Source organism: Haemophilus aegyptius, from assembly GCF_900475885.1.
In the GTDB taxonomy this organism is placed as follows: domain Bacteria; phylum Pseudomonadota; class Gammaproteobacteria; order Enterobacterales; family Pasteurellaceae; genus Haemophilus; species Haemophilus influenzae.
This window is the reverse complement of record NZ_LS483429.1, coordinates 115343-230685: the sequence shown is the minus strand read 5'-3', so window position 1 is coordinate 230685 and position 115343 is coordinate 115343. Positions and strand designations below refer to the sequence as shown.

Below are 115343 nucleotides of genomic sequence, written 5' to 3'. Positions count from 1 at the left end.
TTTTTTCTTGCTTGCAACATGGTTATCTCCTTAACTAATTAACATTTTGCTGTATTGTTCAATCATCTCTGCGCTAATTTCGGTTTCGTTAATCTCTGCCGAACGCACAACACCTCGCATTAACTTACTTAATCGGCGTGCGTTGCCTTTACAGGCCTTCAATAAAGGAGCATTAAATTCACTCGTATTAAGCGCACTTTCCGCTAACATGGCTAAATCGTCATCAGGTAGGGCATTACCAAGGTCACAAGCAAATCCCACTCGACTATAAAGCTGTGCCAGTTCGTTATTTTTCCCTTTTAAATTCACCAACAAGCGAGGCATACCCGCTAAAATCACGCCACAATTCGTTAAATCGTGAATGCGTCGGATAAATTCCAAAGAGCGGGTAGAAAGTAACTCGGCTTCATCAATCATTAACAAACGTTCCGCACCATTTACTTTTTCCACAATTCCTGAAAGTACATCGTTGTTTACCCCTCGGCTGGTTGAACCAACATTTTCTGCAATCTTGCGTAGTAACACTTTCGGTGTGCAACTTGGATCAACCTCAATCAAAATGGCTGAACTATGTTCTTTCGCATATTGTTTAAGCATTTGTGTTTTGCCTAATCCTGCTGCGCCATAAATCACATTAATTTCGCCCTCAGCGTGGGCAAAGTGCATAATTTCCATACCGCGCTTTGCTGTTTGAGTGGGGACAAATGCATTGTTGTATTTCGCTTCAACCACTTTCGCCTTATGGCGTGCTAACAACTCATTCACTTTTTCATCGAGCCACTTGGTATCGGTCGGGTATTTACCGTTTAAATATTGGCTCACTGTTGTAATAGATACATCAAACAAGGTTGCCACTTGTTTTTGGCTCATCTTGTGCGCATCCATAAATGCTTTTAATTCTTGTGCTTTCATTTTTTGCTCCGTTATAATTCTGTTTTAAACCTACCTAAACCAAGGAGAGCCTTATGTCGCAAACTCAACTCGAAGACTTACAGCAACAACTTTCTGCCCTAAACGGTCGGCTTGCTGTACAACAGATTTTAATTCGCTCGCTAATTGTTCAACTTGCCGAGCAGGATCAACTTGCGCTGCTTCAATTTCAGGGCGATTCGCACGATCAGCTTCGTCTTTTGTTACAAAGCACTGATGTGCCTGATTTTGTTGCGACGGATATGAAGGCGTACCTTGATTCATATCTAGAGCCGTTGATTGCGATGCTAAATTTGGGGCAACGCCACTAGGGGTCAAAATCCAACCTGGGAAATCGTTTATTTTCGACCAATCTCTTTTAATCAACGTTTTAGCGCGTTTAAATCGTCTTTTGGCGCGCGCTTTACGTTCTTTTTCAATAAAATTCTTCATCTTGTTCTCCTTATTCATTCACTAACTTTTTTCTTTGTTCCCACGCTTCTTTGTCCGCTTTGGTTAAGAAAATTGGGGTAGCTTCCTGTTTGGCTTTCGGTTTTGTGCGTAACAGTTCAAAACCTTGCTGATGGTCAATCGTAATAATCGGGTTAAGTTCTGCATTAATCTCATCAAGCTGTTCTTGTTTCAATTTCGCGCGGCGTGCATGACGCTCTTGACGTGTTTTCTCAACAAACGGCATTGGGAAGGCATCACGTTTATTGCCATCTAATTCGGCATAACAAACAAAAGTGCCGTCTTGCTTTCTCACAATCACTTGGCTTGGATCATGAATATCAAACATCACTTGCACCTTTTGCCCATCAACATCGAGCAATTTCGCGCTAAAGTAATAATTATTGAAAAGTTGTAACCAACCACGTTGTGCCACACGTAATGTACTTGGGCGGAATAAATCCCTTGCTTCCACTGGCGTAACAAAGACCAAATCATCAGGGTTCATTTTTTCCATCAACTGACGGCGTTTTTGTGCAGGTGTCATTCCCCCTAGTTCTCTGTGCTCGTGTTTATTGTTGTATTCATCAATGCCTTCTTGGCAGGCTTGTAAAAACTGATTCCAGCTTGGCAATTTACCCACTGCCCATTGTTGTTTTGGCGTTAGTTGTGTCGCACCTTTACGCTTTGCTTTATCCAGTGAAATCACTGCTGTGCTCACTTGTCGAATAGTGTCGCGGTCTGCCCCTGTGCCGTGATAGGTTTCAAACTGGCGAGCGATACGATATAAAATCGTTTGATGCACCCGCTCAATAATCCCACGCCCTTGTGGATTGCCTGGAATCCCTGTTTGGTGATTAATCCCCAAACGTGGCAACATCCCCGTAATATCACCATCAAGCATCCAGTTTTTCTCGCCACCACCGTTATCGGAGTAATAAATTGCGGGTATGCCGTAGCGTTCCACGCCATAACGCAAGGCATCTGCCACTGCCAGAACGTTTTCCGCCAAACTAGCCGACCAACCCACAATAAAGCGGCAAGAGGCATCCATAATTAATGTCACCTCAGGAATAAAAGGGCGACCGTGTTCAGGATGGGCGACTTTCAATTTCATCGCATGGCCATCACCCACCCACACATCATTCACCTGCAACACGCTCCAATGGCGTTTAACATAAGTGTTAAGAGCACGGAGTTCAGAACCCGTCTTACGACCAATTTCCTTAATGTGTTTTGGCAATTTCGCCAACGCAGCGCGAACTTGGTCAATACTCGGTTTCATTTCTAAACGTAACGGCTCGTCTGCAAAACGTGCATCCCATTCCAGCCGAAAATAGTGATAGGCTTCTGCCACATTGATGCCATTGGTTTGGCGATATATCGCCAAAAAGTCAGGCAACCACACAATTTCTTCAGCCTTTTTCGCCACCCGTTGCATTGGTGCGAGGGCTTTTAATCGTTCTTCAGGGGTATCCGCCTTTTCATAATCCAACACCCATTGATTCAAAGTGCGGTCAGATAAAGTGCGATTTTTTCCTTTCTTGTTATTGGCGGTTTCAACCAATCTCATCAAATCAGAAGAAATGCCACCATGTTTGATTTGTTCACAAAAAAACTTAATCGCCTTGTAACGAGGTTGGGCTTGTTCAAGCTGTGCCACTTGAGCAACTAACGCCATTCTTGCCCCTGCTACTTCACGTTGTTTTTCCGTTAAAGTTTTTAATTCCACCTGACGGAGATTGGCGGGAAGAGATTTGGGTTTGGCTTTAACGATAGAAGCTGCAAATTTGTTACGAATTTCATCTTGTAAGGCTTGTGGCATTGATGAAAGAGCATATTCTTTGCCCCCACCTTTTCCTTCACGTTTACGCCATTCCACATTTTCACGTTCAAACAATGCGAGTGCATTTTTATGTGCAGTAGGCATGTTTAAAAGCTTAAGTTTTAATAATTCCGCTATCGGATAATGTGTTTTTAAAGAAATTTCGTTCATAAATAATCCTTTTTGTTTCTTTTACGTTTAAATTCCTTTAAGATTAAAACTTATTTGTTAAAACAGGTTTTCGGTTACGTTCAATTCGTTCCTGAGAACGTGCAGCCCAAATTTCTTCAGGGGCAACACCGACCGCATTAGCGATAAGTCTTTCCATTTTCGGATAGGGTTTATCAAGTGCGGTCTTTAATGTGTTGTAACTCACGTTCCCAGCTTCAGCCAAAGAACGTAAAGACCACCCGTTTTTACGCAACGCAGCCAAAATATCCGCACGATGCCAATCGCATATAGCGGTTTTTTTTTGTGTCGCTTAATACACTCATTAAATACACCTCCTTTTATGTATCCAATGCGTGTATTAAACCGTAAAACTTTAAACAAATCAACCGTAAAACTAAAATTTGTTCGAAATATTTTCGCTTTAAGGTTTGCATTTAATAAAATCAATGCGTTAGATATTTGTTTTACGGAAGATGAATGAAATAGGAAACCGTAAAACATGAGCAAGCCTAACATTTACGATGAAAACTTCTCAAATAGAATGAAATTGATTGCTGAAAAGAGCTTTAAGAATAATTACAGTGAATTTGCAAGAGCAGTTGGGGTTGCACAAGCATCTCTTGCGCGATGGGTAAAAGGAGAAGCGGATCCATCTAGAACAAATTTGATTAAAATTACAGAAGCAGGCGGTGTAAGCCTTGATTGGTTAGCCCTTGGCGTGGGTAATATGGATGGAGTAGAACCACAAGCAAAGAAATCTGAGGTTAATTTAATAGCAAGTAATGACGAAACGTTTTCTGTGATTGAAGACTGCCGAGAAGTGCGAATTTCAGCCGGTGGCGGTGGTTTTAACGATGAATATAAACCTTATCAAACCACCAAAGTAGAAAAGGCTTGGCTCGATTCACGTCGCTTAAAAGCGGAAGACTGTGCAATGTTCTTAGTAAGTGGCGATAGCATGTATCCAACGCTAAAAGACGGCGAAGAGATTATTGTAGATCGGTCGAAAAAGGAATTAAAAGACGGAAAAATCTTTGTATTAAATAATGAAGGTGCAATGCTAGTGAAGAAAGTGCAAATTACCTACAACGGCATCACACTCATCAGCCAAAACACAGAATACGCACCAATAGAACTCAACGCAGAACAAGCCAATAACTTGATTGTGATAGGGCAAGTCGTGCGTGGCTATCGTGACTTCTAATATGTCGCCGACATCAATGTCGGTAACATCCACAGAAACCGCATTACAAGCACTTTCTTAATATTTTAAAGCACAAAGGCAAGGAAGTCTGTGTTCCTTTCAAATACCGCCAAATAATGGCGCATTTTCGCAAATTCTACCCATAATCACACACAACAAACCGCTAGATTTCATCTAAACGCACCAAAATCGCCCCAAAAACTAACAAAAAAAGGCGATTTCTGCCACTGAAACCGCCTTTTCTATTTAGTGAGCTTGTAAGTTAGCTTCTAAGTTATCGTCTCTGGTTAGAAATTTAAGGTAAATTCTTAGTAGCAAAACTCAATGACCTATTCAGTTTAAAGCCGTTTTAAACTAACTTTAAAATGAACTTTAAATTTTTAAAAATGTTTAAAACCTAACAATTCACCGCCAACTTTTATGCAAAATAAAACCCAATTTTCGACCATTTTCCCCCAATCCCCACCATTTTCCATTTTTGCATAAACTTTCCCCCTAAAAACGCCAAAGCCCCATAAACAGGGGCTTCAGCCAATTTTTTCCCACCAAATTTTTTCTTTTTCCTTATGCAAATATTGTCACTACCCCATAAATAGAAATATTTCCCGATTGAAATTCAAACATACTGGAATGGCTGGCTATTCAATCACAGCTAAGGGTGCTAGATATTTATTGAATAACATAAGAAATAAACAACTTTATCTTGCTATTGATACTCTAATTTTTGATGAATTATTAGGCAAAAAAGATTATAAAGTTATGCAACTTTCCCCTGCAATATGCGCTCAAAGTTTTATTCTGCATGATGAAAATTATTTTGAGAGTAGTTTGCATAATGGTAGGGAAAAAGTGCATAAAAACCAAATTCCCGCTAAACCTTTAGCTAAAATAAAAAATGAACTAATTAGAATAAAAAAACGGATATTCGGAAAACAAGTTCCATTTAAATAATAAAAGTGCGGTTAAAAATCTTATTAAATTTTAACCGCACTTTTTTGTTTATTCTACTTCTGGTAAATTTACCGCACCTTTATAGCCTAATTGTCGCCACGCTTCATAAACCGTTACTGCAACAGAATTAGACAAGTTCATACTGCGGCTATTGGCTGTCATTGGAATGCGGATTTTTTGTTCCATCGGCATTTCATTTAAAATTGACATCGGAATGCCACGAGTTTCTGGGCCAAACATTAAATAATCCCCAAGTTCAAATTTCACTTGGCTATGGGCTGGGCTGCCTTTTGTTGTAAGTGCAAAAAGGCGTTTGGGTTTTTCGCTTTCTAAAAAGGCTTCAAAAGTCTTGTGGCGTTTGATTTCCGCAAATTCGTGATAATCCAAACCTGAGCGGCGTAAGCGTTTATCATCCCAAGTGAAACCAAGAGGTTCAATTAAGTGCAAGCGAAATCCTGTGTTGGCACAAAGTCGAATAATGTTACCAGTATTTTGTGGGATTTCTGGTTCATATAAAACAATATCTAACATAATTTTTCTCTAATTCTGATATAAACGATAACTCACCATTCCCGTTGTTTTTTCTTTCAATAACGTCCAGTTTTCAGGCGTGGTGAGTGGTTTGTCTTTCTCTGTTTCTACGTAAATTAACGCATTGGGTTTTAGCCAATTATTTTCACAAAGCAAGTTAATTGCTTGTTCTGCCAAATTAAAATGAAAGGGTGGATCCAAAAACACGACATCAAAGTGCGGTTGATTTTGTGGCTGTTTTAGAAAATCCAAACTACTTTGATTAATCACTTCAGCCTGTTCTGATGAGCATTTGAGTGTTTGTAAATTCTTTTTTAATTGATTGGCAACGGTTTTATCTAATTCTAAAAAAGTCACCTTTTTTGCTTGGCGAGAAAGTGCTTCAAAACCTAACGAACCACTCCCCGCAAAGCCATCTAAACATTCAGATTGGTGGATATAAGGCATTAACCAATTAAAAAGCGTTTCTTTCACTCTATCGCCAGTTGGGCGTAAGCCTTCAGAATTTAATACAGGAAGTTTTCGCCCTCGCCATAGTCCAGCAATAATGCGAACTTCGCCCTTTGCATTTGGCGTTTGTATTTTTTTCATAAAGATTCGATTTTTATTGAAAATTGTGCTTAGTTTAGACGATTTTTTGCTAGAATGAACGACATTTTTATCGGATTACAGTTAAGAGAGCATTTTATGGCTGAAGAAAATAAAAAAGGCGGATTTTGGGCATCATTATTTGGGCGTAATAAAAAGCAAGATGAACCTAAAATTGAGCCGATAATTGAAGAAGAAAAGATAAAAGATATCGAGTCGTCTATTGAAAAATTTGAAACTCATGATTTAGTCGAAGAAGAAAAAATACAGGAAATTTCAACCGCACTTGAGGCAGTCGAAGAAATCATCGAAGCGAAAAAGTTAGAAGATGATCTTCAGCCTGTTGCTGAAATTGAAACTCGCGAAAAACCAAGTGAAGGGGGCTTTTTTAGTCGTTTAGTTAAGGGATTACTGAAAACTAAACAAAATATTGGCGCGGGTTTTCGTGGTTTTTTCTTAGGAAAGAAAATCGATGATGAGTTGTTTGAAGAATTAGAAGAACAACTTTTGATTGCGGATATTGGCGTGCCGACAACAAGTAAAATTATCAAAAATTTGACTGAACATGCAAGTCGCAAAGAATTACAAGATGCCGAGCTTTTATATCAACAATTAAAAGTAGAAATGGCGGATATTCTTGAGCCAGTAGCACAACCTTTAGAGATTGATAGCACGAAAAAACCTTATGTGATTTTAATGGTGGGCGTAAATGGCGTGGGTAAAACAACGACAATTGGTAAGCTTGCACGTAAATTTCAGGCTGAAGGAAAATCAGTGATGCTCGCAGCAGGTGATACTTTCCGCGCAGCGGCTGTTGAGCAGCTTCAAGTTTGGGGAGAACGCAATCATATTCCAGTTGTTGCGCAAAGCACGGGTTCTGATTCTGCGTCTGTGATTTTTGATGCGATGCAATCAGCGGCTGCACGCAATATTGATATTCTTATTGCGGATACGGCGGGTCGTTTACAAAATAAAAATAACTTAATGGACGAACTGAAAAAAATTGTTCGTGTTATGAAAAAATATGATGAAACTGCGCCACATGAAATTATGCTTACGCTGGATGCTGGTACGGGACAAAATGCTATTAGCCAAGCGAAGTTATTTAATGAGGCTGTGGGTTTAACAGGAATCTCTCTAACAAAATTAGATGGCACGGCAAAAGGCGGTGTGATTTTTGCCATAGCCGATCAGTTTAAGTTGCCTATTCGCTATATCGGTGTAGGCGAGAAAATTGAAGATTTACGTGAGTTTAATGCGAAAGAATTTATTGAGGCATTATTCGTTCATGAAGAAGAATAAAAAGAATAAGGAAGAATTGTGATTAAGTTCTCAAATGTTTCTAAAGCCTATCATGGTGCAACGCAGCCAGCGTTACAAGGCTTGAATTTTCATCTTCCAGTGGGAAGTATGACTTACTTAGTTGGGCATTCAGGCGCAGGGAAAAGTACATTACTCAAGCTTATTATGGGGATGGAAAAAGCCAACGCAGGTCAAATTTGGTTTAACGGACACGATATTACTCGCTTGTCAAAATATGAAATTCCATTTCTGCGTCGCCAAATTGGTATGGTTCATCAAGATTATCGTTTATTAACAGATCGTACAGTGGTGGAAAATGTGGCATTGCCGTTGATTATTGCAGGTATGCATCCAAAAGATGCGAATACTCGAGCAATGGCATCTTTAGATCGTGTAGGATTGCGTAATAAAGCCCACTATTTGCCACCGCAAATTTCTGGCGGAGAACAGCAACGCGTTGATATTGCGCGTGCGATTGTGCATAAACCTCAACTCTTATTGGCAGATGAACCAACGGGTAATTTAGACGATGAACTTTCCGTGGGGATTTTTAATTTGTTTGAAGAATTTAATCGTCTAGGAATGACCGTGTTAATTGCTACTCACGACATTAATTTAATTCAACAAAAACCAAAACCTTGTCTTGTGCTTGAACAAGGTTATTTACGTTATTAAGGAATAATCATGAGCCGATCAACGGATGCATCTGTTTTTGTTCAAACAGCCTATACTTTGCGTGCAGTATGGGCGGATTTGTGGCAACGTAAATTTGGCACGCTGCTCACGATTTTAGTGATTGCCGTTTCGCTTACGATCCCGACTGTGAGCTATTTAATGTGGAAAAATTTGCATTTAGCCACCACTCAATTTTATCCTGAAAGTGAATTGACTATTTATCTTCATAAAAATTTAAGTGAGGAAAACGCGAATTTAGTGGTAGAGAAAATCCGTCAGCAAAAAGGCGTGGAATCACTGAATTATGTTTCTCGTCAAGAAAGTTTAAAGGAATTTAAAAGCTGGTCTGGCTTTGGCGAAGAATTAGAAATTTTAGATGATAATCCATTGCCTGCGGTCGTTATAGTAAAACCGACGAGCGAATTTAATGTTTCAGAAAAACGTGACGAATTACGAACCAATTTAAATAAAATTAAAGGCGTGCAAGAAGTTCGCTTAGATAACGATTGGATGGAAAAATTAACCGCACTTTCTTGGTTAATCGCCCATGTGGCAATTTTCTGCACTGTATTAATGACGATAGCGGTATTTTTAGTTATTGGTAACAGTATTCGCTCTGATGTGTATAGTAGCCGATCAAGTATTGATGTGATGAAATTACTTGGTGCAACAGATCAGTTTATCCTTCGTCCTTATCTTTATACAGGGATGATTTATGCTGTGTTAGGTGGGTTAGTTGCAGCAATTTTTAGTAGCTTTATTATCAGCTATTTTACTTCTGCGGTGAAATATGTAACGGATATTTTTGCCGTCCAATTCGGTTTGAATGGATTAGGCGTTGGCGAATTTGTATTCTTATTAGTGTGCTGTTTAATTATGGGCTATGTTGGGGCGTGGATTTCTGCAAAACGGCATTTGTCGGTGTTAGATAATCGTTATTAATTGAAGGTGTTAAAGTGCGGTTATTGTTCAATATATTTTTTGAAAGAGAAATATGGAGAAAAATAACCGCACTTTTTATTTGTTTTGAATAAATTCCTTGCAATTTGTTTAACTTTTGTGTAGCATTCACAAGCTTTCAATATGAGAGCCGTTTAATGTAATCATTTATTGAACGGGCATGACGATATGTCAGGCTAACAATGTTTCCGATTTGGAGACTATATAACAGGTAACTTGCACCTCCTTTTCTATTTTGAAGTTAGAATTGTGATTGGTGTTAGTTTTTTTATTAGCTAAATTTTATTGGAGCTCTGGTCTAATGCAGAACCAAAGAATCCGTATCCGCTTAAAAGCTTTCGATCACCGTTTGATCGATCAATCTACTGCGGAGATCGTAGAAACAGCTAAACGTACTGGCGCACAAGTTCGTGGTCCAATTCCTTTACCAACTCGTAAAGAGCGTTTCACCGTGTTGATTTCTCCACACGTAAACAAAGACGCACGTGACCAATACGAAATTCGTACTCACAAACGTTTAGTAGATATCGTAGAGCCAACAGAAAAAACTGTTGATGCATTAATGCGTTTAGATTTGGCTGCCGGCGTGGACGTGCAGATCAGCCTAGGTTAATTAAGAGGTTATTACAATGATTGGTTTAGTCGGTCGTAAAGTTGGTATGACCCGTATCTTCAATGAAGACGGCGTGTCAGTACCAGTTACCGTTATCGAAATTGAAGCCAACCGCGTAACTCAAGTTAAAACTCTTGAAAACGATGGCTATACTGCAGTTCAAGTTACTACTGGTTCTAGAAAAGCGAATCGTGTAACTAAACCTGAAGCAGGCCATTTCGTGAAAGCAGGTGTTGAAGCTGGTCGCGGTTTATGGGAATTTCGTACTGAAGGTGAAGAATTCACTTTAGGTCAAGAAATCAATGTAGACATCTTTGCAGATGTTAAAAAAGTAGATGTTACTGGTACTTCTAAAGGTAAAGGTTTCCAAGGTGGTGTTAAACGTTGGAACTTCCGTACTCAAGATGCTACACACGGTAACTCTTTATCACATCGTGTACTTGGTTCTATTGGTCAAAACCAAACACCAGGTCGTGTGTTTAAAGGTAAAAAAATGGCAGGACATTTAGGTGCTGAACGTGTAACTGTTCAATCACTTGAAGTTGTTCGTGTAGATGCTGAGCGTAAATTGCTATTAGTAAAAGGTTCTGTACCTGGTGCTATCAATGGCGATGTTATCGTTAAGCCAGCAGTTAAAGCATAAGTCTAGGAGATAGAGATGGAATTACAAGTTGTAGGTGCAAACGCACTCACTGTTTCTGAAACTACCTTCGGACGTGAGTTTAACGAAGCGTTGATCCACCAAGTTGTTGTTGCTTATGCAGCAGGTGCGCGTCAAGGTACTCGTGCACAAAAAACTCGTGCTGAAGTGTCTGGTTCAGGTAAAAAACCTTGGCGTCAAAAAGGTACAGGTCGTGCTCGTGCTGGTGATATCAAATCACCAATCTGGCGTTCTGGTGGTACAACCTTCGCGGCTAAACCACAAGATCACAGCCAAAAAGTGAACAAGAAAATGTACCGTGGTGCTATCAAAAGCATTCTTTCTGAATTAGTTCGTCAAGACCGTTTGGTTGTGGTGGAAAAATTTGAATTAGATGCACCAAAAACTAAAGTTTTAGTACAAAAATTAAAAGATTTAGCCGTTGAAGATGCGTTAATTATCACAGCAAGTTTAGATGAAAATCTATTCTTAGCCGCACGTAACTTATATAAAGTTGATGTACGTGATGTTCAAGGTATCGATCCAGTTAGCTTAATCGCTTTCGATAAAGTGATTGTTACTGTTGATGCTGTGAAACAAATTGAGGAGATCCTAGCATGAGTCAAGAACGTTTGCTAAGCGTGCTACGTGCACCACATATCTCTGAAAAAGCAACTAACAATGCTGAAAAATCTAACACTGTTGTACTTAAAGTTGCTTTAGATGCGAACAAAGCTGAAATTGCTGCTGCGGTTGCTCAATTATTTGAAGTAAAAGTAGATTCAGTTCGTACTGTGGTTGTTAAAGGTAAAACTAAACGCCGTGGTAACAAAATGGGTCGTCGCAGCGACTGGAAAAAAGCTTATGTAACTTTAGCCGAAGGCCAAAACTTGGACTTCGTGGACAGTGCAGAGTAATCGGAGGAAATTAGAGAATGGCTATCGTTAAATGTAAGCCGACCTCCGCTGGTCGTCGTCACGTTGTTAAAATCGTGAACCCTGAATTACACAAGGGTAAACCTTACGCACCTCTTCTAGATACTAAATCTAAAACTGGTGGTCGTAACAACTATGGTCGTATTACTACTCGTCACATTGGTGGCGGTCACAAACAACACTACCGTTTAATCGATTTCAAACGTAACAAGTTAGACATCCCAGCGGTTGTTGAGCGTTTAGAATATGATCCAAACCGTTCTGCTAACATTGCTTTAGTGCTTTATAAAGATGGTGAACGCCGTTATATTTTAGCACCTAAAGGTTTGTCAGTAGGCGATCAAATTCAAGCTGGCATAAACTCACCAATTAAAGTGGGTAACTCATTACCAATGCGTAATATCCCAGTTGGTTCAACAGTACATAACGTTGAATTAAAACCAGGTAAAGGCGGTCAAATCGCTCGTTCTGCTGGTGCTTATGTACAAATCATCGCACGTGAAGGCAACTATGTAACTTTACGTTTACGTTCTGGTGAAATGCGTAAAGTATTAGCTGAATGTGTTGCTACAATCGGTGAAGTTGGTAACTCAGAACATATGCTTCGCGTATTGGGTAAAGCTGGTGCTAACCGCTGGAGAGGTATTCGCCCTACAGTTCGTGGTACTGCAATGAACCCAGTAGATCACCCACACGGTGGTGGTGAAGGTCGTAACTTTGGTAAACACCCAGTAACTCCTTGGGGCGTTCAAACTAAAGGTAAGAAAACTCGTCACAACAAACGTACTGATAAATATATCGTACGTCGTCGTGGCAAATAATAGATTAAATTAAAGAGGATTAGCCATGCCACGTTCTCTCAAGAAGGGTCCTTTCCTTGACCTACACTTGTTGAAGAAGGTAGAGAAGGCGGTGGAAAGCGGGGATAAAAAACCAATCAAAACTTGGTCCCGTCGTTCAATGATCATTCCATCAATGATCGGATTGACCATCGCAGTCCATAATGGTCGTCAGCACGTTCCTGTTTATGTATCTGATGAAATGATCGGTCATAAGCTTGGTGAATTTGCACCGACTCGTACATACCGCGGTCACGCGGCAGATAAGAAAGCTAAGAAATAAGAGGTAAAGAGATGGAAACTATCGCAAAACATCGTTACGCTCGCACTTCTGCCCAAAAAGCTCGCTTAGTTGCCGATTTAATTCGTGGTAAAAAAGTTGCGCAAGCATTAGAAATTTTAACTTTCACTAACAAAAAAGCAGCAGCTTTAGTGAAGAAAGTTTTAGAATCAGCTATTGCAAATGCAGAGCACAATGACGGTGCAGATATTGATGATCTTAAAGTTGCTAAAATCTTCGTTGATGAAGGTCCTAGCATGAAACGTGTTATGCCACGTGCTAAAGGTCGTGCAGATCGTATTTTAAAACGTACTAGCCACATTACTGTGGTTGTGTCAGATCGTTAATAAGTAGAGGAATAGCAATGGGTCAAAAAGTACATCCACATGGTATTCGCCTAGGTATTGTTAAACCTTGGAGCTCTACTTGGTTCGCGAATACACAAGACTTCGCTGACAATCTTGAAGGCGATTTCAAAGTACGCAAATTCTTAAATAAAGAATTAGCAAATGCTTCAGTTTCACGTATTACTATTGAGCGTCCAGCTAAAAGTATTCGTGTAACTATTCACACAGCTCGTCCTGGTATCGTAATCGGTAAAAAAGGCGAAGATGTTGAAAAATTACGTAACGCAGTGTCTAAAATCGCTGGCGTTCCTGCTCAAATCAACATTGCTGAAGTGAAAAAACCTGAATTAGATGCGAAATTAGTTGCAGATAGCATCGCTTCTCAATTAGAACGTCGTGTAATGTTCCGTCGTGCAATGAAACGTGCGGTACAAAGTGCCATGCGTTTAGGTGCTAAAGGTATCAAAGTTGAGGTTAGCGGTCGTTTAGGTGGTGCAGAAATCGCACGTTCAGAATGGTATCGTGAAGGTCGCGTACCTCTACATACTCTTCGTGCGGACATCGATTATAACACTGCAGAAGCTCATACAACTTACGGCGTAATCGGCGTTAAAGTGTGGATCTTCAAAGGTGAAATTCTTGGTGGAATGGCTGCCGTTGCGCAATCAGAACAACAACCTGCCGACAAGCCTAAAAAGGCTCCTCGCGGTAAAGGTCGTAAGTAAGGAGAAACGCTAAATGTTGCAACCAAAACGTACAAAATTCCGTAAAGTTCACAAAGGCCGCAACCGTGGTATCGCGAGCGGTACTGAAGTTAGTTTCGGTACTTACGGTTTAAAAGCAGTTGGTCGTTGTCGTTTAACCGCTCGTCAAATCGAAGCGGCACGTCGTGCAATGTCACGTGCAGTAAAACGTCAAGGTAAAATCTGGATTCGTGTATTCCCAGATAAACCAATTACTGAAAAACCATTAGAAGTCCGTATGGGTAAAGGTAAAGGTAACGTTGAGTACTGGGTAGCCTTAATCCAACCGGGTAAAGTGCTTTATGAAATGGATGGTGTGTCTGAAGAAGTAGCAAGAAACGCATTTGCATTAGCAGCTGCTAAATTGCCAGTTAAGACCACTTTCGTAACTAAGACGGTGATGTAATGAAAGCTCAAGATTTACGTACAAAAAGTGTTGAAGAGCTGAATGCTGAATTAGTAAACCTTTTAGGTGAACAATTCAAGTTGCGTATGCAGACAGCCACCGGTCAGCTTCAACAAACCCATCAGGCTAAGCAAGTGCGTCGTGATATTGCACGTGTAAAAACTGTATTAACCGAAAAGGCGGGTGAGTAATGACTGATAAAATTCGTAGCGTACAAGGTAAAGTTGTTAGCGACAAAATGGAAAAATCTTTTGTTGTTGCTATTGAACGTAAGGTAAAACACCCTTTATATGGTAAATTTATCCGTCGTACAACTAAATTACACGTACACGATGAGAACAATGAAGCCAAAGTTGGTGATACCGTAGAGATTCGCGAATGTCGCCCTCTATCAAAAACCAAATCTTGGACTTTAGTTCGTGTTGTTGAGAAAGCAGTTATTGCTTAATTAATAACAAAGAGTAATAAAATAAAAGCCAATAGTGTAAATCTATTGGCTTTTTTGTTTTTAAAGTGCGGTTAAAATTCAATGAATTTTAACCGCACTTTTTCTTTTAGGTGTTATTGACATAACACCTAAACAAATACTGAAAAAAATATTTTTAATAATGGTACTTAAGAGAAATTTCTGAAGATCTTGGTTTTGAATATTCTGATGAGTGGAATACTCGTTATTTGGGTCATAGATTAATTAATTTCATCAAAGGCGTTGATACCCGTAAAGAAACGATAAAATTAGCAGAGGATAAATTCCCAGAAGAATTTATCAATGATACAGATACTACTGGGAATATTTCTAATGAAGATTGGGAGTGGTGGTGCCATTTATCTGATACAATGAAGTATATATTAATACATGATCTTCCTTATCAAGAGGAGGAGATTGGCATCACAGAGTTTTATGATGAAAATGATTTGGATACAGAAGCAGATATATATGATCGAGAGACTTTTGGAATCTTATTAGGAGAATATGTAACAGGATTATATTTGTTAGATGATACTTTTATAGAGCCAGTGCTTGATAATATAAATATTCCTAACAATGTTTATAGTACAAATATATTTGCTATTCATTATGTTGCAAAGCATATTTTGGGTATTAAAGATCTAGATAAACGTTTAAAATCTGGTGATATTGAATTAGTTCGTGAATTAGGAGAAGTAACAATTGGTGGTAAGGAGAAGTATTTTTACTCTTTTGCAACTAAATATTGTAGTCATCATAATCCAATTGCTTTCCCAATTTATGATAGCTATGTGGAGTAAGATCTCCTCTATTTTAATAAAGTAGATAAATTTTCAGCCTTTAAAAGGAAAGATTTAAAAAATTACAGAAAATTTAAAGAAATTTTGATAGATTTTCAAAGATTTTATAAATTAGAAAGATTTAATTTAAAAGAGCTCGATCGGTATCTTTGGCTTTTAGGCAAGGAAATTTTCCCAAAATCTAAAAACTGATGAATTTATCTAAGGTAAGAGAAGAGAGCGTTTCATTTTTTCTGCAGTTTATTTTTCATTCGATAAATTTTTGAGAGGATGAGGATATTTTTATAATTCCAAAAGTGCGGTAAATTTTAACTGGATTATTTAGTAAATAGATCAATAAGAGGAAGCTAAATTATCATTGCCTTTCTCTTTTTCTTTTGATAAAATCCGCCGCCTATCCGCCATTCTATCTGAATAGTGTGGATGGGTTCGTCCCGAAAGGGTATTTTTTAATCTTAACGGAGCACTAATATGATCCAAGAACAGACTATGCTGGATGTTGCTGATAATTCAGGCGCTCGCAGCGTAATGTGTATCAAGGTTCTAGGTGGATCGCACCGTCGTTATGCTGCGATTGGTGACATCATCAAAATTACTGTAAAAGAAGCAATTCCACGCGGTAAAGTAAAAAAAGGTGATGTATTAAAAGCAGTTGTTGTGCGCACCAAGAAGGGTGTTCGTCGCCCAGATGGCTCAGTTATTCGTTTCGATGGTAACGCTTGTGTAATTTTAAATAATAACACTGAGCAACCAATCGGTACTCGTATTTTTGGACCAGTGACTCGTGAACTTCGTTCTGAGAAATTCATGAAGATCATTTCTTTAGCTCCAGAAGTACTGTAAGGGGAATGTAATGGCTGCTAAAATCCGTCAAAATGATGAAGTAATTGTTCTTACTGGTAAAGATAAGGGCAAGCGTGGCAAGGTAACTAAAGTGTTACCAAACGGTAAAGTGTTTGTTCAAGGTATCAACATCATTACTAAACATGAAAAACCAGTTCCTGCATTAGGAAAGGCTGGTGGTTTGGTGAAAAAAGAAGCTGCAATTGACGCTTCAAATGTTGCGATTTTCAATCCTAAAACAAATAAAGCTGACCGTGTAGGTTTTAGATTCGAAGACGGCAAAAAAGTACGTTTCTTCAAATCTAACAATGAAATTATCTAACAAACTGGAGTAATGCGATGGCGAAACTGCATGATTACTACAGAGATCAAGTAGTAAGCGAATTAAAAAATAAATTCGGCTACAAATCTGTCATGCAAGTCCCACGAATCGAAAAGATTACCCTGAATATGGGTGTGGGTGAAGCATTGACCGACAAAAAATTGCTAGACAACGCAGTAGCGGACTTAGCAGCAATCAGCGGTCAAAAACCTTTAGTAACTAAAGCTCGTAAATCTGTTGCTGGCTTTAAAATCCGTCAGGGATATCCAATCGGTTGTAAAGTAACACTACGCGGTGAGCGTATGTGGGAGTTCTTTGAACGTTTGATTACAATTGCTGTTCCACGTATTCGTGACTTCCGCGGCTTAAGTGCGAAATCATTCGATGGTCGTGGTAACTATAGCATGGGTGTGCGTGAACAAATCATCTTCCCTGAAATCGATTACGATAAAGTAGATCGTGTACGTGGTTTAGATATCACTATCACAACTACTGCTAAGAATGATGAAGAAGGTCAAGCACTACTTGCTGCCTTTAATTTCCCATTCCGTAAATAAGGCAGGTTATAATGGCTAAACAATCAATGAAAGCACGCGATGTAAAACGCGTTAAATTGGCTGAAAAATTCTACGCAAAACGTGTTGAATTAAAGAAAATCATTTCTGATGTCAATGCCTCTGATGAAGATCGTTGGGATGCAGTGTTAAAGTTACAAACTTTACCACGTGATTCTAGCCCATCTCGTCAACGTAACCGTTGCCGCCAAACTGGACGTCCTCATGGCGTTTTACGTAAGTTTGGTTTAAGCCGAATTAAGGTTCGTGAAGCTGCAATGCGCGGTGAAATCCCAGGCCTTAAAAAAGCAAGCTGGTAATATACCACTTTATTTTGGAATCGGAGAAAAGTACAATGAGTATGCAAGATCCAATCGCAGATATGCTGACCCGTATTCGTAACGGTCAAGCTGCGAACAAAGTTGCAATCAATATGCCTTCTTCCAAGCTAAAAGTGGCAATTGCCAACGTATTAGCTGCTGAAGGTTATATCGAAAGCGTAAAAGTTTTAGAAGGTGCTAAACCTGAATTGGAAATTACTTTAAAATATTTCCAAGGCAAACCAGTTGTAGAAAGCATCCAACGTGTAAGTCGTCCTGGTCTTCGTATTTACAAACGTAAAGATGAATTACCAAAAGTTATGGGCGGTTTAGGTGTTGCAGTTATTTCTACATCTAAAGGTGTTATGACTGACCGTTCTGCTCGTCAAGCAGGTTTAGGCGGTGAGATCATCTGTTATGTAGCTTAATAGAGAGGTAGGAAAATGTCTCGTGTTGCAAAGGCACCTGTTAATATTCCTGCCGGCGTTGAAGTTAAACTCGACGGTCAGCTATTAACAGTAAAAGGTAAAAATGGCGAGTTATCTCGCAAAATTCATGAATCAGTTGAAGTAAAACAAGATAACGGACAATTTACGTTCACTCCACGTGAAGGTTTTGTTGAAGCAAATGCTCAATCGGGTACTGCACGTGCATTAGTTAATGCAATGGTTATCGGTGTTACTGAAGGTTTCACTAAAAAATTAGTATTGGTGGGTGTAGGTTACAGAGCTCAACTTAAAGGTAACGCAATTGCATTAAGTTTAGGCTATTCTCACCCAGTAGAGCACACTTTGCCGGCAGGTATTACTGCAGAATGTCCATCTCAAACTGAAATCGTGTTGAAAGGTGCAGACAAACAGTTGATCGGTCAAGTTGCAGCAGATATTCGTGCTTATCGCCGTCCTGAGCCTTATAAAGGTAAAGGGGTACGTTACGCTGATGAAGTGGTACGTATCAAAGAGGCTAAGAAGAAATAATTAAGGTAACACTATGGATAAGAAATCAGCTCGTATCCGTCGTGCAGCTCGTGCACGTCATATGATGAGAGAGCAAGGTATAACTCGTTTAGTTATTCACCGCACTCCACGTCATATTTATGCACAAGTTATTGCACCAAACGGTTCAGAAGTGCTTGCCGCTGCTTCAACTGTTGAGAAAGCAATTCGTGAGCAAGTAAAATACACCGGTAATAAAGATGCTGCTGCTGCAGTAGGTAAAGCTGTTGCAGAACGCGCATTAGCAAAAGGCGTTCAAGCTGTTGCTTTTGATCGTTCCGGTTTTAAATATCATGGACGTGTCCAAACTTTAGCGGACGCTGCACGTGAAGCTGGTCTACAGTTCTAATGAGGTAAATTGAGATGTCAAACATCGAAAAACAAGTTGGTGAACTGCAAGAGAAGCTAATCGCAGTAAACCGTGTATCAAAAACTGTAAAAGGTGGTCGTATTATGAGTTTCACTGCATTAACTGTGGTGGGCGATGGTAATGGTCGAGTAGGTTTTGGTTATGGTAAAGCTCGCGAAGTTCCAGCAGCGATCCAAAAAGCGATGGAAAAAGCACGTCGCAATATGATTAATGTCGCTTTAAATGAAGGTACATTACAACATCCAGTTAAAGGTGTTCATACTGGTTCACGTGTATTTATGCAGCCAGCAAGTGAAGGTACAGGTATCATCGCTGGTGGTGCAATGCGTGCGGTATTGGAAGTTGCAGGTGTACGTAACGTTCTTTCTAAAGCGTATGGTTCTACCAACCCGATTAACGTTGTTCGTGCAACTATTGATGCATTAGCAAATATGAAATCACCAGAAATGGTTGCTGCAAAACGCGGTAAAACTGTTGATGAAATCTTGGGGTAATGAATAATGGCTAAAACTATTAAAGTAACACAAGTTCGTAGCTCAATTGCTCGTTTACCGAAGCATAAAGCTACCTTGCGTGGTCTTGGTCTTCGCCATATGCACCACACTGTTGAGTTAATTGATACGCCTGCAGTACGTGGTATGATTAACCAAGTTTCATACATGGTTAAAGTGGAGGAGTAAGAGATGCGTTTAAATACTCTATCTCCGGCTGAAGGTGCAAAGCATAGTGCTAAACGCCTCGGTCGTGGTATTGGTTCAGGTTTAGGCAAGACTGGTGGTCGCGGTCATAAAGGTCAAAAATCTCGTACTGGTGGCGGTATTCGTCGCGGTTTCGAAGGTGGTCAAATGCCGTTATACCGTCGTTTACCAAAATTTGGTTTTACTTCAATGAAATCTGCAGTGACTGCAGAAGTTCGTTTAAATGAATTAACCAAAGTTGAAGGTAATGTAGTAACTTTAGAAACATTAAAAGCAGCAAATATCTTAACTAAAGATATCCAATTCGCTAAAGTAATTTTAGCAGGAGAAGTGAAATCTGCAGTAACGGTACGCGGTTTACGTGTAACTAAAGGTGCAAAAGCAGCAATTGAAGCTGCTGGCGGTTCAATTGAGGAATAATTAGCAAATGGCTAAACAACCAGGTTATCAAGCAAGAAGTACTAATAGCGGTAAAGGTGAATTAAAAAGCCGATTACTTTTCGTTTTAGGTGCACTTATCGTTTATCGAATTGGTTCATTCATTCCGGTTCCTGGTATTGATGCGGCTGTTCTAGCTCAATTAGTTGAACAACAAAAAGGCACTATCATTGACATGTTTAACATGTTCTCTGGTGGTGCTCTAAGCCGTGCATCCATTTTAGCATTAGGAATCATGCCATATATATCGGCATCTATTGTAATTCAATTGCTTGCAACGGTTTCTCCTGCTTTAGCAGAATTAAAGAAAGAAGGTGCTGCTGGTCAGCGTAAAATTTCTAAATATACTCGTTATGCGACAGTTGTTTTTGCAACGATTCAGGCAGTAGCTATTTCAACAGGCTTACCAAATATGTTGTCTGGCTTAGTGCCAAATGTTGGATTTAGTTTTTACTTCACTTCAGTTGTTAGTTTAGTCACTGGGACAATGTTCCTTATGTGGTTGGGTGAGCAAATAACTGAAAGAGGTATTGGTAACGGTATTTCAATTCTTGTGTTTGGCGGTATTGTAGCTGGTTTACCATCGGCTATTCTTCAAACTATTGAGCAGGCCCGTCAAGGACAGATGCATCCATTAGTTCTTCTTCTGATCGCAGCTATTGTATTTGCAGTAACTTATTTTGTTGTTTTTGTTGAAAGAGGACAACGTAGAATTCGTGTTGAATATGCGAAGCGTCAGCAAGGTCGTCAAATTTTAGGTGGTCATTCAACACATTTACCATTGAAAGTGAATATGGCAAATGTAATGCCAGCAATTTTTGCTTCAAGTATTATTTTATTCCCAGCTACATTAACACAATGGTTTGGGCAAAATGATAAATTTGAATGGTTAAATAATTTATCAATGTTATTGAATCCTGGTCAACCACTTTATTTGCTTGTTTATGCTGTTGCAATTATTTTCTTCAGTTTTTTCTATACAGCAATGCAATATAATCCTCGTGATACAGCAGATAATCTAAAAAAATCTGGTGCATTTATTCCAGGAATTAGGCCCGGTGAACAAACATCACGTTATATTGATAAAGTGATGACTCGTCTTACATTAATTGGCGGTCTCTATGTAACGTTTGTATGTTTAGTTCCTTATATTATGACATCGGCTTGGGATGTTAAATTTTACTTCGGTGGAACATCTCTCTTAATTGTAGTCGTTGTAATTATGGATTTCATCGTTCAGGTTCAAAGTCATTTAATTTCTTCTCAATATGAATCTGCGTTGAAAAAAGCAAACCTTAAGGGTTTTGGACAATAATTGTTCATTTAAAGTAAAAGGATAAGCAATGAAAGTTCGTGCTTCCGTAAAGAAAATGTGTCGTAACTGTAAGATTGTTAAACGTGAGGGTGTTGTACGCGTATTGTGTAGCGACCCTAAACATAAACAACGTCAAGGTTAATTAACATTTTTCTTGCCAAGAACCAGTTGAGTAGTTATACTGCTCAACTCATTTATGTCCTTGATATTCTGTTTGAGTATCCTGAAAACGGGCTTTTCAAGATCAGAATATCAAATTAATTAAAATATAGGAGTGCATAGTGGCCCGTATTGCAGGCATTAACATTCCTGATCATAAACACGCTGTAATCGCTTTAACTGCCATTTACGGTATTGGTAAAACTCGTTCACAAGCTATTTGTGCAGCAGCGGGTATTGCTGAAGATGTTAAGATCAGAGAATTGTCTGAAGAGCAGATTGACAAACTGCGTGACGAAGTTGGTAAATTTACCGTTGAAGGTGACTTACGTCGTGAAGTAACACTAAACATCAAACGTCTTCTAGACTTAGGATGCTATCGTGGTTTACGTCATCGTCGTAGTTTACCAGTACGTGGTCAACGTACTAAAACTAATGCGCGTACCCGTAAGGGTCCACGTAAGCCGATCAAAAAATAGTCGGGGTAAATAAGAATGGCTAAAACACCAGTTCGTGCACGTAAACGTGTAAAAAAACAAGTTGTAGATGGCGTAGCACATATTCACGCATCTTTCAATAATACAATCGTTACTATTACTGACCGTCAAGGTAATGCTCTAGCTTGGGCAACTGCAGGTGGTTCAGGTTTCCGTGGTTCTCGTAAATCAACTCCGTTCGCAGCGCAAGTTGCGGCAGAGCGTTGTGCTGAAATCGTTAAAGAATTTGGCTTAAAGAACTTGGAAGTTATGGTTAAAGGTCCGGGTCCAGGTCGTGAATCTACAATTCGTGCGTTAAACGCAGCGGGTTTCCGTATCACGAATATTACTGATGTGACTCCGATTCCTCATAACGGTTGTCGTCCACCGAAAAAACGTCGTGTTTAAGACGTATAGGATAGTTGGAGAGAGAAAATGGCAAGATATTTGGGTCCTAAACTCAAGCTCAGCCGTCGTGAAGGCACTGATTTATTCCTTAAATCAGGCGTGCGTGCGATTGATTCAAAATGTAAAATTGATACAGCACCGGGTCAGCACGGTGCTCGTAAACCGCGTTTGTCTGACTATGGTAGTCAGTTACGTGAAAAACAAAAAGTTCGTCGTATCTATGGTATTTTAGAACGTCAATTCCGTAACTACTATAAAGAAGCAAACCGTTTGAAAGGTAACACTGGTGAAAATTTATTAGTGTTATTAGAAGGTAGATTGGATAACGTTGTTTATCGCATGGGATTTGCTGCAACTCGTGCAGAGGCTCGTCAATTAGTGAGTCATAAAGCAATTGTTGTGAATGGTCGTGTTGTTAATATTCCATCTTTCCAAGTTTCTGTAAATGATGTAGTTGCTATTCGTGAAAAATCGAAAAAACAAGCTCGTATTAAAGCATCATTAGAATTAGCAGAGCAAAGAGAAAAACCAACATGGTTAGAAGTTGATTCTGCAAAAATGGAAGGTGTATTCAAACGTGTTCCTGAACGTTCTGATTTATCAGCAGACATTAACGAACATCTGATCGTTGAGCTTTACTCTAAATAATAGTTAAGCTTAAAACCAAAGAGAGGATAAAATGCAGGGTTCTGTTACAGAATTTTTAAAACCACGTTTAGTAGATATTGAACAAATTAGTTCAACACATGCTAAAGTGATCTTAGAACCGTTAGAGCGTGGTTTTGGTCATACTCTAGGCAATGCATTGCGTCGTATCCTTCTGTCTTCAATGCCAGGTTGTGCTGTAACTGAAGTAGAAATTGATGGCGTATTGCATGAATATAGTAGTAAGGGAGGTGTTCAAGAAGATATTCTTGAAGTACTTTTGAACCTTAAAGGTCTAGCGGTTAAAGTACAGAATAAAGATGACGTTATTCTGACATTAAATAAATCTGGAATTGGCCCTGTTGTTGCAGCGGACATTACCCATGATGGTAATGTTGAAATTGTAAATCCAGATCATGTGATTTGTCATTTAACTGATGAAAACGCTTCAATTAGTATGCGTATACGTGTTCAGCGTGGTAGAGGATATGTTCCTGCTTCATCTCGTACACATACACAAGAAGAACGTCCAATTGGTCGTTTGCTTGTTGATGCTTGTTATAGTCCAGTTGAACGAATTGCGTATAATGTAGAGGCAGCTCGTGTTGAGCAGCGTACAGATTTGGATAAGCTCGTTATTGAGTTAGAAACTAATGGTGCACTTGAGCCAGAAGAAGCAATTCGTCGAGCAGCAACAATCTTGGCGGAGCAACTTGATGCATTCGTTGATTTACGTGATGTTCGTCAGCCTGAGATTAAGGAAGAAAAACCGGAATTTGATCCGATTTTATTACGTCCTGTAGATGATTTAGAGCTGACAGTTCGTTCTGCTAACTGTTTGAAAGCAGAAACAATTCATTATATCGGTGATTTAGTGCAACGTACTGAAGTAGAATTATTAAAAACCCCTAATCTTGGTAAGAAATCTCTTACTGAAATTAAGGATGTTCTTGCTTCTCGTGGCTTGTCACTTGGTATGCGCCTTGAAAATTGGCCGCCAGCAAGTATTGCTGAAGACTAGTTTGGTCATAGGTTAAGATTTTTCTGAGAAGGATAAGATCATGCGCCATCGTAAGAGTGGTCGTCAACTAAACCGTAATAGTAGTCATCGTCAAGCGATGTTCCGTAACTTAGCAAGTGCTTTAGTTAGTCATGAAATCATTAAGACTACTTTGCCTAAAGCTAAAGAATTACGCCGTGTAGTTGAACCGTTAATTACATTAGCAAAAGTAGATAGCGTTGCTAACCGTCGTTTAGCATTCGCTCGTACTCGCAACGTTGAAACTGTTGCAAAATTATTTAATGAATTAGGTCCACGTTTTGCTCAACGTGCAGGTGGTTACACTCGCATTTTGAAATGTGGTTTCCGTGCAGGCGATAATGCACCAATGGCATACATTGAGTTAGTTGATCGTCCAGAAGTTGCTGAGGCAACAACTGAGGAATAAAAATTAATTCTAAAAAGAAGCTCACTTTATATAGTGGGCTTTTTTATTTTATATATTAAAAAAATCTTTATCTGATTTAATCATTACTTAGATATATTATTTATAATCAGCGAGCAGCGGTAAATTTTAAGAGCATATTCGTAGATGTCGTGTATTTTTATCTAAAATTCTTTGTTTTTTAAGCTCTCTACTAATACGAATTGCGGTTTCAGTTTCACATCCACAAAATTCCGCTATTTCTCGGTAGGTCCAAGGATAATCGGGATAGCTTTCAGTTAAATTTTCAATGGCATCAATAATACGTTCGTAACTACGCTTATAAGCTGTATTACTTATTCGGTGTTCTGCATCATATAATTCATTAGAAAGTTGTTTCATAAGATAACAAGAAAAATCAGGGTTATTTGCAATAAAATTTGCGTGATTACTAGGAAATATTCTAACTATATCGGCTTCCATTAATACTTTTGCACTGCAATGATAAGATGTTTCACTAAAAATAGTACGAAAACTAAAATATTCATTAGCGTGATAAACTCGAGTCAATGTTTCTTTGCCATTTTCCAGACTATGATACAGACCAACTAGCCCTTGTTTTAAAAAATAAAATTCTTTAGGCTTCTCGCCTTGTGCATAAATTAAGCTGTTTTTTTCTAGAGTTTTACTCTCAGAAATAATACATTTATTTAAGTTTTGTGGTAGATAATAGGACAATGTAAACATAAAGGCGTCTTTTAATATATAAATAACTTTAGATTACTATACAAATTTCTATATTTTTCTGCTATAAGCAAATTATGAAAATGTGAAGTGTTTAACAAAATTTTGAACTAGATAAATATTATTTTATTTTGCCAAATGATTTTGCAAATGACTTTAAATATGGATCCATATGAGAAAGTGCAGAATAATATGCCTCATAAAATTGATTATGTGCTTTACCAAATCCTTGAATTGTACGATGTTTTGGACATCCTCCGTGACATGCAAAGCGAAACTTACAGATTTTACACTGTTCGGAAAGAAAAGATTTCGTTGCGCCAAAATTCTTTTGTTTAGTATTATTATTAAGGAGCTGTATTAGAGGGGGTTCAATAAGATTTCCGAGTTTATATTCAGGATAAACATAATGATCGCAACTATAAATATCGCCATTTTGTTCAATAACCAATTGATCACCGCAGGTTTCACGAAAAATACATAAATCAGGTTGTAATCCAAGATAGGCCATAAACCATTGTTCAATAAATTGAATACCAATTTTGCCGACATCATTGGCATACCATTCATCAAAAATATTAATTAAAAATTGACCGCTCTTTTGTAGAAATCAAGACCTGCTAGGGTTGGCTCGCCGCCTTGCCATAGGAAAGTAACTTGTTGTTGAGGCGTTGTTTCAATATAGGATTTGATATAGGCTTCTAATACTTCATTAGCCATAGCCCGTTGATTTAAGTGAGGTTTTTCCAAGTAAAAGCAATATTAACAATCTAAATTACAAATTGAACCAGTAGGTTTTGCCATTAATTGAAATGAATTCATATCTATGTATCCTCCTTATTCTTTTTATCATAGCAGAATAATTTTAACTGTATATGATAGCGATCATAAGTTGCGCATATGCTCTTACGTCAAAATGAAGTATGATTAAATGAATTTTTAAATAGGATCTAAGATGGCGTTTAGTACAATTTTTATCTTACTGATTTGCGGTATTTGTACCAATATGGTTTCTGCTATTTTTGGTATTGGCGGTGGGGTATTGATGGTGCCAATTTTACGTACGTTATTTCCCGAATTGCCGATTCAAGTTATTTCAGCTACGTCACTCACCATTGTGATGTGTACCGCATTGATTAATTTATTATTTTTCCATAAGCAAAAAATTAAAATTGATTATATCAATATGATTTTATGGTCTATTGCTATGGTAATTGGCGTGCAAATTGGCTTTGAATTAAGTTTTTATTTTTCTACTGTGGTAATTAGTTTAATTTTTACGGTTAGTTTAAGTGCACTAGCGATTAAAACATTTTTGAACAGATCGAGAATACAAATAGAAGTGTTTAATATGTCTCCTATAGAACGAGCTAAAGGTAGTATTAGTTTTTGTGGAGGAGGCTTAATTTCGGGTATTACAGGTATTGGAGGCGGTTCTATTCTTGCGCCCCTTGTCGGGCAATTAAAGGGGGTAAAAACGCAACAAATTGCCGTTTATACGAACTATATGATGATTATTGGTGGTATTGGTAATCTATACGGCTATCTCACTAGAGCTTTTCCCTATGATATCAGCCTAAGTGGTCAATTAGGGTATGTAAATTTTTTTGTAGTTGGTGTCGTTACCTTGGGTTCATTTGGAATGAGTTTCTTCTCAATGAAATTGCGTGGATTAACAAATCCGGCTTTAACAAGAAAATTATTGGCGATTATTTTATTTTGTATTGCAGCCTATATGTGCATTTTGGAATTTGTATTCCATTAAATCGGATAAACTAGACCTAGTTATTCTAGGTCTATTCTCTAATTAGTGTTTTCGCAATCTCTCTTGCTTGTGCATCAATTCCGAGTACATCATCAATATTTTGAATGGTATAAGGCGAAATTTTCTCAATTGTTTTCAAATTAATTTTTGCAATATCCATAAAACTAATTTGACGATCTAAAAATGCTTGTACGGCAATTTCATTAGTTGCATTCATTGCTGTTGTCGCATATTGACCCGCAGAAAAGGTATCAATAGCCAGTTTTAAATTCGGATAGCGATTAAAATCAGGTTCAATAAAAGTCAGCTCTTTGACTTTAAAGAAATCGAGTGGTTCTACTCCAGCAAAAGTGCGGTAAGGATATGCCATAGTTTCCGCAATTGGTGTACGCATATCTGGATTTCCCATTTGAGCTATGACTGAGCCATCAACATAACGCACCATAGAATGAATAATTGATTGTGGATGAATAATGACTTCCATTTCTTGTGCGCTTGCGTTGAAAAGCCAGCGAGCCTCAATGTATTCTAAGCCCTTATTCATCATTGTAGCTGAATCGACAGAGATTTTTTTACCCATAGACCAATTAGGGTGCGCAACCGCTTGTTCTGGTGTTATGTTGGTGAATTGTTCAAGTGGCGTGTAACGGAATGGCCCGCCAGAACCAGTGAGTATAATTTTACTTACACCTAATTCAGAAAGTGGGCAAAAACCAATTTTTTCTTGTGCTTCTGGCGGTAATGATTGAAAGATAGCATTATGTTCACTATCTACTGGTAAAAGCTTCGCGCCATAGTTTTTTACGGCATCAATAAAAAGCTGTCCGCAGGTTACCAGTGATTCTTTATTTGCCAGTAATACCCGTTTACCCGCTTTAACCGCTGAAAGAGTCGGTAACAATCCTGCGGCACCAACAATCGACGCCATTATCTGATCGGCATCTGGGTGTGCTGCGAGTTCGCAAATAGCTTGTTGTCCCGCTAATACTTCCGTTGGAATATGATGCGCAATTAATTTTTCACGTAAAATTTTAGCAGCATTTACATCATCAAGAGCCGCAAAATGCGGTCGGAATTTGATACATTGTTCAAACATTGTTTCTACATTTTTTCCACCGACGAGTGCAAATGCATGATATTTTTCAGGATTATTTTCAATAACAGAAAGGGTACTCTTACCGATTGATCCCGTTGAACCAAGAATGACAATGTTTTGTTTTTGCATAGAATCTTTACCGCACTTTTATTGATTATATTTTCATTGGTACGTCTAAATTCGCATACCTAATAAAATAAAGGCAGACAAAACTGTCTGCCTTTCGTATTTTTTGATGATTAGAAATCCATTAATTCTTTTTCTTTATCCGCTAATACTTCATCTACTTTTTTAATGTAAATATCTGTGATTTTTTGGATTTCTTCTTCTGCTTTATGTTGTTCGTTTTCGCTGATTTCTTTGTCTTTTAATAATGCTTTGATTTTATCATTCGCATCACGACGCACATTACGAATTGCAACTTTACCTTGTTCACCTTCGCCTTTTACGATCTTGATTAAATCGCGACGACGTTCTTCTGTTAATGGCGGAAGCGGAACACGGATTGTGGTACCCGCTGAAGATGGGTTTAAACCTAAATCTGAGGTTAAAATTGCTTTTTCTACCGCAGAGATTAAAGAACGATCAAAAACAGTTACGGCTAAAGTACGCGCATCTTCTGCCACTACGTTTGCTAATTGGCGAAGTGGCGTTGCTGCACCATAATATTCAACTTGAATTGCATCAAGTAAACTCGGTTGCGCACGACCAGTACGAATTTTTGAAATATGACCTTTTAATGCTTCAAGGCTTTTTTCCATACGATCTTGAGCATCTTTTTTAATTTGGTTAAGCATTGCATTGTCCTTTTTAATTGATGAAAGTTAGAACGCCGTGATTTTACTGGATTTTTTTAAATTTTTGAATACATTTATCAGCTTGAAAACAGATAAAAAATGACCGCACTTCAGTTACCCAAAGTGCGGTTAATATTTTTAGTATTTTTAATTAAGCTTTAGGACCCGCTGCAATTAAAGCTTTGCCTTCTTCGTTAGTTGCATATTTAACAAAGTTTTTCACAAAACGACCTGCTAAGTCTTCAGCTTTTGATTGCCATTGTGCTTTATCTGCGTAAGTATCGCGAGGATCTAAGATTGCAGAATCTACACCTGGTAATGCTTTAGGAATTGCTAAGTTGAAGATTGGCAATTCGCCCATTTCAGCTTTTTCAATTGAGCCATCTAAGATTGCATCAATGATTCCGCGAGTATCTTTGATTGAGATACGTTTGCCTGTACCATTCCAACCAGTATTCACTAAGTAAGCTTCAGCACCCGCTGCTTGCATACGTTTTACTAACACTTCTGCATATTGAGTTGGATGAAGCGTTAAAAATGCTGCACCGAAACATGCTGAGAAAGTTGGCGTTGGTTCAGTAATACCACGTTCAGTCCCTGCTAATTTCGCAGTGAAACCAGATAAGAAGTAGTATTTAGTTTGTTCTGGTGTCAATTTAGATACTGGTGGTAATACGCCAAATGCATCTGCAGTTAAGAAAATCACTTTAGTTGCGTGACCTGCACGAGAAACTGGTTTTACAATGTTATCGATGTGATAAATTGGGTAAGACACGCGAGTATTTTCTGTTTTTGAACCATCATCGAAATCAACAGAACCATCTGAACGAACAACCACGTTTTCTAATAATGCGTCGCGACGGATAGCGCGGTAAATATCTGGTTCATTTTCTTCTGAAAGATGAATGGTTTTCGCATAACAACCACCTTCAAAGTTAAAGATACCAACATCATCCCAACCGTGTTCATCGTCACCGATTAATTCACGTTTTGGATCCGTTGAAAGGGTTGTTTTACCTGTGCCAGATAAGCCGAAGAAGATTGCTACATCGCCATCTTCACCAACGTTAGCTGAGCAGTGCATTGCACCAACACCTTTGAGAGGTAGGAAGTAGTTCATCATTGAGAACATACCTTTTTTCATTTCGCCGCCGTACCAAGTACCGCCGATTAATTGAATGCGTTCAGTCAAGTTGAAAGCAACGAAGTTTTCTGAATTTAAACCTTGTTCTTTCCAGTTTGGATTGGTTACTTTAGAACCGTTCATTACAACGAAATCTGGTTCAAAATTTTTGAGTTGTTCTTCAGTTGGGCGAATAAACATATTTTTTACAAAATGTGCTTGCCACGCTACTTCAGTGACAATACGTACTGCAATACGGTCGTGTTCGCTCGCACCACAGAAACCATCAACTACAAATAAGCGTTTACGAGAAAGTTGGTTAGTCACCAAGTCTTTTAAGCTTTGCCATGTAGCTTGGTTCATTGGCTTGTTGTCGTTTTTTGCTGTTTCAGATGTCCACCAAACAGTATCTTTTGTTTTTTCATCTAACACGATATATTTATCTTTTGGAGAACGACCCGTGAAGATACCTGTATCTACTGCCACTGCACCAGTCGTAGTTAAAGTACCTTTTTCAAAGCCTTCTAAGCCTGGTTTAGTTTCTTCTTCGAACAATTGCTCGTAGCTTGGATTGTAAACAACTTCTTTTACGTCATAAATGCCAAGAGCTTCAAGTTCTTTTACCACTTTATTTAAGTCTGTCATAAGTCACCTCTAATATGTAAGATTAAAATTTAACTGTGGCTTATTATAATGGATGTCAATATAAAAAAATGTTAAGTAGATCTCATTTTTAAACATTTTTTTAAGAACTTTACCTCTTTTTAGTGATATTGTGATATAGAGCAAAAATCCCGACATTGTGTCGGGATTGTTTTTAAACTCTTGTTGATTTTAATTTTTCAATCGCTTCTTTATTAAAGAAGTAGTGTGTGCCACAACACTCACATTGCATATCAATACTGCCTTTATGTTCGGCTAATATTTCGTCAATTTCTTCATCAGAGATGAGCAGTAATGCAGAACTAGAACGCTCAGCAGAGCAGCCACAGAAAAATTGTACATCTTGTGCTGGATAAAGATTGACGGTTTCTTCGTGATATAAACGATAGAGTAACTCTTCTGCAGGGAGACCAAATAATTCTTCATCTTTTACTGTTGCTGCGAGCGTAGTTAAATGCTCAAAATCTTCTGGTGTACCAGAACCATCAGGCATAATTTGTAATAACATACCTGCTGCCACTGGCTTGCCTTCATATTCTCCAGTACGAATAATTAATTGAGTTTGAAGCTGTTCTGAGCGTACAAAATAATCTTCTAAGCATTCCGTGATCGTGGGTTTATCCAAGCTAATTACACCTTGATAGCGTTCGCCTTCTTTTGGTGCAATAGTAATGACCAACACGCCTTTACCAATCATATTATGCAGACTCATATTTTCAGTGATGTTGCCATCCACTCGAGCAAGGGCGCGGATTTGTTGTTGATCATTACCATTTACTAATGCTAAGCGTAATGGGCCATCGCCTTGAATTTGTACTGTGATATTGCCGTCAAATTTTAGTGTGGCAGTAAGCAAATTAGTCGCTACCATCATTTCTCCCAATAAATCCTGTACTGCTTTAGGATACTGATGGGTATTTAATGTATCAGTAAATGTTTTATTTAAGCGAACCCATTCTCCACGAACTGCACGATGTTGGAAAAGATAACGGTAAAGTTTGTCATTGTCTTGAGTATAGTCTTGTTGATTGGTCATTGATTATTCCTAATTGAGATAAAAAGTGCGGTGGTTTTTTCCGCACTTTTTGTCTTGATCGTTTTATTTAAGTGTTTTTGTTTATAAATAGGTGGCACTTAGAGGCTTGTAAAATCCAATGTGATCTCTAAGTTATAATATTAATTAAGCAAATCTTGTTTTGGCTTCTGCAATAGCTTCGGCAACACGCAATGGCGATACGCCACCTTTTGCACAACGTTTATCTAAGCAAGATTGGAGAGAAAGAATCTCGTAAACGTCATCTCCCACTACTTCACTAAATTGGCGGAATTCAGGGATAGTCAGATCTTCTAATCCTTTGCTTTTCTCGATTGCATAAACCACTGTTTCGCCCACGATATGATGGGAATCTCGGAAAGGCACACCTTTCGAGACTAAATAATCTGCTAATTCCGTTGCGTTTGAATAGCCTTTTAACGCAGCTTCACGAGTACGTTCAACATTTACTTTCAATTCATCTAAGACGAACGTTGCCATATCCACACAGTTTTGCCAAGTATCTAAGGCATCAAAAATACCCTCTTTGTCTTCTTGCATATCTTTATTATACGCAAGTGGCAAGCCTTTTAAGGTAATTAACATAGATGTTAATGAACCAATTACTCTACCCGTTTTGCCCCGAATTAACTCACAAGCATCAGGATTTTTCTTTTGTGGCATTAATGATGAACCAGAAGTCACACGATCGGATAGTTCCACGAAATTTGCTTCTCCGCTGTTAAAGATAATCATATCTTCAGCAAAGCGGGAAAGATGTGCCATACTAAGAGAGGCGATAGAAAGTAATTCTACGATATGATCGCGATCAGAGACGCTATCTAAGCTATTTCTAGTTGCGAAAGTAAAGCCAAGATCGTGCGCAAGTGAATCACGATCTACAGCATAAGCCGTACCAGCCAGCGCACCACTACCAAGTGGACAAGTATTCATACGATTATACGCATCTGTTAAACGTGAATAGTCGCGGTCGAACATTTCCACATACGCCATACACCAATGGGCAAAAGTGATTGGTTGAGCTCGTTGTAAATGGGTATAGCCAGGCATTACTGCTTGTTGTGTGTTTTCTGCGGTTTGAACTAAGTGGCGTTGCAAATTACGTACGGATTCTTGTAATTCAATCACACGTTGTTTGCACCATAGTTTTATATCGACTGCCACTTGATCGTTACGGCTACGACCAGTATGTAATTTTTTACCAAGGTTGCCTACTTTATCAATTAGCTTACTCTCAACCCAACTATGAATATCTTCAGCATCATCTTGTAAAATTGCTTGCGGATTTGACCGCACTTCAACAAGTAATTCATTTAGTGCTTGCTCAAGTTGATGCTGTTCTTCAACAGTTAATACATTCACTTTTACTAAGGCCTTGGACCAGCCAATTGAGCCTTGAATATCCTGTTCTGCCAAACGATAGTCAAAACGTAATGAGTCATTAAAATCTTTAAAACGCTTATCTGCGGCTTGTGTAAAACGCCCACCCCAAAGTGCCATAATTTTTCCTTTTTGTTTTAATTAATTATTCTATTATTGTGCATGTTTATTCATAAAGCAATATTCTATATTAATAATAAAACAAAAATGGACAAAATCTTTCATTTTGTCCATTTTATTTGTATTAGTGCTATTTATAGCGTTTTTGCCAAATTTTTGATAAAGGATTTAAATTCTTTACCTAATTTTTCGTGACGAATACCATATTCTACGAAAGCTTCCATATAGCCAATTTTATCACCACAATCAAAAGTTTCCCCTGTCATATGAAATGCTTCAACGGTTTCTTTTTCAATGAGCATATCAATAGCATCGGTTAATTGGATTTCATCGCCAACACCAATTGGTGTTTTTTCTAACAAATCCCAAATTGCTGCTGAAAAAACATAACGCCCAACCACAGCAAGATTTGATGGTGCGTCTTCAATAGAAGGTTTTTCAACAATACTATTAATTTTTGCACTTTCGCCGCCATTAAGCTCAATGCCACCACAATCTGCAACACCATAGCTACTCACATTTTCTTGCGGAACTGGGGTTACCATAATTTGGCTTGCGCCAGTTTCATTAAAGCGTTGAATCATTGCAGCAAGATTTTCTTTTTTCTGATCTGCACTAAATTCAGCTAATAATACATCTGGTAACATAACGGCAAAAGATTCATTTCCTACTAAAGGACGACCGCATAACACGGCGTGACCTAAACCTTTCGCATTACCTTGACGAACGTGCATAATGGTTACATTTTTTGGACAGATAGAACGAACTTCTTCTAGAAGCTGACGCTTCACACGTTTTTCCAGCATCGTTTCTAATTCAAAAGATGTATCAAAATGGTTTTCGATAGCATTTTTTGATGAATGTGTTACCAGCACAATTTCTTTTATGCCAGCAGCTACACATTCATTTACCACGTATTGAATTAACGGTTTATCCACCAAAGTGAGCATTTCCTTCGGAATCGCCTTCGTGGCGGGCAACATACGTGTGCCAAGACCGGCGACAGGAATAATTGCTTTCATATTATCATATCCATTGTTTAACTAAGAGGAACCTAAATAGGGTTCATCTTTCGTTTGTTTAATTCGTTGGTAAATTTCTTCTCGGTGAACGGATACTTCTTTAGGTGCTTCAACACAGAGTTTAACTTGGTTTCCACGTACACTCAAAACAGTGATAGAAATATCATCTCCAATAAGTACACTTTCGCCAACTTTACGAGTTAAGATTAACACCTTTTATCTCCTTAGTTTGCATTTATTAGATATCCTATCAATCAAGGAACGGTTGGCATCTCACCAACCAGCTTGTACTACAGATTTTTGTTTAACCAGTCTTGTGCTACTTTAATTGCTTGTGCCACATTTTCTGGTTGGGAACCTCCTGCCATTGCCATATCTGGACGACCACCGCCTTTTCCTCCAACTTGTTGAGCCATTAAATTAACAAGTTCTCCAGCTTTTATTTTGGCGGTTAAATCATTTGTCACTCCAACGACGAGATTAACTTTTTCATCTAATATTGATGCAAATGCAATTACGCCTGAGCCGAGTTGATTTTTTAAATCATCGACCATCACACGTAATGATTTTGTTTCTATGCCGTCTAATTGTTGTGCGATAACAGAAACACCATTGATTTTTACCGCACTTTTTACAAAATCAGAACCTGCCTGCATTGCGGCTTTTTCTTTTAGACCTTGCAATTCTTTTTCCACTTTCTTCGCTTTGTCTTGAAGTTGCTGGATTTTTTCCGCTAAGGTATTTACGTCTGATTTTAATAAGTCTGCGCTTTGGGTCAGAATGCGTTGTTGATTATGTAACCAGTCAATGGCATTTTGACCTGTTACAGCTTCAATACGACGAATGCCTGCAGCCACTGCGTTTTCAGTAATAATTTTAAATAAACCAATATCGCCTGTGCGTTTTGCGTGAATACCGCCACATAGCTCAATTGAGAAATCGCCCATGGTTAATACACGAACCTTATCGCCATATTTTTCGCCAAAGAGAGCCATTGCTCCTTTTGCTTTTGCGGAATCAATATCCATAATATCTGTTTGAACTGGAAAGTTAGCGCGGATTTTTTGGTTTACTAATGTTTCAATTTCACTCAATTGCTCTTTGGTAATGGCTTCTGGTTGCGCAAAGTCAAAACGTAAGGCTTTATCTGAAACAAGCGAACCTTTTTGCACAACGTGTAAACCTAGAATTTGACGTAAGGCAGCGTGCAATAAGTGTGTCGCTGAGTGATTGAGTGATGTGTTGTGGCGACGTTTAGCATCCACAATCGCATTCACTGATTGTCCAACTTTCAAACTTCCTTGCGTTAATTCTCCAATGTGTCCAAATACTTGCCCATATTTTTGGGTATCTTTCACATTAAAGGTTACACTTTGTGTGCTTAAATATCCGCTATCGCCAATCTGACCACCTGATTCTGCATAAAATGGCGTATTTTCTAAAATAACGACCGCACTTTGACCTGCTTCGATACTTTCCACTGATTTACCATCATAGAAAAGTGCGGTAATTTTTGCCTGAGATTCTACTTCAGTATAGCCTTCAAACTTAGTTTCGCCATCTACACGAATAACGCTGTTGTAGTCCACACCAAACTGGCTCGCTGCTTGAGCACGAGTACGTTGCGCTTCCATTTTACGGTCAAACGCTTGTTCATTAATAGTAATATTGCGTTCACGACATACATCAGCCGTTAAATCCAATGGGAAACCATAAGTATCATAAAGTTTGAATGCAACTTCACCTGAAAGAATGCCATCTTTCACTTGAGAAAGGGCTTCATCTAATAAGCTCAACCCACGTTCTAGAGTGCGAGCAAATTGTTCTTCTTCTAGACGTAATAGTTTTTCAACATTTGTTTGTTTTGCTTTTACATCTTTTCCAGCTTCAGCCATTACATCAATTAGAGTTGGCACGAGTTTATAGAAAAAAGATTCTTTAGCACCTAATAAGTGACCGTGACGAACTGCACGGCGAATAATACGGCGTAAGACATAACCACGCCCTTCATTTGATGGGATAACGCCATCGGCGATTAAATATGCACAAGAACGAATATGGTCAGCAATAACACGTAGTGATTTGTTAGTTAAATCTGTTGCGCCTACAATTTCCGCCGTTTTTGCGATTAATGTTTTGAAAATATCAATCTCGTAGTTTGAGTTCACATGTTGCAACACAGCAGAAATACGCTCTAAACCCATACCTGTATCAACAGACGGACGAGGTAATTTTTCCATTGTGCCATCTGCTAAACGGTTGAACTGCATAAACACAACGTTCCAGATTTCAATATAACGGTCGCCATCTTCTTCTGGTGAGCCTGGAGGTCCGCCCCAAATATGATCGCCGTGATCGTAGAAAATTTCAGTACAAGGACCGCAAGGACCTGTGTCGCCCATTGCCCAGAAGTTGTCTGATGCGTAAGGTGCGCCTTTATTGTCACCAATGCGAATAATGCGTTCAGCAGGAACACCAACATCTTTATTCCAAATATTATAGGCTTCGTCGTCAGTTTCATACACGGTTACCCAGAGTTTTTCTTTAGGTAAACCAAGCCATTGTGGAGAAGTTAAATATTCCCAAGCAAAATTAATGGCATCGTTTTTAAAGTAATCGCCAAAACTGAAGTTACCGAGCATTTCAAAGAAAGTATGATGACGTGCGGTATAACCAACATTTTCTAAGTCGTTATGCTTACCACCAGCACGCACGCAACGTTGCGCGGTGGTGGCTCGAGAATAAGGGCGTTTATCCATTCCAAGGAATACATCCTTAAATTGGTTCATCCCAGCGTTCGTGAAAAGCAAAGTCGGATCATTTTCCGGCACAAGTGAGCTACTCTCAACTACTTGGTGACCTTTGCTATGGAAAAAATCAAGGAATGATTGTCTTATTTCTGCTGTTGTTTTCATTAAAAAGAATCCTTGTTACCCATAATAAAAATAAAAACTAAACCGTTCTATTTTTGCATATTTTTGAAATTTATAAAAAGGCTTTTTGCCAAAACCCCAAAATAAAACCGCACTTCACGACGCTATTTGAGAAGTGCGGTTAAAATTTAAGTTATTTCAGATTATTCAAAAAACAATTTCTTGTTAATTATTCATCTCTAAGTGGAACAACCAACATATCAATTTTAATCGTATTCATCACTTGACGTGTTGAAGACATTAACTTACTCCAAAAATCCTGATGATGTCCCGTCACTAATAAATCCACATCATATTGTTCGATGGCATCACTTAAAACTTGTCCTAAATCGCCGCTGCCACTCAATTTTTCTGAAATTGGATAATCCGCACTTTCAGTTAAATCTAATAGGGCTTTTTGTGTTTCCGTGGAAATCCTGTCTTGCATTGAAGACATATTCACATCAATCAATCCAGTATAAAGATCTGAAAAGTTCACATCAACGTGGATGATAGAAAGTTTTGCCTCGTGGCGTTTAGCAATCCCAACTGCTTTTTTAAGTAAAATTGGACTTTCTTCAGAAAGATCTACTGCCACTAAAATGTGTTTGTACATAATCGACTCCTTAACTGATTGGTTCGGCTTTTAACTGGTTCTAATGCTAACATTTTGAGCAATAAAAAACTGTGTACTAGATCACAATTTAAACATTTTTATTAAAAATTCATTAAATTTTCAATGTCTGCAATTTCTTTAGGGACAGCAGCGGTTAGGATTTTATTACCATATTCAGTCATCAGTAAATTATCCTCAATGCGCACGCCAATGCCTTTGTATTGCTCTGGCACATCTGCATCTTCTGAAATATAAATACCAGGCTCAACGGTAATTACCATGCCGATTTCGAGTATCCGTTGTTTATCTTGGCCATAACTACCCACATCATGCACATCTAACCCTAGCCAGTGCCCTAATCCGTGCATATAAAATTGGCGATAAGCTTGTTGTTCAACAAGTGTATCCACATCTCCTTTCAAGATACCTAAATCCACTAATCCTTGGGTTTTAATACGAATAACTTCATCATTGGCTTGCTTAATGGAATTGCCTGGTACAAGCAATTCAATCGCACGTTTTTGGGCTTTTAAAACTAACTCATAAATTTCACGTTGAGGCTGGCTAAATTTTCCATTTACAGGAAAAGTGCGGGTGATATCGCCTGCATACATGGCAAATTCACAGCCAGCGTCAATCAGCACTAAATCCCCATCATTTAATGGACGATCGTTTTCTGTGTAGTGCAAAATACAGGCGTTACTTCCCCCTGCAATAATGGAATTGTAAGAAGGAAATCTGGCACAATGGCGATTAAATTCATGCAAAATTTCACTTTCAATTTCATATTCAAAGCGATTTGGGCGTGTTGTTTGCATCGCTTTAATATGCCCAAGTGCCGTAATTTGTCCCGCTTGTTGTATTAAGCGGATTTCATTCGGCGATTTTATAAGGCGCATTTCGCTGAGCATTGGTCGCCAATCTAAAATCTCGCTAAAATTCACCGCACTTTCTGACACCAATGTATCACCCCAAGTATGAATTTCTGGCACATGGTAAAGTGCGGTCAAATTTTTCAGTATTTTTGGCAGTACGGTAGCGAACTCTTCAATAGAATAGGCTTCATTTACATTAAGTTGCTGTGGTGCACGCTCAACACCTAATCGGCGACCATTCCAAGTTTCAAGTAACGGATCGCGTGGTCGAAGAAAAATAATGGCTTTTTCTGTTTGTTCTGTTTTCAGTAATAACAGAGCAGCATTCGGTTCATTAAAGCCTGTTAAATACCAAAAATAGCTATCTTGACGGAAAGGATAGGTACAATCATTATTACGGCGTTTTTCGATTTCAGAAAAAAGCAATAATGCTGAATTAGGTTGCATTTGAGCGAATACTCGTGTGCGACGTTCCTCAAATTCTTCTTTAGGCAATTTAGCCATATAAGCCAATTCCATTCGAGATCTCCTTAATGTAATACAGGTTTGCTCTCAATTTCTTCTTCGTTGAAATGAGAATAGAACAACATTGCAATGGTGCGAACATATTCAATGATTTCTTCTAGCGCTTCCGCTAGTTCTTCTTCGTTATCATCTTCATCATAACCAAGTTGGCAAATATCTTGTAAATCATCTACGGCTTCGCCAATTTCACCTTTTTCTTTTGCTAATTCAGGTTGTGCTAAGCCAAGACCAAGTAAGAATTGGTTTGCCCAGTCAGATAGGCTATCCGCTTGTGTAAAGACATTTTCATTTTCACTTAAACCAAGTTCAAAGGTAAATCCTTCAACATCTGATAAGGTTTGATTAATTTGTTCATAAAGTTCTGTAACGGGTTGGACTAATCCTGTTGGATAAGCGTGATTATCATTGCTGAATTGATATAAGAGCGGTAGCCAACTTTGATCTTTTAAGCCTCCACAAAGTAAACCACTTAAAAAACCGTGTAGTTCTGTTGCATTAAAGCCGATTCCAGCAGATTTAAGTTGTTGGTTAAGGTCGGAATAAGAAATAAGCATAATAGATTTCCTGAGTAAATTTGAAATTAGTGTAAACCTTTGTAAATAAAAAAGCCATCGCTTGACCAATTAAATTAGATTAAGAGGCTGGTGGTGTGTCACAGCTTTTAATGCTAGAAATGAACTTAATTTATAGATCTTGTAATGACATTTTTATTATAAATAATGGTTTATTTAAATTTAAACTCTGTCCATTGATAATATTGCTCGCTTGCTTTTTGAATTCCGCCGTAATTTTGCCATTCAGGATGATTAGGCGTGTCGGGCAAACATTGGGTTTCTAGTGCTACGCCAGAAAAATCGGCATATAATTCGCCATTTCTCGTTGGTGTACCTGCAAGATAATTACCCGTATAAACCTGCAATGCAGCTTGCGAGGTTCTTACTTCCAAACTTAAATCGCCAGTTGGAGAGGTTAGTAACACACAAGGCTTTTGCCAAGCCTTATTGACAATAAAGGAATGATCGTAACCCTTTGTTGCTTGCTGATCCCCTTGTAAAAAATCTTGCTTGATGGGTTTAGCAATACGGAAGTCAAAACTTGTATTCACCACGTGCTTTAATGGAGAATTAGGAATCCCCTCATTATCTACAGGCAGATAAAAATCAGCATTTAAACGTAATGTATGTTCACGCACGTCACTGCCTTGCTCTGCATTTTCTAAATTGAAATAGGCATGATTCGTTAAGTTCAATGCAGTATCCTTATCACAAATCCCTGCATATTCAATTTTTACGCTATTATCATCTGTTAGCGTATAGGTTACAGACACATCCACATTACCAGGAAAACCCTGATCGCCATGCTCTGAATGTAATGAAAAACACACAAAATTTTTACCGCACTTTTGGATTTTCCAACGACGTTTATCAAAACCCTCTCCACCATGAAGCTGGTGCTTTCCTTGATTACTACTTAATTTAATAAGTTCGCCATTCAATTCAAATTGTGCATTTGCAATACGATTTGCATAACGCCCTACGCTTGCGCCTAAATAGCTTTGATGAGTGGGATAATTCTCTACCCTACAACCCAATAAAACCTCACGTAAAGTGCCATTTACTGGTATTTTACAAGAAAGCCAAGTTGCGCCCCAATCCATAAATTGAACACGCATCCCATTTTCATTTTGAAGGGTTATAAGCTGATAAGGTGCACCATCAGGCGCATTAAAAGTGGTTTGTTGTAACATCATTTTCTCTTAAATCACTCGAACACCTTGTGATGCGGTACACACATAAAAAGTTTCTTTTAAACCAGTCGTTTTCTCGTAATTATCCGCAATAATTTTACGAACTGCATCGACTTTATCATGCGGTGCAAGTGCGACAATACAGCCACCAAAACCGCCGCCCGTCATACGTGTGCCGCCACTTTTGCCAATAACAAGTTGAGCCAATTCAACTAAATAATCAATTTGTGGCACAGTGATCTCAAAATCATCACGCATTGAATCGTGAGATGCTTCCATTAGTTTACCTAAACAAGTCAAATCATTGTTCTTCAATGCTTCTACCGCATCAAGTACTCGTTGATTTTCTGTTACAACATGACGAGCGCGTTTTGCTGCTAACGGAGAAAGTGCGGTCAATTCTGCTTCTCTTTTTTGGAATTGCTCAACTGAAACATCTCGTAATGCTTTCACGCCAAAAAATTTTGCTGCCTCTTCACATTGCTGACGGCGAGTATTGTATTTGCCTGTTACTAAATCGTGCGGTACGTTTGAATTCACAATAATCACGGCGACATCTTGTGGCACGGGTGTTGGCGTGGTTTCAAGACTACGACAATCGATCATCAGTAAATGATTTTCCTGCCCAAGCGCAGAAATTAACTGATCCATATTGCCACAATTAGCACCGACAAATTGGTTTTCCGCTTTTTGCCCATTCAATGCAATATCCGTGTGAGAAAGTGGTAAATCGCCAAGTTGTTGGCAGAATTTACCCACCGCAACTTCTAACGCTGCAGATGAACTTAATCCAGAAGAAAGCGGCACATTACCAGAAATCACTAAATTTGCACCTTGTTGAAAGTGTGGGTAACGTTCTTGGATAAATTTTACAACCCCACGCACGTAATTGGCCCATTTGTGTTCACTCTTAGGAATTTCAACATTGAGAGAAAATTCATCAGTTTCATCAAGATCCGCCGCATAAACATTCCAAATATGATCATCTCGTTTTGTACCAGAAACGGCCGTACCAAAATTAATTGCGCAAGGCATAACAAAGCCGTCGTTGTAGTCAGTATGTTCGCCGATAATATTTACTCGACCAGGGGCATAGACGGTAATTTCTGGCAAATTTTTATGCTGTCTATTGAAAATTTGTTGAGCATTTTGGATTGGGGTCATATTTCTATCCTTTATATTAAATCTATACTCGATCTGCACCACTCTTTGCTAAAGCTAAAGAGGGGAACTGACTATATTATTTAGTTCTTTCTTTATAATGAACTTCACTCAAAGCACGTAATCGATCTGCAGCCTGTTCCGCCGTTAAATCGCGTTGGTTTTCGCCTAACATTTCATACCCCACCATAAATTTACGCACGGTTGCTGAACGCAAAAGAGGAGGGTAAAAATGAGCATGTAGCTGCCAATGTTCGTTATCTTCGCCATTAAACGGTGCCGCATGAAATCCCATTGAATATGGGAAAGAGGTTTCAAAGAGATTGTCGTATTTGGTCGTCAATTTTTTCAAAATAACCGCAAGATCTTTTGATTGTTCGTTACTTAATTCAGTTAAACGTTTTACATGAGTTTTTGGTAAAAGCAATGTTTCAAATGGCCAAATAGCCCAATAAGGCACTAAAGCGACCCAATGTTCAGTTTCAACGACAATACGTTCTTTCAACGCCAATTCTCGTTTTACATAATCAACCAACATTACTGAGCCATGTTTTAGCAAATAATCACGTTGTGTACGATCTTCACGAGCAACTTCATTTGGCAAGAAACTATTCGCCCAAATTTGACCATGTGGATGTGGGTTAGAACACCCCATTGCCGCCCCTTTGTTTTCAAAAATTTGCACCCATTGGTATTTCGCACCAAGCTCACGAAGTTGTTCCTGCCATACTTTAATCACTTCTTCAATCTCAAGTGCGGTCAATAATGGCAATGTTTTACTATGATCGGGAGAGAAACAAATGACTCGACTTTCCCCACGAGCTTGAGAACTTTGGAAAAGAGGATCGGAGGATTTTTCAGGGGCTGGTGTATCTTCTAAAAGCGCGGAAAAATCATTTTTAAATACATAAGGTTTACGATAATCTGGATTTAATTCCCCTGTAATACGCTTATTACTCGGGCAAAGATAACAAGTTGGATCATAACTTGGTTTTTGTTCTTCATTGACTTTTTCCTGTTGCCCTTGCCACGGGCGTTTGGCACGATGTGGCGAAACTAAAACCCATTGATCGATTAACGGATTGTAGCGACGATGTGGATGTTCTGTAGGTTCAAAAAGTGCGGTCATTTTGACTCCTGTTTTTTATCAATGTAAACGATTACATTAATTTATACTAAATTATTGTAAATAAACCGTGATCTTTGTCACAAAATAAGAAAATAAGCAAAATTTTTTATGATTTAGTTTATACTTATGAAAGTAACCGCTTTCAATTTATCGTAAATTATTTATGATCAAAATATAAGATTTATAGATTATAACAAGGGAAAAGTTATGAGTACTATTCGAGATGTCGCTAAATTAGCCAATGTATCTGTCGCTACCGTATCCCGAGTATTAAATCACTCTCTTTCTGTTAGTGAAAATACACGCCTTGTGGTGGAACAAGCTATTGCACAGTTAGCTTATCAACCTAATGCAAATGCTCAAGCCCTTGCCGTGCAAAACACCGATACAATTGGCGTGGTGGTAACCGATGTGACGGATGCTTTTTTTGCGATTTTAGTGAAAGCGGTGGATAAAGTAGCAGAAGCACATCAAAAAACGATTCTTATCGGTATTGGTTATCATCATGCGGAAAAAGAACGTGAAGCAATTAATACCTTATTACGTAAGCGTTGTAGTTCTCTTGTTGTACATTCTAAAGCCTTATCTGATGATGAATTAAGCCATTATTTAAATACTGTGCAAGGAATGGTAATCATTAACCGTGTTATTAAAGGTTATGAACATCGTTGTGTCAGTTTAGATAACCAAAAAGGCACTTATTTAGCCACGGAAATGCTTATTCGTTATGGGCATCAACATATTGCATATATCGGTTCAAATCACGCCATTTTTGATGAAGTTGAAAGAAGAAATGGTTATCTTGCCGCATTAAAAGATCACAATTATCCCATCATTGAACAGGCGATAACACTCAATAGCCCAGACTTTGAAGGCGGCGAAAAAGCAATGATTGATTTACTTAGTTATAACAAAAATCTTACGGCTGTCGTTGCTTATAACGATTCAATGGCGGCGGGAGCCATTTCAGTTCTCAATGAAAACAATATCAGCGTACCAAGCCAATTTTCAATTATTGGTTTTGATGATATGCCGATTGCCCGTTATTTGATCCCAAAACTAACCACAATTCGCTATCCTATTGATTTAATGGCAACTTATGCGGCTAAATTAGCATTAAGTCTAACTGACGAGAAAATAATTACACCTCCAGTAGTTCAATTTAACCCTACTTTGGTACGCCGTTTTTCGGTGGAATCGCGCTAATTTGTGACATGGATCACAAATTCATAATTTTTTATGTGATCATTTTCATTTTTTCAAATTTGCTCATAGATTAATTACGATAATTTATTTATGATGTGCGCAACCTTATCTATCCACATCAACCTTCCAAATAGGAGTGTTATTATGAAAAAAACAGCCGTGTTAAGTACCGTCGCTTTCGCTATTGCATTAGGTTCAGCATCTGCAAGTTTTGCTGCAGATAATCGTATTGGGGTAACGATTTATAAATATGATGATAACTTTATGTCTTTAATGCGCAAAGAAATTGATAAAGAAGCTAAAGTAGTCGGTAGCATTAAACTCTTAATGAATGACTCTCAAAATGCACAATCTATTCAAAATGACCAAGTTGATATCTTACTCTCTAAAGGCGTGAAAGCACTTGCGATTAACTTGGTGGACCCAGCGGCAGCTCCAACTATTATTGGCAAGGCAAAATCAGATAATATTCCTGTCCTATTCTTTAACAAAGACCCTGGTGCAAAAGCTATCGGTTCTTATGAACAGGCTTACTATGTAGGTACTGATCCAAAAGAATCAGGCTTAATTCAAGGGGATTTAATTGCAAAACAATGGAAAGCGAATCCAGCTCTTGACTTAAATAAAGATGGCAAAATCCAATTTGTATTATTAAAAGGCGAACCTGGTCATCCAGATGCGGAAGTGCGTACAAAATATGTTGTAGAAGAACTTAATGCGAAAGGTATCCAAACTGAACAATTATTTATTGATACTGGTATGTGGGATGCTGCAATGGCGAAAGATAAAGTAGATGCTTGGTTATCTAGCTCTAAAGCGAACGACATTGAAGTCATTATTTCTAACAACGATGGTATGGCATTAGGCGCGTTAGAAGCAACAAAAGCACACGGTAAAAAATTACCTATCTTTGGTGTGGATGCGTTACCAGAGGCATTACAATTGATTAATAAAGGCGAACTTGCGGGTACAGTATTAAACGATAGTGTAAACCAAGGTAAAGCAGTTGTTCAATTATCTAACAATTTAGCACAAGGTAAATCTGCAACTGAAGGTACAAAATGGGAATTAAAAGATCGTGTTGTACGCATTCCTTATGTTGGTGTGGATAAAGATAACTTAGGTGACTTCTTAAAATAATTTTCCATCAATTTTTGTTGTAGTCTAAGGGGAAGTGGATCTTCCCCTTTTTAAAGAGGTTGGATATGACAGCTCAAACTCAATGTCAAGACAGCCAAGTGCTGCTCACAATGACCAATGTCTGCAAGTCCTTTCCAGGCGTAAAAGCCTTAGATAACGCAAACTTAACGGTTCGATCACATTCTGTTCATGCTTTAATGGGTGAGAACGGCGCGGGCAAATCTACATTACTAAAATGTTTATTCGGTATTTATGCCAAAGATGAAGGCGAAATTCTTTTCTTAGGCGAACCCGTCAATTTCAAAACATCTAAAGAAGCCCTTGAAAATGGTATTTCAATGGTGCACCAAGAACTCAACCTCGTGCGCCAAACTAGCGTAATGGATAATTTATGGCTTGGACGCTATCCACTTAAAGGTCCTTTTGTTGATCACGCCAAAATGTACCGTGATACTAAAGCGATTTTTGATGAATTGGATATTGATGTAGATCCGAAAGAAAAAGTCGCTAAACTTTCAGTTTCTCAAATGCAGATGATCGAAATTGCGAAGGCGTTCTCGTATAACGCTAAAATCGTAATCATGGATGAACCAACATCCTCGCTTTCTGAAAAAGAAGTTGAGCATCTGTTTAAAATTATCGACAAATTAAAACAACGCGGTTGCGGCATTATTTATATTTCTCACAAAATGGATGAAATCTTCAAAATCTGTGATGAAATTACTATTTTACGCGACGGTAAATGGATCAACACGGTAAACGTGAAAGAATCCACAATGGAACAAATTGTTGGAATGATGGTAGGGCGTGAATTAACACAGCGTTTCCCTGAAAAAACCAACGTGCCAAAAGAAGTTATTTTGCAGGTGGAAAATCTTACCGCTAAAAATCAACCATCCATTCAAGACGTATCTTTTGAATTACGCAAAGGTGAAATTCTCGGTATTGCAGGACTTGTGGGGGCTAAACGTACCGATATCGTTGAAGCTATTTTTGGCGTACGTGAATTAATCGAAGGAACGATTAAGTTACACGGAAAAACTGTGAAAAATCATACCGCACTTGAAGCGATTAATAATGGCTTTGCATTGGTTACTGAAGAGCGTCGTTCAACGGGGATTTATTCTAATTTAAGTATTGAGTTTAATTCATTGATTTCAAATATGAAATCTTATCTCACTCCGTGGAAATTACTTAGCACGAAGAAGATGAAAAGTGATACCCAGTGGGTAATTGATTCAATGAATGTTAAAACACCATCACACAGAACTACAATTGGTTCTCTTTCTGGTGGTAACCAACAAAAAGTCATTATTGGTCGTTGGCTTTTAACTCAACCTGAAATTTTGATGCTAGATGAGCCGACTCGTGGTATCGATATTGGGGCAAAATTTGAAATTTACCAACTTATTCAAGAACTCGCTAAAAAAGATAAAGGCATTATTATGATTTCATCAGAAATGCCAGAATTACTGGGTGTGACTGATCGCATTTTAGTAATGAGTAACGGTAAATTAGCAGGTATCGTTGAAAGCGCAAAAACATCGCAAGAAGAAATTTTGCAACTCGCAGCAAAATATTTATAAACATAAGGAATGAATTATGAGTGCCTTAGAAAAAAACAAATCCTTTGATCTCTTAAAACAAAATGCGATTTATTTTGTGTTATTGATTTTGCTCGGCATCATCATTGCACAAGATCCGACATTCTTAAATTTAGTCAATTTCAGTAACATCTTAACCCAATCTTCTGTACGTTTAATTATTGCTTTAGGGGTTGCGGGTTTATTGATTACACAAGGGACTGACTTATCTGCAGGTCGTCAAGTTGGTTTGGCTGCAGTTATCTCTGCAACAATGTTGCAATCAATGGAAAATATTAACCGTGTGTTCCCTGAAATGGGACAAATACCAATTCCAGTGGTTATTCTCGCAGTTTGTGCTATCGGTGCAGTAATTGGTTTAGTGAATGGTTTAGTTATCGCTTACTTAAATGTAACTCCATTCATCGCAACCATGGGTACAATGATCATCATATATGGTTTCAACTCACTATACTATGATGCAGTAGGTGGTTCTCCAATCGCAGGTTTTAGCGAAAATTTCTCAACATTCGCGCAAGGATTCTTCCGAATCGGCAGCTTTAAACTCTCTTACATCACGATTTATGCAGCTATTGCAGCATTATTAGTATGGATTATGTGGAACAAAACTCGTTTCGGTAAAAACGTATTTGCTATCGGTGGTAACCCAGAAGCAGCTAAAGTATCTGGTGTAAACGTTGCACGTAACTTAGTTGCAATCTATATGATTGCAGGTATGTTCTATGCCTTTGGTGGTATGCTTGAAGCGGGTCGTATCGGTTCTGCAACTAACAACTTAGGTTTTATGTATGAATTAGATGCTATCGCCGCTTGCGTAGTGGGTGGTGTATCTTTTGCTGGTGGGGTAGGTACAGTAATTGGTGTTATCACTGGGGTTATTATCTTTACTGTTATCAACTACGGCTTAACTTACATCGGTGTAAACCCTTACTGGCAATACATCATTAAAGGTAGCATTATCATTCTAGCGGTAGCCATTGACTCGTTAAAATATGCGAAGAAAAAATAAAGCTGACGCAATCTTAATAAAATGAATGAAAAGTGGGCAAATTTGTCCACTTTTGTTTTATCTATTCAATTCTGAATTAAGGATATTTATGCAATAATCGGCAAACCCTGTATAATTGCGCCACCATTTTCATAGAGAGAAAAAAATGCTAATTAACTTTACACAAGTATTGCAAGACAGTTGGAATTTCTTCCGTAATCAGAAAAAAATTATGCTGCAATTTGTCGCAATTTTATTTATTGTGCAAAGGGCGAGTGCACTTTTAAGTTTTTCAGTTAATGATGAAAATAAAAATGATGTATTAAATCTCGCCAATACAGATATCACAAGTTTTATCTTTTCAGTTGCAATCACTCAAATTTTAACGAGCTTTATTGCAGCTTGGGGATTAATCTCAATCCATAAAATTAGCCTACAAAATTACCGCACTTTAGGTGAAACTTTCTCACTTACCTTGCGCCGTTTTGCAGGCGTAATTGTGTTAGATCTATTAATGGTTGCACCAATGTTACTTGGTCTTGGTGAAGCCTTTGCTGCATTACTCACAAAAAAATCGCCCTCTATTATGTCACTTATCGCGATGCTTGTTGGCGTTTGGTTCTTTGTCCGTTTAAATTTAACGGTAGTACATTATCTTTCTACTCAAGAGGCACTTTCGCAAACTATCCGAAAAATTTGGATGCAAGGAAATACTCGAAAAGGCGTATTGTTTATTTACACCCTACTGGTTTATTTTCTCGTGCCAATTCTTATTTTCCAATTAAGCGCATTTTCCAATAATGCTATATTTGATATGGTAATAGGCATTTTCACCGCATTACTTAATATTTTCATGCTAGTAGTGACTTATCGTTTCTACAGCTTATTTATGAAGGATTAATTAATATGAAACAACTTCTTGACTTTATCCCTTTAATTGTATTTTTTATCACTTACAAACTCGGTGGTGTACGTGAAGCAGCTATCGTATTAGTGGTTGCAACAATTTTGCAGATCGTGATTTTAAAATGGAAATACGGAATGGTTGAAAAACAACAGAAAATTATGGCAAGTGCGGTCGTTTTTTTTGGACTTTTAACCGCTTACTTTAATGAAATCCGCTATTTGCAATGGAAAGTGACAATTATCAATGGCTTATTTGCTATTGTTTTGCTCGTCGCACAATTTCAATTTAAAACCCCATTAATCAAAAAGTTACTTGGTAAAGAGCTACAACTGCCCGAAAAGGCTTGGAATACACTTAACCTTGGCTGGGCATTATTCTTTATTATTTGCATGTTGGTGAATATTTATATCAGCCATAATATGTCGGAAGAAGCTTGGGTTGATTTCAAATCTTTTGGAATTATTGGTATGACAGTGATTGCAACCATTATTTCGGGAGTTTATATTTATCGTTATTTGCCTAAAGATGGCTCAAATTCAAAAGACGGAGAGAAATAATGTCTGCCAATTTTACTGATAAAAATGGTCGCCAATCAAAAGGAGTTCTTTTACTACGAACTTTGGCGATGCCTTCTGACACCAATGCTAACGGAGATATTTTTGGTGGCTGGATTATGTCTCAAATGGATATGGGCGGCGCGATTTTAGCGAAAGAAATCGCACACGGACGCGTGGTTACTGTTGCCGTTGAAAGTATGAATTTTATCAAACCAATCTCTGTGGGCGATGTGGTTTGTTGCTACGGTGAATGTCTCAAAGTTGGGCGTTCTTCCATTAAAATTAAAGTAGAAGTATGGGTAAAAAAAGTGGCGAGTGAGCCAATTGGCGAACGTTATTGTGTCACCGATGCGGTATTTACTTTTGTTGCAGTTGATAATAATGGTCGCTCTCGCACGATTCCCCGTGAAAATAACCAAGAGTTAGAAAAAGCATTAGCCTTAATTTCAGAACAACCCTTGTAAATAAAAGGAAATCATTATGTACTATGTTATTTTTGCCCAAGATATTCCCAATACGTTAGAAAAGCGTCTTACCGTACGCGAGCAACACTTGGCTCGTTTAAAACAACTTCAAGCGGAAAATCGCTTACTGACAGCAGGCCCAAATCCTGCAATTGATGATGAAAATCCGAGTGAAGCTGGTTTTACAGGTTCAACTGTTATTGCTCAATTTGAAAATCTACAAGCGGCAAAAGACTGGGCTGCACAAGATCCTTATGTAGAAGCTGGCGTATATGCGGATGTTATTGTAAAGCCGTTTAAAAAAGTCTTTTAATTTAAATAACGTAATATGAAAAAAGTCGCCTTAATTTCTCTCTGTATTTTTACCGCACTTTCTGCTTTTGCCGATTCGCCTAATACGGCAACAGCATCAATCAATCTTGAGCAAGAGAAACAAAACTGGGCGTCAATACAGCATCAAGATTATTTAAAACGTCTAAAACAACGTGAAGTCTTTTTGCAAGTTGAAGGTTTGCTAAAAAGTGCGGTAAAAAACCAGCAATTTTCTGAAGCGACTCAAAATATCACAAAAACCTTAATAGACTCATTGCAAGGCTACCCTTTGCAATATGATCTGCTTGCTCGATTTTGGGAGACAAAAATCGCCTTTTTGCAGAATGATGATATTCAAGGAAAACAACAAGCAATAAATGAACTCAATGCGTTAGTGCAACAAAATTACCCTTTTGTGACGCCAGCATTTCAAGCCTTATTACAAAAACTATCCACGTTAAACGAACAACAAACATCAGCAACTTCAGATAATGCTAAAGAAAATAACAGGGTTCAAAAAGAACAAAATCAATTAGAAAATCCTAAAAAACTTGCTGAAATTGTAAGAAAAAGTGATCCTAACACTTTAGATAAAACCGTATTAATTGATGCTTTCCCACGTTATCTTAAAACGCTACCTGAACAAATGAATAACCTAAGTTTTGAATCCTATCAAAAATGGGCAAATACTTGGCAGCTCTCAGAAGATGAAATCAAACAGTGGAAAATAGCCTTTTTAAATCGCTTTTTTGATAATGAAAACACTGATTTTCAAAAATGGCGTGATGAACAAATCCGACAATTACAGACTGATAATTTAACCGAACGCCGTTTACGAATGGCTATTTGGCAAAAAACTGAATTAACCTCTTGGCTAAATTTGCTTTCTGCCGAATCAAAAAGTAAGCAAGAATGGCGTTATTGGGAAGCTAAACAAGATATATTAAAAAATACCAAAAAACTGACCGCACTTTCAAAAGAGCGTGGCTTTTATCCAATGTTAGCGGCTACACAATTAAAACAAGCATATCAACTGAATGTCCCTATTGCGCGAAGTTTTACTCAAGCTGAACAACTTCCTTTTAAGCAAGTTTTTGCAATGATTACAGAATTAAGAGAACTTGGACGAAATGGTTTAGCAAAACAACGTTGGCGAATTTTACTGGGTGATGTGGATTTCACGACTCAACTAAAACTCGCACAATATGCCGACAATCAACAATGGTTTGAATTAGCTGTTGATGCCTCTATCGTAGCAAAAGCGTGGGATTACCTTTCTCTTAGACTGCCAAATGCTTATTCAGAATATTTCAATGCGACATTGCAAAATTTGAATATCAGCAAAACTTTTGCAATGGCAATAGCCCGTCAAGAAAGTGCTTGGAATCCAATGGCACAATCTTCTGCAAATGCGCGGGGCTTAATGCAACTTCTGCCAAGCACAGCAAAATTGACTGCAGAGAATAATCAACTGCCTTATCAAGGCGAGCAAGATTTATTTAAACCATTAAATAATATTTCGCTCGGTACCGCACATTTGAATGAACTGAATGAAAAATATCCTAACAATCGTATTTTAATTGCTGCTGCATATAATGCTGGTGCAAGTCGAGTCGAAAAATGGCTAAGTCGCGCTAATGGAGAATTAGCACTAGACGAATTTGTCGCATCTATTCCTTTTTACGAAACTCGTGGTTATGTGCAAAATGTAGTGGCTTATGACTTTTACTATCAGATTTTACAAAATAAAGAAAACCCACAAATCTTTAGCCAAGAAGAATTGAATCGGCTATACTAACCACACTAGTTTAGTAGTGTAGAATGGGAGCGTAATTATGTATATCAGCCGCAATTTAGAACAATGGAATGCATTTCTTCAAATGCTGAAAATCGCCTTTGAAGAAAACAAAGCACAAGAGTTTCTAACCTTATTATTGACTGCGGACGAACGAGATGCCGTAGGATTACGTTTGCAAATTGTCTCTCAACTCTTGGATAAAAATCTCCCACAACGAGAAATTCAGCAAAATCTGAATACGAGTGCCGCCACCATTACTCGAGGTTCCAATATGATTAAAACGATGGATCCTGATTTTATGCAATGGATGAAACAACATCTTGATCTCATTGAAAAAAAACTGAGCGAATTTTTACCGCACTTCCACGCTTATTTAGTCCTAAATGGTGGAAAAAAAACTGGCAGCGAGTTGTCTTTCGTTTTTTTTTCGCCGTTTTTGCTTTGTTGCTGCTTTTTCGCTTTGTACCTATCCCATTTTCCGCTTATATGGTACAACAAAAAGTCGCTAATCTTTTACAAGGCGATTTTCGATACCAAATTCAATATGACTGGGTCAGCCTAGAAAATATTTCTCCCAATATTCAGCTAGCCGTGATTGCATCAGAAGATCAGCGTTTTCCTGAACATTTAGGCTTTGATTTTGAGGCTATCCAACGAGTAATTCGGTATAACGAAAAATCTAAAAAAGGAATCCGAGGAGCATCAACTATTTCCCAGCAAACCGCTAAAAACTTAATGCTTTGGCACGGACAAAATTGGCTACGAAAAGGTTTAGAAGTTCCAGCAACTATGTTACTCGAGCTGACTTGGTCAAAAAAACGTATTTTAGAAGTGTATTTAAATATTGCAGAATTTGGAAATGGTATTTTTGGTGTGGAAGCGGCAAGTCGATATTACTTTAAAAAATCAGCTAAAAATTTATCTCAAAATGAAGCCGCACTTTTAGCTGCCGTGTTGCCCAATCCAATCATTTATAAAGTAAATAAGCCAAGCTTGTTAGTTCGTAAAAAACAAGCTTGGATTTTGAGACAAATGGGAAATTTAGGTACTGAATACTTGAGCCATTTATAAAAAATCCAATCAAATTTCTAAAGTAAAACAAACTAAAAAATATTTACTTGATACATAAAATAAAAAAAACGAGTCCTAGACTCGTTTTTTATTTATAGCATTTTTATTACAGGTTTATTACCGCAAATAACACCCAAACGGTATAAATTGTGGCTAAACCATAAAAGATAAATCCACCAGCTGGCACGTGTATTTTAAGGTCGTGCATACCGTGGTGAATACGGTGTAAACCACACCACATTGGGAAAATAGTAAGCACTAAAATAACTAATTTACCAATCCAAGAATAAGCAAAAGTAATTAAATTATGTGCATCGACTAAACCAAATGGTAATAATAAACCGATGATTAGAATAACGACAGGAAGGAAAATTGCACTCACTGTGCCGCCTGCACCGAACATTAACCATACTGGCGGTTCGCCGGAGCGTTTTGGATTTTGATCAACCATTTTTTCTCTCCCTTAAATATAAACTAAAACTAAAGCAATCACGCTAACTAATGCGGTTACTGCCCAAAGTGCATTTCTTACAACGTGGTGTGGCAAGCGTTCATTTTTCACAATGATATTCATCACTTTTGGTGTCATTAAGAAATATGTCACCGTATGATAAAGCGTTGCGATAAGCGTAATAATATTTAAGAACACCACAATTGGATTTCTTAAAAACTCAATAAAGCTCAAAATGTCTAAGCCCAGTATTGGATTGCTTGCGAGGCAAAGTACACCATAAAGTAATACAATACAAAACCATACAGCAAAGATTGAAGTCGCTTCACGTAGCATATAAGCTTTGTAGAAGTCCAATTTTTGCCACCAAGTCGCTGTCATTGGACGAACATATTTTTTACGTTTACTCACTGTTACTGACATTCCTTCCCCTTAGCCTTTTGGTTTTAGCATAGAGATAACATAATCTTTGGCACTTTCCACTTTGCCTTGGTTAATTGCAGAAGCAGGATCCACATGTTTTGGACAAACTTCTGAGCAATAGCCAACGAAAGTACAACTCCAAACCCCGTTTTTACCATTTAATAATGACATACGTTTTGCTTTACCATGGTCACGGTTATCAAGATTATAACGGTGAGCCATCGTAATAGCTGCAGGGCCTAAGAATTCAGGATTTAAACCAAATTGAGGGCAAGCGGCATAGCATAAACCACAGTTGATACACATTGAGAATTGACGATATTTCTCAAGCTGTGCTGGTGTTTGTTTAGTACGGCTAACTTGCAATTCTTTCGATGGATGTGGTTTACCATCTAATGCTGGTGCTTCGTTACCAATAATATAAGGCTTAATTGCCTCTAAACTTTCGATAAAGTGGCTTAAATCAACCACTAAGTCGCGTTCAATAGGGAAGTTTGCTAATGGCTCGATACGCATATGGCCGCTGTAATCACGTAAGAACGTTTTACAAGCCAATTTTGGTTTGTTATTTACCATCATCCCGCAAGAACCGCAGATCGCCATACGGCAAGACCAACGATAAGAAAGAGATGGTTCAAGTTTATCCTTAATATAGCCTAACGCATCAAGCAATGAAGTTTGATTATCATAAGGTACTTGATAGGTGCTTAAATGTGGCTCTTGATCGATTTCAGGATTGTAGCGTAATACTTCTACATTCATTACTGGTGAATTAGCCATTTGCTTGCTCCTTAGCTTTCGCAGCTGCTTCTTGAGCTTCTGCTTCCGCACCGTAAACACGTTTTGCAGGTTGAGATTTAGTAATTTTCACCGGACTGTATTCAATGCGCGGTGCACCATTCTCATTGTAGAAAGCAAGTGTGTGTTTTAAATAATTGACATCGTCACGTTCTGTGTAATCTAAGCGTTGGTGAGCACCACGAGATTCTTTACGTTCAATCGCTGAATTTGCAATAGATTGTGCAACATCTAGAATGTAACCCAACTCAACGGTGTAAAGTACATCTGTATTGAACACGCTTGAATTATCTGATACGCGAATACGTTTGTAACGTTCTTTTAACTCTGCAATTTTATCTACTGCTTTTTGCATACTTGCTTGGTCACGGTAAATACCACAGCCTTCTTCCATCACGGTACCCATTTCATCACGGATTTCAGACCAAGATTCATTACCTTCTTGTTTGTGAAGAGCTTCTAGGCGAGCAACAACATCTTTTGCTTGAGCATCAACCGCACTTTGATTTACCGATTGAGCTTCAACTGCACGTTGTGCCGCATATTCCCCTGCAACGCGACCTAACACAACAAGTTCAGCTAAAGAGTTAGATCCTAAACGATTTGCACCATGTAAACCTGAAGATGCGCATTCTCCTACAGCAAATAAACCTTTGATACGTGTTTCGCTATTGAAATCGACTTCAATACCGCCCATGGTGTAGTGAACAACTGGACGAACTGGAATTGGTTCATTTACTGGATTTACACCTTCATAAGCACTTGCTAATTCACAAATGAATGGCAGACGCTCATGTAAATATTTTTCACCAAGATGACGTAAATCTAAATGCACCACATCTACGCCTTTCGCAGTTTTTAAGGTATTACCTTTTTTCCATTCTTGCCAGAATGCTTGAGAAACCTTATCACGAGGGCCAAGTTCCATATATTTATTTTGCGGTTTGCCAATTGGCGTTTCAGGACCTAGACCGTAATCTTGAAGATAGCGATAGCCATCTTTATTCACTAAGATACCGCCTTCGCCACGACAACCTTCGGTCATTAAAATACCCGTATTAGGTAAGCCTGTTGGATGATATTGAACAAACTCCATATCACGAAGTGGTACACCGTGACGATATGCCATAGATAAGCCGTCACCTGTTACAATGCCGCCATTGGTATTAAATTTAAATGCACGACAACCACCACCAGTTGCAATAACAACCGCATTGGCATTAATTTGAACAAGCGAACCTTCCATCATGTTCATTGCAACCATACCACGAGCATGGCCATCATCAACAAGAATATCTAATACGAAGTGTTCATCAAAACGTTGGATTTGTGGATATTGAATAGAAGTTTGGAAAAGCGTGTGTAATAAGTGGAAACCTGTTTTATCTGCAGCGAACCAAGTGCGCTCAATTTTCATTCCACCGAAACGGCGTACGTTTACATCGCCATCAGCTTTACGGCTCCAAGGACATCCCCAACGTTCTAATTGAGTCATTTCTACAGGGGAATGTTGCACGAAATATTCCACTACATCTTGCTCACAAAGCCAGTCCCCACCAGCAACGGTATCTTGGAAGTGTTTATCGTAAGAATCTTCTTCTTTGATAACTGCCGCTGCACCACCTTCTGCTGCTACAGTATGGCTACGCATCGGGTATACTTTAGAAACTAATGCAATTTTTAAGTTAGGATTTGCTTCTGCTGCGGCAATCGCTGCACGTAAACCACCGCCACCAGCACCAACAATCGCAATATCGACATTAACTGTTTGCACGATATCCTCCAATCAATAGAAAGTAAAAATAAATCCCCTAAAAGGGTAGTATTGTGTGGGCATTGTGCCATTTTTTGTTACAAATTAATAACGTTTTTTATGTCTAAAGATGGAAAAGATCGTATTTTGTGATCTACCTCAAAAAAGCTAAGATTGAGTTGAGAGTAGCTCTCGTTTACAATGTGCAAAATTTTTAAAACAGGATTAAAAATGACCGCACTTAATCATTGGCAACCTTCTGCCGATATAAAAAATCTTCTTAAACGGGCAAAAATTATTGCTGAAATTCGTCAATTTTTTACAGAACGCGGTTTGCTTGAAGTAGAGACCCCTGTTCTAAGTGAATTTGGCGTCACTGATTTACATCTCTCCACCTTTAGCACGGAATTTCTTGCGCCTTTCGGTGAACAATCCAAAACACTTTGGCTTTCTACAAGCCCTGAATATCATATGAAACGCTTGCTTGCAGCAGGGAGTGGGCCGATATTCCAAATCAGTAAAGTGTTTCGCAATGAAGAAGCTGGAAATCGCCATAATCCAGAATTTACTATGTTGGAATGGTATCGACCGCACTTTCATATGCATCGTTTAATTAATGAAGTAGATGATTTGCTCCAACAAATTTTAGATTGTCCACCTGCAGAAAGTTTAAGCTACCAATTTGTTTTCCAAGAATATGTAGGCTTAGATCCCTTATCAGCAGAACGTTCAGAATTAATTGAAGCAGCACGTAAACATAATTTTATGGCTGAAGATAATGAAGATCGCGATACGTTATTACAGTTTTTATTTAGTGAAGTCGTTGAGCCTCAAATTGGAAAAGAACGACCTATTGCCGTGTATCATTTCCCTTCAACACAAGCAGCTCTAGCACAAGTAAGCCCAGAAGATCAGCGGGTAGCAGAACGCTTTGAGTTCTATTATAAAGGTTTAGAATTAGCCAATGGTTTTCACGAACTTGCCGATGCGCAAGAACAACGTCATCGCTTTGAATTAGATAATCAACAAAGACAAAAATGTGAATTGCCTACTCGAGAAATTGATGAACGCTTTCTTGCTGCCTTAGAAGCGGGTATGCCAGATGCTTCAGGTGTCGCATTAGGAATAGATCGTTTAATGATGATCGCTTTAGATTGTGAAAAAATTAATGACGTTATTTCTTTTGCTATGGACAATGCTTAAAGGTAAAAGTGCGGTAAAAATTATCATCATTTTTATTTAATGGGTGATCCATAATGGGAATTTTATATTCATTGATAGCCCGCCTAATGGGCTTTTTTCAGCCCAAACACTTTATTACATGAGACACAATTGAAGCCCTAATCCTGAGCCTCCAGTCGCTCTAGTTCGCGCTTCATCTACGCGATAAAACGGAGTGAAAATTTTTTCAAATTCATTCGGATTTACCCCAGATCCGTTGTCATTGATGCAGATCCTGAGGAATTCTTCTTTTTCTTCTTTTTGGATAAAAATATGAAGAATTTCTTTTTGATAATTAACAATATTCGCTTCTTTTAATGGGGGAATAAATTCTGAGATCGAAATTAGGTACAGTGATCACAAGGTTCATCATTATGAAAAAAAGAAAACCAAAACATAAGAAATGTTTGGATAGTGAGTTGATTTAAATTGAAAAAATAACCTAATTTCATAAAAATTAGGTAACTAAAGCGTATCCTTTTCCGCGTAAAGTTTTAAACCAAGATGGCTTGTTTTTTCGTTCTGGTAATTTGCGTCTTAAATTAGAGATGTGCATATCAAGAGAACGGTCAAATGGAGTGAGTGGTTTTTCCATTACTTCTAAACTTAATTCTTCTCGACTTACCACATTTCCCTTAGATTTAAGCAATAAACACAGAATCTTAAATTCATAATCAGTTAAATTTAGATTTTCTTCATTATAGGTTGCAATTCCGTGAGAAAAGTGGAGAGTAATTCCGTCAAAGGAAAGGATTTCTACATTTGATATATTATTTGAAGGAGATGCACTACGACGCAAAATCGCCTTAATTCTTGCAATAAGTTCACGATCGTTAAAAGGCTTGGGTAAACAATCATCCGCTCCCAATTCTAAGCCTAATACGCGATCAATGTCTTCGCCTCTTGCTGTTAGCATCATCACTGGCATGTTAGAGACTTTACGAATTTCTTTTAATGTTTCGATACCATTTAACTTTGGCATCATTACATCAAGTAAAACCAGCTTATAGCTTTCATTGAGTTTTTGTAATGCTTCTAATCCATTATTTGCAGTTTCAACGTCAAAACCCTCAAGTTCTAAAAGTGTAGAAAGTAGTTCAGTTAATTCAATATCATCATCAACGAGTAAGAGTTTTGACATTGGAGATTCCTTTTACCAATTATTCTTATTGTAGTGCGGTGAAAATAAAAAGATTATTTCCAGAATTTCCACCAGCTTGATTTTGGTTTCTCACCTGTTTCAATAATGGTGTTATTTTCGCCTTGTTGTGAAACCTGTGGTAAAGGTTTATCAAGATGGGTTTCTGTCACGATACCGTGCGGATCGAATTTTACGGTTAGCGTATGTTGAACTGGCGTTTCATAGGCACGTTGTTGTAAGAACACATAGTACCAAGTCTGACTATTATAAGGATCGACTAATACTGGCGTACCCAACAAATATTGTACTTGTTGAGCAGTCATGCCTTCTTTAACTTGCGCAACGGTAGTCGCCTCTAAATAGTTGCCTTGCGGTACATCAATTCGATATACAACTTTTTCAACGGTGGAACAAGAAGCGAGGCTTAATGCTAAAAAGGTTGCGCCTAAAAGTGTTTTAACTTGCATTTTCTTTACCTTAATTTGTGCAAAAGTTCTGTCAAATAATATCCAAAATTGGGTGTATTTCCAAATTAATTCTCTGATTTTAAAGCCTTTTGTAATTGATCTTTTAAATTTGGTGGTAAGCCTTTGATGGTTAGGGTATCTGTCATAGGATCCCATTGAATACGTGTATTTAATAATTCCGCATCAAAACTTAGGGTAACGCCCTTTCCTGACCCAGAGAATTTTGTTAGCGATTTCAATGTTGAACGTATTGGTGGAATACTCTCTTCCAAACCATAATTCTGTTTTTCCGTAAAGACGACAAAAGGCTGTTCGTTTAGAGTGGGTAATGAATCAGAAAGTTCCCTTAATTCAATATTGTTACCATTTGAAAGCTGACCTTTACAATATTCAAACACTTGTTTTTTTACCGCTTGAGTTTGCTCTTTGTTGAGTTCGCCTTGATCGCAGTAATCACTCACAGCTTGCAATAAACATTGATTTTGAACTTGTGGATTTAATCCTTCTTCGGCACCTAAAAAATCCATAAAAAAATCACTAATTTTGCGACCAACACGGCCTTTTATAAAGGTTAAATAACGATTAGAGTTCGCATTTACTTGCAAATCCGTCAAATTTATCCGTGCCGCAATATCAAACTGAGTAATATCCAAATATTCTGTACGGCGAATATCTAAATGCTCATCGACTAACATACTATGGCGGCTATCAAGCAATACAATAAACAAATAATCTGTCGCTAAGAAATTATATTGACATAAAATCAAGGTGCCACTTTCCGCAAAGTTATATTTACCTAGCTCATCTGCAAGCAATTTTGTTGAATATTGACTAAAACCCAAAAACTCAATTTCTTGCTCTAATAAACGATTTAAATGTTGTGCAAATATAGACTTTTCCTGAAACACGCCAAAAGCCTTAGCTTTATTTTGATAGCCTTGATGCAATTGTAACATCATTTGTTCTACTTCTGGTGTAATGGACAGCAACTCGTCGCGTAATACGCTTTCCATTTTTATACTGTCGCCATCCACATTTTTGACTAACTGATGCAAAACAATTTGATTAACGGTAATACTCATTTTTGTCACCTTTGAAAAATTTGCCGCAAATTATAACCGCACTTTTTAAGCAAGAAAAAAGAAATTATTTAGGTTCTACCAAATAATCGGGTATCATAAGCCAAATTTTTTTTATTTTTAACATTATGGCTCAACATTCTAAATATTCTGATGCTCAATTAAGTGCGATTGTAAACGATATGATCGCAGTATTAGAAAAACATAAAGCCCCTGTAGATCTATCCTTAATCGCATTGGGTAACATGGCAAGTAATTTATTAACTACCAGCGTGCCGCAAACTCAACGTGAGGCATTGGCTCAAGCGTTTTCGAACTCCTTAATTAATGCGGTAAAAACACGTTAATATGAAATGGATTAAAAAAGGCTCCTTCAGCGGCAAACAATACCGCGATGACGTTTCACGAAAAATTTCGTGGGGTCATTGGTTTGCCTTTTTTAATATTATTGTTGCTATTCTTATTGGTGCACGTTATGCCTTTATCATTGACTGGCCAGATACTCTCGCAGGAAAACTTTATTTCTTTGTGAGTTTGCTCGGGCATTTCAGTTTCAACGTTTTTGCGTTGTACTTACTGGTGGTCTTTCCTCTGAGTTTCATTGTTAAAAATCACCGCACTTTTCGCGGATTAACCGTGATTTTTTCCACGATTTGCACAACCTTATTGTTATTTGATACCGCCGTTTTCAATCGTTTTAATCTGCATTTATCCTCTGTTGTATGGAATTTGCTGGTCAATCCAGAAAATGGTGAAATGTCGCGCGATTGGCAAATTTTCTTTGCACCAATGCCAATAATTTTACTGGCACAAATGTTATTTTCTCGCTGGAGTTGGGAAAAGTTACGTAGTCTTGAACGCCAAAAATGGCTAAAAGGCACTGGTATATTCTTAACCACAACATTCATCGCGACGCATTTAATTTATGCTTGGGCAGATGCTTATTTGTATCGTCCGATCACCATGCAACGCTCTAATTTCCCTTTATCTTATCCAATGACAGCTCGTTCTTTTTTAGAAAAACACGGTTTCTTGGATGGGGAAGAATATACGCAAAAATTGGCGCAAGAAGGTCGTTTAGATGCCTTAAAAATTGATTATCCGAAAAAAGAACTCACTTATGCACCAATTACGCACAAACCTAATATTCTGCTCGTAACGGTTTCGGGTTTACGCCATGATGCGATTTCTAATGAAAAGATGCCAAAACTTGCTAAATTTGCAACAAGCTCAACGGAATTCACTAATCATTACAGCACAGGCAATAGTAATAACGCAGGCTTAATTGGATTATTTTACGGGCTAAATGCAAATTACACCGATAGCATTTTAAGCAATCATACCCAATCTGTTTTAATTGAAAAATTACGTGCTGAAAATTATCAATTGGGTTTATTTTCTGCTACGAATTTCAAAGATAGCATCTTCCGCCAAGCATTATTTCGTGAAATAAAACTTTCATCGAATAAAACCAACAAACCAAATAATGAAAGTGCGGTAAAAAATCTCAATGATTTTATTAAAGCACAAAAAACTGACTCACCTTGGTTTGCTTATTTGGATTTAGCCTTGGAGGCTAAAAACCCATCAGATTATGACCGCACTTTGCAAGACATTGATTCTCTTTTAGCAAAAGTGTTAGAAAGTACACCGCTTGAAAATACATTAGTCATCATCACGTCAGAGCATGGTTTAACCTTTAATGAAATGAATCAAAAAGAGCGAGAAAACTACTTTGGGCGTGATGAAATTCAAGTGCCATTGCTTGTATATTGGAAAGATTTACCCGTAGGTAAACAAAATGGATTAAGTAATCATGCGGATATTTTCTCTGCATTAATGCAGACAGTATTCCGTGTAGAAAACCCGTTGATGGATTATAGTCAGGGACGCAATCTCTTTGATCTTAAAGGAGATGACTGGGTACTTGCCTCGAATTTCCGCTGGAATGTGGTGATTCAACCTGATGGAACACAATATCACATTGATCGCAAAGGGAATTACAAAAAATTCGATAAAGATTATATCGAGCAATCTTCAGACAGACCGCCACTTGGAATTTTTTTAGAAGCCTTCCAATTACAAAATTTCTTCTTTGAAAAATAATCTATAAGTGCACAAAAGAATGGATTTTTTGCCCTTAAGTCTTTATACTCACGCCTCAGTTTAAGACTGAAAAATGTTATTAATGAAAATCCGTGAGTTTTTCATAACATTATCATAATGCTTCTCGCCGTACTTACAGTACCTTTCAATTAATATACATTCTCGTCTTTTTATCCTTTCTTTTTTACGGAGTTTGTATGAAAAGCCATGTTCGTAGTTTTAAAACCTATATTCGCGATGAAATTATCAAAAAAGGCGGGTGGGTAAATGCCCATGCTCATGCTGACCGCGCTTTTACGATGACGCCAGAGAAAATTGGGATTTATCATAGTAGTAATTTGCAACAAAAATGGGATTTAGTGGATGAAGTAAAACGCACTTCCAGTGTTGATGATTATTACGCACGTTTTTGCCAATCTATTGAATTAATGATATCCCAAGGTGTAACCGCATTTGGTACTTTTGTCGATATAGACCCAATTTGTGAAGATCGTGCAATTATTGCCGCACACAAAGCCCGCGAAGTGTATAAACATGACATTATTTTGAAATTTGCCAATCAAACTTTAAAAGGGGTAATCGAACCCACTGCGCGTAAATGGTTTGATATTGGTGCAGAAATGGTAGATATGATTGGCGGCTTACCATATCGTGATGAATTGGATTATGGACGTGGCTTAGAAGCGATGGATATCTTGTTAGATAAGGCCAAATCTCTTGGAATTATGTGTCATGTACATGTAGACCAATTCAACAATCCAAGTGAAAAAGAAACCGAGCAACTTTGCGACAAAACCATTGAACACGGAATGGAGGGGCGAGTTGTAGGTATCCATGGTATTTCCATTGGCTCACATTCAAAAGAATATCGCTACAAACTTTACGAAAAAATGCGTAAAGCCAAAATGATGATGATAGCCTGTCCGATGGCATGGATTGACAGTAATCGCAAAGAAGATCTTATGCCATTCCATAATGCGCTCACGCCAGCAGATGAAATGATCCCCGAAGGTATCACTGTTGCCCTAGGCACAGATAATATTTGTGATTACATGGTTCCTCTATGTGAAGGCGATTTATGGCAAGAATTAAGCCTATTAGCTGCGGGTTGCCGTTTCCCTCACTTAGATGAAATGGTCAATATCGCAAGTATTAACGGTCGTAAAGTGTTAGGACTAGAGCTAATTTAGTTGCGTATGGTGGGTTTAAGCCAGCTAGTTACCATAACTATTTTAAAACCCAGAAAAACGCGTAAAAGTGAAAGAATTGATTGCGATATTTGGTGCTCGTAAATAATAAAAATAAACCGCACTTTTGTTAGTGTTCGGTTAGATGACTGTTTTCTTTAAATCATCTAGCGTATTAAAATTCTCGAAGTTACCTTCTTCTTGCGCGAATTTTACTGAAATCCCGCCATTTTCTTTCATAAATTGTAAAAGGCGTCGTTCACCCGATGCTAAATAGTGTCGCAATTTTTCCTTTAGCTGAACGGACATTAAACAAAAAACGGGATGTTCACGTTCTTCATCGCAAGCATACGCAATTAAAGTGCGGTCATTTTTAACCGCACTTTTGAGTTTATCTAAAAGATTCATAGGAAAAAAAGGCGTATCACAAGGTGTAAAAAGGATAAAGTCACTTTTTGTCTTTTCTAGAGCTGTTAGCATGCCACTTAATGGCCCTTGAAAATCGGGCAGTTCATCGGAGAAAACAGGAAAGCCAAATTTTGCATATTCTGTTTGATTTCGGTTAGCGTTAATTGAAATCTGATGAATTTGTGGTTGTAAGCGATTAATAACATGTTCAATTAAAGATTGTTTACCTAAAATCTGTAATCCTTTATCTTGCCCGCCCATTCTGCGTGCTTTGCCACCTGCCAAAATTACCGCGCTTATTGTGATTGTCATATTTTAATCTATCATTATTTCAAGTATCATTTGCCTATTTTTTACGATTAAAAAGGAAATAGCAATGAAATGTAAGCGTTTAAATGAAGTTTTGGAACTTTTACAGTTTTATTGGTCTAAAGGCTCGGATTTGAGCTTAATGGAAATTTTGCAAAAAATTGCCAATGAATCAGGTTTCCAAAAACCATTAAATGAATTAACTGATGAAGTGATTATTTATCAGTTAAAAATGGATGGTACAGATAAATATGAGCCAATTCCGGGTCTCAAAAAAGATTACGAAGAAGATTTTAAAACCGCATTGCTCCGTGCTCGCGGTATCATTAAATAAGAGGAAAGAAATGAAAAAAGTATTACTTGCGTTAGGTTTAGGTGTCAGCACGCTTATGTCTGTAAATAGTTTTGCCGCAGATTTACAAGAAGGCAAACAATATGTTCAAGTGAGTCAACAGGCTTCACAGCAAAAAGAAGTGATTGAGTTTTTCTCATTCTATTGCCCGCATTGTTACGCCTTTGAAATGGAATACAAAATTCCACAACAAGTCGTAGATGCTTTACCAAAAGATGTGAAGTTTAAACAATATCATGTGAATTTCTTAGGTCATCAATCTGAAAACTTAACACGTGCTTGGGCGTTAGCAATGGCATTAGGTGCAGAAAGTAAAGTAAAATCACCATTATTTGAAGCGGCTCAAAAGGATGCCTTGAAATCAATGGATGATATTCGAGCTATCTTCTTATCAAATGGTGTAACTGCCGAGCAATTTGATGGTGGCATTAGTAGTTTTGCAGTGAATGGTTTAGTTAATAAACAAGTAAATGTCGCAGAACAATTTAAAGTGCGTGGCGTACCTGATTTTTATGTAAATGGAAAATTCCGTGTAAACCCTGAAGGGTTAAATTACGATGATTTCGTGAAAGATTATGTGCAAACCGTAAAAGGTTTATTGCAAAAATAACGAAAAATTGGTTTAATGCCTGCCCTATTTTGTAAATATTAATGAAAGAAGAGAGAATATTATGGCTGCAAGTTTTAGCGTAACGCGTCGTTTCTTTGACGACAAAAACTACCCACGTGGTTTTTCCCGTCACGGTGATTACACAATTAAAGAATCACAGGTGCTTGAGCAATATGGTCAAGCGTTCAAAGCATTAGACTTAGGGGAACGTGAGCCAGCGACTAAAGAAGAAAAAGATTTCATCGCATTTTGCCGTGGTGAGCGCGCAGCAGAGACTTTCTTTGAAAAAACTTGGAATAAATATCGTACTCGTATTAACACTAAAAAACGTGTTTACACCTTATCTAGTGATGTGAGTGAAGCTGCCTCTGGCGGTGAAGATTATTCCGGCGAATAAGATACGTTAAATAAGGCAGGCGGAAGTCTGCCTTTTGTTTTTGAATAGCTTGTGAAATCACGCGTAATTCACGGCTGATAACTTTATTCTCCTATCTTTGTATGAACAATTCGTCTTCATACACCCTATGAATACTAATTTCTATGCAATTACCGATTTTTCAATACAACGAACTGCTACAAAAAAAACTTGAAAAATTAACCGCACTTTTGCGCCCTTTCAATGCACCAGATATTCAAGTTTTTGACTCTCCAACAAGTCATTATCGCATGCGTGCGGAGTTTCGTATTTGGCACGAGCAAGATGATTTTTACCATATTATGTTTGATCAAGCGACGCTGCAGCGTTATCGCGTGGATGAATTTCCAATCGCCAGCATGCTAATTAATCGTATGATGCAAACCTTATTACCTTTGTTAAAACAACAAGAAGTGCTACACAAAAAATTATTCCAAATTGATTACCTTAGCACCTTGAGTAATAAGATTATTGTGAGCTTGCTTTATCATAAAACACTCACTGAAGAATGGGAAAGTGCGGCTAAAAATCTAAAAGATTTACTCGAAAAGCAAGATTTTGATGTGCAAGTAATCGGGCGTGCAAGTAAACAAAAAATCTGTTTTGAGCAAGATTATGTGGACGAAGTTTTACCTGTGAATGGCAGAAATTATGTCTATCGCCAAGTCGAGAATAGTTTTACCCAGCCAAACGCAACGGTAAACTGCAAAATGCTTGAATGGGCAATTGATTGTACCCAAAATAGCGAAGGTGATTTATTAGAGCTTTACTGCGGAAACGGTAATTTTTCTATCGCACTTGCACAAAATTTCCGTAAGGTATTGGCAACCGAAATCGCCAAACCTTCTGTAGCCGCCGCACAATTTAATATTGCTGAAAATAAAGTGGATAATTTACAAATTATCCGTATGTCGGCAGAGGAATTTACGCAGGCAATGAATGGGGTTAGAGCCTTTAACCGCTTGAAAGGAATTGATTTAAAATCTTACGAATGTAATACCATTTTTGTCGATCCACCTCGCGCAGGGCTTGATCCTGATACAGTGAAACTTGTACAAAATTACGATCGCATTTTGTATATTTCCTGTAATCCACATACGCTGTGTGATAATCTTGTTGAACTTTCAAAAACGCACCGCATTGAAAAAGCGGCGTTATTTGATCAATTCCCTTACACTGACCACATGGAAAGCGGCGTATGGCTCATTCGCAAGTAGGAATTCAGCTGATTTCTGAATCGACAGAAAAAACATTAGCAGAATTGACCGCACTTTGTGCTGAACACAACATTATTCATCATGAAAAGAGCCCACTTGCGCTTGTTCAAACGGATGAACGTTTAGAACTTCGTAAACTAGACGAACCTAAACTCGGAGCGGTTTATGTTGATTTTGTTGGTGGTACAATGGCTCATCGTCGTAAATTCGGTGGTGGTCGCGGTGAAGCCATAGCAAAAGCGGTAGGTATTAAAGGTTCAGAATTGCCAACGGTTATTGATGCAACAGCTGGTCTAGGACGTGATGCCTTTGTGTTAGCCTCGATTGGCTGCCAAGTTCGTTTAGTAGAACGCCATCCTGTTGTTTTTTTACTTCTGCAAGATGGTTTAAATCGTGCTTATCAAGATGAGGAAATCGGCGAGATGTTGCAACAAAATTTGCGCTTGCTGAATGTTCACCATATTAATGAACTTGATCCTAATAGCGATTATGCCGATGTGGTTTATCTCGATCCAATGTATCCGCATAAACAAAAATCTGCACTAGTAAAAAAGGAAATGCGAGTATTCCAGCATTTAGTCGGGGCTGATTTAGATGCTGATGAATTGCTTTTACCTGCACTACAATTAGCTAAAAAACGTGTGGTCGTGAAGCGTCCTGACTATGCGGAATTTCTTTGTGGAAAACAACCGCACTTTAGCCGTGAAACGAAAAATCATCGCTTTGATATTTATATGGGAGCATCACGATGCTAAGAGAAAGTGCCGTTGTTATTAGCTATGAAAATGGCATTGCCAAAGTGAAATGCCAATCCCAAAGTGCCTGTGGTCAATGCGCAGCTAAAAACAGTTGTGGAACATCAAGCCTTTCCGAATTAAACGGTAAACGTGGCGAGCATATTTTTAATGTGGAAACATTAATGCCATTACGCGAAGGTCAAATTGTTGAAATTGGATTAGAAGAAAAATCAATGTTGTTGTCGGCATTATTGATGTATGTTGTACCGCTTTTGACCTTATTGATTGTGACTATGTTGTCCGATTATATCAGCGATAATGAAATCCTGCGTGCCATTTTAATCTTCGGATTAACCGCACTTTCTTTCATTTTTGTAAAATCTTATAGCAGAAAATTAGGGCAACAAACAGAATTTCAGCCTGTTTTATTGCGCATATTATCTTAAGTTTTTTATTCGCTTTTTATTATTTCTGCGATCTAGATCGCAAACTATAAAGCTAGTTATTTAAATTACCCATTGAAAAAAGCTCTTTATAGGCTTGGTCAAAACTTAGTGATGATGTGGCAAAAGTTGCTATTCTAGCAATGCCTGTTATACTTTATGGCGAGCAACCGCTTTTCCTAAAAGGATGAAATATTAGTTTTTTGCTCGTTATTGCTTATGCTTGTCTCGTAATGGGGAGTAAATTTCGTCAATTAGTGGAGGGAAAATAATATGTGGCTTACTATAGGGCTTGGCATTGTTGCGCTTCTTGCTATCGGTGGACTTATTTTTGCCAATTATGTAGCAAAACATTCTTAATTTATTAACCCCGATCTTTCGGGGTTTTCCGTATCTAAAGTGCGGTTATTTTTAAGGTTATTTTTATGAACAATCAGATTCCTTTACTTGGCGTTACTGGTTATAGCGGTAGTGGTAAAACAACATTATTAGAAACACTTATCCCAGAACTTATCGCTCGTCACATTCGCGTTTCGGTGATTAAACATAGCCATCACAATATGCAAGTTGATAAAGAAGGAAAAGATAGTTGGCGTATGAAAGAGGCTGGTTCTTCTCAAGTCATTTTAGCGAATGATGAACGTTGGGCGATTATGACGGAAACGCCAAAACCTGTTTCATTGGATTATTTAGCACAACAATTTGACCGCACTTTAACAGATTTAGTGTTGGTGGAGGGGTTTAAACAAGAGCCAATTCCAAAGATTTTGCTCCATCGTCAAGAAATGACAAAACCTTTATCCGAAATTGATGAATATGTAGTGGCGGTTGCGACGAATTATCCCCTTGAAATTGATCGCACTTTGTTGGATATTAACCGCATTCCGCAAATTGCCGATTTTATTGAAAATTGGTTGCACCATTTTCACGGAGCACGATGACTACTGAATCTAATGCCTATCGCGGTTTAGCTTGGGTAGCAGCAATGGCGCTTTTTATGCAGAGCCTAGATGCCACCATTCTTAATACTGCCTTACCAGCGATATCCTCCGATTTACATAAACCCGCCTTTGAAATGCAAATGGCGATCATCGCTTATTCTTTAGCTGTTGCATTATTTATTCCTCTTACCGCTTGGGCTGCGGCAAAATTTGGGACATTGACCGTTTTTCGTAGTGCAGTTTTCACGTTTATTTTAGGTTCAGTTGCTTGTGCCGCGGCCTCTAATTTAGAGAGCCTTATTTTAGCCCGAGTGATTCAGGGGATAGGCGGTGCCTTTATGATGCCCGTTGCGCGTTTAGCTATTATTCAAGCTGTCCCCAAACAACAATTAGTGAATGCTTGGAATTTAATGGCAACTGCAGGTTTGATTGGGCCAATTCTAGGGCCTATTTTAGGTGGATGGTTAGTCATTCACGCCAGTTGGCACTGGATTTTTTTAATTAATATTCCAATTGGTGCACTAGGAATTTTGGCATCGGGCAGCGTGATGAACAATATCAAGGGCGAGGCAAAGAAGTTAGATTGGACAGGTTTTTTACTCTTTGCATTGGGGTTAGTTGGTATTACGCTTGGTTTGGATTTACTCGGCGAAAGTCAGCATAATTCAAGTGTAACTTATAGCATATTAGTTGTTGGTATTCTGTTACTCGTAACTTATTGTGGCTATGCTAAAAACAATGAAAATGCCATTTTACCCTTATCCCTTTTCCGAACTCGTACATTCAGATTAGGCATTATTGCCAATATTTTTATTCGATTATCTGCATCTGGTGTGCCCTTTTTATTACCTTTGATGTTTCAATTATCTTTCGGTTACAGTGCTGAAATGTCTGGTTGGTTATTAGCACCGATTGCGTTAATTTCTGTGATGTTGAAAATATTAATTGGACGAATTTTAAATCGTTGGGGTTATAAAACCACGTTAATTTCATCCGCACTTTTGATGGCAGGTTCTGTGATTTCAATGGCTTGGTTAGATAAACAAAGTTCTCTAACTTGGATTATTTGTAATCTTATGTGGTACGGTGCTTGTATGTCGATAATTTTCACTTCAATTAATACGCTGGCTGTAGGCGATCTTTCAAAACAACAGTCTGGCACAGGCTCTACCGTATTAAGTATTGTACAGCAAGTGGGGATTGGATTTGGTATTGCTGTGTCATCAATAATCTTAAATCTTTATCGACATTTCTTTAGCGCAAATGATGGCTTACAACAGGCATTCAGCTATACTTTTTTAACTTCATCACTTTTTGTAATCGCCCTTGTTTGGTCGCTTATGAAATTACACAAAAATGATGGCGATCATTTACGAAAAATGCCTTAGATTAATTTGTTATAATCCATAGGATTTTTTTATTTAAAAAAAGGGAAATTTGCTTATATCTTATTGATATTTCTTGTTGGTGGAGATAGCTCCATCGTTTAACCATAAATGGTGGGGCATTCTCTGCCTAACATTGAGGTATGCTTATGAAACTAAAAGCAACATTAACTCTCACCGCTGCAACTCTTGTTTTGGCAGCTTGTGATCAATCTAGCTCGGCAAATAAATCTACCGCTCAAACTGAAGCAAAATCCTCGTCAAATAATACTTTCGTTTATTGCACAGTGAAAGCTCCATTGGGATTTAGCCCTGCGTTAATAATTGAGGGTACTTCTTATAATGCAAGCTCACAACAAGTGTATAACCGCTTAGTTGAATTTAAAAAAGGCTCAACGGATATTGAACCAGCTTTAGCTGAAAGCTGGGAAATTAGCGATGATGGCTTAAGTTATACTTTTCATTTGAGAAAAGGGGTTAAATTCCACACAACAAAAGAATTTACCCCGACACGTGATTTTAATGCAGATGATGTTGTATTTTCATTCCAACGTCAGTTAGATCCAAATCATACATATCACAATGTATCTAAGGGGACTTATCCATATTTTAAAGCAATGAAATTCCCTAAATTGTTGAAATCAGTGGAGAAAGTAGACGATAACACAATTCGTATTACCTTAAACAAGAAAGATGCGACTTTCTTGGCTAGTCTTGGTATGGATTTTATTTCTATTTATTCTGCAGAATATGCTGATTCAATGCTGAAAGCGGGTAAACCAGAAACGCTTGATAGTCGCCCAGTGGGGACAGGCCCTTTTGTTTTTGTGGATTATAAAACAGATCAAGCCATACAATATGTTGCGAATGAAAATTATTGGAAAGGTAGAACACCTTTAGATCGTTTAGTCATTAGCATTGTGCCTGATGCAACAACACGTTATGCAAAATTACAGGCGGGTACTTGCGATTTAATTTTATTCCCAAATGTAGCGGATTTAGCCAAAATGAAAACCGATCCAAAAGTACAACTTTTGGAACAAAAAGGTTTGAACGTAGCGTATATCGCATTCAATACCGAAAAAGCACCGTTTGATAATGTCAAAGTGCGCCAAGCGTTGAATTACGCAGTGGATAAAAAAGCGATTATTGAAGCGGTTTATCAAGGCGCAGGAACATCAGCTAAAAACCCACTTCCTCCAACAATTTGGAGTTATAATGATGAAATCCAAGATTATCCGTACGATCCAGAAAAAGCAAAACAACTTTTAGCAGAAGCGGGTTATCCAAATGGTTTTGAAACTGATTTCTGGATTCAACCTGTTATTCGTGCTTCTAATCCAAATCCAAAACGTATGGCTGAATTAATTATGGCGGATTGGGCGAAAATTGGTGTAAAAACTAACCCAGTGACTTATGAATGGGCTGATTATAGAAAACGAGCAAAAGAGGGAGAATTAACTGCGGGTATCTTTGGTTGGTCTGGCGACAATGGCGATCCTGATAATTTCTTATCCCCATTATTAGGTAGCTCAAATATAGGTAATTCTAATATGGCACGTTTCAATAATTCAGAATTTGATGCTTTACTCAATGAGGCTATTGGATTAACCAATAAGGAAGAACGTGCGAAACTTTATAAACAAGCTCAAGTTATTGTCCATAATCAAGCACCTTGGATTCCAGTTGCCCACTCTGTTGGTTTTGCGCCACTTAGTCCTCGCGTAAAAGGTTATGTACAAAGCCCATTTGGCTATGACGCTTTTTATGGTGTGAGTGTTGATGGTAAATAATTCATATTGATTTACTTATTTTAAGCCCTTATTTATAAGGGCTTTTTATTTATCAAGGATTATTCTGTAAAAAATATGTTAAATAACTTTAACTTGAGTATAATGCTCAGCATTATTTCTATCGGATATGATTCCGTAGAATAATAAAAATTAATTGTTAATATAAGGAACAAAAATGGATTTCAATCGAATTATCACTCATATGAATGATCATCATCAAGATGATATGGCTGCCCTTTGTAAAAAATTTGGTGGCGAAAAGGAAATTACAGATGTGACGTTAGTTAATGTAGATTTTGCTGGTTTAGATTTTAAATATAATGGTGGCAAAACATTACGTGTGGAATTTCCACAACAAGCTGACGCAGGTTCAATTAAACAAGCAATCATCAATCTTTGTGTAGAAAATAAACCAGTTGCAAATTACGATCGTATCAAGGCTAAAATTGATGAATTTCGTCAAGAGTTTAAAAGCTGTGTGCTTTCTACTTTAGATAAAGATGGCTTACCTATGGCGTCTTATGCACCAATTATTTTCTTTGATGGAAAATATTATATTTATATCAGTGCCATTGCAGAGCATTATGAGAATTTAAAACGCAATCCAAATCAAGTAGAAGTGATGTTTTTAGAAGATGAAAACAAAGCGAAGTCAATTATTGTGCGTACTCGCTTACGTTATAAAGCAAGTGCACGTTTTATTCCTCGTGAAGATCCAATTGTTGAAAAAGTCTTAGATAAATTAGCCGAAACTATGAATGATGTAGGCGGAATTAAAACAATTCGTGAATTTACTGATTTTGATTTAGTTGAACTTACATTTGGAACAGGTCGTTTTGTAAGAGGTTTTGGCCAAGCTTATTTGATTGATGCTAATGGGGAAATTTCTCATATTGGTGTCAAAGGTAATCCACACGAAAAAGAAAGTGATAAATAATATTGTCTCTTAATGAAGATAAAGGGTTGAGTGTAAATTTATACTCACCCTTTTGTTTACGATAAATTCCAATGAAATTGAAATTTCTTTATTTTTTATCGCACTTTATTTTCATTAAGGACAAGGCTTGCTTACTATAATTTCGATAACTTGTCTGTCGATATGTTGCATACTTTTTGATACAATAGCGCAGAGATTATCAATAGTTCGATCAAGATCATGTTCGACAATACCTTTATTGCCGCAGCAATGGGTAATCCCACCATGCCAGTTCCAGGCACAGCAACACCCAATCCATTTTTCATCAGATTAGGCGAAACTTTTGCTTCAATGTGTTCAGGTGTTTTGCCTAAATATTTCGCCGCTGTAGCGGATGCCAGAGCAAGAGAAATGGGTTCGGTACAGCCTAGGGCTGGCACAACATCATGTTTAACGATGTGGAGTAATGGTTTTTCAATTTCGTTAAGTCTTTCTAAATTCATTATTACCTATCCAATTAATGTGCTTCATCCCAATTTTTACCGACACCTACTTCCACAATCAATGGGACAACTAATTCAGCAGCGGCTTCCATGTGTTGTTTAATTTGTTCACGGAAAAACGCGACTTTTTCTGACCGCACTTCAAACACTAATTCATCATGTACTTGCATAATCATTTCAATATCTGGATCGTGACGGATTACTTCATCAATTTTAATCATCGCTCGTTTAATAATATCCGCAGCTGTGCCTTGCATCGGTGCATTGATCGCTACGCGTTCTGCTCCTTTACGACGCATTGCATTGCTAGAATTAATATCAGGTAAATATAAACGGCGACCAAATAGTGTTTCCACATAGCCTTGTGCTTTCGCTTTTGCACGAATATCGGTCATAAATTGTTGTACGCTAGGATAGCGTTGGAAATATAAATTCATGTATTTTTGTGCATCAGCACGGGAAATACCAAGTTGGCGTGAAAGTCCAAAGGCGGACATTCCATAAATTAAGCCGAAATTAATCGCTTTAGCATTGCGACGTTGCTCGCTGGTGACTTCATCTAATGATACACCGAAAATTTCAGCTGCCGTGGAGCGATGAATATCCTTGCCTTGCGAGAACGCACTAATTAAGCCTTGATCGCCCGAAAGATGCGCCATAATACGTAACTCAATTTGAGAATAGTCAGCGGCGACAATAGAATAACCTTCACGCGCGATAAATGCTTGTCGAATACGGCGACCTTCTTCATTCCGAATTGGGATATTTTGTAGGTTTGGATCGCTAGATGATAAACGTCCTGTCGCCGTCACCGCTTGATGATAAGAGGTATGCACTCGGCCTGTTTGTGAATTGACCATTTGAGGCAGTTTATCCGTGTAAGTGGATTTAAGTTTGCTCAACCCACGATGTTCAACCAAAATTTTGGGTAATTCGTGGCTATAGGATAATTCTTCCAATACTTCTTCATTTGTTGATGGTGCACCTTTGGGCGTTTTTTGTAAAACAGGTAGCCCAAGTTTATCGAACAAAATTTCTTGTAATTGTTTGGTGGAGGCTAAATTGAATGGCTGACCCGCTAATGCGTAAGCTTGTTTTTCAAGTGCGGTTAATCTTGAGGCAATTTCGTTAGATTGCATAAAGAGAGCATCACTATCAATCAAAACGCCTGTACGTTCCATACGAGAAAGCACATGAAGCAATGGTAATTCCATTGTTTTATACAATTCAACAAGCGTTGGTTCTTCTTGCAGTTTCAACCACAGTGCTTGTTGTAATTTCATTGTCACATCAGCATCTTCTGCCGCGTATTCTGTGGCTTGTTCTAAGGGAATTTGATTAAACGTAAGCTGACTTTTCCCTTTTCCTGCAAGGCTTTCAAATGCGATAGTCTCATGCCCTAAATAACGTTTAGCTAAATCGTCCATATTATGACGACCCGTACTATTTAGCGTATAGGAAAGCAACATCGTATCAAATTCAACACCTTGTAATTCAATGCCATGACGGGCAAAAATACTTTCATCAAATTTAATGTTTTGTCCAATTTTGTGACTATTAGGATTTTCTAAGATTGGTTTGATAGCGGCAAGTGCGGTCGATTTTTCGAGTGTTTTTGGTGCATCCAAATAATCCAATTGCAATGGTAAATAAGCGGCTTCGCCATTTTCAAGAGCAAAAGAGATACCCACTAAATTCGCAGACATATAATCAAGGCTGTCTGTTTCAGTATCGACTGCAATGAGTTTTGCTGAATTGAGTTTTTCAATCCAGCGGGTTAAATCCGCTTGAGTGAGTAAGGTTTCATATTTTGTGCGATCGATTTGAATTTTAGGCGTATTTTCCACCGCACTTTGATCTTGTGAGGTCGCCTGATACTGGTTCATTTTCACTGGCTGTTCAGTGGTTTGGGTAATAGAATCTGCCCCATTCATCACTTCATTAAGCCAGCGTTTAAATTCGTAGCGAGCAAAATATTCAATGAGTTGATCCTTTTGGCTTTCTCCAAGCAACAATTGATCTGTTGTCACGTTAAGTTCAACATCGGTTTTGATGGTTGCTAATGTATAAGAAAGATCGGCATTGGATTTTTCAGCCAATAATTTTTCACCTAGTTTTTTCGCACCACGAATTGGCAGTTCCGCTACTTTTTCAAGATTGGCATAAATCTCGGCCATGCTTCCTATGCCTTGTAGTAAACCAAGTGCGGTTTTTTCGCCCACGCCAGCAACGCCAGGAATGTTATCTGCACTATCGCCCATGAGTGCTAGATAATCAATAATGAGTTCAGGTGGAATACCGTATTTTTCAATCACACCCTCGCGATCCAATAGGCTATTATTCATGGTGTTGATGAGCATAATATTGTCATCCACCAACTGTGCCATATCTTTATCGCCAGTACTAATGAGCACTTTTTTACCCAAACGCGATGCTTGTAGTGCGAGCGTGCCGATCACATCATCTGCCTCAATCCCTTCCACCACTAAAAGCGGAATGCCCAATGCACGAATCATATCGTGCAAAGGCTGAATTTGTTTGCGTAAATCATCAGGCATTGGCGGGCGATGAGATTTATACTGTTCAAACATTTCATCGCGAAATGTTTTCCCTTTTGCATCAAAAACAACGGCTATATGAGTGGGCTGTACTTGTGAGATGAGGCTTTTTAACATATTTAACACGCCGTACATCGCACTTGTTGGCTCACCTGCGGCATTAGTTAAAGGAGGAAAGGCATGAAATGCACGATATAAATAAGAAGAACCATCCACTAGCACAAGCGGATTTGCTGCAATTTGGGTCATAAAAATCTCGTTTTAAACTAAAAAATGCGGGCATTATAACGTAATTTATGGTGATGAGCGAATGGCGGGTTTAATGTAAAATTTATGACGAATATTTTTTGCTATGGCATAATATCAGCCATTCAAATATTTAATTTAAGGAAATCAAATGTCGTTAAAATTGGTCGAAATTTTAGTTTTGGGTCAGGTTTTGCGTTTAAATGTACCCATTGAACAAGAAGAATTACTGCGCCAAGCTGCGCGTAATTTAGATATATTGGTTTCCGAAATGAAAGAAAAGACAGGCCTTATTCAGCTTGATCGTGTGCTTTCTATTGTGGCACTCAATTTGAGTTTTGAATTAAGCCAAGAAAAAAATAAAACGGCTAAAATTGAAGAGGTATTGAGAACGGGTATCCAACAATTAGATCATTCATTAGAAAATATTCGTGTTACAAAAGAACCGCATTAAATTAATGATCAAATTAGAGTCATTTTGTTAAATTTGACAAATAAATGCTAGTCAATACTGAGAATTTGGGCTAGTATAAACCCATAAGAATTACCTGGAGTGTTCGTCAGTAGGCTATGTCCCTGAGCCGATACTTTAAATCTTATAAATTGGTTTCCTATCGTTGGTGTGTAGGCTTAACCTTTGACTCGTTCATTGGGCTAAGAAACCTGAAAACGGTATCAACTGATTTCCTTGAACCGTCGGGTTCAAGGACTACTGCCCGCAGCGGCACTCTGGGGTCTTCCTTTTCATTTCTATGAATACTCAAAAACGCCAGCAAATCCGCACTGAAATCCGAAAAATACGTGCAAATTTAACCGCACTTCAACAGAAAAAAGCTGAACAATCAGTTACTCAACAGGCGTTAAATCTTATCGAGCAACGACAAGCCAAAAATATTGCATTATATTTTTCTTTTGATGGTGAAATTTCGACAAAAGCCTTAATCCAATCCCTGTGGATGCAAAATAAAAATGTGTATTTGCCTGTTTTACATCCTTTTACTAAACACTATTTATTGTTTTTACGCTATTTACCTGATACGCCAATGAAACAAAATCAGTTTGGCATTTGGGAGCCAAAGCTGAATGTTCAAAATGTTTTGCCATTAAATGAACTGGATATTTTATTTACGCCGTTAGTGGCTTTTGATAAACAGGGAAATCGCCTTGGTATGGGCGGTGGATTTTATGATCGCACGTTGCAGAATTGGCAAAATAAGTCTTTTATTCCAGTTGGTTTAGTGCATCAATGTCAGCAAGTAGAAAATCTTCCCACTGAGCATTGGGATATGCCACTGTTCGATATTTTGGTGGATTAAAACCTATCATCAAAATCTTATTGATAGATAAAATCAAAATATTTCATTTTTTCTCTTGAAATTTATTCAACCGAGCTTACTTAATTTGGGCAAACGTCGAAAGCCAAAACCAAATTGAGGAAAGTGTATGAACATTGAAAAATTTACAACAAAGTTCCAAGAAGCGTTAAGCGAAGCACAATCACTTGCTATCGGAAAAGACAATCAATTTATTGAACCTGTGCATTTATTGACCGCACTTTTAAATCAACAGGGCGGCTCTATTGCGCCAATTTTGACAGCAAGTGGTGTAAATGTGGCGTTATTGCGTAATGAATTAAAGACAGAACTAAATAAATTGCCGCAAGTGATTGGCAATGGTGGAGATGTACAACTTTCACGCCAGCTTATTAATCTACTTAATTTATGCGATAAATTTGCACAGCAAAACCAAGATAAATTTATTTCGAGCGAATTGTTTTTGCTTGCAGCTTTAGAAGAACGAGGAACGATCAGCGATATTTTGAAAAAGTGCGGTGCGAAAAAAGAACAAATTTCTCAAGCTATTCAGCACATTAGAGGGGGACAAAACGTGAACGATCAAAATGCAGAAGAAAGCAGACAAGCTCTTGAAAAATATACGATTGATTTAACTGCTCGTGCAGAAAGTGGCAAACTTGATCCTGTAATTGGGCGTGATGAAGAAATTCGTCGAGCCATTCAAGTATTACAACGTCGTACTAAAAACAACCCTGTGTTAATTGGTGAACCAGGTGTAGGGAAAACGGCGATTGTCGAAGGCTTGGCACAGCGCATCGTAAACGGCGAAGTGCCAGAAGGTTTGAAAAATAAACGTGTGCTTTCATTAGATATGGGCGCATTGATTGCTGGTGCAAAATATCGCGGAGAATTTGAAGAACGTTTAAAAGCGGTGCTCAATGAACTTTCGAAAGAAGAAGGTCGCGTGATCCTCTTTATTGACGAAATTCATACTATGGTCGGCGCGGGTAAAACAGATGGTGCAATGGACGCGGGTAACTTATTAAAACCAAGTTTGGCACGAGGCGAATTACATTGCGTGGGTGCAACCACTTTAGATGAATATCGTCAATATATCGAAAAAGATGCCGCACTTGAGCGTCGTTTCCAAAAAGTCTTTGTGGACGAACCTAGTGTAGAAGATACCATTGCGATCTTACGTGGTTTGAAAGAACGCTATGAAATTCATCATCACGTAGATATTACTGACCCAGCAATCGTAGCAGCGGCAACGCTTTCACACCGTTATATTTCCGATCGTCAGTTACCAGATAAAGCCATTGATTTGATCGATGAAGCAGCGTCTAGCATTCGTATGGAAATAGATTCTAAACCTGAACCGCTTGATCGTCTTGAACGTCGAATTATCCAACTAAAATTGGAACAACAGGCATTACAAAAAGAAGAAGACGAAGCAAGTCGCAAACGTTTAGAAATGTTAGAGAAAGAATTAGCTGAAAAAGAACGTGAATATGCCGAACTTGAAGAAGTGTGGAAATCTGAAAAAGCAACGCTTTCTGGCTCTCAACATATTAAACAAGAGTTAGATACTGCAAAAACCGAACTAGAACAAGCTCGTCGCGCGGGTGATTTAGCGAAAATGTCAGAGTTGCAATATGGCCGCATCCCTGCTCTTGAAAAGCAACTTGAGCAAGCTGAAACCAGCGAAGGAAAAGAAATGACGCTTTTGCGCTATCGCGTCACAGATGAAGAAATTGCAGAAGTGCTTTCTAAAGCTACAGGCATCCCTGTATCCAAAATGATGGAAGGCGAGAAAGAAAAACTCTTGCGTATGGAAGAAGAATTGCATAAACGTGTTATCGGACAAAACGAAGCCGTGGATGCCGTGGCGAATGCTATTCGTCGTAGCCGTGCTGGTCTTTCCGATCCTAATCGCCCAATTGGTTCTTTCTTGTTCCTAGGGCCAACAGGTGTGGGGAAAACTGAGCTTTGCAAAACTTTGGCGAAATTCTTGTTTGATAGTGAAGATGCGATGGTACGTATTGATATGTCAGAGTTTATGGAAAAACACAGTGTCTCTCGCTTAGTCGGAGCGCCTCCAGGCTATGTCGGCTATGAAGAAGGTGGTTACTTAACTGAAGCGGTGCGTCGTCGTCCGTATTCGGTGATTTTGCTCGATGAAGTGGAAAAAGCCCATGCGGATGTGTTCAACATCTTGTTGCAAGTGTTAGATGATGGTCGTTTAACTGACGGGCAAGGTCGTACCGTGGACTTCCGTAATACGGTGGTAATCATGACCTCTAACTTGGGTTCTGATTTAATCCAAGGCAGCAAAGAGGAAAGCTATAGCGAAATGAAGGCCTTAGTGATGTCGGTTGTTAGCCAACATTTCCGTCCAGAATTTATCAACCGTATTGACGAGACCGTGGTATTCCATCCACTTGGTAAAGAGAATATCCGTGCGATTGCAAGCATTCAATTAGAACGCTTAGCAAAACGTATGGAAACTCGTGGTTACGAATTGGTGTTTACCGACGCTTTATTAGATTTCATTGGTGAAGTGGGTTACGACCCAATTTATGGCGCGCGTCCATTAAAACGTGCAATTCAACAAGAGATCGAAAACAGCTTGGCACAACAAATTCTATCTGGTGCGTTATTACCTGGTAAGGTTGTTACCATTGATTATGCCAACGCAGAAGTTCAAGCGAGACAATAGGTATTAAAAAAGTGCGGTAAATTTACCGCACTTTTCTTATGAACCTAAACGCTGGCGTACAATTTCAAATAAACATACCCCTGTTGCGACAGATACATTTAATGATGAAACTGAACCAGCCATTGGAATGCTAATCAGTTGATCGCAATGTTCACGTGTTAAACGACGCATCCCTTCGCCTTCAGCTCCCATAACAAGTGCTAGTGGCCCTGTCAGTTTGCTTTGATAAATGGTTTCAGTTGCTTCGCCAGCAGTGCCAACTACCCAAATGTTATGATTTTGTTGTAAATCGCGCAGTGTGCGAGAAAGATTGGTTACACGAATTAACGGCACGGTTTCTGCCGCGCCACAAGCAACTTTACGCGCAATAGATGTTAATTGTGCGGATTTATCTTTCGGTACGATCACTGCCACTGCGCCCGCTGCATCAGCTGTTCGCAAACATGCTCCCAAATTGTGTGGATCCGTCACGCCATCCAAAACTAATAAAAGCGGATTTTGTTTATTTGCAAGAATTTCATCAAGATCATTTTCATTGAGTTCTTTTGCCGCTTGTACTCGAGCAATGACACCTTGATGAACCTCACCATCGGCTTTTTTATCAAGTGTTTGTCGATTAACGAATTGCACACCAATTCCGAGGGAATACAGTTCGTTTAAGAGTGGCTGTAGCCGTTTATCTTCACGGCCTTTAAGTACGAAGACTTCAATTAAACGTTCTGGCGAATGGGTTAAAATACTATTAACAGCATGAATGCCGTAGATTTGTTCTGACATAAATTTCTCTTTTTCTTATTTGAATTTTTAATATATTCCCACAATGGGATTTGAATTATTTTCGTTTTCTAGATGTTTTCTTCGAAATTTCTTTCTTTTTTACCGCACTTTTTCGTTTTTTGGAGGCTTTGGACGGTAGCTCTTTAAAAACTTTCTTAGCTTTTTCTTTCGCCGTTTTTCCAGCTCGACGAGGTTTACGTTCACTACTTATTAGCGAGAAATTGACCATTTTATTTTCTAAATGTACTGCTTCAACTTTGATGCGAACTTTATCGCCTAAGCGATATTGCATTCCGCTATTTTCGCCAATTAAACGCTGTTTTGCTGCATCGAATTGGTAATAATCGTTTTCTAAGGTGGAAATATGGACTAAACCATCGATGAATAAATCATCTAAGCGTACAAATAAACCAAATCCCGTCACAGATGAAATAACACCGCTAAATTCGCCACCGACATGATCTTGCATATATTCACATTTCAGCCAATCAGCCACTTCACGAGTTGCGTCATCAGCACGGCGTTCTGTTATTGAACAGTGATTGCCAAGTAAATCCATTTCATCAAAAGAGTAATGATAACCGCCTGTATCGGTAGTTTTACGTTTAGCGCCTTGTTCTTTAGCGAGTAAATATTTGATACCTCGATGAAGTGTTAAGTCTGGATAACGGCGAATTGGCGAAGTAAAGTGTGCATATTCTTCCAAAGCCAAACCAAAATGCCCAATATTATCAGCATGATAGACAGCTTGACTTAAAGAACGTAGTAACATTGTTTGAATAAGTTCATGATCAGACCGTTCTTTAACTTTTTCTAAGAGAGCAGCATAGTCTTTTGTGGTTGGCTTCAATCCACCTTCTAAAGTTAAACCAAACTCACCTAAAAAAGCGCGGAACGATGTTAATTTTTCTTCGCTAGGGGTGGCATGAATACGATATAACGCAGGTTCTTTATGTTTTTCCATAAAATTAGCTGCTGCGATATTCGCAAGAATCATACATTCCTCAATGATTTTGTGGGCATCATTGCGAACAACGGGTTCAATACGCTCAATTCTCCCCATTGCATTGAAAATAAACTTAGTTTCAATGGTTTCAAAATCGATGGCACCACGTTGATGACGCGCACCAAGCAACGCTTGATAGAGTTTATAAAGCTCTTCTAAATGAGGTACAAGCGTAGAATAACGAGCGCGTAATTCTTCATCGCCTTCAAGCATTTTTGCTACTTTGGTATAAGTGAGGCGGGCGTGAGAATTCATCACCGCTTCATAAAAGCGATAATCTATGAGCTTACCTTTGGCAGAAATTTGCATCTCACACACCATACACAAACGATCCACTTGTGGGTTTAGAGAGCATAATCCGTTCGATAAAATTTCAGGTAGCATTGGTACAACTCGGTTTGGAAAATAGACCGAGTTACCACGATTATGCGCTTCTATATCCAAAGCGGAACGTAAACGTACGTAATAACTAACATCTGCAATCGCTACCCAAAGTTTCCAGCCCTTGCCATGTTTTTCACAATAAACGGCATCATCAAAATCCCTCGCATCTTCGCCATCAATGGTCACAAGCGGTAAATTGCGTAAATCCACACGCCCTTTTTTTGCTTCTTCAGAGACTTCTTCAGTGAATTTTTTTACGTATTTTTCCACCGCACTTGGAAATTTATGGGGAATCTCGTGGTTACGCAAGGCGATTTCCACTTCCATCCCTTTCGCCATATTATCGCCTAGAATTTCAGTGATCGCGCCAATTGGCTGGTTAAAACTGGCAGAATGTTCTTGCAATTCGACAACCACAACTTGTCCCATACGAGCACCATTACGATGTTCATTTGGCACGAGAATATCTCTACCAATTCTGCTATCATCAGGCACCACATAGCTAAAACCGTTTTCTAAGAAAAAGCGACCCACAATTTGTTTTTTACGGCTTTCTAATACGCGCACAATTCGCACTTCACGGCGACCACGACGATCTAATCCTGCAGGCTGAGCTAAGACAAAATCCCCATGCATGACTCTTTGCATTTGATGGTTTGGAATGAATAAATCATCCTTTTTGCCATCGACCTGTAAAAAACCAAAACCTTCGCGATGGCCAATGACCGTGCCTTTAAATAAATCTAATTTTTCTGGTAAGGCATAGCGTTTACGTTTAGTGAACACTAATTGCCCATCATTTTCCATCGCACGTAATCGGCGACGCATCGCTTCTATTTGATCTTCATTTCGAATGGAAAGTGCGGTCAAAATTTCATCCCGATTCATCGGTGCATTATTGTCTCGAATAATGCTTAAAATAAATTCACGGCTCGGGATTGGATTGCCGTATTTTTCCAATTCTTGTTTGTAATGAGGATCTTGGTTGATTAAGTTTTTACGTTTTTTTGTCATTATTTTTTACAGTTTTAAAAAGTGCGGAGAGTTTGACACTGTAAGGAGGATAATGCAAGACGGGGAGGTTTATTTATCAATAAAACCAATGAACTTTTTCAATGTGCAAATAAACACCTATTTTTCTTTTTTATTTTTTGTTAAAGTTTCAAGCCCTCAATTATTATTCATTTGACAAAAGGAAAAATATTATGAAAATCATTAAGCAAGCAAGCAAGCAAGCAAGCAAGCAAGCAAGCAAGCAAGCAAGCAAGCAAGCAAGCAAAATAGTCTAACCCGCCTTTCTTTAATTAGTCTACTTATTTCCACTTCTTTTTATTCTGTTCAGTCTTTTTCACAAGATCTAAAATGGATTGCTACTTATGGTACAGTTCCTGGAGATGGTGGATATAATGTTGCTATTGGGGATGGTAGTAAAGTAACTAATTCTACAGAAAGTGGAGCCTCGGCATCTATCGGAGCAGTTGCTATCGGTGGAGATACTCACGTAAAAAGCACAGGTTCTTTAGCTATAGGCTATGGTGCTAAATCTGGATCAGAGGGAAAATTTAGTACTGCTATTGGTATAAATTCTAATTCAGCAAAGGGAGGTGTTGCAGTTGGTCATTATGCTGAATCTTTCGCGAATAGATCTATTGCAATTGGCTCTTTATCTACAAGTAAAGATGGAGACTATTCGATAGCTTTTGGTGTAAGTAGCTTGGTGGAAAAATTAGAAAAAGGTAAAAATAACAAGAAAATCGGCAAAAGTATTGATGTTAATGCAAGTGGAACTACGACAAAAATTGATATAGTTCACGATAGTGAGCAAAATTTAATTGATAAATATGGTCAAACTTACGGTGCGATGGCTCTAGGATTTAAATCTTCTTCACACAATCTTTTTGCCAGTTCATTTGGAGCCTTTTCTACAGCCACAGCTATTGAAAGTCTAGCCGTCGGCGACAGCAGCCAATCAACGGGCTACCGCAGTGCTACTTTTGGCAGTCATAGTAGGGCTTTGGCAGAAGAAAGTTTGGCATTAGGTTATGAAACTCGGGCAAATGCTTATGGTTCTGTTGCTTTAGGCGCAGAATCTGTGGCGAATGAAAAAAATACTGTATCAGTGGGTTCCGATACATTGAAACGGAAAATCGTCAATGTCGCCGATGGTACAGAAGATTATGATGCAGTAAATGTTCGTCAGTTAAATGCAGTAGAAGCTAAAATTGGTCAAGTGAATAATCAATTTACTCAAGTTGATACCCGTTTAAATCGAACAGATTTACGTATTAACCGCGTTGGCGCAAGTGCTGCGGCGTTGGCTTCATTAAAACCTGCACAATTAGGCGAAGATGATAAATTTGCATTGTCTTTGGGCGTTGGTAGTTATAAAAATGCGCAGGCGATGGCAATGGGTGCAGTGTTTAAACCAGTTGAAAATGTGTTGCTTAATGTAGCGGGGAGTTTTTCTGGTTCGGAAAAAACCTTTGGTGCAGGTGTTTCTTGGAAATTCGGTAAAAAATCAAAACTTGCGATTTCAACACAAAGTGCGGTCAATTCTGCGGAAGTTTTGCAATTGCGACAAGAAGTGTCGGCAATGCAAAAAGAATTGGCTGAATTAAAAAAAGCATTAAGAAAATAATCTTTAAACTAAGTGATTAAGGGCGTGATGTACGCCCTTTTTATTAGATATTTTTAAAGTATGAAAAGCGCGGTAAAAATTTTATGCAGGAACGCGTTCTGTTACGAGCATTTGTAGTTTTCGTAAAATAACATTTAATACTACGCCATAGGCTGGGACGAACAAGATAATTCCTATAAATAATTTAAATAGATAATCTACAAAGCCGAGTTGTGCCCAGTGTTCAGCCATGAACGGATCTGCACTTTGGTAGAAGGCGATACTGAAGAAAACAAACGTATCCGCCATTGAACCGAATGTCATTGAGCTAGTTGGCGCCACCCACCATGTTTTTAACTGGCGTAAGCGGTTAAATACGATCACATCAAGCAATTGTCCTACCACGTAAGCGGCAAAGCTCGCAATAGCAATACGGAATACAAACAGATCAAAATGCGTTAATGATTCGAAACCTTGGAATTTGCTTTCAGAGAATAAAACAGATATGACGTAACTTACAATAAGTGCAGGAAACATCACCACGAAGATGATTTTTCTCGCATCTTCCGCACCGAAAATACGCACAGTCAAATCAGTAGCTAAAAAGATAAATGGGAATGTGAGTGTTCCCCAAGTGCTGTGGAAAGAAAAATCGTTTGCTGCACCAAGTGCGGTTAATTTTAGCGTGATTTCAAAAGGGATTTGTACAAAGTAATTGCTCGCTGCAATGATGAATATGTGGAAAAAGCTGAGCCAGATGATTGCACCACGTTTTTGTTGATCATTAAAGATCGGAGAGGTTAATTTCATGTTGTACCTTTTTAGTTTAAATGAATCGGGGTTAGGGAACCCGAGGTTGAATATAGGGGGCTAGATGATACGCATATTTCTAATAATTGCAAGAGTCGATTACATTTGAGTTTTATATTTTATGAAAATTGACGAATGATTTTACAGCCTTTATTCTATTTGCATTTTTCATCAAATTTGAAAGGAGAGAAAATGGAGTTACACAATATTCGTGATGAATATACTAAACGAGTGCTTTCACAACATGATTGCCATGAAAATCCAATCTCGCAATTTGAACAGTGGCAGAAAGAGGCTATTCACGCTCAAGTTAATGAACCTACCGCAATGAATATTGCGACTGTTGATGAACAAGGTCGCCCAAATAGCCGAATGGTTTTGTTAAAAGAAGTCAATGAACAAGGTTTTGTCTTTTTTACGAATTATCTTAGTCGAAAAGGCGGCTGTATTGAGCGTAATCCTTATGTCGCGCTGACTTTCTTTTGGTCTGAATTGGAACGCCAAGTGCGGATTGAAGGTAAGGCGGTTAAAATTCCAGCAGAACAATCCGATAAATATTTTGCTACCCGACCTTACACCAGTCGTATAGGAGCTTGGGCAAGTGAGCAAAGTGCGGTGATTTCTAATTATAAATCTTTGCTAGTAAAAGCCGCATTGGTTGCCGCTAAACATCCGTTAAACGTGCCTCGACCAGATTATTGGGGCGGCTATTTAGTGGTGCCAGAAACCGTGGAATTTTGGCAGGGGCGTCCAAGCCGTTTACATGATCGCATTCGTTATCGTAAAGAAAGTGATAATTGGATTAGAGAAAGACTTTCTCCTTAGTAAATTGAGAATGAAAATAACCGCACTTTAGTTGTATCCCGAAAGTGCGGTGAATTTTTTCTAAATTTTAGCGTTTAGCTTTATTTATTAATGCGTGCTAGTACTTGTTGTTGTACGATTTGCACGTTTACGATCGTTTTCCGTTAAAAGTTTTTTACGGATACGAATCGACTCAGGTGTTACTTCCACTAGTTCATCATCATCGATAAATTCAATCGCTTGTTCAAGACTGAATTTTACAGGTGTAGTTAGCACAATCGCATCGTCTTTACCTGACGCACGCATATTAGTTAGTTTTTTACCTTGTAAGCAGTTTACGGTTAAGTCATTTGAGCGACTATGAATACCGATAATTTGCCCTTCATAAACTTCTACGTTTGCATCAATCATTAACTTACCACGTTCTTGTAAGCCAAATAATGCATAGCCAAGTGCTTTACCTGTTGCATTAGAAATCAACACACCATTTTTGCGTTGACCAATTTCGCCGCCTTTGATTTCATCGTAGTGGCTGAAGCTGGAGTAAAGTAAACCGGTACCTGAAGTCATAGTCATAAATTCACCACGGAAGCCAATCAATCCACGACTAGGGATAATGTATTCCAAACGCACACGACCTTTACCGTCAGGCAACATATCACGAACTTCACCTTTACGGATACCCAATGCTTCCATTACAGAACCTTGGTGTTGTTCTTCCACATCAATAGTTACTTGTTCGTACGGCTCTTGTTTTTTACCGTCAATATCACGATAAATTACTTTTGGACGAGAAACCGCAAGCTCATAACCTTCACGACGCATATTTTCAATTAATACGGAAAGATGTAATTCGCCACGACCAGATACACGGAATTCATCTGGGTTTGGGGTTTCTTCTACACGTAATGCCACGTTGTGAACCAATTCTTTATTTAAACGTTCAAGAATTTGACGAGATGTGACGTATTTTCCTTCTTGCCCTGCAAATGGAGAGGTGTTTACACAGAAGAACATGGTTACGGTTGGTTCATCAACTGTTAATGATGGCAATGCTTCAACTGCGTTAATATCACAAATCGTATCAGAAATATTTAATTCACCTAAACCAGTGATCGCTACGATATCGCCTGCGTAAGCAACATCTTCTTCATAACGTTGTAAACCAAGATGACCAAGTACTTGACCAATGCGACCTTGACGAGTTTTTCCTTCACTATTGATGATAGTAACAGGTTGGTTTGGTTTAATCGAACCGCGCTTAATACGACCAATACCAATAACGCCTACATAGTTGTTGTAGTCTAATTGTGAAATTTGCATTTGGAATGGCGCATCAAGTTCTACTTTGGGCGATTCTACATATTTCACAATGGCTTCAAATAATGGCGTCATATCTTCTGCTAAATCTTCGTGTTCAAGACCTGCAACACCATTTAGTGCTGAAGCATAGATAATTGGGAAGTCTAATTGTTCATCGCTTGCACCAAGATTGACAAATAAGTCAAATACTTGATCCACAACCCAGTCTGGACGCGCACCAGGGCGATCAACTTTATTAATTACGACGATTGGTTTTAAGCCGTGAGCGAATGCTTTTTGTGTAACGAAACGGGTTTGTGGCATTGGGCCATCAAACGCATCAACAACTAATAGAACAGAATCCACCATAGAAAGTACACGTTCAACTTCGCCACCGAAGTCTGCGTGCCCTGGAGTATCCACGATGTTAATGCGGTAGTCATTCCAGTTAATCGCGGTATTTTTTGCAAGAATGGTAATGCCACGTTCTTTTTCAAGATCGTTTGAGTCCATAACTCGCTCATCAATATCACCACGTGCAGATTCAAAAGTACCAGATTGTTGAAGAAGTTTATCTACAAGGGTGGTTTTACCGTGGTCTACGTGCGCAATAATGGCGATGTTACGGAGTTTTTTAATATCAATTTCGTTTTTCATTGTTTAATGCTTTAATTGGATAAGATGCAATTTTTATTGCATTGTTACATAAAAAATGGCGCAATGAATTGCACCCTACATTTCTACATTTGTCGAAAAGGCAAAAATTATACATGTATTTTTCTTTTTCTGCTATGGCTAGAATAAGAAAAATAAATTTCATGAAAAAATAGTATGGCTACGTTATAATGTGTGCTTATCTTAATAAGACTAACCATAGAGGATTTTCTAATGCCAAACGCAAATGCAATCGCCAATGTATTTAAGCTAATTGAAGAAAATAATGTGAAATTTGTACTTCTTCGATTTACCGATATTAAAGGTAAAGAACATGGTGTTTCTATCCCAGTTAGCCTTGTTGATGAAGATATGTTTGAAGACGGCAAGATGTTTGATGGCTCCTCTGTTGAAGGTTGGAAAACCATTAATAAAGCCGATATGTTGCTTATGCCAATGGCTGAAACGGCAGTTGTTGATCCATTCGCACAAATCCCAACGCTTTCTATTCGTTGTAGTGTTTATGAACCAACGACAATGCAAAGCTATGATCGCGATCCGCGCTCTATTGCAATTCGTGCAGAAAATTATATGCGTTCAACAGGTATTGCTGATCAAGCTTTTTTTGGTCCAGAGCCTGAATTCTTCTTATTTGATGATGTGCGTTTTAATGTATCAATGAATAAAGCGTCTTTTTCTATTGATGATATAGAAGCTGCTTGGAACACGAATAAAAAATATGAAGAAGGCAATAACGCTTATCGCCCATTGAAAAAAGGTGGATATTGTGCCGTTGCACCGATTGATAGTGCGCACGATATTCGTTCTGAAATGTGCTTGATTTTAGAAGAAATGGGATTAGTCATTGAAGCCCATCATCATGAAGTGGCGACTGCAGGGCAAAACGAAATTGCGACTAAATTTAATACGCTAACTTTAAAAGCGGATGAAACTCAAATTTATAAACATGTCGTACAAAACGTTGCATTAGAGCACGGTAAAACGGCGTGTTTTATGCCCAAACCAATTACTGGAGATAATGGTTCGGGTATGCACTGTAATATGTCATTAAGTAAAGAAGGAAAAAATATTTTCCAAGGCGATAAATATGCAGGCCTTTCTGAAACCGCACTTTACTACATCGGCGGTATCATTAAGCACGCTAAAGCCTTAAATGCGTTCACTAATCCAAGTACTAATTCATATAAACGTTTAGTGCCTGGTTATGAAGCACCAGTATTGTTGGCTTATTCTGCAAGCAATCGTTCTGCCTCAATTCGTATTCCCGCTGTAACCAATCCGAAAGCGATTCGCATAGAAGCGCGTTTCCCAGATCCATTGGCAAACCCATATTTAGCATTTGCTGCATTATTAATGGCAGGTCTTGATGGCGTGGTAAACAAAATCCACCCAGGCGATGCGATGGATAAAAATCTTTACGATCTTCCTCCAGAAGAATTAAAAGATATTCCAGCGGTTGCAAGCTCTTTAGAAGAAGCATTGAATTCATTAGAAAAAGACTATGAATTTTTAACTCAAGGTGGCGTATTTGCTAACGATTTTATTGATGCGTTTATCAGTATCAAACGTAAAGAAGTGGAACGTTTAAATATGGCACCACATCCAGTTGAATTTGAAATGTATTATGCGTAATGATATATAAACAAGAACAATGCGGTGAAATTTCGCCGTATTTTTTTAAAGGAGTAAATATGACTAAGATTTCTTCTCAAAAGAATGACTAGATTGATTTAATGGAGCTTTTCTGCGTATTCATAGCAATAGCTGGCGTATAGGCCTGTACGGCAAAAGAGCAGTGGACTTCAACTGATATTGGGTTGTGCCTCGTTCAACCGATTTCGGTAACTTACTGCCTACACGTGTGGAATATGCCACATTATTGGCGACAGTGAATTTTCTTCTGTAGCGTTATCAGGTTCATTGTATGGTCAATTTAGGCACTTCCTTCTTTCTAGAGATTTAAAACGCCAGTTCTTAAAACAATCTGTATGGGTGAAAATTATACTAAGGAGATGACAGAAGAATAAAGACATATTTATATTGAAAATGTAGTCTCTAAGTATTTAGTTGTTCACGAAATTGATCCGAAGAAAAAAGATTTAACTGAGTTGGATAAAATAGCTTTAAAAATTACCTTTTCAGCAGAAACTCTAAAATATGCACAATCTGTATTGACAGAGTATGTAAATTTTGTAAATCAATATAGTCTTAACCAAACAAACCAAGAGTTTAAACAGGGATTTAACCTCCGTTTAGATGAGCTGAGATTTAGTAAAGAATAAATTGAAGAGAATCTAACAGAAGCAAAAAAGGTTCAAGTTGAAAACTTAACAAATGCGTTAGATATTGCTAAAAAAGCGGGTATTAAAGATTTTTCAAGAGGAAATAATATCTCTGATTCTAAATTAGCAGATGGTACATATTTATTTATACTCGCTGAAAAATATTTACAGGCGCAACTAGATATTGCTAAAAACACACCTGTTGTTTACCCAGCTAATTATTATATTACAGATAGACAGTTATTTAAATTAAATAAATTAGCTTCACAATTGGAATTAGTTGAGGATGTAAAAACGTATTATTATTTAAGCTCTCCTGATTATCCTGTGGTTAAAGATAATCCTAAGAGGGCGTTGATTCTTGCTATCGGGTTTATTATCGGTATTCTGTTACCCACTTTCTTTATTTTATTAGGTTCGGTTATACAAACTAATAAAAAGCAGTCATGAAGAAAAAGGCTATTTTTATCAGTACGGGAGCGGTTATTATCTTTAAAATATTAACTCCCTGTTATAGCTGGTGTACTAGCAAAATTTATGATGCTTTCCGAAAATGTTTGCCTGCAATGGATAATCCATATTTTTCATCGCTTTAGCGAAGCGGAATTAGGTTTATATGCAATGGGAGCGCAAATTGCATTTATCTTATCAGTTTTTATTTTAGCGATAAATAAAGCGCTTGTTCCCTATCTGTTTGAGAAATTAAAACAAGGTAGTGTTAAGTTAAAAGATTTACATAGACGGTCGTTACTTTCATTATTGATTGTGCCTATTCCATCACTTGTTACCTTAATTGTTCCGGAACAATGGCTATTGTTCTTCTTAGGCAAACATTTTATCGGGGTAAAATACTACATTATAGTATTCTTACTCTCTACGAGTTTAACCATCCCTTATTTGTTCTTAGTAAATTATTTGTTTTATCACGGAAAAACTAAAGAAATTTCGTTTTGCTCTGTATTATCAACAATGATTTACTTGGGAGCATTGGGGGGATTAATTTTTACGGATGTGGTTTATATTCCTTATGCTAGTGTATTGGGGGCATTGGGGATTTTACCTGTATTATATAAAATAACAAAAAGAGTAGAAGAAAATGAATATGCCACTCATTAGTATAATAATGCCTGTTTATAATGCAGAATGTTACCTTAATCAAGGTATTTTATCTTGCTTAAATCAATCTTATCAAAACATTGAATTAATTTTAATTGATGATGGTTCAACAGATAAAAGTATTGAAATAATAAATAACATCATTGATAAAGATAAGCGGGTTAAACTTTTCTTTACCCCAACTAATCAAGGGCCTGCAGCGGCAAGAAATATAGGGTTAGAAAAAGCACAAGGTGACTATATTACATTCTTAGATAGTGATGATTTTATTGCAAATGATAAATTAGAAAAACAACTTAATTTTATGTTGCAAAATCATCTTGTAATGACGCATGGCAACTATGCTTTCTGTGATTTGGAAGGAAATCAGATAAAATTAGTTACGACTAGTAAAAAAATTGATTATTTAACCTTATTACAAGGTAACCAATTTAAAATAATGACCGTACTTGTTAAAAGAGCATCTATTAAATTACTTAGGTTTCCTAATATTAAACACGAAGATTATGCCTTCTTTTTGGATTGTTTAAAAGAAGTTAAACAATCTATACTATATAGCCATCAGGCAAGTTCATTTGTAAGAATCGGTAAAGTCAGCGTTTCATCAAATAAATTTAAAAGTGCAATCTGGACATTTAATATCTATTTTAAAAGAGAGAAACTAGGTGTAGTAAAATCAATTTATTATTTTATCCTCTATGCCTATAATGGATTTATTAAATACAAGAAATAAAAATATGATTTCATTACTTATTATTAGCTTCGGGCGTTATCAAGAAGTATTGGAAACGTTTGCATGTGTCAATAAATATCATGGTAAAAAAATTGAATTACTTTTCCTTGATAATAATCCAGCAAGAGAGTTGGAAACAGCTCTATCTTCTATTGTAGAAAATAATAGTAGCATTTTATTTAGCTATTTTCATACCGGTGAGAATCTAGGTGTTGCTGAAGGACGTAATTTTTTAATTGAAAAAGCTCAAGGAGATATTTTAATTACACTTGATGACGATATTGAAATTGAAGATATTATTCTTTTAATTCAGAAAGTGACTGATTATATGGCAAATAATGCTAAAGTAGGAGCGTTAGCCTTTAATATTAAAAACTATTTTACTCGTAAAGCATTATCACACGAGATCCCACATGGTAATAAAAAGTTAGATTTTTCACAGAATTTACTGACTTATTATTTTATTGGTGCTGGGCATGCAACAAGGAAAGAAGTCTATCAAAAAGCGGGGTTTTACCCTAAGGATCTTGGTCTATATGGTGGTGAAGAAAGAGATTTGTCATTTAGGATTTTAGAAGCAGGCTATCAGATACTTTATGCAAGTGATATTGTGATTTATCATAAGGTTTCACCAAATGGAAGAATGATGAGAAAAAAGGAAAACTTCTTTAGATATAGAAATCAACTTATTGTTTTAAATAGATATATGCCAATGAGATATCGATTAACTTCTAATTTTGTTTGGTCTATTTTTTATCTTGTAAAAATGAACGGAGAAATTCTAGATATTGTAAAAGTATTATCAGAAATTTTTAGTTTAAAAAGAAAGGTAGTATCAGATAAAACAATTAGATATATTAAATTTGTTGATGGTAGGTTATATTATTAATGATTATTTGCTTGGTATTGTTTTTATTTATTTCTCTTTCTTTGTTGATGGGGTTAAAATATAATAAATTATCTAGCTAACTCTTTATTTTTAATATTTTAATTATCTATTTTTTTTACTGTTTTTAGATATGGCGTAGGTGAAGAGTATTTTCAATATGAAGAATTATTTAAACAAGTGTTACCAATAAATAAGATATCAATTTCTTATTTTAAGGATAATGTTCATGATATTGAGTATGGTTATTTGTTTTTTGAATCAGTAATTAAATACTTTACTGATGAACACCTTGTTTTTCTTGTTTTTTATGTCTTTGCAATGTTCCTTTTTCTATATAAGGCAATAAACAATACTGGTTTATATAGAAATATACAGTTGCTTATTTTCTATTCTTTTATATTTTTAGAATATATTTTTAGTGTGCACAGACAAGGTGTGGCAATGTGCATAATATATTATGCTATCATACTGATGATCCATGAGGATAAATTATTTATACTATTCCTATTTTATAAAAGAATCCCCTATACTTATTCTAACTTACTGCTCTTATATGTTAGTCTTTTCTTTATATTCTCTAATGTGGGAGTGTTAGCAAATAGGGTTTCAGGAATTTTATTGGTATCTTATGCAATATTTTTCTCTGTTCTAATTTGTAACTTAAAATTTAAGAGAGATAGATTACTTATTATTTTATATATGTTTTTTCTAACTTAGTATTTTTGTTAAGAATATTCATGATATTCATCTGTTAACTAATAAGCTAAATTATTTTCCATATGAATTAAACTATAAGACAGTTAACATATTTCAGGAGGGAGAATGAATAAAAGAGTAATAATTATCAGTAGTATGAGGATGTTATTTTTATTTCTTCTTATAGATAAAAGGAGATTAGGGGATGTTTTTATATTTTCTAATAAAGTTGAATCTAAAATTAAATCTGCATTTGAGTTTCATAGTGCTTATTCCATCTTTGATTTACTATTTAAAAAAATTATTTCTGAAATTAAATTAATATATTTTTGTTATAAAAATAAAATAGAATTTAAAAAAACTGTTGTTTATGGTGCTGACCATATTTTAGGCTCTTCATTTTTTTAAGTAAATGTCTTTTTTATTTAATTGAAGATGGTACTGAGAACTATCAAACTAAAAATTATAAAAGAAGTTTAAAAAATAGATTGTTTTCACTACCTAAATTTGGAATGCATAAAAATGTTAAGAAAATTTATTTAACAAGGAATGATAATATTCCTGATTGTATTAAAGAAAAAGTTGAAGTAATTAATATTCATCAACTTTGGAAAAATAAAACAAAAGAAGAGCAAGATGAGATTTTATTTTTACTAAGTGTAGATAAAAATAAATTAGAAAATTTAAAGCATAAAAGTATCGTTTTATTTACACAGCCACTTTCAGAAGATAATGTTTTAACTGAGGAAGAGAAAATCGCTCTTTATAAAACTATCATAGGAAATTATGATCAAGAGAAACTTGTAATTAAAACACATCCAAGAGAAACTACAAACTATCGAAATTATTTCCCTAATATTGAGGTTTTTAGTGAAAATTACCCATCTGAGATTTTAGATGTATTAGGCATAAGATTTGAAAAAGTGGTAACAATTTTCTCAACGGCTGTATATGTATACCCAAAAGAAAATATTATTTTTTATGGTACAAAAATACACCATAAATTATTATCAAGATTTGGAAGAATAGAATATGAATAAGTTATTTTTGTCTAAATTTATTTTAGCTTTATTAGATTTTATTACATTTAATGCTTCTTTTTCATTATCTTTACTAATAATATCCTATTATCATCATGGATATGATCAATATTTACCTATTTACGAAATAGATGATAGATATTACATTCATACGCTTTTAGGTTTTCTTTGTGTTGGATGGTTTGCTATTAGGCTAAGACATTATACTTATAGAAAACCTTTTTGGTTTGAGTTAAAAGAGATTTTTAGAACACTTCTTATCTTTGCGGTTTTTGAACTTGCAATTGTTGCATTTTCTAAATTGTATTTCTCTCGCTATTTATGGGTGCTTATATGGGGGATTACCTTTCTACTTTTTCCATTGGCGAGAGTTTTAGTAAAGAAATTTCTTATAAAATCAGGTTGGTTTCTTAGAGATACAATTGTGATTGGTTCTGGGGATAATGCTTTTGATGTTTATAATGCATTAAGAGATGAACCTTATTTAGGGTTTCATGTTACGTATTTTATTTCAGTTTCTAATATTAGTAATAATGTAAAGGAATTAAATATTCCTATGTTAAATAATATGTCCTCTTGGACATCAGTAACTAAAAAAACAGATCAATTTATTATTGCATTGGAAGATGATGAAGAGGTAGATAGAAATAATTGGTTACGTTATTTTTCCACAAATGGATATCGTTCTGTTTTTGTTATTCCTACATTGAGAGGCTTACCTTTATATAGTACGGACATGTCTTTTATGTTTAGCCACGAAATGATGTTATTACGAATGAATAATAATTTGGCTAAACTATCTTCTCGTATTTTGAAACGAACCATGGATATTGTTGGTTCCTTAGCTATTATTATATTTTCCCCTGTGTTGCTTTATCTGTATTTTGCAGTAAAAAAAGATGGTGGTAATGCTATTTATGGACATCCTCGAATTGGTCGTAATGGGAAGACATTTAACTGCTTAAAGTTTAGATCCTTGATTGTAAATTCCAAAGAGGTGCTTGATGAATTGCTAAGAACAGATCCTCAAGCAAGAGCAGAATGGGAAAAAGATTTTAAATTAAAGAATGATCCTCGAATTACTAAAATCGGTGCTTTTATTCGCAAAACAAGTTTAGATGAATTACCTCAATTATTTAATGTTTTAAAAGGTGAAATGAGTTTAGTTGGGTCTCGCCCAATTGTAATTGATGAGTTAGAGCGTTATGAAGAAAACGTAGATTATTACTTAATGGCAAAACCCGGTATGACAGGGCTTTGGCAAGTCAGCGGACGTAATAATGTCGATTATAATACTCGCATTTATTTTGATTCTTGGTATGTAAAAAATTGGTCACTTTGGAATGATATTGCTATTTTGTTCAAAACTGTAAATGTAGTTTTAAAACGAGATGGAGCTTATTAATGTTTTATTTAATTATTTCTTAAGCGAGATTTCTTCTATTTGTATTACTTTAAATTTATTAACTCAACAAGATGAATATTTTAATCACCGGCGGTTCCGGCTTCATCGGTTCCGCTCTTATTCGATATATCATTTATCAGACTCAAGATTCCGTTATCAATATTGATAAACTGACCTATGCGGCAAATCAATCAGCTTTGAAAGAGGTTGAAAATAATCCTCGCTATGCTTTTGAGCAAATTGATATCTGTGATCTTAAGGCGATAGAAAGCGTTTTCGAGAAATATCAGCCTGATGCAGTGATGCATTTGGCGGCAGAAAGTCATGTCGATCGTTCTATTTCTGGAGCAGCTGATTTTATTCAAACCAATATCGTTGGTACTTATACGTTGTTAGAGGTTGCTAAGAATTATTGGCATACCTTAGACGAAGCTAAAAAAACGACCTTTCGATTCCACCATATTTCTACTGATGAAGTTTATGGTGATTTATCTCTTTCAGAACCTGCTTTTACCGAATATTCTCCTTATCATCCAAGCAGCCCTTATTCAGCATCAAAAGCAGCGAGTGATCATTTAGTTTATGCTTGGCATCGCACTTATGGCTTGCCGGTGATTATTACAAACAGTTCCAATAACTATGGAGCTTACCAACATCCGGAAAAACTCATCCCTTTAGTGATTTCAAATGCACTGATGGGGAAGCCTTTGCCAATTTATGGTGATGGGCAGCAGATTCGCGATTGGTTATTTGTGGAAGAGCATGTTCAAGCCTTATATTTAGTTTTAACAAAAGGTCGAGTCGGGGAAAACTATAATATCGGTGGAAATTGTGAAAAAACAAACCTTGAAGTGGTTAAAACAATTTGTCAATTACTCGAAGAACTTGCACCAAATAAGCCTAATAATATTAAGTATTACGATGATTTAATTATTTTTGTAAAAGACCGACCTGGTCACGATGTGCGATATTCATTGGATTGTTCCAAAATTCATGCAGAATTAGGTTGGCAACCGAAAATAACCTTTGAACGAGGACTTAGCCAGACGGTACAATGGTATTTGTTTAACAGTTAATCTTCTTAAATAGGGTAAAAGATAAGAATGTTTATCTATCTTGTGATTTTTTCTCTTTTTATTAGACAATAAAATATAAGATAGTTGAAGAAGTAAAAAATATTGCCTGAGTTATGAGCCAAGAATGACTGGCTTGTGAAATAAAATATATGGGAAACAATATGTATAATTCCTAAAATACAAATACATTTTGTTTCTAAATTATGGGTGTTTAAATTTTTAATAAAGAAAAATATTGGAGCTAGAATAATCAGGATTAATGCTATAAATCCAACTAAACCACGTTTCACCCAAGATTCTAAATATTGATTATGTAAACTGCCAAAATTTAAAGTGGTTTTAGCCATTTGTTTAGATTTTACTTGTTTATGTCTAAACTCCTCGTATCCATTACTCCCATGGCCAAAGATAGGTGCTTCCTTTATAGCAATTAAGGCATTTTCCCACATGTCAAATCTCGCACCTAATGAGGTGTTTCTATTGTTTTTTTCTAAATAGCTAACAATATCTGATTTTGCTGCGTTATATCGTTTTTCAATTCCGAATTTAGGATTGGCAATGAGTGCGGTTAATCCAATGGTAATAACTGTAACTAAAGTTATAATAAGTTTCTTATTAATGTCTTCTTTGTATAGAAATAAAATTATACCAATTACAACGGGTAAGCCAATCCATCCACCTCTAGCCCCAGATAATGCACTAGTCATGATAGCAAGTATACTGGCTACAAACCCAAATAATGTAGACTTATATTGTTTTTTGATGAAGAAGTGAAGAGTGATAACAAGGGTGAATGTGGCTAAAGAGATCGCAATGTTGCCCATTTGTATGTGCATTGTTTCAGGAAATGGTTTTTCATACCCTAATACAAACTTCTGAAATAAAGCAACGCATCCAGTAATTAATGCACTAGAAGGAATTGCGTATAAAATTGTTTTCCTTTTTATTGGAAAGTTTTTGAATAAAAGTAGTAGAGGAATGAATAATAGAAGTCGGCTTGGATTATCTATTTCTCTAATCCCATCTTTATTGATAATGATAGATAATAAGAATGTGGAGAAATAAAATAAAAAAGAAAAAATCAGTTTTTTATCTTCAGAGCTAAAAGATAGTTTTTTCTTTAATGGTATGAAATAAATCAATCCAATCGCGCTTAATATTATTGGTGCATAGTTATAGCCCTTTGGAACGATTAAAACGGTTAAGAAAAATAGAGAAACTAAGAGGTTAATTGTAAACGTTAGATGTTTTTCTTGAATCATACGAATAAAAGCATGTGCAAACTTAAATTGAGTAGATTCTACCTTAAATATTTGTAAAATGCTTGTTATTTATGATTGAATGATGTGAAATTAGGTATAAAACTGGTATAGTTTTTTTAATCCTTTTTTGTTTTATGTATGGGGAAGATATGCAAATTACACTTTCAAATAACTTAGCGAATGATGCTTGGGGAAAAAATGCTATTTTGAGCTTTGACTCTAATAAAGCAACAATTCATTTAAAAAATAATGAAAAAACTGACCGCACTTTAGTTCAACAAGCTGCTCGTAAATTGCGTGGGCAGGGAATTAAAGATGTGGAATTGCTCGGTGAAGAATGGGATTTAGAATTTTGCTGGGCGTTTTATCAAGGTTTTTATACCGCAAAACAAGATTACGGGATTGAGTTCCCTCATTTGGATCATGATCTACAAGATGAATTATTAGCGCGTATTGAATGTGGTGATTTTGTACGTGGGATTATTAATGAGCCAGCACAAAGCCTAACTCCAGTAAAATTAGCAGAACGTGCGGCTGAATTTATTTTAAACCAAGCTGATATTTATAATGAAAAAAGTGCGGTAAGTTTTAAGATTATTTCTGGTGAGGAACTTGAGCAACAAGGTTATCACGGAATTTGGACTGTGGGTAAAGGCTCTGCCAACTTGCCAGCTATGTTGCAACTTGATTTCAATCCAACACAAGATCCGAATGCGCCAGTGTTAGCTTGTTTAGTTGGTAAGGGGATTACTTTTGACAGTGGCGGCTACAGTATCAAACCAAGTGATGGAATGAGCACAATGCGAACCGATATGGGTGGGGCAGCATTATTAACGGGGGCATTAGGTTTCGCTATCGCTCGCGGATTAAATCAACGCGTTAAACTGTATTTATGTTGTGCAGAAAATTTGGTAAGCAATAATGCTTTTAAACTAGGCGATATTATTACTTATAAAAATGGCGTGACAGCAGAAGTGCTGAATACTGACGCTGAAGGGCGTTTGGTGTTGGCTGATGGATTGATTGAAGCGGACAGCCAAAATCCAGATTTTATTATTGATTGTGCAACTTTAACTGGTGCAGCAAAAATGGCAGTAGGAAATGACTATCATTCGGTATTATCTATGGATGATGATCTCGTGAAGAATATTTTCCAATCAGCAAAAGAAGAAAATGAACCTTTTTGGCGTTTACCATTTGAAGATTTTCATCGCTCACAAATTAATTCATCTTTTGCCGATATTGCTAATATTGGTTCTGTTCCAGTTGGAGCGGGGGCAAGTACAGCAACGGCATTTTTATCGTATTTTGTAAAAAATTATCAACAAAATTGGTTGCATATTGATTGTTCCGCAACTTATCGTAAATCGAGTAGTGATTTATGGGCTGTTGGGGCAACAGGGATTGGTGTGCAAACTTTAGCAAATTTAATGTTATCAAAATCATTGAAGTAAGGAGATATGATGACAGAAAGAACTTTTTCGATTATTAAACCTGATGCGGTAAAGCGTAATCTAATTGGAGCAATCTTAACTCGTTTTGAGCAAAATGGCTTTAAAATCATAGCCTCTAAAATGGTACGCTTAACTCGTGAGCAGGCTGAAGGCTTTTATGCAGAGCATCAAGGCAAAGAATTTTTTGCTCCTTTAGTTGATTATATGATGTCTTCGCCGATAGTGGTTTCTGTTCTTGAAAAAGAAAATGCAGTGAAAGATTACCGCACTTTGATTGGTACAACTAATCCAGAAACTGCAGAAGAAGGGACAATTCGTAAAGATTTTGCATTAAGTCAGCGTGAGAATTCGGTTCACGGATCAGATAGTATAGAAAATGCAAATCGTGAAATTGCTTATTTCTTTACTGATTGTGAAATTTTTGAGCGTTAATTGATAGCAAAAAGCACCTAAAAGTTTTAGGTGCTTTTAAATTTTTAATACTTATAAAATCAGACCTTCTTAAGGTTTATAGATGAACTCAATTCCTTCATCATCTTCTTCAGTCCAATCATCATCCCAATCTTCGTCATCATCAAATTGATGCTCAGCTAGTTGTTCTTGATGATAATCTTCCCATTTGAATTTTACTTCTTCAGGTGCAACTTGTTGTGTTTCAGCTTCGCGTGGATTCGCTATGATAAAGTCCATAATATCACGACAAAGTGGTGGAACATTTTTCCCTGTTGCAGCTGAAATTAGGTAATAGTCTTCTTCCCAACCTAATTGTTCGGTGATTTCTCGAACCCGCTCTTCAGCTTCTTCATCGCTCATCGTATCAATTTTATTGAATACTAACCAACGTGGCTTTTCTGATAATTTTTCACTGTATTGGAAAAGTTCAGATTCAATAATAGCGACATTATCTGCTGGATTAGATCCATCAATTGGAGCAATATCGACTAAATGAATAAGCACTCTACAACGTTCTAAATGTTTTAAAAAGCGAATTCCTAGCCCTGCACCATCTGCAGCCCCTTCAATTAATCCTGGAATATCAGCGACTACGAAACTGTGTGAGTCGTCCACTTTCACAACACCGAGACTTGGTACTAAGGTAGTAAATGGATAATCTGCAACTTTTGGTTTGGCGGCTGAAACGGCACGAATAAAAGTGGATTTACCTGCATTAGGAAAACCGAGCATTCCCACATCAGCAAGTAGCATTAATTCCAATAATAAATCGCGTTTTTCACCCGGTGTTCCCATTGTTTTTTGACGCGGTGCACGGTTTACCGATGATTTGAAACGGGTATTCCCTAAACCGTGATAACCGCCTTTGGCTACCAACATTTTTTGACCGTGTTGGGTTAAATCTCCCAAGGTTTCTTTGGTGTCATTATCAATAGCACGAGTTCCTACGGGAACAGGTAAAATAATATCTTTACCGCGACGTCCTGTACAATCTGAACTCCGTCCATTCTCTCCACGCTCTGCGGCAAAGCGTTTATTAAAACGGTAGTCAATTAAGGTATTGAGGTTTTCATCAGCCTGTAAATAGACATCGCCACCATCGCCACCGTCACCACCGTCAGGGCCTCCTTTCGGTATAAATTTCTCTCGACGGAAACTTACGCAACCGTTGCCACCATCCCCAGCCTCAATTCGAATAAGGGATTCATCAATAAATTTCATTAAAACTTCTCCAAAATAAACCGCACTTTAATGAGTTTTATGCGGTAATAATTTATGTCCAATTGCGGATAAAATTGCCCCGCATACTACAACAAATGCGCCAATATAGCTAATATTATTCAATTCCGGTGCCGCAAAATCTGCTGGGCTAAAATAATGCGCAATATGAGAAAATAGGATCGTGAAAAGAGGTACAAGTGTGATAACAACACTGACTTTTGATACATCCCAACGATTAAGTGCTTCCGCATAAGAGCCGTATCCAATTAAGGTATTTAAACAGCAGTAAATAAAACAAATCAGAGCTAAAGGTGTGAGTTCTTGTACTTGCGAAAATTCAACCATCGGCATAAAGACTATGGCACAACCTAAATACATCATTAGCAAGATTTGTTGTGAATTAAATTTACGTAACATTAATTTTTGCGCCATTCCATAAGCGACCCAAATAAGAGCACCCCCTACACCTAAAATGACACCTGTTGAATACTGATTTAGTCCAGCAAATGCATCAAAACGATCATTAAAGAATAAGCCTAAACCAATTAATAATAAGAAAAGTCCGATCTTTTGGTGCAACCCTAATTTTTCTTTGAAAATCAGTACACCACAGATGAGCATTCCAAAAGAGGATAAATGAATAAAAATTTGTGCAACTGACGGTTCAATGTAATTCAGCGAGCTACTAAATAATAGAAAATTGCTGGTAAGACCAATTACTCCAATAAGCATAATCCACGCATATTGGCGAACTTTCATTAATTCAGGTAATTGTTTTTTATAAGCAAGTAAAGCCAATAATGAAACTGCAGCAATAATGAAACGATACCATACGATAGTTTGCGCATTCATTACAGACAAAACTTGTTTCAAGGCAATAGGCAATGACCCCCAAGCCATAGCGGTAATAAGCGCAAAGGTAAAGCCTAATAAAGGTTGTTGTTTCATTGCTTGCTCGCTTATGTGAAATTAAAAAGACAAAACGCCCCACAAAATTGTAGGGCGTTTCAATGGAATAGATTTTAAATTATTCAGTAACAATACTTACGTATTTACGGCTTTTCTCGCCTTTTACTTCAAATTTAACTTTACCATCTGCAGTTGCGAATAAGGTGTGATCTCTTCCCATTCCTACGTTGTTACCTGCGTGGAATTTAGTACCACGTTGGCGAACAATAATGCTACCTGCTAATACAGATTCGCCACCGAAACGTTTAACACCAAGGCGTTTAGCTTCAGAATCGCGACCGTTACGAGTTGAACCACCAGCTTTTTTAGTTGCCATCTACTTGATCTCCTCTGAAATTATGCTTGAATCCCAGTGATTTTCACTTCTGTGAACCACTGACGATGACCTTGTTGTTTACGGCTGTGTTTGCGACGACGGAATTTAACGATTTTAACTTTCTCGCCACGACCTTGTGCAACAACTTCAGCCACTACTTTTGCACCAGCAACTACTGGTGCACCAATTTTAACATCTTCACCATTAACGATCATCAACACAGAATCGAACTCAACTGTTGCGCCAGTTGCAAGTTCAAGTTTTTCTAAACGAACAACTTGACCTTCGCTCACACGGTGTTGTTTACCGCCACTTTGGAAAACTGCGTACATAAATACTCCGCTTAATTGTGTTTTCCTGCTTTTTAGCAGTCCACACTTAAAAATTCATATAAATAGGTTGCAAATTCTACGGAAAAATCCTACCTATGGCAAGAATTTATTTATAATAAAATAAAAAAATTCCCTTCATTTGCGGATTGATTTCAGAAAGTCTGAAAATTCGGGTAAAATGCACCGCACTTTTGACTGATAAATGATGAAAAATGAAGAAACAAGATCTTATGAGCATAGACGAGATCCAGAAACTTGCAGATCCTGATATGCAAAAAGTTAATCAAAATATTCTTGCTCAGCTTAATTCAGATGTACCGCTAATAGGACAGTTAGGTTTTTATATTGTTCAAGGTGGTGGTAAGCGGATCCGTCCGTTGATCGCAGTTCTCGCAGCACGATCTTTAGGGTTTGAAGGATCTAATTCAATTACTTGTGCTACTTTTGTTGAATTTATTCATACCGCTTCTTTGTTACACGATGATGTCGTAGATGAATCTGATATGCGTCGTGGGCGTGCTACGGCGAATGCTGAATTTGGCAATGCGGCGAGTGTGTTGGTAGGCGATTTTATTTATACGCGTGCATTTCAATTAGTTGCACAGTTAGAATCATTGAAAATTTTAAGTATTATGGCTGATGCGACTAATGTTTTAGCGGAAGGCGAAGTTCAGCAGTTAATGAATGTTAATGATCCCGAAACGAGCGAAGCTAATTATATGCGTGTAATTTATAGCAAAACTGCGCGTTTGTTTGAAGTGGCTGGTCAGGCTGCGGCAATTGTTGCCGGTGGAACAGAAGCTCAAGAAAAGGCGTTACAAGATTATGGGCGTTATCTTGGCACTGCATTTCAGCTCGTGGATGATGTATTGGATTATAGTGCAAATGCGCAAGCTCTAGGCAAAAATGTAGGCGATGATTTAGCTGAAGGAAAACCAACCCTTCCTCTACTACACGCTATGCGTCATGGAAATGCTCAACAGGCGGCTTTAATTCGCGAAGCGATTGAGCAAGGCGGTAAACGTGAAGCAATTGATGAAGTATTAGCTATTATGACTGAGCATAAGTCTTTAGATTATGCAATGAATCGTGCAAAAGAAGAGGCTCAAAAAGCAGTGGATGCAATCGAAATTTTGCCAGAAAGTGAATATAAACAAGCGTTGATTTCATTGGCATATTTGTCTGTAGATAGAAATTATTAGTCCATAATTTAGCTTATATACTTGATACCCATTAATTTTAATTAAACTTTATGAATACAGAACTTCAACCTAAACTAGAAAAAAGTGCGGTCAATTTTCAAGCTAAACCGCGAAAACAAAAAATCCGTAAGGATCCTAACGCACCTTTTATTCGTGAAAAACTTGAGTTGCCAGATGGACACAATAAGCTCCTTTTGCATTCTTGTTGTGCGCCTTGCTCTGGCGAAGTGATGGAAGCAATTCTTGCATCAGGCATTGAATTTACAATTTATTTTTATAATCCAAACATTCATCCACTCAAAGAATATTTGATTCGTAAAGAAGAAAATATCCGTTTTGCAAAAAAATTTGGTATTCCATTTATTGATGCTGATTACGATCGTCAAAATTGGTTTGATCGTGCTAAGGGTATGGAATGGGAGCCTGAGAGAGGTATTCGCTGCACAATGTGTTTTGATATGCGTTTTGAAAAAGCTGCTGCATATGCTCATAAACATGGTTTCCCTGTATTTACTAGTTGCCTAGGTATTTCTCGCTGGAAGGATATGAATCAAATCAATGGCTGTGGACATCGTGCGGCGGAAAAATATGATGATGTTATTTATTGGGATTATAACTGGCGCAAGGAAGGTGGCTCGCAACGCATGATTGAAATTAGTAAGCGTGAGCGGTTTTATCAACAGGAATATTGCGGTTGTGTGTATTCTTTACGTGATAGTAATAAATGGCGAGAAGAGACGGGTCGTCAAAAAATTGAAATCGGAAAATTGTATTATAGTGCTGATTAAAAATAGAAAAATAAAGGTGTTGTTTCACAGAATTTGCTGAACAGCACCTTTTATTTCACTATTTTATCACTTCATCTTGATCATAATGATTAATTTTTAAACGTTGAAAATAATCTTTTGTTTCTTCAATGATCACTTTTCGCAATCCAATAAGCGCGATAAGATTTGGGAAAGCCATTAAACCATTTACGATATCGGCGATAATCCATATTAAATTTAAATGTAAGAATGCGCCTAATCCAACCAATATAATATAAGCTAAACGATATAGTTTTACGCCACGAATACCAACGAGATAAACAAAGCAACGTTCACCGTAGTAACACCAGCCTAAAATAGTTGTGAATGCAAAAAATAATAAACCTACTGTTACAATCGTTGCGCCAATTGACATGCCTAAACCTTGTGAGAATGCGTAGTTTGTTATTGTGGCACCTGCTAATTCAGGATTGTTCCACGCCCCCGTTAATACCAATACAATACCACTCATCGTACAAACGATGATGGTATCCAAAAATGTTCCTGTCATAGAAATTAAACCTTGACGGACAGGCTCACGAGTTTGTGCCGCTGCGGCTGCAATTGGTGCGCTTCCTAAACCAGATTCATTGGAGAAAATGCCTCTGGCGACGCCTGATTGAATAGCCTTCATTACGGTAAAGCCAACAGCCCCGCCTAGCGCAGCTTGTGGATTAAAAGCACTATAAATAATTAATGAGATCGCATCTGGTACTTTTTCTAGATTTAAAAGGATGATAACTAGTGAAGTCGTGACGTATAAAATAGCCATAAACGGCACAATTACCGATGATGTGGTTGCGATATGTTTTACACCGCCCAGAATGATTAAGCCGACTAAAAGCGTAACAATGATTGCTGTAACTAAAACTGGAATATTAAAAGTGTCTTGCATTGCATAAGTAATCGCATTGACTTGAGGGAATGTACCGATTCCAAAAAAGGCAACCATTACGCCAAATAATGCAAATAATTTTGCTAACCATTTGATACCTAGCCCGCGTTCAATGTAATACATTGGACCGCCAGCCATAAAGCCATTTTTATCGCGAACACGGTATTTAACTGCGAGTAAACATTCAGCATATTTTGTTGCCATTCCTAATAAGGCGACTAGCCACATCCAAAAAATAGCACCTGGTCCACCTGCTTGTACCGCAGTTGCAACGCCCACAATATTCCCAGTTCCAATCGTTGCTGCTAATGCGGTACAAAGTGCGGCAAAAGATGACACATCACCTTTTCCATCTTTATCTTTTTTGAACAAATAACCCAGCGCACGTGGTAAATAGCGAATTTGAATAAAACCTAAGCGTAATGTTAAATAAAGCCCTGTGCCAGATAATAATATAAGTAGCGGTGCGCCCCAAATAAAGCTATCAATAGCTGAAAGAATTGACTCAATTGTCATATGATTCCTCGTCGTTTAAATCAAAAATAAACACGACAAGAAGACGAAAAGATACAATAGAAAAGAAAGTGCGGTAAAAAGATAGATAATTTCCACACTTACGATAGATTGTCTTTTGCCCCTGTCCTTTTGCCTGAGCGTTTGAAAAACGATTGAAAAATTAACCGCTCTTTTGCGCCTTCGGCGTCCATTTCTAAAATGGATCTCTCCAAGGGTTCGTCCAGTAACAGTCCCTGCCATCGCACCTGAAAGATTTTACATCGTCGGTGTGGGGTCTATTCCCCGCTCTCCAGCTACCTTCATCCGAACTCACTTTTCATTGTGGCAATCACAATGAAAGCGTATGGATTCTATCAAAATGGGAAATAAATTTCAAAAAGGAATTTTTAAATAACCTAGTTCATTCAATATCTCCACAAAAACGATATCCTTCACCATGTACTGTCATAATGATATTTGGGGCATTTGGATGGTCTTCAAAATGTCTTCTGATACGTCGAATTGTGACATCCACCGTACGATCTTGAGGTTTTAACTCACGACCCGTTATTTTTTTTAGTAATTCTTCGCGCGTTTGTAATTTCCCTGGATTTTCACAGAAATGTAACATTGCACGAAATTCACTGCGAGGAAGTTTAAATTCTTGCCCTTCTGGCGTAATTAAACTATGGCTATTTAAATCTAATTTCCAGCCGTTAAAACGATAGAATTCTCGACCAAATGTATTTTCTTTTTCTTGCTGTGGCATTGTGCGATGCAATAGATTTCGCGCGCGGATAGTTAATTCTCGAGGGTTAAAAGGCTTGGTTAAATAATCATCGGCACCGATTTCTAGCCCTAGAATTTTATCCACTTCATTATCACGACCAGTTAAGAAAATAAGCGGCAAGTTGAGTTCTTCGCCGAGCTCTCTTGCCAATAATAAGCCATTTTTACCTGGTAAATTAATATCCATCACAACTAAATTAATATTATGATTTGCCAGTATATGATGCATTTCAGTACCATTTTCTGCTTCAAACACATCATATCCTTCCGCTTCAAAAATCCCTTTAAGCGTATTTCGAGTGACAATTTCATCTTCAACAACGAGAATTTTTGGAGTAGTCATTTTCCATCCTTATACTTATTTTGGCGTATGCTATCAAAGCTATCATTCTATCTGTGCAACATTATTGTAACAATAAAAAAGTGCGGTGATTTTTTACTTGATTTTCGTTTTTGTGATCTAAATCATAGTTTTAGGTATTCAACTTTCTTTGTGATAGAATTTCGAGAATCTATATTTTTATACTTAATTCTATGAAAAAACTCTTTCTTTTTTTTACGCTGATTTTCACCGCTTTTGCGGCTAATTCAGGTTTATTCGATAAAAAACAAACCTTTTTAAAAGTAGATGATGCTTTTGCTTTTTCTGCTACTTTATCTACAGATAAAAGCCAGTTACAAGCCCATTGGGATATTGCCGATGGCTATTATTTGTATCAAGATAAAATTAGTGCTGAGTTAGTCGGTAAATCAAATCCTCTCTCTTTACATACCCAACAGGCGGCGGAGTTACATCAAGATCCTTATTTTGGCGAAGTAAAAGTTTTTACTCACTCAATTGATGGCATATTTAGGGGCGCATTTAATAATGCTGATGATAAGGTTGAAATCACTTATCAAGGATGTACCGAAGGTTTTTGCTATCCGCCTGAAACTAAAGTATTACGAATTGGGGATTTAGCCGTTTCTCAAAAGCAAATTGTCGAAAAAACAGTTGAAAAAAATACCGCACTTTTATCTGAACAAGATCGTTTAGCTGATGGTTTATTCCATAGTAAATGGGCAATTTTTGGTTTCTTTGTATTAGGATTGGGACTGGCTTTTACGCCTTGCGTATTGCCAATGTTACCGTTGCTTTCTGCTATTGTTATCGGTCAGCAACAACGTCCAAATATGATGCGAGCGTTTAGTTTAGCTTTTCTTTATGTTCAAGGCATGGCTCTGACTTACACTTTGTTAGGTCTTGCAGTGGCAGCCATCGGTTTACCGTTTCAAATCGCCTTGCAACATCCTTATGTGATGATAGGGCTTTCTATTTTATTTGTTGTGCTTGCCCTTTCAATGTTTGGCTTATTTACTATTCAATTGCCAAATAGCTTACAAAATAAACTAAATACGTGGAGCCAAAAACAAACTTCGGGTGCTTTTGGCGGAGCCTTTGCAATGGGAATGATTGCTGGGCTGGTGGCATCGCCTTGCACATCTGCGCCACTTTCTGGTGCTTTACTTTATGTGGCACAAAGTGGCGATTTATTCACAGGCGCAGCAACCCTTTATTTGCTCGCACTTGGTATGGGCGTGCCGCTAATGTTAATCACATTGTTTGGTAATAAAATTTTGCCCAAATCAGGTGAGTGGATGAACACAGTGAAACAAACATTCGGCTTTGTTATGTTGGCGTTACCTGTATTTTTACTTTCTCGTATTTTGCCTGAAGTATGGGAGCCTCGCTTATGGGCTGGGTTAGCGACAGTATTTTTTATTTGGTTTGCGTTGCAGATGTCTAAGAACGGTTTTGGCTATGCTATTAAAATTATTAGTTTTGCGTTGGCTATGGTTACTGTACAACCCCTGCCAAATTGGATTTGGCAAACTCAGACTACAACACAAAGTGCGGTAGAAAATAAGTCTGTTTCTCAGGTTAAATTTAAGCAAATTAAAAATACTGAAGAACTTGACCGCACTTTAGCGGAAAATCCGCATTTAATTGCTATGTTGGATTTATACGCGGATTGGTGTGTTGCTTGTAAAGAATTTGAAAAGCTGACGTTTTCAGATCCACAAGTGCAACAGCAATTTCAAAATATCTTATTGTTACAAGTGAATATGACAAAGAATAACCCAGAAAATAAAGCATTAATGGAACGCTTTAATGTGATGGGATTGCCTACGATTTTATTTTTTGATCAGCAAAATAATGAAATTAAAGGAAGTAGAGTAACGGGCTTTATGGATGCTGATGCTTTTTCCAATTGGTTAAAAGCCTTGCATTAAGTTAGAATTATTTACAATAAGTAAAAACTTTTTTTCTGTTATACATCTTATTTAACAAATAGCTAATCATTACTATAGCTAGGTTTTAATTTATCTTTAAACGAAAGGAAAGCAAAATGAACAATCTTGAAAAATATCACCCGTATTTCTTGGCATTTTTACGTATCGTTGCCGCTTATATGTTTATTTTACACGGCACAGCAAAATTTTTGGAATTTCCAATTTCTGCGATCCAATGCTACTAGTGGCAGGCGTAATTGAAATTGTGGGTTCCATTTTATTAATCTTAGGTTTATGTACACGCCAAGCCGCGTTTATTTTGTCAGGGGAAATGGCATATGCCTATTTCTTTCTCCACGTAGCAGGAAAAGGAAACCTATTTTTCCCAATTGCAAATGGCGGCGAGCTTGCATTACTTTACTCACTTCTCTTTCTATATTTTGTATTTTCTGGCGCAGGTGCTTGTGCTTTAGATAATAAGTTTTTTAAAAAGTAGTTTAGTTGTAGTTTCATAATTTTATCCTTATTTTTGCCCACATTTATGTGGGCTTTTTTATGCCTGAAATTTATCGTATTTTTACCGCACTTTAAGAAATTATATTTAATCTTTTCTATATTTAAGCAAACGTTTGCGTTATAATTCTCATCGCTTATTTTTAACTATTTAATGAAAGGAAAATACAATGGCAGATCGTCCAATTCGTCAGGCTTTACTGAGTGTGTCTGATAAAACGGGTATTGTAGAGTTTGCTCAAGGTTTAGTTAAACGTGGTGTAAAACTACTTTCAACAGGTGGAATGGCAAAACTTTTAGCACAAAATGGTTTACCTGTAATGGAAGTGTCTGATTACACAGGTTTCCCAGAAATGATGGACGGTCGAGTGAAAACCTTACATCCCAAAGTACATGGCGGGATTCTTGGTCGTCGTGGTACAGATGATGCCATCATGCAGCAACATGCCATTGAAGGTATTGATATGGTCGTTGTGAATTTATATCCCTTTGCTGCCACTGTGGCAAAACCTGATTGCACTTTGGCTGATGCGGTAGAAAATATCGATATTGGCGGTCCAACAATGGTTCGTTCTGCAGCGAAAAACCATAAAGATGTGGCGATCGTAGTTAATAACAATGATTTCAACGCAATTCTAGCCGAAATGGATCAACATCAAAACAGCCTAACTTTTGAAACTCGTTTTGACCTTGCGATTAAAGCATTTGAACATACCGCTCAATATGATTCTATGATTGCCAACTATTTCGGTCAGCTAGTAAAACCTTATCATATTGCAGAGGAAGAAGAGGCGAATGCGAAGTGCGGTCAATTCCCACGAACTTTAAACCTTAACTTCGTGCGTAAACAGACTATGCGTTACGGCGAAAACGCCCATCAAAATGCGGCATTTTATGTTGATTTAAATGTGAAAGAAGCGAGCGTGGCTACAGCTAATCAACTGCAAGGTAAAGCCTTGTCTTACAATAATATTGCCGACACTGATGCTGCACTTGAATGCGTGAAAGAATTTGACGAGCCAGCTTGCGTAATCGTTAAACATGCCAATCCATGTGGCGTGGCGTTAGGTAAGGATATTTTAGACGCTTATAATCGCGCTTACCAAACCGATCCAACGTCTGCTTTTGGCGGCATTATTGCTTTTAACCGTGAATTAGACGAAAAAACGGCGAATGAAATTGTGGAACGCCAATTCGTTGAAGTGATTATCGCACCGAAAGTTTCTGCTGAAGCGCAAGAAGTCGTGAAACGTAAGAAAAATGTGCGTTTGCTTGAATGTGGTGAATGGACTTCTCGTTCCGAACGTTTGGATTTCAAACGTGTAAACGGCGGTTTATTAGTACAAGATGCGGATTTAGGTATGGTTGGCGTGGATGATTTAAAAGTCGTGAGTAAACGTCAGCCAACTGAACAAGAATTAAAAGACTTATTATTCTGCTGGAAAGTGGCAAAATTTGTGAAATCCAATGCCATTGTTTACGCCAAAGACAATCAAACTATCGGCATTGGTGCAGGTCAAATGAGCCGTGTGTATTCGGCCAAAATTGCAGGTATCAAAGCACAGGATGAGGGCTTGACCGTGGCTGGTTGTGTGATGGCATCTGATGCGTTCTTCCCATTCCGTGATGGCATTGATGCGGCAGCGAAAGTGGGTATTCAATGTGTGATCCATCCAGGTGGTTCAATGCGCGATCAAGAAGTCATTGATGCGGCGGATGAACATAATATGGTAATGGTATTGACTGGAATGCGACATTTTAGACATTAATTTATCTAACTATCCCCCTCTTTACAAAAGAGGGGGAATTGCAGGTAAAAAATAGCCGTACTTTTTTAAATTAGGCATACGCAAGGACTACAACATGGACATCCTCATCATCGGAAACGGCGGTCGTGAACACGCTTTGGCTTGGAAAGCTGCACAATCTCCATTAGCAGATAAAGTTTTTGTCGCACCGGGTAACGTGGGTACCGCATTGGAACACAAAGTAGAAAACGTGAATATTTCTGCGACAGATATTCCCGCATTAGTGAAATTTGCTCAAGATAAACAAATTGGATTAACCATTGTTGGTCCTGAAGCCCCCTTAGTGACTGGGGTAGTTGATGCATTTCGTGAAGCTGGATTGAAGATTTTTGGGCCAACTCAAGCAGCGGCACAATTAGAGGGTTCAAAAGCATTTACTAAAGATTTCCTTGCTCGTCATAAAATTCCAACAGCGGAATATCAAAACTTTACCGAAGTCGAACCAGCATTGGCTTACTTGCGTGAGAAAGGCGCGCCAATTGTCGTTAAAGCGGATGGCTTGGCGGCGGGTAAAGGCGTAATCGTTGCGATGACATTGCAAGAAGCCGAAGATGCAGTACGCGATATGCTTTCTGGTAATGCCTTTGGCGAAGCGGGCAGCCGAGTAGTGATTGAAGAATTTCTAGATGGCGAAGAAGCCAGTTTTATCGTCATGGTAGATGGTAAAAACGTAGAACCTATGGCGACTAGCCAAGATCATAAACGTGTGGGCGAAAATGATACGGGGTTAAATACAGGCGGTATGGGTGCGTATTCGCCTGCACCAGTAGTAACACCCGAAATTCATAGTCGCATTATGAAGGAAGTGATTTACCCAACCGTTAATGGCATGGCAGCGGAAGGCAATGTTTACACGGGTTTCCTATATGCAGGATTAATGATTATGCCAAATGGGCAGCCGAAAGTGATCGAATTTAACTGCCGTTTTGGCGATCCAGAAACGCAGCCAATAATGCTACGTCTCAAATCAGACCTTGTTGAACTCTGTCTTAAAGCATGTGACGGCAAATTAGATGAAGTAATATCACAATGGGATCCACGAGCTTCTTTAGGTATCGTATTGGCTGCAGAGGGATACCCAAAGGATTATCGTAAAGGCGATGAAATCAGCGGATTGCCTAAAAGTGCGGTCAAAAACGAGAAAGTTTTCTTAGCGGGTGTCGCAGAACAAGAAGGCAAGCTAGTCACAAACGGCGGTCGTGTACTTTGTGTGACTGCGTTAGGCGAAAGTGTATTTGAAGCACAACAAAAAGTGTTAAAATTGGCTGAGCAAATTCAATGGTCTGGGCGTTTTTATCGTCGAGATATTGGTTACAGGGCTGTGGAACGAGAGTTGCAAAAATAATCCATATCATTATGATGAATTAATTTCATTTAAGTGATGAAAATTTAGGAATGAAATTTTAATTAAATTTTTATCCATAAACAGTTAAACTATCTGCCATAAATTACATAACAGGAGAACACAATGTTTACAAGAAATATGACTATCGCTGATTACGATCCAGTATTGTGGCAAGCGATTCAAGATGAAAATCGTCGTCAAGAAGAACATATCGAACTCATTGCATCTGAAAACTATGCGAGTCCACGTGTGATGGAAGCGCAAGGTTCACAATTCACTAATAAATATGCGGAAGGCTATCCAGGTAAACGTTATTACGGTGGTTGTGAGTATGCGGACATTGTGGAACAGTTAGCAATTGACCGTGCGAAAGAATTATTTGGTGCAGATTACGTGAATGTTCAACCGCACTCTGGATCACAAGCAAACGCTGCAGTGTATGGTGCATTGATTAATGCAGGCGATACTATTTTAGGTATGGATTTGGCTCACGGTGGTCATTTAACTCACGGGGCAAAAGTCAGTTTCTCTGGCAAAATTTATAACTCCGTACTTTATGGAATTACTGCGGATGGCTTAATTGATTATGAAGACGTTCGTCAAAAAGCATTAGAATGTAAACCAAAACTTATCGTTGCTGGTTTCTCGGCTTATTCACAAGTTGTGGATTGGGCGAAAATGCGTGAAATCGCAGATGAAGTTGGTGCATATTTATTTGTGGATATGGCGCATGTAGCAGGATT

Annotated in this window: 120 protein-coding genes, 1 other RNA gene, 9 pseudogenes and 1 riboswitch (2 of these 131 running past the window's edge); of the genes and pseudogenes, 85 read left to right on the top strand and 45 right to left on the bottom strand. The window is 37.7% G+C overall.

Annotation, left to right across the window (positions count from 1 at the left end):
• From DQN49_RS01205 to DQN49_RS01185, 5 genes and pseudogenes are all read right to left on the bottom strand, one after another.
• A protein-coding gene (locus tag DQN49_RS01205) for a hypothetical protein (protein WP_111723541.1) crosses the window boundary here: on the bottom strand, window positions 1–20 show its 5' portion. Its footprint begins 277 nt before the window's first position; 20 of the gene's 297 nt are visible here — the first part of the coding sequence; it begins with the start codon at window positions 18–20; the stop codon falls past the left edge of the window.
• Between the two features lie 10 nt (window positions 21–30).
• Window positions 31–912 (bottom strand): AAA family ATPase, encoded by an 882-nt coding sequence (locus DQN49_RS01200; protein ID WP_005646888.1) that lies wholly within the window; start codon window positions 910–912, stop codon window positions 31–33.
• Window positions 913–963: 51 nt separating this feature from the next.
• Window positions 964–1362, bottom strand: a complete 399-nt coding sequence (locus DQN49_RS01195) for a hypothetical protein (protein WP_032826255.1) — start codon at window positions 1360–1362, stop codon at window positions 964–966.
• A 10-nt stretch (window positions 1363–1372) separates the two neighbouring features.
• A complete protein-coding gene (locus DQN49_RS01190; protein WP_065246979.1) occupies window positions 1373–3355 on the bottom strand; it encodes a Mu transposase C-terminal domain-containing protein in 1983 nt (660 codons plus the stop codon).
• A gap of 43 nt (window positions 3356–3398) precedes the next feature.
• A pseudogene (locus DQN49_RS01185) lies at window positions 3399–3678 on the bottom strand (helix-turn-helix domain-containing protein).
• A 176-nt stretch (window positions 3679–3854) separates the two neighbouring features.
• On the opposite strand from DQN49_RS01185, the gene DQN49_RS01175 reads away from it, so the two are divergent.
• Window positions 3855–4559 carry a LexA family transcriptional regulator gene (locus DQN49_RS01175; protein ID WP_006995464.1) on the top strand — a complete coding sequence of 235 codons (705 nt, stop codon included), beginning with the start codon at window positions 3855–3857 and terminating at the stop codon, window positions 4557–4559.
• 534 nt (window positions 4560–5093) lie between these two features.
• Window positions 5094–5510: a glycosyltransferase family 25 protein gene (locus tag DQN49_RS01170; RefSeq protein ID WP_223395640.1), complete on the top strand. Its 417-nt coding sequence runs from the start codon at window positions 5094–5096 to the stop codon at window positions 5508–5510.
• 48 nt (window positions 5511–5558) lie between these two features.
• Here DQN49_RS01170 and trmL read toward each other — a convergent pair whose 3' ends face one another.
• Window positions 5559–6041 carry a tRNA (uridine(34)/cytosine(34)/5-carboxymethylaminomethyluridine(34)-2'-O)-methyltransferase TrmL gene (gene trmL / locus DQN49_RS01165; RefSeq protein ID WP_005666214.1) on the bottom strand — a complete coding sequence of 161 codons (483 nt, stop codon included), beginning with the start codon at window positions 6039–6041 and terminating at the stop codon, window positions 5559–5561.
• Window positions 6042–6050: 9 nt separating this feature from the next.
• Window positions 6051–6632 (bottom strand): 16S rRNA (guanine(966)-N(2))-methyltransferase RsmD, encoded by a 582-nt coding sequence (gene rsmD, locus DQN49_RS01160; protein WP_006995466.1) that lies wholly within the window; start codon window positions 6630–6632, stop codon window positions 6051–6053.
• A gap of 96 nt (window positions 6633–6728) precedes the next feature.
• Here rsmD and ftsY point away from each other — a divergent pair, with 96 nt between their 5' ends.
• The 32 genes and pseudogenes from ftsY (at window position 6729) to rplQ (ending at window position 24629) form a co-directional block, all read left to right on the top strand.
• Window positions 6729–7931: a signal recognition particle-docking protein FtsY gene (gene ftsY, locus DQN49_RS01155; RefSeq protein ID WP_032826258.1), complete on the top strand. Its 1203-nt coding sequence runs from the start codon at window positions 6729–6731 to the stop codon at window positions 7929–7931.
• Window positions 7932–7949: 18 nt separating this feature from the next.
• Window positions 7950–8606, top strand: a complete 657-nt coding sequence (gene ftsE / locus DQN49_RS01150) for a cell division ATP-binding protein FtsE (RefSeq protein ID WP_005648452.1) — start codon at window positions 7950–7952, stop codon at window positions 8604–8606.
• Between the two features lie 9 nt (window positions 8607–8615).
• Entirely contained in the window at window positions 8616–9548 is a 933-nt protein-coding gene (gene ftsX, locus DQN49_RS01145; RefSeq protein WP_006995468.1) for a permease-like cell division protein FtsX, read from the top strand.
• 319 nt (window positions 9549–9867) lie between these two features.
• Complete coding sequence (gene rpsJ / locus DQN49_RS01140; RefSeq protein WP_001181005.1) at window positions 9868–10179, top strand: 30S ribosomal protein S10; 312 nt, start codon at window positions 9868–9870, stop codon at window positions 10177–10179.
• Window positions 10180–10195: 16 nt separating this feature from the next.
• A complete protein-coding gene (gene rplC, locus DQN49_RS01135) occupies window positions 10196–10822 on the top strand; it encodes a 50S ribosomal protein L3 (RefSeq protein WP_006995470.1) in 627 nt (208 codons plus the stop codon).
• Window positions 10823–10837: 15 nt separating this feature from the next.
• Window positions 10838–11440, top strand: a complete 603-nt coding sequence (gene rplD / locus DQN49_RS01130; RefSeq protein ID WP_005652369.1) for a 50S ribosomal protein L4 — start codon at window positions 10838–10840, stop codon at window positions 11438–11440.
• Entirely contained in the window at window positions 11437–11736 is a 300-nt protein-coding gene (gene rplW, locus DQN49_RS01125) for a 50S ribosomal protein L23 (RefSeq protein ID WP_005632756.1), read from the top strand. The genes rplD and rplW overlap by 4 nt, the downstream gene beginning before the upstream one ends.
• A 17-nt stretch (window positions 11737–11753) precedes the next feature.
• Window positions 11754–12575, top strand: coding sequence for a 50S ribosomal protein L2 (gene rplB / locus DQN49_RS01120; RefSeq protein ID WP_005652371.1), 822 nt, complete (start codon window positions 11754–11756; stop codon window positions 12573–12575).
• 25 nt (window positions 12576–12600) lie between these two features.
• Window positions 12601–12876 (top strand): 30S ribosomal protein S19, encoded by a 276-nt coding sequence (gene rpsS / locus DQN49_RS01115; RefSeq protein WP_005539416.1) that lies wholly within the window; start codon window positions 12601–12603, stop codon window positions 12874–12876.
• An 11-nt stretch (window positions 12877–12887) separates the two neighbouring features.
• Window positions 12888–13220, top strand: coding sequence for a 50S ribosomal protein L22 (gene rplV, locus DQN49_RS01110; protein ID WP_005625897.1), 333 nt, complete (start codon window positions 12888–12890; stop codon window positions 13218–13220).
• 17 nt (window positions 13221–13237) lie between these two features.
• The gene (gene rpsC, locus DQN49_RS01105; RefSeq protein ID WP_005625894.1) at window positions 13238–13945 is read left to right on the top strand and encodes a 30S ribosomal protein S3; all 708 of its coding nucleotides are present in this window, start codon (window positions 13238–13240) and stop codon (window positions 13943–13945) included.
• A gap of 13 nt (window positions 13946–13958) precedes the next feature.
• On the top strand, window positions 13959–14369 hold the full coding sequence (gene rplP, locus DQN49_RS01100) for a 50S ribosomal protein L16 (protein WP_005648425.1): 411 nt from the start codon (window positions 13959–13961) through the stop codon (window positions 14367–14369).
• Window positions 14369–14560, top strand: a complete 192-nt coding sequence (rpmC, locus tag DQN49_RS01095) for a 50S ribosomal protein L29 (protein ID WP_005625888.1) — start codon at window positions 14369–14371, stop codon at window positions 14558–14560. The genes rplP and rpmC overlap by 1 nt, the downstream gene beginning before the upstream one ends.
• Window positions 14560–14817 carry a 30S ribosomal protein S17 gene (gene rpsQ, locus DQN49_RS01090; protein WP_005625886.1) on the top strand — a complete coding sequence of 86 codons (258 nt, stop codon included), beginning with the start codon at window positions 14560–14562 and terminating at the stop codon, window positions 14815–14817. The genes rpmC and rpsQ overlap by 1 nt, the downstream gene beginning before the upstream one ends.
• A 389-nt stretch (window positions 14818–15206) precedes the next feature.
• A pseudogene (locus DQN49_RS01085) lies at window positions 15207–15830 on the top strand (hypothetical protein).
• Between the two features lie 279 nt (window positions 15831–16109).
• Window positions 16110–16481, top strand: coding sequence for a 50S ribosomal protein L14 (rplN, locus tag DQN49_RS01080; protein WP_005548786.1), 372 nt, complete (start codon window positions 16110–16112; stop codon window positions 16479–16481).
• Between the two features lie 10 nt (window positions 16482–16491).
• Window positions 16492–16803: a 50S ribosomal protein L24 gene (rplX, locus tag DQN49_RS01075; RefSeq protein ID WP_006995472.1), complete on the top strand. Its 312-nt coding sequence runs from the start codon at window positions 16492–16494 to the stop codon at window positions 16801–16803.
• Window positions 16804–16820: 17 nt separating this feature from the next.
• Entirely contained in the window at window positions 16821–17360 is a 540-nt protein-coding gene (gene rplE / locus DQN49_RS01070; RefSeq protein ID WP_005625881.1) for a 50S ribosomal protein L5, read from the top strand.
• Window positions 17361–17371: 11 nt separating this feature from the next.
• Window positions 17372–17677: a 30S ribosomal protein S14 gene (rpsN, locus tag DQN49_RS01065; protein WP_005625879.1), complete on the top strand. Its 306-nt coding sequence runs from the start codon at window positions 17372–17374 to the stop codon at window positions 17675–17677.
• A gap of 35 nt (window positions 17678–17712) precedes the next feature.
• Window positions 17713–18105, top strand: coding sequence for a 30S ribosomal protein S8 (gene rpsH / locus DQN49_RS01060; RefSeq protein ID WP_006995473.1), 393 nt, complete (start codon window positions 17713–17715; stop codon window positions 18103–18105).
• Between the two features lie 15 nt (window positions 18106–18120).
• Window positions 18121–18654 carry a 50S ribosomal protein L6 gene (gene rplF / locus DQN49_RS01055; protein WP_005625876.1) on the top strand — a complete coding sequence of 178 codons (534 nt, stop codon included), beginning with the start codon at window positions 18121–18123 and terminating at the stop codon, window positions 18652–18654.
• Between the two features lie 13 nt (window positions 18655–18667).
• The gene (gene rplR / locus DQN49_RS01050; protein ID WP_006995474.1) at window positions 18668–19021 is read left to right on the top strand and encodes a 50S ribosomal protein L18; all 354 of its coding nucleotides are present in this window, start codon (window positions 18668–18670) and stop codon (window positions 19019–19021) included.
• A 14-nt stretch (window positions 19022–19035) separates the two neighbouring features.
• Complete coding sequence (gene rpsE, locus DQN49_RS01045; protein ID WP_005625871.1) at window positions 19036–19536, top strand: 30S ribosomal protein S5; 501 nt, start codon at window positions 19036–19038, stop codon at window positions 19534–19536.
• A 6-nt stretch (window positions 19537–19542) separates the two neighbouring features.
• On the top strand, window positions 19543–19722 hold the full coding sequence (gene rpmD / locus DQN49_RS01040) for a 50S ribosomal protein L30 (protein ID WP_005543631.1): 180 nt from the start codon (window positions 19543–19545) through the stop codon (window positions 19720–19722).
• 3 nt (window positions 19723–19725) lie between these two features.
• Window positions 19726–20160: a 50S ribosomal protein L15 gene (gene rplO / locus DQN49_RS01035; RefSeq protein ID WP_006995475.1), complete on the top strand. Its 435-nt coding sequence runs from the start codon at window positions 19726–19728 to the stop codon at window positions 20158–20160.
• 7 nt (window positions 20161–20167) lie between these two features.
• Entirely contained in the window at window positions 20168–21493 is a 1326-nt protein-coding gene (gene secY, locus DQN49_RS01030) for a preprotein translocase subunit SecY (protein WP_006995476.1), read from the top strand.
• Between the two features lie 28 nt (window positions 21494–21521).
• On the top strand, window positions 21522–21635 hold the full coding sequence (rpmJ, locus tag DQN49_RS01025; protein WP_005625868.1) for a 50S ribosomal protein L36: 114 nt from the start codon (window positions 21522–21524) through the stop codon (window positions 21633–21635).
• Between the two features lie 139 nt (window positions 21636–21774).
• Window positions 21775–22131 carry a 30S ribosomal protein S13 gene (gene rpsM / locus DQN49_RS01020; protein ID WP_005648406.1) on the top strand — a complete coding sequence of 119 codons (357 nt, stop codon included), beginning with the start codon at window positions 21775–21777 and terminating at the stop codon, window positions 22129–22131.
• A gap of 15 nt (window positions 22132–22146) precedes the next feature.
• On the top strand, window positions 22147–22536 hold the full coding sequence (rpsK, locus tag DQN49_RS01015; RefSeq protein ID WP_005543603.1) for a 30S ribosomal protein S11: 390 nt from the start codon (window positions 22147–22149) through the stop codon (window positions 22534–22536).
• 27 nt (window positions 22537–22563) lie between these two features.
• Entirely contained in the window at window positions 22564–23184 is a 621-nt protein-coding gene (gene rpsD, locus DQN49_RS01010; RefSeq protein WP_005648404.1) for a 30S ribosomal protein S4, read from the top strand.
• 31 nt (window positions 23185–23215) lie between these two features.
• On the top strand, window positions 23216–24202 hold the full coding sequence (locus DQN49_RS01005) for a DNA-directed RNA polymerase subunit alpha (RefSeq protein ID WP_006995477.1): 987 nt from the start codon (window positions 23216–23218) through the stop codon (window positions 24200–24202).
• A gap of 40 nt (window positions 24203–24242) precedes the next feature.
• Entirely contained in the window at window positions 24243–24629 is a 387-nt protein-coding gene (rplQ, locus tag DQN49_RS01000; protein WP_005648400.1) for a 50S ribosomal protein L17, read from the top strand.
• Window positions 24630–24755: 126 nt separating this feature from the next.
• Here rplQ and DQN49_RS00995 read toward each other — a convergent pair whose 3' ends face one another.
• A complete protein-coding gene (locus tag DQN49_RS00995) occupies window positions 24756–25352 on the bottom strand; it encodes a Crp/Fnr family transcriptional regulator (RefSeq protein WP_006995478.1) in 597 nt (198 codons plus the stop codon).
• Between the two features lie 118 nt (window positions 25353–25470).
• Window positions 25471–26171 (bottom strand): annotated as a pseudogene (locus DQN49_RS00990) (SPASM domain-containing protein).
• A 133-nt stretch (window positions 26172–26304) separates the two neighbouring features.
• Here DQN49_RS00990 and DQN49_RS00985 point away from each other — a divergent pair.
• The gene (locus tag DQN49_RS00985; RefSeq protein WP_006995481.1) at window positions 26305–27114 is read left to right on the top strand and encodes a sulfite exporter TauE/SafE family protein; all 810 of its coding nucleotides are present in this window, start codon (window positions 26305–26307) and stop codon (window positions 27112–27114) included.
• A gap of 31 nt (window positions 27115–27145) precedes the next feature.
• Here DQN49_RS00985 and ispC read toward each other — a convergent pair whose 3' ends face one another.
• From ispC to galT, 14 genes are all read right to left on the bottom strand, one after another.
• The gene (gene ispC / locus DQN49_RS00980) at window positions 27146–28339 is read right to left on the bottom strand and encodes a 1-deoxy-D-xylulose-5-phosphate reductoisomerase (protein ID WP_006995482.1); all 1194 of its coding nucleotides are present in this window, start codon (window positions 28337–28339) and stop codon (window positions 27146–27148) included.
• 110 nt (window positions 28340–28449) lie between these two features.
• Complete coding sequence (frr, locus tag DQN49_RS00975; RefSeq protein WP_005652401.1) at window positions 28450–29007, bottom strand: ribosome recycling factor; 558 nt, start codon at window positions 29005–29007, stop codon at window positions 28450–28452.
• Window positions 29008–29158: 151 nt separating this feature from the next.
• A complete protein-coding gene (gene pckA / locus DQN49_RS00970) occupies window positions 29159–30775 on the bottom strand; it encodes a phosphoenolpyruvate carboxykinase (ATP) (protein WP_006995483.1) in 1617 nt (538 codons plus the stop codon).
• A 172-nt stretch (window positions 30776–30947) separates the two neighbouring features.
• Entirely contained in the window at window positions 30948–31829 is an 882-nt protein-coding gene (gene hslO / locus DQN49_RS00965) for an Hsp33 family molecular chaperone HslO (RefSeq protein ID WP_005648383.1), read from the bottom strand.
• A 144-nt stretch (window positions 31830–31973) separates the two neighbouring features.
• Entirely contained in the window at window positions 31974–33347 is a 1374-nt protein-coding gene (gene argH, locus DQN49_RS00960; RefSeq protein ID WP_006995484.1) for an argininosuccinate lyase, read from the bottom strand.
• Window positions 33348–33481: 134 nt separating this feature from the next.
• Entirely contained in the window at window positions 33482–34369 is an 888-nt protein-coding gene (galU, locus tag DQN49_RS00955; RefSeq protein WP_005652408.1) for a UTP--glucose-1-phosphate uridylyltransferase GalU, read from the bottom strand.
• Between the two features lie 21 nt (window positions 34370–34390).
• Window positions 34391–34582 carry a carbon storage regulator CsrA gene (csrA, locus tag DQN49_RS00950; protein ID WP_006995485.1) on the bottom strand — a complete coding sequence of 64 codons (192 nt, stop codon included), beginning with the start codon at window positions 34580–34582 and terminating at the stop codon, window positions 34391–34393.
• 77 nt (window positions 34583–34659) lie between these two features.
• On the bottom strand, window positions 34660–37284 hold the full coding sequence (gene alaS, locus DQN49_RS00945) for an alanine--tRNA ligase (protein WP_006995486.1): 2625 nt from the start codon (window positions 37282–37284) through the stop codon (window positions 34660–34662).
• 187 nt (window positions 37285–37471) lie between these two features.
• Window positions 37472–37897, bottom strand: coding sequence for a universal stress protein UspA (gene uspA, locus DQN49_RS00940; RefSeq protein ID WP_006995487.1), 426 nt, complete (start codon window positions 37895–37897; stop codon window positions 37472–37474).
• 101 nt (window positions 37898–37998) lie between these two features.
• Window positions 37999–39291 carry a Xaa-Pro aminopeptidase gene (pepP, locus tag DQN49_RS00935; RefSeq protein ID WP_006995488.1) on the bottom strand — a complete coding sequence of 431 codons (1293 nt, stop codon included), beginning with the start codon at window positions 39289–39291 and terminating at the stop codon, window positions 37999–38001.
• An 11-nt stretch (window positions 39292–39302) separates the two neighbouring features.
• A complete protein-coding gene (locus DQN49_RS00930; RefSeq protein WP_006995489.1) occupies window positions 39303–39851 on the bottom strand; it encodes a YecA/YgfB family protein in 549 nt (182 codons plus the stop codon).
• 170 nt (window positions 39852–40021) lie between these two features.
• Window positions 40022–41044 (bottom strand): galactose-1-epimerase, encoded by a 1023-nt coding sequence (gene galM, locus DQN49_RS00925; RefSeq protein ID WP_032826259.1) that lies wholly within the window; start codon window positions 41042–41044, stop codon window positions 40022–40024.
• 9 nt (window positions 41045–41053) lie between these two features.
• Window positions 41054–42208 carry a galactokinase gene (gene galK / locus DQN49_RS00920; RefSeq protein ID WP_032826260.1) on the bottom strand — a complete coding sequence of 385 codons (1155 nt, stop codon included), beginning with the start codon at window positions 42206–42208 and terminating at the stop codon, window positions 41054–41056.
• 76 nt (window positions 42209–42284) lie between these two features.
• Window positions 42285–43334, bottom strand: coding sequence for a galactose-1-phosphate uridylyltransferase (galT, locus tag DQN49_RS00915; RefSeq protein WP_006995492.1), 1050 nt, complete (start codon window positions 43332–43334; stop codon window positions 42285–42287).
• 207 nt (window positions 43335–43541) lie between these two features.
• Between galT and DQN49_RS00910 the strand changes: the two genes are divergently transcribed.
• From DQN49_RS00910 to mtgA, 11 genes and pseudogenes are all read left to right on the top strand, one after another.
• The gene (locus DQN49_RS00910; protein ID WP_005663077.1) at window positions 43542–44540 is read left to right on the top strand and encodes a substrate-binding domain-containing protein; all 999 of its coding nucleotides are present in this window, start codon (window positions 43542–43544) and stop codon (window positions 44538–44540) included.
• A 144-nt stretch (window positions 44541–44684) separates the two neighbouring features.
• The gene (gene mglB, locus DQN49_RS00905) at window positions 44685–45680 is read left to right on the top strand and encodes a galactose/glucose ABC transporter substrate-binding protein MglB (protein ID WP_006995493.1); all 996 of its coding nucleotides are present in this window, start codon (window positions 44685–44687) and stop codon (window positions 45678–45680) included.
• 65 nt (window positions 45681–45745) lie between these two features.
• Window positions 45746–47266, top strand: a complete 1521-nt coding sequence (gene mglA / locus DQN49_RS00900) for a galactose/methyl galactoside ABC transporter ATP-binding protein MglA (protein WP_005652432.1) — start codon at window positions 45746–45748, stop codon at window positions 47264–47266.
• Between the two features lie 16 nt (window positions 47267–47282).
• Window positions 47283–48293: a galactose/methyl galactoside ABC transporter permease MglC gene (gene mglC / locus DQN49_RS00895; RefSeq protein ID WP_006995494.1), complete on the top strand. Its 1011-nt coding sequence runs from the start codon at window positions 47283–47285 to the stop codon at window positions 48291–48293.
• Window positions 48294–48438: 145 nt separating this feature from the next.
• On the top strand, window positions 48439–49173 hold the full coding sequence (locus DQN49_RS00890; protein WP_006995495.1) for a hypothetical protein: 735 nt from the start codon (window positions 48439–48441) through the stop codon (window positions 49171–49173).
• A gap of 5 nt (window positions 49174–49178) precedes the next feature.
• Entirely contained in the window at window positions 49179–49736 is a 558-nt protein-coding gene (locus DQN49_RS00885; RefSeq protein ID WP_006995496.1) for a septation protein A, read from the top strand.
• Window positions 49736–50200 carry an acyl-CoA thioester hydrolase YciA gene (gene yciA, locus DQN49_RS00880; protein ID WP_005652441.1) on the top strand — a complete coding sequence of 155 codons (465 nt, stop codon included), beginning with the start codon at window positions 49736–49738 and terminating at the stop codon, window positions 50198–50200. The genes DQN49_RS00885 and yciA overlap by 1 nt, the downstream gene beginning before the upstream one ends.
• A gap of 16 nt (window positions 50201–50216) precedes the next feature.
• Window positions 50217–50513: a YciI family protein gene (locus tag DQN49_RS00875; protein ID WP_006995497.1), complete on the top strand. Its 297-nt coding sequence runs from the start codon at window positions 50217–50219 to the stop codon at window positions 50511–50513.
• 15 nt (window positions 50514–50528) lie between these two features.
• A complete protein-coding gene (locus DQN49_RS00870) occupies window positions 50529–52310 on the top strand; it encodes a transglycosylase SLT domain-containing protein (RefSeq protein WP_006995498.1) in 1782 nt (593 codons plus the stop codon).
• A 37-nt stretch (window positions 52311–52347) separates the two neighbouring features.
• Window positions 52348–52647 (top strand): annotated as a pseudogene (gene trpR, locus DQN49_RS10270) (trp operon repressor); the annotation flags it as partial.
• Between the two features lie 11 nt (window positions 52648–52658).
• Complete coding sequence (gene mtgA / locus DQN49_RS00860) at window positions 52659–53381, top strand: monofunctional biosynthetic peptidoglycan transglycosylase (RefSeq protein ID WP_065246978.1); 723 nt, start codon at window positions 52659–52661, stop codon at window positions 53379–53381.
• Between the two features lie 106 nt (window positions 53382–53487).
• Here mtgA and frdD read toward each other — a convergent pair whose 3' ends face one another.
• Genes frdD through frdA form a run of 4 tightly spaced genes read right to left on the bottom strand, consistent with a single transcriptional unit; the run spans window position 53488 to window position 56827 of the window.
• Window positions 53488–53832, bottom strand: a complete 345-nt coding sequence (gene frdD, locus DQN49_RS00855) for a fumarate reductase subunit FrdD (protein ID WP_006995501.1) — start codon at window positions 53830–53832, stop codon at window positions 53488–53490.
• A 12-nt stretch (window positions 53833–53844) separates the two neighbouring features.
• Window positions 53845–54255 carry a fumarate reductase subunit FrdC gene (frdC, locus tag DQN49_RS00850; protein WP_006995502.1) on the bottom strand — a complete coding sequence of 137 codons (411 nt, stop codon included), beginning with the start codon at window positions 54253–54255 and terminating at the stop codon, window positions 53845–53847.
• A gap of 9 nt (window positions 54256–54264) precedes the next feature.
• Entirely contained in the window at window positions 54265–55035 is a 771-nt protein-coding gene (locus tag DQN49_RS00845) for a succinate dehydrogenase/fumarate reductase iron-sulfur subunit (RefSeq protein ID WP_005639269.1), read from the bottom strand.
• The gene (frdA, locus tag DQN49_RS00840; RefSeq protein WP_005663061.1) at window positions 55028–56827 is read right to left on the bottom strand and encodes a fumarate reductase (quinol) flavoprotein subunit; all 1800 of its coding nucleotides are present in this window, start codon (window positions 56825–56827) and stop codon (window positions 55028–55030) included. Before frdA ends, DQN49_RS00845 begins: the two co-directional genes overlap by 8 nt.
• Window positions 56828–57037: 210 nt before the next feature.
• Between frdA and epmA the strand changes: the two genes are divergently transcribed.
• Complete coding sequence (epmA, locus tag DQN49_RS00835) at window positions 57038–58009, top strand: elongation factor P--(R)-beta-lysine ligase (RefSeq protein ID WP_005686046.1); 972 nt, start codon at window positions 57038–57040, stop codon at window positions 58007–58009.
• A 114-nt stretch (window positions 58010–58123) separates the two neighbouring features.
• Here epmA and DQN49_RS10335 read toward each other — a convergent pair whose 3' ends face one another.
• The 4 genes from DQN49_RS10335 to yejK form a co-directional block, all read right to left on the bottom strand.
• Window positions 58124–58294: an ATP-binding protein gene (locus DQN49_RS10335; RefSeq protein WP_231902540.1), complete on the bottom strand. Its 171-nt coding sequence runs from the start codon at window positions 58292–58294 to the stop codon at window positions 58124–58126.
• A 190-nt stretch (window positions 58295–58484) separates the two neighbouring features.
• Window positions 58485–59168 (bottom strand): response regulator, encoded by a 684-nt coding sequence (locus DQN49_RS00825; protein WP_006995504.1) that lies wholly within the window; start codon window positions 59166–59168, stop codon window positions 58485–58487.
• Window positions 59169–59221: 53 nt separating this feature from the next.
• On the bottom strand, window positions 59222–59635 hold the full coding sequence (gene bamE / locus DQN49_RS00820; protein WP_005655664.1) for an outer membrane protein assembly factor BamE: 414 nt from the start codon (window positions 59633–59635) through the stop codon (window positions 59222–59224).
• Window positions 59636–59700: 65 nt separating this feature from the next.
• Window positions 59701–60717: a nucleoid-associated protein YejK gene (gene yejK, locus DQN49_RS00815; RefSeq protein WP_006995505.1), complete on the bottom strand. Its 1017-nt coding sequence runs from the start codon at window positions 60715–60717 to the stop codon at window positions 59701–59703.
• A gap of 125 nt (window positions 60718–60842) precedes the next feature.
• Between yejK and DQN49_RS00810 the strand changes: the two genes are divergently transcribed.
• The 3 genes from DQN49_RS00810 (at window position 60843) to DQN49_RS00800 (ending at window position 64010) form a co-directional block, all read left to right on the top strand.
• Window positions 60843–61061: a YejL family protein gene (locus DQN49_RS00810; RefSeq protein WP_005625990.1), complete on the top strand. Its 219-nt coding sequence runs from the start codon at window positions 60843–60845 to the stop codon at window positions 61059–61061.
• Window position 61062: 1 nt separating this feature from the next.
• Complete coding sequence (locus DQN49_RS00805) at window positions 61063–62820, top strand: DUF3413 domain-containing protein (protein WP_006995506.1); 1758 nt, start codon at window positions 61063–61065, stop codon at window positions 62818–62820.
• Window positions 62821–63017: 197 nt separating this feature from the next.
• On the top strand, window positions 63018–64010 hold the full coding sequence (locus tag DQN49_RS00800; protein WP_005648312.1) for an amidohydrolase family protein: 993 nt from the start codon (window positions 63018–63020) through the stop codon (window positions 64008–64010).
• A gap of 138 nt (window positions 64011–64148) precedes the next feature.
• On the opposite strand, the gene mobA is transcribed toward DQN49_RS00800, so the two are convergent.
• Window positions 64149–64727 carry a molybdenum cofactor guanylyltransferase MobA gene (gene mobA, locus DQN49_RS00795; protein ID WP_006995507.1) on the bottom strand — a complete coding sequence of 193 codons (579 nt, stop codon included), beginning with the start codon at window positions 64725–64727 and terminating at the stop codon, window positions 64149–64151.
• A 64-nt stretch (window positions 64728–64791) separates the two neighbouring features.
• On the opposite strand from mobA, the gene DQN49_RS00790 reads away from it, so the two are divergent.
• The 11 genes and pseudogenes from DQN49_RS00790 to DQN49_RS00740 all read left to right on the top strand — a co-directional run bounded on the left by DQN49_RS00790 (window position 64792) and on the right by DQN49_RS00740 (window position 73554).
• On the top strand, window positions 64792–65058 hold the full coding sequence (locus DQN49_RS00790; protein WP_006995508.1) for a YihD family protein: 267 nt from the start codon (window positions 64792–64794) through the stop codon (window positions 65056–65058).
• Between the two features lie 10 nt (window positions 65059–65068).
• Window positions 65069–65686 (top strand): thiol:disulfide interchange protein DsbA, encoded by a 618-nt coding sequence (dsbA, locus tag DQN49_RS00785; protein WP_006995509.1) that lies wholly within the window; start codon window positions 65069–65071, stop codon window positions 65684–65686.
• 61 nt (window positions 65687–65747) lie between these two features.
• On the top strand, window positions 65748–66083 hold the full coding sequence (locus DQN49_RS00780; RefSeq protein ID WP_006995510.1) for a DUF413 domain-containing protein: 336 nt from the start codon (window positions 65748–65750) through the stop codon (window positions 66081–66083).
• A 143-nt stretch (window positions 66084–66226) separates the two neighbouring features.
• Window positions 66227–67318: a tRNA (uridine(54)-C5)-methyltransferase TrmA gene (gene trmA / locus DQN49_RS00775; protein WP_006995511.1), complete on the top strand. Its 1092-nt coding sequence runs from the start codon at window positions 66227–66229 to the stop codon at window positions 67316–67318.
• Window positions 67300–68073, top strand: coding sequence for a class I SAM-dependent methyltransferase (locus DQN49_RS00770; RefSeq protein ID WP_006995512.1), 774 nt, complete (start codon window positions 67300–67302; stop codon window positions 68071–68073). The genes trmA and DQN49_RS00770 overlap by 19 nt, the downstream gene beginning before the upstream one ends.
• Window positions 68067–68501 carry a SoxR reducing system RseC family protein gene (locus tag DQN49_RS00765; protein WP_005648296.1) on the top strand — a complete coding sequence of 145 codons (435 nt, stop codon included), beginning with the start codon at window positions 68067–68069 and terminating at the stop codon, window positions 68499–68501. The genes DQN49_RS00770 and DQN49_RS00765 overlap by 7 nt, the downstream gene beginning before the upstream one ends.
• Window positions 68502–68572: 71 nt before the next feature.
• A pseudogene (locus DQN49_RS10330) lies at window positions 68573–68770 on the top strand (hypothetical protein).
• Between the two features lie 153 nt (window positions 68771–68923).
• Window positions 68924–69439, top strand: a complete 516-nt coding sequence (mobB, locus tag DQN49_RS00755; RefSeq protein WP_006995513.1) for a molybdopterin-guanine dinucleotide biosynthesis protein MobB — start codon at window positions 68924–68926, stop codon at window positions 69437–69439.
• Window positions 69436–70827, top strand: coding sequence for an MDR family MFS transporter (locus DQN49_RS00750; RefSeq protein ID WP_006995514.1), 1392 nt, complete (start codon window positions 69436–69438; stop codon window positions 70825–70827). Before mobB ends, DQN49_RS00750 begins: the two co-directional genes overlap by 4 nt.
• A 146-nt stretch (window positions 70828–70973) precedes the next feature.
• Window positions 70974–72617, top strand: coding sequence for an ABC transporter substrate-binding protein (locus DQN49_RS00745; RefSeq protein ID WP_013527308.1), 1644 nt, complete (start codon window positions 70974–70976; stop codon window positions 72615–72617).
• Between the two features lie 175 nt (window positions 72618–72792).
• A complete protein-coding gene (locus DQN49_RS00740; RefSeq protein WP_005652481.1) occupies window positions 72793–73554 on the top strand; it encodes a HugZ family heme oxygenase in 762 nt (253 codons plus the stop codon).
• Between the two features lie 134 nt (window positions 73555–73688).
• On the opposite strand, the gene DQN49_RS00735 is transcribed toward DQN49_RS00740, so the two are convergent.
• The gene (locus DQN49_RS00735; protein WP_006995516.1) at window positions 73689–74036 is read right to left on the bottom strand and encodes a hypothetical protein; all 348 of its coding nucleotides are present in this window, start codon (window positions 74034–74036) and stop codon (window positions 73689–73691) included.
• Window positions 74037–74050: 14 nt separating this feature from the next.
• Window positions 74051–76843 (bottom strand): DNA polymerase I, encoded by a 2793-nt coding sequence (polA, locus tag DQN49_RS00730; RefSeq protein ID WP_006995517.1) that lies wholly within the window; start codon window positions 76841–76843, stop codon window positions 74051–74053.
• Between the two features lie 148 nt (window positions 76844–76991).
• Here polA and DQN49_RS00725 point away from each other — a divergent pair, with 148 nt between their 5' ends.
• The 4 genes from DQN49_RS00725 (at window position 76992) to clpB (ending at window position 80854) form a co-directional block, all read left to right on the top strand.
• Window positions 76992–77294: a cell division protein ZapA gene (locus tag DQN49_RS00725; RefSeq protein WP_005651366.1), complete on the top strand. Its 303-nt coding sequence runs from the start codon at window positions 76992–76994 to the stop codon at window positions 77292–77294.
• An 88-nt stretch (window positions 77295–77382) separates the two neighbouring features.
• Window positions 77383–77580: non-coding RNA, 6S RNA (gene ssrS / locus DQN49_RS00720), on the top strand.
• A gap of 12 nt (window positions 77581–77592) precedes the next feature.
• Complete coding sequence (locus DQN49_RS00715; protein ID WP_006995518.1) at window positions 77593–78156, top strand: 5-formyltetrahydrofolate cyclo-ligase; 564 nt, start codon at window positions 77593–77595, stop codon at window positions 78154–78156.
• Between the two features lie 127 nt (window positions 78157–78283).
• Window positions 78284–80854, top strand: a complete 2571-nt coding sequence (gene clpB, locus DQN49_RS00710; RefSeq protein ID WP_006995519.1) for an ATP-dependent chaperone ClpB — start codon at window positions 78284–78286, stop codon at window positions 80852–80854.
• 36 nt (window positions 80855–80890) lie between these two features.
• Here clpB and rlmB read toward each other — a convergent pair whose 3' ends face one another.
• Both rlmB and rnr read right to left on the bottom strand, forming a co-directional pair.
• A complete protein-coding gene (gene rlmB / locus DQN49_RS00705) occupies window positions 80891–81631 on the bottom strand; it encodes a 23S rRNA (guanosine(2251)-2'-O)-methyltransferase RlmB (RefSeq protein ID WP_005655733.1) in 741 nt (246 codons plus the stop codon).
• Window positions 81632–81686: 55 nt separating this feature from the next.
• Window positions 81687–84035 (bottom strand): ribonuclease R, encoded by a 2349-nt coding sequence (gene rnr, locus DQN49_RS00700; protein WP_006995520.1) that lies wholly within the window; start codon window positions 84033–84035, stop codon window positions 81687–81689.
• Between the two features lie 289 nt (window positions 84036–84324).
• Here rnr and DQN49_RS10625 point away from each other — a divergent pair.
• Window positions 84325–84654: pseudogene (locus DQN49_RS10625) on the top strand (hypothetical protein); the annotation flags it as partial.
• Window positions 84655–84738: 84 nt separating this feature from the next.
• A complete protein-coding gene (locus tag DQN49_RS10325) occupies window positions 84739–85659 on the top strand; it encodes a YadA-like family protein (RefSeq protein ID WP_006995522.1) in 921 nt (306 codons plus the stop codon).
• A gap of 81 nt (window positions 85660–85740) precedes the next feature.
• On the opposite strand, the gene DQN49_RS00685 is transcribed toward DQN49_RS10325, so the two are convergent.
• The gene (locus tag DQN49_RS00685) at window positions 85741–86448 is read right to left on the bottom strand and encodes a 7-cyano-7-deazaguanine/7-aminomethyl-7-deazaguanine transporter (protein ID WP_006995523.1); all 708 of its coding nucleotides are present in this window, start codon (window positions 86446–86448) and stop codon (window positions 85741–85743) included.
• A gap of 192 nt (window positions 86449–86640) precedes the next feature.
• Here DQN49_RS00685 and pdxH point away from each other — a divergent pair, with 192 nt between their 5' ends.
• Window positions 86641–87273 carry a pyridoxamine 5'-phosphate oxidase gene (gene pdxH / locus DQN49_RS00680; RefSeq protein WP_005651372.1) on the top strand — a complete coding sequence of 211 codons (633 nt, stop codon included), beginning with the start codon at window positions 86641–86643 and terminating at the stop codon, window positions 87271–87273.
• 87 nt (window positions 87274–87360) lie between these two features.
• Here pdxH and typA read toward each other — a convergent pair whose 3' ends face one another.
• Window positions 87361–89211, bottom strand: coding sequence for a translational GTPase TypA (gene typA / locus DQN49_RS00675; protein ID WP_006995525.1), 1851 nt, complete (start codon window positions 89209–89211; stop codon window positions 87361–87363).
• Between the two features lie 231 nt (window positions 89212–89442).
• On the opposite strand from typA, the gene glnA reads away from it, so the two are divergent.
• From glnA to rfbB, 8 genes and pseudogenes are all read left to right on the top strand, one after another.
• A complete protein-coding gene (glnA, locus tag DQN49_RS00670) occupies window positions 89443–90861 on the top strand; it encodes a glutamate--ammonia ligase (protein ID WP_013526236.1) in 1419 nt (472 codons plus the stop codon).
• 1223 nt (window positions 90862–92084) lie between these two features.
• Window positions 92085–92627: pseudogene (locus DQN49_RS00660) on the top strand (flippase); the annotation flags it as partial.
• Window positions 92608–93360 (top strand): glycosyltransferase family 2 protein, encoded by a 753-nt coding sequence (locus tag DQN49_RS00655; RefSeq protein ID WP_005651378.1) that lies wholly within the window; start codon window positions 92608–92610, stop codon window positions 93358–93360. The pseudogene DQN49_RS00660 and the gene DQN49_RS00655, both read left to right, overlap by 20 nt.
• A gap of 4 nt (window positions 93361–93364) precedes the next feature.
• On the top strand, window positions 93365–94249 hold the full coding sequence (locus tag DQN49_RS00650; RefSeq protein WP_032826300.1) for a glycosyltransferase family 2 protein: 885 nt from the start codon (window positions 93365–93367) through the stop codon (window positions 94247–94249).
• A 108-nt stretch (window positions 94250–94357) separates the two neighbouring features.
• Entirely contained in the window at window positions 94358–94966 is a 609-nt protein-coding gene (locus DQN49_RS00645) for an EpsG family protein (protein WP_223395636.1), read from the top strand.
• Between the two features lie 105 nt (window positions 94967–95071).
• Window positions 95072–95985, top strand: a pseudogene (gene siaA, locus DQN49_RS00640) (sialyltransferase SiaA).
• Complete coding sequence (gene wbaP / locus DQN49_RS00635) at window positions 95978–97390, top strand: undecaprenyl-phosphate galactose phosphotransferase WbaP (protein ID WP_006995534.1); 1413 nt, start codon at window positions 95978–95980, stop codon at window positions 97388–97390. Before siaA ends, wbaP begins: the two are co-directional and overlap by 8 nt.
• Before the next feature lie 71 nt (window positions 97391–97461).
• On the top strand, window positions 97462–98466 hold the full coding sequence (gene rfbB, locus DQN49_RS00630) for a dTDP-glucose 4,6-dehydratase (protein WP_005651396.1): 1005 nt from the start codon (window positions 97462–97464) through the stop codon (window positions 98464–98466).
• A 35-nt stretch (window positions 98467–98501) separates the two neighbouring features.
• Here rfbB and DQN49_RS00625 read toward each other — a convergent pair whose 3' ends face one another.
• Window positions 98502–99728: an O-antigen ligase family protein gene (locus DQN49_RS00625; RefSeq protein WP_006995535.1), complete on the bottom strand. Its 1227-nt coding sequence runs from the start codon at window positions 99726–99728 to the stop codon at window positions 98502–98504.
• Between the two features lie 149 nt (window positions 99729–99877).
• Between DQN49_RS00625 and pepB the strand changes: the two genes are divergently transcribed.
• Both pepB and ndk read left to right on the top strand, forming a co-directional pair.
• Window positions 99878–101182 (top strand): aminopeptidase PepB, encoded by a 1305-nt coding sequence (gene pepB / locus DQN49_RS00620; RefSeq protein ID WP_013527300.1) that lies wholly within the window; start codon window positions 99878–99880, stop codon window positions 101180–101182.
• Window positions 101183–101191: 9 nt separating this feature from the next.
• Entirely contained in the window at window positions 101192–101614 is a 423-nt protein-coding gene (gene ndk / locus DQN49_RS00615; RefSeq protein WP_006995537.1) for a nucleoside-diphosphate kinase, read from the top strand.
• 69 nt (window positions 101615–101683) lie between these two features.
• Here ndk and cgtA read toward each other — a convergent pair whose 3' ends face one another.
• From cgtA to rplU, 4 genes are all read right to left on the bottom strand, one after another.
• Window positions 101684–102856: an Obg family GTPase CgtA gene (gene cgtA / locus DQN49_RS00610; RefSeq protein ID WP_006995538.1), complete on the bottom strand. Its 1173-nt coding sequence runs from the start codon at window positions 102854–102856 to the stop codon at window positions 101684–101686.
• Between the two features lie 27 nt (window positions 102857–102883).
• The gene (locus DQN49_RS00605; RefSeq protein ID WP_006995539.1) at window positions 102884–103804 is read right to left on the bottom strand and encodes a DMT family transporter; all 921 of its coding nucleotides are present in this window, start codon (window positions 103802–103804) and stop codon (window positions 102884–102886) included.
• Between the two features lie 79 nt (window positions 103805–103883).
• Complete coding sequence (gene rpmA / locus DQN49_RS00600) at window positions 103884–104141, bottom strand: 50S ribosomal protein L27 (protein ID WP_005539872.1); 258 nt, start codon at window positions 104139–104141, stop codon at window positions 103884–103886.
• Window positions 104142–104161: 20 nt separating this feature from the next.
• Entirely contained in the window at window positions 104162–104473 is a 312-nt protein-coding gene (gene rplU, locus DQN49_RS00595; protein WP_006995540.1) for a 50S ribosomal protein L21, read from the bottom strand.
• Between the two features lie 212 nt (window positions 104474–104685).
• Here rplU and ispB point away from each other — a divergent pair, with 212 nt between their 5' ends.
• Window positions 104686–105675, top strand: coding sequence for an octaprenyl diphosphate synthase (gene ispB, locus DQN49_RS00590; protein ID WP_006995542.1), 990 nt, complete (start codon window positions 104686–104688; stop codon window positions 105673–105675).
• Window positions 105676–105725: 50 nt separating this feature from the next.
• Window positions 105726–106463, top strand: a complete 738-nt coding sequence (locus DQN49_RS00585) for an epoxyqueuosine reductase QueH (protein ID WP_006995543.1) — start codon at window positions 105726–105728, stop codon at window positions 106461–106463.
• Between the two features lie 58 nt (window positions 106464–106521).
• Here the strand turns inward: DQN49_RS00585 and DQN49_RS00580 are convergent, their stop codons facing one another.
• Both DQN49_RS00580 and arcA read right to left on the bottom strand, forming a co-directional pair.
• Window positions 106522–107892 (bottom strand): alanine/glycine:cation symporter family protein, encoded by a 1371-nt coding sequence (locus DQN49_RS00580; RefSeq protein WP_006995544.1) that lies wholly within the window; start codon window positions 107890–107892, stop codon window positions 106522–106524.
• 111 nt (window positions 107893–108003) lie between these two features.
• A riboswitch (glycine riboswitch) is annotated at window positions 108004–108114 on the bottom strand.
• Between the two features lie 178 nt (window positions 108115–108292).
• Window positions 108293–109003: a two-component system response regulator ArcA gene (gene arcA, locus DQN49_RS00575; protein ID WP_006995545.1), complete on the bottom strand. Its 711-nt coding sequence runs from the start codon at window positions 109001–109003 to the stop codon at window positions 108293–108295.
• A gap of 191 nt (window positions 109004–109194) precedes the next feature.
• On the opposite strand from arcA, the gene DQN49_RS00570 reads away from it, so the two are divergent.
• From DQN49_RS00570 to glyA, 5 genes and pseudogenes are all read left to right on the top strand, one after another.
• The gene (locus DQN49_RS00570; RefSeq protein ID WP_006995546.1) at window positions 109195–110934 is read left to right on the top strand and encodes a protein-disulfide reductase DsbD; all 1740 of its coding nucleotides are present in this window, start codon (window positions 109195–109197) and stop codon (window positions 110932–110934) included.
• Between the two features lie 116 nt (window positions 110935–111050).
• Window positions 111051–111430: pseudogene (locus DQN49_RS00565) on the top strand (DoxX family protein).
• A gap of 187 nt (window positions 111431–111617) precedes the next feature.
• Window positions 111618–113216: a bifunctional phosphoribosylaminoimidazolecarboxamide formyltransferase/IMP cyclohydrolase gene (purH, locus tag DQN49_RS00560; RefSeq protein WP_006995549.1), complete on the top strand. Its 1599-nt coding sequence runs from the start codon at window positions 111618–111620 to the stop codon at window positions 113214–113216.
• Window positions 113217–113310: 94 nt separating this feature from the next.
• Window positions 113311–114600, top strand: coding sequence for a phosphoribosylamine--glycine ligase (purD, locus tag DQN49_RS00555; RefSeq protein ID WP_006995550.1), 1290 nt, complete (start codon window positions 113311–113313; stop codon window positions 114598–114600).
• 123 nt (window positions 114601–114723) lie between these two features.
• Window positions 114724–115343, top strand: the start of a protein-coding gene (gene glyA, locus DQN49_RS00550) for a serine hydroxymethyltransferase (RefSeq protein WP_005648164.1). The gene runs 646 nt beyond the window's last position; the window shows 620 of its 1266 coding nt (coding positions 1–620); it begins with the start codon at window positions 114724–114726; its stop codon lies off the right edge, out of view.

Coding starts and splice junctions, on each gene's coding strand:
- ndk (WP_006995537.1), top strand. CDS start 101,192: ATGACAGAAAGAACTTTTTCGATTATTAAACCTGATGCGGTAAAGCGT.
- DQN49_RS00995 (WP_006995478.1), bottom strand. CDS start 25,352: ATGTTTACATTGTCCTATTATCTACCACAAAACTTAAATAAATGTATT.
- hslO (WP_005648383.1), bottom strand. CDS start 31,829: ATGACCAATCAACAAGACTATACTCAAGACAATGACAAACTTTACCGT.
- DQN49_RS00870 (WP_006995498.1), top strand. CDS start 50,529: ATGAAAAAAGTCGCCTTAATTTCTCTCTGTATTTTTACCGCACTTTCT.
- dsbA (WP_006995509.1), top strand. CDS start 65,069: ATGAAAAAAGTATTACTTGCGTTAGGTTTAGGTGTCAGCACGCTTATG.
- ispC (WP_006995482.1), bottom strand. CDS start 28,339: ATGCAAAAACAAAACATTGTCATTCTTGGTTCAACGGGATCAATCGGT.
- DQN49_RS00735 (WP_006995516.1), bottom strand. CDS start 74,036: ATGAATTTAGAAAGACTTAACGAAATTGAAAAACCATTACTCCACATC.
- DQN49_RS00805 (WP_006995506.1), top strand. CDS start 61,063: ATGAAATGGATTAAAAAAGGCTCCTTCAGCGGCAAACAATACCGCGAT.
- mobB (WP_006995513.1), top strand. CDS start 68,924: ATGAACAATCAGATTCCTTTACTTGGCGTTACTGGTTATAGCGGTAGT.
- DQN49_RS01175 (WP_006995464.1), top strand. CDS start 3,855: ATGAGCAAGCCTAACATTTACGATGAAAACTTCTCAAATAGAATGAAA.
- DQN49_RS00685 (WP_006995523.1), bottom strand. CDS start 86,448: ATGAAATTAACCTCTCCGATCTTTAATGATCAACAAAAACGTGGTGCA.
- rplP (WP_005648425.1), top strand. CDS start 13,959: ATGTTGCAACCAAAACGTACAAAATTCCGTAAAGTTCACAAAGGCCGC.
- mglB (WP_006995493.1), top strand. CDS start 44,685: ATGAAAAAAACAGCCGTGTTAAGTACCGTCGCTTTCGCTATTGCATTA.
- purH (WP_006995549.1), top strand. CDS start 111,618: ATGGCAGATCGTCCAATTCGTCAGGCTTTACTGAGTGTGTCTGATAAA.
- cgtA (WP_006995538.1), bottom strand. CDS start 102,856: ATGAAATTTATTGATGAATCCCTTATTCGAATTGAGGCTGGGGATGGT.
- mglC (WP_006995494.1), top strand. CDS start 47,283: ATGAGTGCCTTAGAAAAAAACAAATCCTTTGATCTCTTAAAACAAAAT.
- DQN49_RS00725 (WP_005651366.1), top strand. CDS start 76,992: ATGTCGTTAAAATTGGTCGAAATTTTAGTTTTGGGTCAGGTTTTGCGT.
- frr (WP_005652401.1), bottom strand. CDS start 29,007: ATGCTTAACCAAATTAAAAAAGATGCTCAAGATCGTATGGAAAAAAGC.
- rfbB (WP_005651396.1), top strand. CDS start 97,462: ATGAATATTTTAATCACCGGCGGTTCCGGCTTCATCGGTTCCGCTCTT.
- alaS (WP_006995486.1), bottom strand. CDS start 37,284: ATGAAAACAACAGCAGAAATAAGACAATCATTCCTTGATTTTTTCCAT.
- DQN49_RS00650 (WP_032826300.1), top strand. CDS start 93,365: ATGATTTCATTACTTATTATTAGCTTCGGGCGTTATCAAGAAGTATTG.
- uspA (WP_006995487.1), bottom strand. CDS start 37,897: ATGTACAAACACATTTTAGTGGCAGTAGATCTTTCTGAAGAAAGTCCA.
- DQN49_RS00570 (WP_006995546.1), top strand. CDS start 109,195: ATGAAAAAACTCTTTCTTTTTTTTACGCTGATTTTCACCGCTTTTGCG.
- DQN49_RS00800 (WP_005648312.1), top strand. CDS start 63,018: ATGAAAAGCCATGTTCGTAGTTTTAAAACCTATATTCGCGATGAAATT.
- rpsJ (WP_001181005.1), top strand. CDS start 9,868: ATGCAGAACCAAAGAATCCGTATCCGCTTAAAAGCTTTCGATCACCGT.
- rpsN (WP_005625879.1), top strand. CDS start 17,372: ATGGCTAAACAATCAATGAAAGCACGCGATGTAAAACGCGTTAAATTG.
- DQN49_RS00625 (WP_006995535.1), bottom strand. CDS start 99,728: ATGATTCAAGAAAAACATCTAACGTTTACAATTAACCTCTTAGTTTCT.
- DQN49_RS00750 (WP_006995514.1), top strand. CDS start 69,436: ATGACTACTGAATCTAATGCCTATCGCGGTTTAGCTTGGGTAGCAGCA.
- rplQ (WP_005648400.1), top strand. CDS start 24,243: ATGCGCCATCGTAAGAGTGGTCGTCAACTAAACCGTAATAGTAGTCAT.
- rplX (WP_006995472.1), top strand. CDS start 16,492: ATGGCTGCTAAAATCCGTCAAAATGATGAAGTAATTGTTCTTACTGGT.
- ftsY (WP_032826258.1), top strand. CDS start 6,729: ATGGCTGAAGAAAATAAAAAAGGCGGATTTTGGGCATCATTATTTGGG.
- DQN49_RS00825 (WP_006995504.1), bottom strand. CDS start 59,168: ATGTCAAAACTCTTACTCGTTGATGATGATATTGAATTAACTGAACTA.
- DQN49_RS00845 (WP_005639269.1), bottom strand. CDS start 55,035: ATGGCTAATTCACCAGTAATGAATGTAGAAGTATTACGCTACAATCCT.
- DQN49_RS01195 (WP_032826255.1), bottom strand. CDS start 1,362: ATGAAGAATTTTATTGAAAAAGAACGTAAAGCGCGCGCCAAAAGACGA.
- DQN49_RS00605 (WP_006995539.1), bottom strand. CDS start 103,804: ATGAAACAACAACCTTTATTAGGCTTTACCTTTGCGCTTATTACCGCT.
- yejK (WP_006995505.1), bottom strand. CDS start 60,717: ATGAGTATTACCGTTAATCAAATTGTTTTGCATCAGTTAGTCAAAAAT.
- pdxH (WP_005651372.1), top strand. CDS start 86,641: ATGGAGTTACACAATATTCGTGATGAATATACTAAACGAGTGCTTTCA.
- ispB (WP_006995542.1), top strand. CDS start 104,686: ATGAAGAAACAAGATCTTATGAGCATAGACGAGATCCAGAAACTTGCA.
- DQN49_RS00770 (WP_006995512.1), top strand. CDS start 67,300: ATGGCTCATTCGCAAGTAGGAATTCAGCTGATTTCTGAATCGACAGAA.
- rplR (WP_006995474.1), top strand. CDS start 18,668: ATGGATAAGAAATCAGCTCGTATCCGTCGTGCAGCTCGTGCACGTCAT.
- clpB (WP_006995519.1), top strand. CDS start 78,284: ATGAACATTGAAAAATTTACAACAAAGTTCCAAGAAGCGTTAAGCGAA.
- rpsS (WP_005539416.1), top strand. CDS start 12,601: ATGCCACGTTCTCTCAAGAAGGGTCCTTTCCTTGACCTACACTTGTTG.
- pepP (WP_006995488.1), bottom strand. CDS start 39,291: ATGGAATTGGCTTATATGGCTAAATTGCCTAAAGAAGAATTTGAGGAA.
- DQN49_RS00715 (WP_006995518.1), top strand. CDS start 77,593: ATGAATACTCAAAAACGCCAGCAAATCCGCACTGAAATCCGAAAAATA.
- wbaP (WP_006995534.1), top strand. CDS start 95,978: ATGAATAAGTTATTTTTGTCTAAATTTATTTTAGCTTTATTAGATTTT.
- DQN49_RS00585 (WP_006995543.1), top strand. CDS start 105,726: ATGAATACAGAACTTCAACCTAAACTAGAAAAAAGTGCGGTCAATTTT.
- rplC (WP_006995470.1), top strand. CDS start 10,196: ATGATTGGTTTAGTCGGTCGTAAAGTTGGTATGACCCGTATCTTCAAT.
- galK (WP_032826260.1), bottom strand. CDS start 42,208: ATGACCCCAATCCAAAATGCTCAACAAATTTTCAATAGACAGCATAAA.
- DQN49_RS01005 (WP_006995477.1), top strand. CDS start 23,216: ATGCAGGGTTCTGTTACAGAATTTTTAAAACCACGTTTAGTAGATATT.
- DQN49_RS01190 (WP_065246979.1), bottom strand. CDS start 3,355: ATGAACGAAATTTCTTTAAAAACACATTATCCGATAGCGGAATTATTA.
- DQN49_RS00580 (WP_006995544.1), bottom strand. CDS start 107,892: ATGACAATTGAGTCAATTCTTTCAGCTATTGATAGCTTTATTTGGGGC.
- mobA (WP_006995507.1), bottom strand. CDS start 64,727: ATGACAATCACAATAAGCGCGGTAATTTTGGCAGGTGGCAAAGCACGC.
- pckA (WP_006995483.1), bottom strand. CDS start 30,775: ATGACAGACTTAAATAAAGTGGTAAAAGAACTTGAAGCTCTTGGCATT.
- DQN49_RS00810 (WP_005625990.1), top strand. CDS start 60,843: ATGGCTCAACATTCTAAATATTCTGATGCTCAATTAAGTGCGATTGTA.
- glnA (WP_013526236.1), top strand. CDS start 89,443: ATGCCAAACGCAAATGCAATCGCCAATGTATTTAAGCTAATTGAAGAA.
- galM (WP_032826259.1), bottom strand. CDS start 41,044: ATGTTACAACAAACCACTTTTAATGCGCCTGATGGTGCACCTTATCAG.
- pepB (WP_013527300.1), top strand. CDS start 99,878: ATGCAAATTACACTTTCAAATAACTTAGCGAATGATGCTTGGGGAAAA.
- DQN49_RS00930 (WP_006995489.1), bottom strand. CDS start 39,851: ATGCTTATTTCTTATTCCGACCTTAACCAACAACTTAAATCTGCTGGA.
- purD (WP_006995550.1), top strand. CDS start 113,311: ATGGACATCCTCATCATCGGAAACGGCGGTCGTGAACACGCTTTGGCT.
- DQN49_RS00740 (WP_005652481.1), top strand. CDS start 72,793: ATGGATTTCAATCGAATTATCACTCATATGAATGATCATCATCAAGAT.
- rplW (WP_005632756.1), top strand. CDS start 11,437: ATGAGTCAAGAACGTTTGCTAAGCGTGCTACGTGCACCACATATCTCT.
- DQN49_RS00875 (WP_006995497.1), top strand. CDS start 50,217: ATGTACTATGTTATTTTTGCCCAAGATATTCCCAATACGTTAGAAAAG.
- rpmD (WP_005543631.1), top strand. CDS start 19,543: ATGGCTAAAACTATTAAAGTAACACAAGTTCGTAGCTCAATTGCTCGT.
- epmA (WP_005686046.1), top strand. CDS start 57,038: ATGACCGCACTTAATCATTGGCAACCTTCTGCCGATATAAAAAATCTT.
- rplU (WP_006995540.1), bottom strand. CDS start 104,473: ATGTACGCAGTTTTCCAAAGTGGCGGTAAACAACACCGTGTGAGCGAA.
- DQN49_RS01200 (WP_005646888.1), bottom strand. CDS start 912: ATGAAAGCACAAGAATTAAAAGCATTTATGGATGCGCACAAGATGAGC.
- DQN49_RS00890 (WP_006995495.1), top strand. CDS start 48,439: ATGCTAATTAACTTTACACAAGTATTGCAAGACAGTTGGAATTTCTTC.
- typA (WP_006995525.1), bottom strand. CDS start 89,211: ATGAAAAACGAAATTGATATTAAAAAACTCCGTAACATCGCCATTATT.
- ftsX (WP_006995468.1), top strand. CDS start 8,616: ATGAGCCGATCAACGGATGCATCTGTTTTTGTTCAAACAGCCTATACT.
- rpsQ (WP_005625886.1), top strand. CDS start 14,560: ATGACTGATAAAATTCGTAGCGTACAAGGTAAAGTTGTTAGCGACAAA.
- arcA (WP_006995545.1), bottom strand. CDS start 109,003: ATGACTACTCCAAAAATTCTCGTTGTTGAAGATGAAATTGTCACTCGA.
- rpsE (WP_005625871.1), top strand. CDS start 19,036: ATGTCAAACATCGAAAAACAAGTTGGTGAACTGCAAGAGAAGCTAATC.
- rplB (WP_005652371.1), top strand. CDS start 11,754: ATGGCTATCGTTAAATGTAAGCCGACCTCCGCTGGTCGTCGTCACGTT.
- secY (WP_006995476.1), top strand. CDS start 20,168: ATGGCTAAACAACCAGGTTATCAAGCAAGAAGTACTAATAGCGGTAAA.
- galT (WP_006995492.1), bottom strand. CDS start 43,334: ATGACCGCACTTTTTGAACCTACAGAACATCCACATCGTCGCTACAAT.
- DQN49_RS00885 (WP_006995496.1), top strand. CDS start 49,179: ATGAAACAACTTCTTGACTTTATCCCTTTAATTGTATTTTTTATCACT.
- trmA (WP_006995511.1), top strand. CDS start 66,227: ATGCAATTACCGATTTTTCAATACAACGAACTGCTACAAAAAAAACTT.
- bamE (WP_005655664.1), bottom strand. CDS start 59,635: ATGCAAGTTAAAACACTTTTAGGCGCAACCTTTTTAGCATTAAGCCTC.
- DQN49_RS00910 (WP_005663077.1), top strand. CDS start 43,542: ATGAGTACTATTCGAGATGTCGCTAAATTAGCCAATGTATCTGTCGCT.
- argH (WP_006995484.1), bottom strand. CDS start 33,347: ATGGCACTTTGGGGTGGGCGTTTTACACAAGCCGCAGATAAGCGTTTT.
- rplE (WP_005625881.1), top strand. CDS start 16,821: ATGGCGAAACTGCATGATTACTACAGAGATCAAGTAGTAAGCGAATTA.
- DQN49_RS00780 (WP_006995510.1), top strand. CDS start 65,748: ATGGCTGCAAGTTTTAGCGTAACGCGTCGTTTCTTTGACGACAAAAAC.
- yciA (WP_005652441.1), top strand. CDS start 49,736: ATGTCTGCCAATTTTACTGATAAAAATGGTCGCCAATCAAAAGGAGTT.
- frdC (WP_006995502.1), bottom strand. CDS start 54,255: ATGTCAGTAACAGTGAGTAAACGTAAAAAATATGTTCGTCCAATGACA.
- rpsH (WP_006995473.1), top strand. CDS start 17,713: ATGAGTATGCAAGATCCAATCGCAGATATGCTGACCCGTATTCGTAAC.
- frdD (WP_006995501.1), bottom strand. CDS start 53,832: ATGGTTGATCAAAATCCAAAACGCTCCGGCGAACCGCCAGTATGGTTA.
- rplN (WP_005548786.1), top strand. CDS start 16,110: ATGATCCAAGAACAGACTATGCTGGATGTTGCTGATAATTCAGGCGCT.
- rplD (WP_005652369.1), top strand. CDS start 10,838: ATGGAATTACAAGTTGTAGGTGCAAACGCACTCACTGTTTCTGAAACT.
- rplO (WP_006995475.1), top strand. CDS start 19,726: ATGCGTTTAAATACTCTATCTCCGGCTGAAGGTGCAAAGCATAGTGCT.
- polA (WP_006995517.1), bottom strand. CDS start 76,843: ATGACCCAAATTGCAGCAAATCCGCTTGTGCTAGTGGATGGTTCTTCT.
- rlmB (WP_005655733.1), bottom strand. CDS start 81,631: ATGTCAGAACAAATCTACGGCATTCATGCTGTTAATAGTATTTTAACC.
- DQN49_RS00765 (WP_005648296.1), top strand. CDS start 68,067: ATGCTAAGAGAAAGTGCCGTTGTTATTAGCTATGAAAATGGCATTGCC.
- mglA (WP_005652432.1), top strand. CDS start 45,746: ATGACAGCTCAAACTCAATGTCAAGACAGCCAAGTGCTGCTCACAATG.
- rplF (WP_005625876.1), top strand. CDS start 18,121: ATGTCTCGTGTTGCAAAGGCACCTGTTAATATTCCTGCCGGCGTTGAA.
- rnr (WP_006995520.1), bottom strand. CDS start 84,035: ATGACAAAAAAACGTAAAAACTTAATCAACCAAGATCCTCATTACAAA.
- rpmC (WP_005625888.1), top strand. CDS start 14,369: ATGAAAGCTCAAGATTTACGTACAAAAAGTGTTGAAGAGCTGAATGCT.
- DQN49_RS00985 (WP_006995481.1), top strand. CDS start 26,305: ATGGCGTTTAGTACAATTTTTATCTTACTGATTTGCGGTATTTGTACC.
- DQN49_RS00745 (WP_013527308.1), top strand. CDS start 70,974: ATGAAACTAAAAGCAACATTAACTCTCACCGCTGCAACTCTTGTTTTG.
- rplV (WP_005625897.1), top strand. CDS start 12,888: ATGGAAACTATCGCAAAACATCGTTACGCTCGCACTTCTGCCCAAAAA.
- rpmJ (WP_005625868.1), top strand. CDS start 21,522: ATGAAAGTTCGTGCTTCCGTAAAGAAAATGTGTCGTAACTGTAAGATT.
- DQN49_RS00790 (WP_006995508.1), top strand. CDS start 64,792: ATGAAATGTAAGCGTTTAAATGAAGTTTTGGAACTTTTACAGTTTTAT.
- rpsC (WP_005625894.1), top strand. CDS start 13,238: ATGGGTCAAAAAGTACATCCACATGGTATTCGCCTAGGTATTGTTAAA.
- rpmA (WP_005539872.1), bottom strand. CDS start 104,141: ATGGCAACTAAAAAAGCTGGTGGTTCAACTCGTAACGGTCGCGATTCT.
- DQN49_RS00655 (WP_005651378.1), top strand. CDS start 92,608: ATGAATATGCCACTCATTAGTATAATAATGCCTGTTTATAATGCAGAA.
- rpsK (WP_005543603.1), top strand. CDS start 22,147: ATGGCTAAAACACCAGTTCGTGCACGTAAACGTGTAAAAAAACAAGTT.
- rpsD (WP_005648404.1), top strand. CDS start 22,564: ATGGCAAGATATTTGGGTCCTAAACTCAAGCTCAGCCGTCGTGAAGGC.
- trmL (WP_005666214.1), bottom strand. CDS start 6,041: ATGTTAGATATTGTTTTATATGAACCAGAAATCCCACAAAATACTGGT.
- rsmD (WP_006995466.1), bottom strand. CDS start 6,632: ATGAAAAAAATACAAACGCCAAATGCAAAGGGCGAAGTTCGCATTATT.
- galU (WP_005652408.1), bottom strand. CDS start 34,369: ATGAAAGCAATTATTCCTGTCGCCGGTCTTGGCACACGTATGTTGCCC.